A 113,786-nucleotide genomic window follows, 5' to 3' on the forward strand; every position below is an offset into this window, starting at 1 on the left:
GCACTGGCTTCATCGCCACCGTCGCCACCACCAGACGAACCACCGCCGGATGAACCGCCCCCATCTGACGAGCTGCTCGACGGTGGCGATGAAGCCAGTGCCGTGGCGCTGCTCAGGCCGGCAGCCAGGGCGGCACTCATGGCCAGTGGTGTGCTGAATGAGCTGCGGCTGTGGTACCAGTCCGGTTGATAGTCACGCTGCGCCGGGTCGATCAAGCCATTAACCAACGCCGTGCTGAAGCGCGCACTCCACTTGTCCTCCACACCCAGGGCCATGGCGTAAGGCAGGTGCTTTTCGTACAGCGCAATGCTCATCGCCGGGGCATTGCCGGCCTGGGCCAGTGCGTCGCTTTCCGCCAGTTGCAGGTAGTCGCGGTAGCCTTCCAGCTGATCGAGCAAACGCCGCCCTTCAACCGATGGCGCCGGCAGCAGGTAATAGAACAGCACCACCACCAGCACATACACGCAGAGCAGCAGCAAGGCCGGCAACGACGCCGCATCACTGAGCATCCACAAGCCAATCGGCACTGGCCAGACAAACATCAACCCCGCCAGACCCAAACCGATCTGCTTGCCCAAACTGGGCTGATTCCAGGCCATGTACAGCACAAACAGCGACGGCACGCCAAAGCCCAGGGTGAACACCACGCCGGCCAGGCCGACAGCCACATCGTCCTCATTACGCGCGCCAGTCAGCACCATTACTAGGCAGCCAACCAGCGCCCAGATCAGGCCCCAGGTCCAGATGCCACGGTTATTGCTGAACCAGGCCTTGCCCTGGGTTTGCAGCTGGGTTTTCAGCCCGGCCACGGCATCGGCCAGGCGCGGCTCGTAGTCGCTGCCAATCTCTAGGGCGATACCCTCCTTATTGGCGGGAAACAGGCGCTTGCGCAGGTCGCGATCACCCTCACTGAAGTCATCCCGCTCACCCGTGCCACGGGCCAGGGTAAAACCGCCGCCGCGCGGCTTGTCTTCAAGATGCAGGTGCTTGCGGATGGCCATATCGGTGAGCCACACACTGAACGCCCGCGCATCCTGATAAGCCCCTTTGAAACCGCGATGCCAGAGGTAGCCGGCCTGCACCGCGCTCATGCCTTCCGGTGCTTCGAAAAGTGGAATGATCAGACCTTTTTCGGGGTCACGGCCGACTCGATCCCAGGCGCGCAGATAAAAAATCACTAAGCCGACCAGCAGCAGCGCGCCCAGGCACAGGCCAAGGTTATCCAGCAGCACCGAGCCCAGGCGCTGCGTTAGACCCGGCCGCGCCACCAGGCCGGCTGGCCAATCCACGGCGACCGTCAGGCCGTGGTAGGCCGGCAAGGCTTGGGTGGTAGTCAAGCGCAGAGTGTCGTCCCGCTGTTCGAGCACCTCATAGGCCTTGCCCTGATCACCGCTGGCCCCGGTATAGGCGGCCACATCCCCCATCCGCGCACCCGGCGGCAGTTTGACCTCGACCGAGGCCTGGAGAATCGGAAAGACCCACTGATTACCGGTGACGTTCCAGTACAGCTCATCGGTATTGAGGTGGTGCAACAGCTGGCGCTCAACCCGGTAACGCAGTTCGTACTGATAGCGTCCCGGCTGCAGCAGCTGGTTGGCCGAGCCGAGGTAATAGCGCACCCAGGTGCCGTTCTGCTCGACCCGCGCCCGCTCCGCCTGACCATCGCGGCTCACCGCAAGCAAGGTGATCGGGCTGCTCTGTAACAGGCCGAAGGGCAAGCTGTAGCTGACCGGCAGATCGCGGTAGATGCCGCGCTTGATCTGCTCACCCTCGGCCTGCACGGTAATCCGCTCGGTCACCAGCAGGTTGCCGTCCGCCTGCACCTGCAGGGTCACGGCAAAGTCTTCAATCACCTCGGCCGCAGCAGTCCATAGCGGCAGCAGGCACAGGCTCAACAGGGCAAAACGCAGCACTCGCAGCATGTCAAAACTCCATTTTTGGCGACTGGGCGTCACGCGGGTCATCCAGGCTGAAGTACTCCGCCTGGGTAAAGGCAAAAGGCCGCGCCACTAGGTTGCTCGGTACCGATTCCACCAGCACATTCAACTCGCGCACCGCGCCGTTGTAATAACGCCGGGCCATCTGGATATGGTTCTCGACCTCGGTGATGGTGCGTTGCAGGTCGAGAAATTGACCATCCGCCTTGAGCGCCGGGTAATCCTCGACCAGGGCAAACAGCTGACGCAGCTGAGTACCCAGATGCGCCTCCACCGGCGCCCGCTCGCTCAGCGGCGAATCGGCCAGCTGCACCGCACGCATACGCTCCTGCACCAGCGCCTGCAGGGTGCCCTGCTCGTAGCTCATGTACTGGCGCACGCACTCGACCAGTGCCGGAATCAGGCTGGCGCGGCGCTTGAGTTGCACGTCGATACCACTCCACGCTTCAGCCACCCGCGCGCGGTTGAACACCAGGCGGTTGTAGTAATAAATCGCCAAGCCCGCGAGCGCCAACAGCAGCGCCAGCACCACCCAGAATCCTGCCCCGTGCATAACCACTCCTTGATAAAAGCCCGCTGAACGCCTGCGCTATCCGTTCGCCCCTCACACCCTAGCTGGCTTCGACTGCGCCTGCCGCCACACCCGGTAACGCCAGCAGGGCGGACAGCACCCAGCAATCGCCGTATCCTTGAGTGCCAGCCACTGCGAGGCACCCCATGCAGATCGAGTTACTGGAAATCCGCGATCACCTGCAGCGCTTCCCGCCCTTCGATGCGTTGCCCGATGACAGCCTCGACGCCATTGCCCGGCAGGTTGAGGTGGCCTACTTCAAGGCCGGCACAGACATCCTGCTGTATGGCGCTGCGATTCACGAGCTGCACTATGTACGCAGCGGCGCGGTGGAAATCTACCGGCGTAATGGCGCGCTGTACAACCGCCTGAGCGAGGGCGATATCTTCGGCCAAGCCGGCCTGCTGCGCAGCAACAAAGTGCGTTTTCCGGCGCGGGCGATTGAAGACAGCCTGATCTACTTCATCCCTGCCACCGTATTCGCCCAGCTGTGCGAAGAGCACGATGGCTTTGCCGAATTCGTCGAGGCCGAAGGCCAATCGCGGCTCAAGTCGGCGGTGGAAAGCCAGGGCCAGGCCAGCGAGCTGATCCAAATAAAAGTACGCAAGCTGATCTCGCGCCAACCTGTCACCGCCAGCCCGCACACCTCGGTGCAACAGGCCGCCCAGCTGATGACCGAGCAGAGCGTGTCCTCACTGGTGATCATCGACGACAGCGCGCCCGCTGCCGGCATGGTGGGCATCCTCACGGACCGCGACCTGCGCACCCGCGTGCTCGCCATGGGGTTGGACAGCATGACACCCGTCAGTGAGGTGATGTCGCCAAATCCCATCACGATTCAGGCCGATGACAGCGTGTTCGATGCCATGTTGTCCATGCTGCGCCACAACATCCACTACCTGCCGGTGGTGCAGCGACGCCGTCCCATCGGCATCATCAACCTCAGCGACATCATCCGCTACGAGTCGCAGAGCAGCCTGTACCTGGTCAACTCGATCTTCAACCAGCCCGATGTCACCGGACTGCAAAGCCTGCTGCCGGACCTGCGCGCTACCTTTATACGCATGGTCAACGACCACGCCACCGCGCACATGGTCGGCAGTGCCATGGCCGGCATCGGCCGCGCCTTTACCCAGCGCCTGCTGGAACTGGCCGAACAGACACTCGGCCCGCCGCCGGTGCCCTACTGCTTTATGGTCGCCGGCTCCATGGCTCGCGACGAACAGCTGCTGGTGACGGATCAGGACAACGCCCTGGTGCTCGATGACCGCTTTGACCCCGCGCTGCACGACGCCTACTTCGCCGCCCTTGCCCAGTTTGTCAGCGACGGCCTGGCCGCCTGCGGTTATAGCTACTGCAAGGGCGGCATCATGGCCAGCAACGCCCAGTGGCGGCAGCCGCTGAGTGTCTGGCGCGATTACTTCCAGCAATGGATCGACAATCCTAAGCCGCAAACCCTGCTGCACAGCTGCATCTTCTTCGACCTCGACGGCGTGTATGGCGAGGTCGAACTGGTGGAAAACCTCAAAGACCTGCTCGCACAGAAGGCCAGCAGCAATCCCGCCTTCCTCGCCGCCCTGGCGCGCAACGCCCTTAACCGCACGCCGCCGCTGGGCTTCTTCCGCACCTTTGTGATGGAAACCGACGGCCAGCAGAAACACATCATCAACCTCAAAGGCCGTGGCACCGCGCCGCTCACCGACCTGATCCGCGTGCACGCCCTGGCCTGCGGCAGCAAGGCGCAGAACTCCCTGGAACGCCTCGACGCCATCGGCAAAACCAAGCTGCTGCAGCCCGAAGCCCTCGGCCAATTGCGCTACGCCCTGGAATTTCTCAGCCTGGTGCGCGTGCGCCACCAGGCCATGGCGGCGGCCGAAGGCGCGCAGCCGAACAACTACATCGAGCCGGAAAAAGTCTCCGCCAGTGATCGCCATAACCTCAAGGAAGCCTTTCAGGTACTCAGCAATGCGCAGAAATTCCTGCGTTTCCGCTACCCCGCGCAACCGAGCAACAAGCGGTGACAGCGCCTGCCACAGCGCTGAACTGGGCCGCGCAGTTTGCCGAACTCGCCGCCAGCGCCCGCGACCCGCGCCTGCAAGCCTTCTATCAGGCCGGCTGCATAACCGCCGACACCCCACTGGAGCAGGTGCCGCTGCTGGCCCTGGACGTGGAAACCACCGGCCTAGACGCCAACCAGCACGCCATCGTCAGCCTCGGCCTGCTGCCCTTTACCCTGCAACGCATCCGCTGCGGCGCGGCGCGCTATTGGGTGGTCAAACCGGCCAGCGAGTTGAGCGGCGAATCGGTGACCTTTCACCACATCACCCACTCCGACATCCGCCACGCGCCGCGCCTGGAGCAGATTCTCGACGAGCTGCTGACCGCCATGGCCGGCAAAGTGATGGTGGTGCACTACCGCACTATCGAGCGCAGCTTTCTCGACCAGGCGCTGCGTCAGCAACTCGGTGAGGGTTTGCAGTTCCCGGTTATCGACACCATGCAGCTGGAGGCACGTCTTTATCCCAAACGCCAACCGGGCTGGCTGGGCCGCTTGTTGGGCCGGCAGCCGGTGTCGATTCGTTTGGCTGATAGCCGCCAGCGTTACAACCTGCCGATGTACCAGGCGCACCATGCGTTGACTGATGCGCTGGCGACGGCTGAGTTGCTGCAGGCGCAGGTGGCGACGCGCTATGCAGCGGACACGCCGGTGGGGGAATTGTGGAGTTGAGGCAGTGACACAGAAACGACTTGGGCGGCGCACACCACCACGATTGATTTATAAGCCGAACACACCCTGTAAATAAACGCGCTCGCATTGACTACTTCGAGAAACCGGGATGAATAGTTTCGACTGGCACAGCGACACGATAACGGCAGAAACACCGGTCACTACGACCTATCGCAATACGCAAAATGTTCGCCGATTTTTGACGCAAGCTTGCGGCCCTGGCTTTCAATTTAATCGCGCGTTTATGGCGTGGATAAAAGATGGGGTGCCCAAAACAATGGGCGACGTGGCGGCAGAATGGCTGCGGCGTCAGCAGCAGTAGCGTAGGGACAAGCAGCACAGGTGTCGGGCGCCACGCCCCCAAACCCCGGGCATAAAAAAGCGCGCCCGAAGGCGCGCTCATGTACGACTCAACAGCAAGGGTCAGCGCGGTTCGCTCATCAAACCTTTGACGATCGACACACAGCCCACCAACAGCACGATGGTAAACGGCAAACCCGTCGACACCGCCATGGCCTGCAGGGCCACCAGCCCGCCGCCGAGCAGCAGGGCGATGGCGATGACGCCCTCGATGCTGGCCCAGAAAATCCGCTGCGGGGTCGGTGCATTGACCTTGCCGCCGGCGGTGATGGTGTCGATCACCAGCGAGCCGGAGTCCGACGAGGTGATAAAGAACACCACCACCAGGACGATGCCGATCAGCGAGGTGATGCTGGTCAGCGGCATCTCACCGAGCATGCTGAACAGCTTCAGCTCCAGGCCGGCCTCCTGCGCGCCGGTAAAACCATCAACCAGCAACTGATTGATCGCGGTGCCGCCGAACGCGGTCATCCACAGCACCGAGACCAGGGACGGCACCAGCAAGACAGCAACCAGGAACTCGCGCACGGTACGGCCACGGCTGACGCGGGCGATAAACATGCCCACGAACGGCGACCAGCTGATCCACCACGCCCAGTAGAAGGCCGTCCAGCCCTGGCTGAAGTTGGCGTCTTCCCGGCCAATCGGGTTGGCCAGCGCGGGCAGGTATTGCAGGTAAGCCAGAAGGTTGTCGAAGAAGCCGGTGAGAATCGCCAGGGTCGGCCCGGCGATAATCACAAACAGCAGCAGGGCCATGGCCAGGCCCATGTTCAGCTCGGAGAGGCGCTTAACACCCTTGTCCAACCCCGCAACCACCGAAACCAGGGCGATGATGGTGACGACGATAATCAGCAGCACCTTGCTGGTGTCGGTGGCACTGATCCCGAACAGGTATTCGACGCCTGCTGCGGCCTGTTCCGCGCCCAAACCGAGGGAGGTGACCAGACCAAACAGGGTGGCGAACACCGCGAGGATATCGATCACATGGCCCGGCCAACCCCACACCCGCTCACCAAGAATCGGGTAGAAGATCGAGCGAATCGACAGCGGCAGGCCCTTGTTGAAGGAGAACAGCGCCAGCGACAGGGCGACAATGGCGTAGATCGCCCAAGGGTGCAGGCCCCAGTGGAAGATGGTTGCGGCCATGCCCAGGCGCACGGCCTCTTCGGCATTACCGGCCGCGCCGCCCAACGGCGCCCAGTCGGTGCGCACACCATCTGCGCCAACGCTGATACCGCCCATGGCCGCACTGAAGTGCGACATCGGCTCAGAGACGCCATAGAACATCAGGCCAATGCCCATCCCGGCGGCAAACAGCATGGAGAACCAGCCGAGGTAGGTGTAATCCGGCTTTGCGTCCATGCCGCCGAGGCGCACTTTGCCCAGAGGGGAAACGATCAGGCCGAGGCAGAGCAGCACAAAGATGTTCGCGGAGCCGATAAAGAACCAGGCCATGTGGTGGGTGAGCCAGTCGCGCAAGGCGCTGAACAGCGGCTCGACCTGGGTTTGCAGGGCCAGGGTCAGCACCACGAACAGCACGGCGACGACTGCCGAGATGGTGAAGACCTTGCCGTGGATGTCCAGGTTGAACAGGAACTTGCCTTTGATGTTGTCCTGACCGATCACGTAATCAGTGTCGATCAGATTGGCGTCGCCGGTGGGTGCCGGGATGCCGTCCAGAGTTGCCGCTTCTGGTTGCGGGGTCGTGTCAGACGAAGGGTTTTGACCCATGGGGGACTCCTTTGACGTGTGGCACGCTTTACGCGCACGAGGACGGGATTGCCCTACTCGTACAGCCACCAAGCCGGCGGCTGCGGGGTACAGGGTAACAGCCATGGCACATTCGTGCAGGCGCAAGGCCAGTATTGGCGGCCATTACGGCCCGTTATGCGGCGGTTATTTGGTCTTTTGAGTCAGATTTTCTGCGTACATTGCCTCCCGCTGGGCGAGGCAATTAGCTATGGTTGGCCTATGGCCTGCTCGGGGTCGTTGTTTGAGATGTCGCTGATGAGAGCATTGCTGACGCTGCTGGCTTGCCTGCCCTTTACCCTGGCTGCGCTGACGCACGCCGAGACCTTCAAGGTCGGGGTCGAGCTGCAGCCCTACCTGCCGTATTCCAACGTGCAGGACGGCCAATACCTGGGCTATGGCCGCGACTTGCTCGACGCCTTTGCGGCGCACCAGGGCCATGAATTTATCTACCAACCGCTGCCGGTACGGCGCCTGCTCAGTGACTTTCTCAACGACCGGGTAGATTTCAAATACCCGGATAACCCGCGCTGGAACGCTGATCAGAAAAAAGGCTATGCGCTGCACTACAGCCAAGCCGCTGCACCGGCCATCGACGGCGTACTGGTCAAGCCCGAGTTTCTCGGCCAGGGCTCTGCACGCTTACACCGTCTCGGCACCCAGCGCGGCTTTACCCCTTGGCCCTATCTGGATGAAATCAAGGCCGGCAAGATTCTGCTGATCCAGGCCAACCAGATCGATTCACTACTGGCCATGGCCATGAACGACCGGATCGACGGCGTTTACCTCAACCCACAAGTGATCCAGCACCAGTTCTACAACAGCGCGGAAAAAAGCCTGGTGTTCGACCCCAAACTGCCCTACCAGGATGACCACTACTTCCTGTCGAGCATCCGCCACCCCGAGGTGGTCAAGCAGTTCGACGCCTTCCTCAGCAGTCAGGCCGAACTGGTGCAAATGCTCAAAGACCGCCATGGCATTAGCGACCCGCTTAGCGGCCAATAACTCACCTCGACTGCTTATTGCGGCTGCAAGGTTCCGCAATCCACCGTCACCCAGCGCGCTTGGCTTTGCATGCTGCTGCTCTGGCCGTCGAAGGTGCCGTTGACCGTTGAGGTGAACTCCTTGTCGCTGACAAAGCGCGTCTCGCCTTCGCCCTGGCCATTGGGGCAGCAGGCAAAGGCTAAGAAACAGAGGCTTGCTAACACCGCGGTGCATGATCGACTCCTGAGGTGAGTGGGCGACCCTGCAAGCGTAGACCTTCTTAGGAAGCGTCCACCTCGACCTCTTCCCGATAGATACGCAAGCCGCGCGCCTGGTAGTTGGCCAGCGCGCTGGGGTGATCGAGGCTGCAGGTATGCACCCAAACCTTGGTGGTGCCCGGCCAGGCCCAGGCGGACTGCAGCGCGTGAGTCAGAAACGGGCCGCCAAAGCCCTGACCGAAGAAGGCCTCAGCCAGGCCGAAATAGAGAATCTCCACCGCGCCGTCGGCATCGCGCAGCAGCTCGTAGTAACCGGCGATGGCGCCCTGGTGATAGGCCACCCAGGTGCGGTGATGGGGCTGCTCGATCAGCTCGCGCCACTGCGCGTCCGTCCAGCTGAGTTTGTCGGTCCACTGCCAGGGCTCGCCGACCAACTGGTAGAGAAAGCGGTTGAGCTGAAACTGTTTGAGCTGGCATTCCACCACGCTCAGGTCGGCCGGCAGCGGCTTGGCGCGGATCTGCTCGGGGTGCTGCATGGCCAGGTAATAGGTGATGGTGCTCATAACATCCTGCTTGTCAGTCAATCGGCTGAAGCTAACCCGTACTGCAAACGAACAAAACCCCCACCGGCTGGGCCAAATGGGGGTTCTCCTCTACAACAACCAGGGCTTGTGGCCCGGGAGCAGACGCCGCCTTAGCTGTCGTCCTGGCCTGCCGCCGAGGCGGCCGGGGAGCTTTGCTCACAGCTCCAGAGTTCCAACGCCGGCTGGGTCGCTTGTGGCGGGCCGAGCCATTCACTCATCGAGTGGCAACGCTGGTTGAAACACAGTTGATAATCCCCTGCCTCGGGGGTTCGCCCCAAACGCAGTGGTTGCAAGGGGGGTAGCTGACGCTGGTAATGCCAGCTGCCCTCGCGCAGTTCGGCGCCGTCTGGAATCTCCATACCGGCCCCGGAACCCTTGACCCGCGCTTCGCCGAGGAGCAACCCCTCAGGCGTCACGCGGTAATCCTCTTCCCAACGAATTTTCTCGATGGTGTGTGTCCAGGCCAGGGTAAAGCTGGGCGTGGGCACTTCTGCCCATACCGCGCCCGCCAAACCCAGGCACAGGCCGATCATGCAGTGGCCAGCTGAGCGCGACGAGCACGCCAGACATGCTGGACGATAAACAGCGCCGCCAGGGCGAAGCCGATCTCGTCACTCATCGGTGTGGCCAGAATCAGGCTGGCGCCAGCGGCAAAGCCCAGCGCGCGCTCCCACCAGCTCAGTTTGGCCTGCAGGTAACCGGTAAACACCACGCCCCAGATGCCGATGGCCAGCAGTGCCTTGAGCACCACATAGAGGGTAGCCAACAGGCTGTCGCCCTGCAGCATCAGCGCCGGCTCATAGACCGCCATAAACGGCACCACAAACCCGGCCACGGCGATACGAATCGCCCACAGGCTGATCTTCAGGCCGCTTTCCTTGGCAATCGGTGCGGCTGCGAAACAAGCCAGCGCCACCGGCGGTGTAAGGTCGGCCATGATGCCGAAATAGAACACGAACATGTGTGACACGATCAGCGGCACACCCAGCTCCAGCAACGCCGGCGCGGCAATCGAGCTGGTGATGATGTAGTTGGGAATGGTCGGGATGCCCATGCCCAGCACCAGGCAGGTGAGCATGGTCAACACCAGTGAAAGGAACAGGTTGTCCTGACCGATGGCGAGGATATAGCCGGCGAAGGTCGAGGCCACCCCGGTCAGCGAGACCACACCGATAATCACCCCCACCAGGGCGCAGGCAATGCCCACCGGCACGGCATGGCGTGCACCTTCCACCAGGGCGTGCAGGCAGATCACCAGGGTGTCGCGGCCGCCTTTGATAAACCAACACACCGCCACCAATAGCGCGACGACGCCAAACACCACGCCGATACCGAGCTGAAAGAAGCCGGCGCAGAGCACGCCCAGGGCAATCCAGAAGGCGAAGCGCATGACCTTGGACGACACCCGCAGGATGATCGCAGAACCGAGGATCACGATGGCCGTCAGGGCCAGACCGACCATGCCGGAGAACAGCGGCGTGCGCCCGGAGAACAGTAGGTAGATCAGGATGAACAGCGGAATCAGCAGGTACCAGCGCTGTTTCACCGCCGCCCAGGGGTTCGGGCATTCCTCTTTAGGCAGGCCGCGCAGGTTGGCGCGCTTGGCTTCCAGGTGAACCATCCAGAACACCGAACCGAAATACAGCAGCGCCGGAATCAGCGCGGCCTTGGCCACCTCGAAGAACGGCACGTTAATCGTCTCGGCCATGATAAAGGCCACCGCACCCATGATCGGCGGCATGATCTGGCTGCCCATCGACGAGGTTGCTTCCACGCCGCCGGCAAACGCCGGCTTGTAGCCGAAGCGTTTCATCAGCGGGATGGTGAACTGGCCGGTAGTCACCACGTTGGCCACACCCGAACCGGTGATGGTGCCCATCAGCGCCGACGACACCACCGACACCTTGGCCGGGCCGCCGAGTTTGTGGCCGAACAGGCCCATGGCGAAATCGGTAAACAGCTTGATCATCCCGGCCTGTTCGAGGAACGCGCCGAACAGGATAAACAGGAAGATATAGGTGGCCGATACATAGGTCGGCGTGCCGTACAGCCCCTCGGTGCCGAAGGCCAGCTGGTTGACGATCTGGTCGATGGCGTAGCCACGGTGCATCAGATCGCCCGGCAGGTACTGACCGAACAGGCCGTAGGCGAGAAACAGCGCGCAGATCAGCGGCAAGGCAATACCCATCACCCGCCGCGCGGCTTCGAACACCAGCACGATCAGCACCAGGCCGACGACCATGTCGCTCTGGGTCAGATCACCGGAACGCTGAATCAGATCGGCTTCGAAATACCACTGATAAAACGCCGTGGCCATGCCGGCCAGGCCCAGTAGCCAGGCCAGCGGCTGCCAGGGCTGCTCCTTGCCACGGGCGGGAAAACAGAGAAACACCACCAACAGCAGAAAGCCCACATGCACGGCACGCAGAATCTGGCTGGATACCGGGTGGAAGGCCGCGGTGATGATCTGGAAGATGGAGAACAGCAGCGCGACATAAAACAGCGCTTTCGGCCAATCGCTGGGGTTAGCGGCGAGGCCTTGGTTTTGCTCACTCATGAAGGTCACACCCTCGTTACAACGTCGATAGCGCAAGAGTCGCCAACAAAACCTGCCGTGGCCTGCACGCCGGTTTTATTCGCAGCTCTAGCTCGTGTCCGGAGAGGTTGACGCTGCGCACAGCGCCAACCTACACCCTCAACCCTTCAGTAGCCTTACAGTGCGCCGGCTTCCTTGTAGAAGCGCTCGGCACCCGGATGCAGCGGGATCGGCAGATCCTTGGCCGCGCCTTCCAGTTTGATGTCCTTGGCCGCCGAGTGGGCGTTACCCAGGCGCTCGAGGTTGTCGAACATCAGTTTGGTCATCTGATAGGCCACTTCATCGGACACGCCGTCATGGCTAACCAGGATGTTGGTGATGGCTACGGTTGGCACGTCGCTGTCCTGACCGTCGTAGGTGCCGGCTGGAATCGAGGCAGCCTGGTAGGCGGCGTTGTCGATCTTCGCAGTGATCTCGGCCGGGATGGCGACAAAGGTGATCGGCAGGGTCGCGGCCAGGTCGCGAATCGCGGCCATGCCCAGGCCCGAGGACTGCAGGGTGGCATCCAGCTGACGGTTCTTGATCAGCTCGACCGACTCGGCGTAGGGCAGAAACTCAACCTTGCCCATATCTTCATAGCTCAGGCCGGCGGCCTTGAAGATGGCGCGGGCGTTCAGCTCGGTGCCGGATTTCGGCGCGCCGACGGAGATGCGCTTGCCCTTCAGGTCAGCCAGGGTGGTGATGCCGGATTCCTTGCTGGCAACGATCTGGATGTAGTTCGGATAAGTACCGGCAATCGCCCGCAGCTTTTTCAGCGGCGCCTTGAAGCCGGCGTCTTCCACGCCATTCCAGGCATCGGCAACCGAGTCACCAAGGGCGAAAGCCAGTTCGCCGCGACCGGCTTGCAGCAGGTTGAGGTTCTCCACCGAGGCCTTGGTGGCCTGCACCGAGGTCTTCGAACCTTCGATGCCGTTGCTGTACAGCTGCGACAGGCCTACGCCAATCGGGTAGTACACACCGCTGGTGCCACCGGTCAGCACGTTGATAAAGGTTGGAGCGGCGAGTACCGCGGTGCTCGCGGTAAAGGCTGCGGCAGCAGCAAACAGGCTGAATCGTTTGGTCATTCGCATGGAAGAATCTCCGTCGTTGTTATGGCTTTATGCAGAGGTTTTCACTGTAGACACTGCGCGCCACCCAGGCAGCGATGCAGCGCCGGGACTAACGCAATAGAGAAAAGGAGCAGAGGCTCACGCGCGGCCTTAGCCGAGCGCACAAGAGGTGGGCAGTGGATGCCGAGCGCGACAGGCGCGCAGACGATGCGGGGCAGTACATGGGATTCACCTCTTGTCTTTCTTATAGAGGCCGAGGCAATCGAGTGCCCGGCTGACAAGAGCTATAGCAGATGCCGTGCCAGTGAGAGAAAAGCCCGTGCTAGAGCCTTCAGCCTGCCAAACATGGCCCGCCTGACGGCTATGGTGAGCGGAAATCCGCCAGTGCAAAAATCTAGATAAGCGAAATTCCGCCGACTAGTTCTCACTCGTCATCAGCACTGCCGGCCGGCCGATAGCTGCTGCGCAGCAGGCCATGACGCTGCATCTTCTCGTTGAGGGTGCGGCGCGGCAGCTGCAGCAGTGTCATGACTTCGGCGATATTGCCCTGGCAATGCTGCAGGGCGCGGTGCAGGCATTGTGCTTCGAAGGCTTCCATCTGCTCGGCCAGCGACTGTTGCGGCAGGCCATCGTCGCCCTCCACACCGCCACTCAAGCCCAGGGCATGGCGTTCGGCGGCGTTGATCAGCTCGCGCACGTTGCCCGGCCAGTCATGCCCTAGCAGCCGAGTCAGCTCGCTCGGTGGCAGGCTCGGTGTTTCACGGCCATGGCGTTGCGCGGCCTGGTTGGCGAAGTGTTCGAACAGCAGCGGAATGTCTTCACGGCGCTCGCGCAGCGGCGGAATGCGCAGGGTGGCGACATTCAGCCGGTAGTAGAGGTCTTCACGGAAACGCCCAGCCTTGACCTCATCGAGCAGGTCCGGCTTGACCGCGCTGATCACCCGCAGATCGACCTGGATGCTGCGGTTGGAACCCAGGCGTTCGAGGGTTTTCTCCTGCAGCACGCGCAGCAGTTTGACCTGCTGGGCCAACGGCAGGCTTTCCACCTCGTCGAGAAACAGCGTGCCGCCGTCGGCATGTTCGATGCGGCCGATGCGCTTGCCCTGGGCGCCGGTAAAGGCGCCGCTTTCATGGCCGAACAGCTCGCTCTCGAACAGGTGCTCGGGAATCGCCGCGCAGTTCAGCGCGACAAACGGCTTGCCGGCGCGGTTGCTGAAATCATGCAGACAACGGGCAACCCGCTCCTTGCCGCTGCCGGTGTCACCGCGCAGAAGGATATTTACCGAGGTGCCGGCCAGCTCAAGGATCTGCCGGCGCAGGGTTTCCATCGGCCGCGAGACGCCGAGCAGCTGCGCCTCGATATGGTCCTTGAGGGCGAACTGCTGACGCAGCTGGCGGTTCTCACAAACTAGGCGGCGCTTGTCCAACGCGCGGCGTACGCTGTCGAGCAGGCGTTCGGGGGTGAAGGGCTTTTCGATAAAGTCATACGCGCCTTGGCGCAGCGCCTGCACCGCCATCGGCACATCGCCATGCCCGGTGATCAGAATCACCGGCAGGTCACGGTCGCGCTCCAGCACGCTGTCGAGCAGCTGCAAGCCATCGGTGCCGGGCATGCGCACATCGCTGATGATGATGCCGGGGTAGTCACGGTCGACCAGCGCCAGCGCGGCCTGCGCCGTGGCGCAGCTGTGCACGCGAAAGCCGGACAGCTCCAGCCACTGCTGCACCGCCTCGCGAATGGCTGCTTCATCGTCGACGACTATTACGTGCCCAGTCATATCACCTCCTGATCAATCGGCGGCAGTGTAGCCCGGATAAAATCCGGGAAATAACCTGCACTACGCATTCGGCGCTGCCGGCAGGCGCAGGGTAAAGATCGCGCCCTGCTCGCCATTAGCCGCCTCCAGGCTACCGCCCAGCTCACGGACGATGCCGTAGGACACCGCCAAACCGAGGCCCAATCCGGCGCCCACCGGCTTGGTGGTAAAGAACGGCTCGAACACATGATCCAGCGCCTCGCTGGCGATTCCACCACCACTGTCGGCGATGCTCAGCAGGCACTGCTCGGCCTGGCGTTCGATGCGAATCTGCAGTTGCCGCGACTCACTGGAGGCCATGGCATCCAGGGCGTTATTCAGCAGATTGAGCAGTACCTGTTCCAGGCGAATCGCGTCACCCAGCACCCGCGCCTCGGTGTCGATCTCGCTGTGCAGCTGCACCTGTTCGCTGCGCAGGCGCGGCGCCAGCAATTGCAGGGCTTGCTCCAGCACATCGCTCAACCGCAGACGCTCGCTCAGCCCCGCCGGGCTTTTACGGGCAAAGGTTTTCAGGTGACCGGTGAGCCCGGCGATGCGTTGCAGCAGGCCATCAATGCGCTGCAGCCCTTCACGCACATCGTCCTGGCGACCGCTATCAAGCAACAGGCGCAAGCTGCCCAGCTGCATCTGCATGGCTGTCAGCGGCTGGTTGATTTCATGGGCCATGGCCGCCGACATCTGCCCCAGCGCCGCCATCTTTGCCGCGTGCACCAAACCTTCCTGAGCCTCGCGCAACTCGGCGGTACGCAGCGCCACTTCACGCTCCAGGCGTTCACGAATGCCGGCCTGCAGACGCTGAGTCTTGCGCCGCTGGGCCAGGTAGAGCAGCAAAAAGGCCAGGGTCATCCACACCCCTGCGGCGGCCAGGCGGTAGCTGCGCACGCTGTCGACCAGGGTTTTCGGCTCGTGCAGCAGGTGCAGGGTCCAGCCTTCATCGCCCAGGGCCTGGCGTTGCCAGAGGTAGTCACGTGGGCCGTCCGGGCCATCGACCCGGCGCCACTGGCTGTCGCTGTCGATCTGCCGGCGCAGCGTGCTGGCCAGCGGCTGCAACGCCTGTTCGGCGTATTTGCGCACCTCCACCAGCTCGGCGCGGGCCTGCTCGCTCAAACTGTCGAGGGCGAGAAAACGCCAGGCCGGACGGTTGCTGAGGATCACCACCGAGTAGCTGTCGGCCACCAGCAGCACGCCAGGCTGGCTGGCCCATTCGCGCTGCAACTCTTCCAGCTCCAGCTTGACCACCAGCACGCCGAGCACCGTGCCGTCGTCGTCGCGCACCGCATGGGAGAGAAAATAGCCGGGGATGCCAGTGGTCACGCCCACCGCAAAATAACGCCCGGAGGACTGGCGTACGGCATCCTGAAAATACGGGCGGAAGGCGTAGTTGTTGCCGACAAAACTGCTCCAGTCACGCCAGTTGCTGGCCACCAGGGTTTCGCCTTTCGCGTTGAGCAGGTACAGCACGTTAGAGCCGGCGGCCGTATTGAGCTGCTCCAACCGCTCGTTGAGTGTGCTGCGCAGCAAGCTGTCATCCGGCGCACGCAGCAGCGACTTGATATCGCTGTCCAGCGCGAGCACCTCGGGCACCGAGCGGAAGCGTTCGACCAGGGTGTGGATCGACTGCGCATACAGCTGCAACTGTCCGCGCGCCTCCAGGCTGCGAATCTGCCAGGCGCGCTGCTCGGCATAACGCCCGGCCAGCCAGATGCTCGCCAGCAAGCCGAGCAGAATCAGCAGGACGATCAGGGCAACGCGGTAACGCAACAAAAAGGCAGACATGCGCGGCTCGCAACAAGGCGGAGCCGGCATGGTAAGACAAAGCACCGCGCCGTGCAGTGCGCAGCGGCTCGACTGTTTGAACAAGCGCCAGCGGCCGCTATAGTCAGCGCTGGCTATACGGCGATTACGCCAGGGACGCATGATGAGCACTGAGCAACAGGCCACCACCCCACGCTTCTGGCGCGACCCGGCGCTGCCCTTCGTGGAAACGCGCGAAGCCCTCGATGGCCGTCTGTTGTGCTACGCCAAGCATTCCCATGAGTGTTTTTCGATTGGCACCATCACCCGGGGCCGCAGCACCTACTTCAATGAAAAGGCGCGCGAGCAGGTCGCGGCTGGCACGCTGGTGCTGATGAACCCAGGTGACGTGCATGCCTGCAACCCCGTGGATGGGCAGCCCTGGTCATACCGCATGTTCTATATCGACAGCGCCTGGCTGGGCGAGCTGCAACACCAGCTGGGGTTCGGCCACAACCCACACATGCAGCCCTTCTCCGCCATCCTCAGCCGCGACCCTGAGCTGTTCAACGGCCTCAACCAGCTGTACGACCTGCTCAATGCCGCGTCGGTCGATCAGCTGCGCAAAGAGTGCGCTCTGATCGACTATTTCAGCACCCTGCAACAGCGCCTGGCACCCGCGCCGGCACCTCTGCGCGAGGACAACCCGCGCATTCGTCTGGCCGCAGAATTTATCCGCGCGCACTGCACCCAAACGCTCAAGCTGGAAGACATCTGCAGCGCCGCCGAGCTATCGCCCTCGTACCTGATTCGCAGTTTCCGCCAGCACTACGGCATGACCCCACATGCCTACCTGCTCAACTGCCGCGTGCAAGTGGCCCAGGCCGGGCTGAAACGCGGCGAATCGATTGCCGAGGTGGCGCTGGACGCCGGCTTTGCCGACCAGGCGCACTTGCAGCGCACCTTCAAACAGCTGCTCGCCGCCACCCCCGGGCAATACCGCCGCGCCTGATCAGACCAGCAGATAAACCGCCGAGAGCACCAGCAGCAAGGCCAGGCCGCGATTGAACCGGCGCAGGTACAGCGGATTCTCCAGGTACTGGCGCAGGTAAACCCCGGCCAGCGCCCAGCAACTGATCGACAGATAACAGATCACGAAATACAGCGCCGCAAACTGCCCCACCCGCCACAGATCGCCATCAGCCGCATAGGCGCCCATGCCTGCCATCGAGGCCAGCCAGGCCTTGGGGTTGAGCCACTGCATCAGCGCGCCGTTGAACAGCGACGGGCGCTGCTGCGCGGCGTTACCACTGAGCTGCCCGTCAGCCCGGGCCAGGCCATAGGCCATGTACAGCAGAAAGGCGACGCCAAACCAGGCCACCCATTGCGTCAGTACCGGCCACTGCTGCAACAGCTGTTGCAAACCCAGGCCCATGGCCAGCAACAACGCGGTAAAGCCGAACGTCGCCCCCGTGACATGGCGCATGCTGCTGCGCAGCCCATGGGTCGCGCCGGCACTAAGCGCCAGCAGGTTGACCGGGCCGGGAGAGATCGAAGCAGCGAGGGCAAAACCCGCCATGGAGTAAAACAGCGTATTCATCACACACCTGTCAGCACAACCAAAGGAGGTGCCAGGCTGACAGGCGCACGGCGCAGGGTATTGAAGGAAATTGCCCTGTCAGGGTATGTGCCGACAGGGCAGAGATCATCACGGCTGGGCGTGATCCGCCCGCTGCAACAGCCCATCCGCCAGCCACTGACGCAACCAGCTCACCGCCTGCACGGGTGCCTGTTCGCCGAGGTGCGCCAGCTCGCCGCACAGCTCAGCGAAGCTCCAACCCTGCACAGTCATGCCCTGCAATGCCTCCGCTTCATCGGCCGCCAGGCTGCGATAGCGGGTAATCAGCTGATCACGCCAGACCACACAGGTCTCCACCTCAACCAATGCTTGGCTGCCGGGGAAGTCACCCTGCTCCTTGCCCGCACGCCAGATCGCCAGACTGTTATGCCGGCACGCCAGCCACTGCACGCTCGGTAGCAAACGCACCTGCAGGGTCGGCCAGTCTTCAGCCGGCAGTTCGGCCATCTGCGTCAGGCTCAGGGGCTGGCCTTCAGGTGCATCAAAGGCCAGGGTAAAGGCCCATTCCAGCCGCGCCAGTTCGCTGAGCGGCGCGGCCTGTGCGGGAATCAGGTAGCCGTCGATAAAGTCCGCCAACTGTGCGCCTAACCAGCGCAGGCTGAAATGCTGCGAGGGGTGCGCAGCGAGATAGGCCAGGGCCAGGGCACCGAATTCCTCATCACCGAGCCAGCCATGCACCGCCGGATAGTCACCACGCAAGGCTTCCAGCAGGCGCGCGCGGTAAGCGTTGTGGTAAATCGCCAGGCCCTGTTCGACACTCAGCGCCGCACTACCCAGCAGACTGGCCTGCAGCGCCGGATTGGGCTGGGCATCGGGTTTGAGCAGGTAGGCCTGCACCTGCGCCTGCCAGTCACTCAGGCGCATTGCGCTGTGCCTTGCAGTGCTTGGACGGCAAACCGGCGCGCGGTATTCAGCTCGTCGAGCAGCACATCCAGATCGGGAAAATGATCGTCACGCTCCAGTAGCGTGGACACCGGGCCGAGGTGCTGCAGGGTGCGTTGATAAAGCTGCCAGACCGGGTCACTGACCGGCTGATCATGGGTGTCGATCAGGTAGCTGCCGTAATCGCTGTGGCCGGCCAGGTGCAGCTGACGAATGCGCTGCTTGGGCAGGCTGCTGATAAAGGTCCAGGCATCAAAGCCATGGTTGCGTGCGCTGACGTAGACATTGTTAACGTCCAGCAACAGCTCGCAGCCGCTCAACTCGCTGAGTGCAGCAAGGAACTGCCATTCGCTGAACTGATCATCGGCGCAGCGCAGGTAACTGGAGACGTTTTCCAGCACCAGCGGCCGCTCGATCACGTCCTGCACCTGGCGCACCCGCTCGGCCACATGCTGCAGGCTCTCCTCGGTGTAGGGCAGCGGCAGCAGATCATGCAGCTGGTGGGCATTGCCCCGGCTCCAGCACAGGTGATCGGAGATCCACGCCGGCTGCACGCGCGCGGCGAGGTGTTTGAGCTGACGCAGGTAGTCGCGGTCCAGCTCATGCGGGCCGCCAATCGACAGCGACACGCCATGCATCACCAGCGGGTACTGCTCGCCGATGGCATCGAGAAAGTAGAGGGCCTTGCCGCCCGCTACCAGGTAATTTTCCGAGACGATCTCGAACCAGTCGATGGCCGGCTGTTGTTCGAGAATGGCTTGGTAATAGGTGCTGCGCAGGCCGAGGCCAAAGCCCAGATTGCCGCGTTGAGCATTCATTGCTGGCTCCTTGCAGGGTGATGCGGGGCAACCGCGCGGCGGCCGCCCCGGCTCACTTACTCGCCGACAGTACCTTTGGCGGCATTGCACTCAGCGAGGGTCATCGACTTGAAACCGTGACCTTTGCAAGCACCCTGACCCTTGCAGCTGTTTTCGGCGGTCTTGCAGTCATTCTGGCCTTTGCAGGACGTGACGCCGTAACAATGTACTTTGGCTTCTTCAGCCACTGCTACGGTGCTTGAGAGACCAGCGAACAGGCTGGCAGCAGCGAAAGCGATAGCAGCACCAGTAGCAGCGGTGGATTTCATGTTCATGTGCGTATCCTCGGGTGATCTGGGTGAGCCGGACGAAAAGGGGTTTGTGTGCCGGCATTCAACTAGAGCGACGAGACGAACAGGCGTTACAGCAGCGCTGAAAAAAACTTTAGCGATTCAGCGCCGACGCAGTAAAAGCACGAAAAACACCCCGCCAATCGCCGCCGTGGCGATGCCAATGGGCAGGTCCTGCGGGGCCAGCAGGGTGCGCGCGGCGACATCCACCCAGACCAGAAACAGCGCGCCAAGCAGCGCACTCACCGGCAGCAGACGACGGTGTTCGGCGCCCACCAGAAAGCGCGCCACATGCGGCAGGATCAGCCCGACAAAACCGATGGCGCCGCTTAGCGACACCAGCACCCCAGTCAGCAGCGAGGCGCAAACAAAGACCAGCAGGCGCACCCGACGTGGCTCAAGACCCAGGCTGACCGCGCTGTGTTCACCGGCCATCAGCGCATTCAGCGCCCGCGCCAGACCGAGCAACAGCAGCAGGGCCAGCATCAAGCACAGCGCCGGCAGCCAGAGCAGTTCCCAACGCGCCAGCCCGAGGCCGCCGAGCATCCAGAAGATCACCGAACTGGCGGCATGGTGATCGCCGAGAAACAGCAGCAGGTTGCTCGCCGCCATCATCACAAATGACACCGCCACCCCGGCCAGCAGCAGGCGATCACTCTCCAGCCGGCCGCCGCGACTGGCAATCGCCAGCACTAGCAGCATGCTCATCAGCGCGCCGACAAAGGCTGCCAGCGGCAGGCTGAGCAGGCCGATAAATTCACCCAGGTACAGCACCACAATCACCGCGCCGAGCGCCGCACCGGAGCTGACGCCGAGCAGATGTGGATCGGCCAACGGATTGCGGGTCACCGCCTGCAGCGCCGTGCCGACCAGCGCTAACCCGGCCCCCACCAGTGCACCGAGCACCACCCGTGGCGCACGGATCAGCCAGACGATGCTGTCCTGGGCGCTGCTCACCGCCTGCGCCGGCTGCAAGTCAAACAGGCGCTGGCCGAGGATCTCCAGCACACTCGGCAAGGGCACCGGCGCGGCGCCAAAGCCCAATGACGCGGCGCAGGACAGCGCCAGCGCCAAGGCCAGCACCAGCAACAACAGGCGGTAGGCGCGCGGGCTGCGAATCATTGGCCGAACGCCTGCGGGTGCAGCGCCGCAGCCAGGGTTTCGATGGCGGCGGCGTTTTCCAGGCTCGGCGTGACGGCCAGGTACGGCAGCACCACAAAGCGCTGTTCACGGATCGCCGTCAGCCCCTGCAACGCTGGATGTTGCAGCAGAAAATCACGCTTCTGCGCCGCACTACGCTCGCCGTAATCGACGATCAGAATCACTTCGGGGTCGCTGCTGATCACCGCTTCCCAGCCAACGCGCACCCAGCTCGCGGCCAGCTCATCCATCACATTGCGCCCACCCGCTGCCTCGATCAGCGCCTGTGGCATGGCCAGGCGGCCGGCGGTAAAGGGGCTTTCCTCGCCGCTGTCGTAGAGAAACACCCGTGGTGCCGGGCCGCTGTTCGCCAGGCGTGCACGCACCGCCGCCACCCGCTGCTGCATGCCTTGCACCAGCACCTCGGCGCGCGGCTGCACAGCGAAGATGCGCCCGAGGTTATGCAGGTCGTTGTAGACATCCTCCAGGCTGGCCACCCGGCGTGGCATCACGTGGGCGCAGGACTCGCTCAGCTCATACACCGGGATGCCGAAACGCGCCAGGCTGGCCGGAGTGACTTCACCACCGACGCGCATGCCGTAGTTCCAGCCGGCAAAGAAGAAATCCGCCTCGGCGTTGAGCAGGTTTTCCAGCGACGGATGCCGCGCGGCCAGCTCGGGCAAGTCGGCCAGCTGCGCCATCAGCTCGGGGTTGGGGGTTTTCCAGGCGCTGATGCCGCTGTAGCCGACCATCCGCGATTTCAGTCCGAGGGCCAGGAGCATGCCGGTCAGGTTGATGTCCTGACTGACTGCTCGCTGCGGCGGTTGCTCGATGGTCAGCTGACGGTCGCAGCTGGTGACGGTAACCGCCTGGGCGGACAGGGCGGCCCCCAGCAACGGAATGCACAGGGCGTAACGCAGAAAACGCTTCATGGATTGATCCAGGTAATACGCGGATGCCCCGCGAGGGGATGACGGTCGACCAGCGCCTGCACGCCATACACCTCGGCCAGCAGCGCTTCAGTCAGCACTTCGGCGGGGGTGCCGCTGGCCACCACACGGCCGTGGTCGAGCACATACAGGCGGTCGCAGAAGGCCGCCGCCAGGTTGAGGTCATGGAAGCTGGCGAGGGTTGCCAGGCCAAGGGTTTTGATCAGCCGCAGTAGCTCCAGCTGGTAGCGCGGGTCGAGGTGATTGGTCGGCTCGTCGAGGATCAGCAGCGTCGGTTGCTGCACCAAGGCGCGGGCCAGCAGCACGCGTTGCTTTTCCCCGCCGGAGAGGTGGGCGAAAGCCTGGCGCTTGTGCTCAGTCAAACCCACCCGCGCCAGGGCCTGCTCGACCAGAGCAACATCGGCCTGGTCATCGCCATCAAACAGGCCCTTGTGCGGCGTGCGGCCCATGGCGGCGACTTCGGCCACGGTGAGGCCGAAGTCCTGGGGAAACTCTTGCAGCACCACCGCCACCCGCTGCGCGCACCAGCGCGGCGAGCGACTCCATAGCGCCTCACCGTCGAGTTCGACACGGCCCTGATCGGGCCGCTGAAAGCGGTAGGCGCAGCGCAGCAGGCTGGTCTTGCCGCTGCCATTGGGGCCGAGCAAGCCGACCAGCTGACCGTCGCCCACCACCAGTTCAATGCCGTCGAGCAAGGCCTGATCGCCATTGGGCGACCAGGCCAAGTCGCTGATCTGCAAGCGCGCCATCAGAAACGGTAATCGGCAGTGACGAACACCGAACGCGGCGCGCCCAGGTACCACTGCTGGCCATCGCTGCTGCCGGTGGTGGCGTACTGGCGGTCGAACAGGTTGTTCAGCTCCAGCCCCAGGCGCACGTCCGCCTGCACCTGCCAGCCGATAGTGGCATCAACCACGGTGTAGCTCGGCAGCGTCACGCTGTTCGCTGTGTCGGCATAGCGCGCATCGACATAACGCGCGCCGATCCCGGCCTGCACCTGCTCGCTCAGCGCCTTGCTCAACCACAGGTTGGCGGTGCGCCGTGGCACGTTGGTCGGCCGGTTGCCGCTGCGGTCACCACCGGCCTCGCGGAAGTCGTCGTACTCGGCGCGTACCCACGCGGCGTTGGCCGACACCTGCCAGCCCTGCCCCAGCGCCAGCTCCAGGGTGGCTTCCAGGCCGTCGGAAGACTGCTGGCCGATCTGCTCGGTCGGCGCGGTCGGGGTGGCGCGGCTGAGTAGTTTCTCCTTGACGATGTGGTATGCGGCCAGCGTCCATTCGCCCTGGCCATTCCAGAACGCCTGCTTAAGGCCGATTTCGGTTTGCTTGGCCTCGCTGAGGTCGAACTGTTGCTGGCTCGGATTGAGCGTCAGCAAGTTGCTCACGCCCTCGGTGCTGGTGGCGTACTGGCCGTACAGCGACAGCTCGGGCGTGACCTCGAAGACCAACCCAGCGCGCCAGTTATCACCCGTCAGGCTGCGGTCGGCGCTGCTGTCGGTGAGCAGGTTGTCGCGCTGGATATGCAGCTGATCGCGGCGCACGCCGCTGACCAGCGACAGGCGTTCGGTCAGCTGGGTGCGGTTCTCGGCGAACAGCGAGAACTGCCGCGCCAAGTTACGTTCGCGCGGGCCGTACCCCAGTGGATCGGTGCTCTGATACTGACCGCCACCGCTGCCGGCGAGCGGCACGCTGTCAGTAAAGCTGCTGGAAAAATCGTGCTGACGGGCGAAGTGAATACGGTTGTAGTCCACGCCCACCACGCTGCGGCTGTCCAGGCCAAACAGGGCGTGTTCCAAGGTGAAGGTCTGACGGTCGCCGACCTGCTCCTGGGTGTGCTTGATCTCGTAGAAGTCACTGCGCTTGACCTGATCGCCCGGCTGCCAGCGGTAGGACTCGGCATTGCGCCAGTAGCGTTGGGTTTTGATGTAGTAGAGCTGGTTGCTGGCGGTCAGGGCATCGTTGATGCGCCAGTCGCTGACCAGTCGGGTGATCTGGTCGTTGTAGCGAATCTCGGCGTTATCGACGTTGTAATTGCGCTCGCGCAGGCTCTCGCGGTACTGGCCGGCGACCAGCGGTGTGCCCAGGTAACGCTGCGGGTCCTGATCGCCCTGATCATGGGACAGGGTGAAACTCAGCGCATCGCTGGCATCCCAGCGCAGGGCCGCGCTCAACGCCTGGCTCTGCGACTCGCCATCATCGACCCAGCCATTGCTGGCCTGTTGATTGAGGTTGAGCCGGTAGCTCAACGCATCACTCAGCGAGCCGCCGCTGTCCAGCGCGGCCTGGCGACGGTCGTCGCTGCCGTAGCCGATACGCAGCTGGTTGCTGATGGCGCCGCTAAACGGCTTTTTCGGCACCACGTTGATCACCGCGCCGGTCGCGCCTTCACCGAAGAGCACCGAGGCCGGGCCGCGCAGCACGTCAACGCGCTCCACCGACCAGGTGTCGACCGGGAAGGTCACGGTGCCGGCCCCGACATACTGGCGGGTGCCGTCGTACAGCTGCATGGTCGCGCTGTGCCCGGTAAAGCCGCGCGCCGACAGTGCGGTGCCGCCATTGCCGGGGCTGCCGATGCTGCTGATGCCAGGGGTGCGGGTGACCGCATCCTGCACGCTGAGGTTGTTGCGTCCGCGCACCTGCGCGCCGCTCAGGCTGCTGGTGCTGGCCGGGGTTTGCAGGGCGCTCAGGCCCAAGCGCGAACCACTGCTGCTGGGCGTATGCAGATCGCTTTCGCCCTCCGCAGCAGCCTTGGCCTGAACGGTCGTGGCCGGCAGATTGACTGGAGATTCGCCCGCCACAGCCGAACCGGCCAGGCACAGGGCAAGGGAAACAGAGAGTTGAGACAGGGGATAGCGCGCCATGATGCTTCCATCGCAAAAGGGATAGGCACGGCAATCCCGATGGAAACGCGCAACAGCAAAACACGGGCGCGCAGGCACCCACGATCGGCGTCAACGCCCGCCCACCGCGGGTTGCCAAACAGTTGGGATGGCCGCTGCATCACGGGCAGCGTGCAACATCCCTAAGAATCAGGCCGGTCTCCGGGCTCGCGAGGGTCATGAAGCCATCGCCTTCCCATGCAGAAACTGCACAGTGGCATCGTGATGACTTCGCTCGCTTACCGTTGCGGGGGCAGCGTCGGACTAGCCCAAAGGGCGCACCGACTTCCCGTTTAACCTCACGCACGGCGGCGTGAGACACCTGAAACGGCGCGGATATGACCATTCAGGCCAATCCGCGTCAAGTTTTTAGCTGTTGCCGAATGGCTCTACAGCAGTCATTTCAGCCTTGATCAAGGCGTAAGCGTAGGGTGGACAACGCGAAGCTTTCCACCATTCGTGGCGCAGTGACTCAGCCCTTATCAATCCGCAGCTCAGGCACGGCGCGGCCGGCCACCAGACGCTCGTCGACCAGGCGAATCACCGCAGCCTCGTCACGGATACCGAACCACTCGCCCTGCGGATAAAGGCTCGCGCTCGGCCCCATATCGCAGGGGAACTGACATTGGCTACGGGTGATGTGCACACCGCCCTCGCACTCCAGCTTGCCGGCAGTCTTGAGGCGCTGACGCAGGGTTTTCCACAGACCCAGCGCGCCCTTGCGTGTGCAGCGCGGACCGTTGCACAGCAGCAGACGCTGGGCGTGCGGCGGAATGTGCGACCAGGCGTGCTGCGCCGGCACGGCGGGTACATCACTGCAGGCCGTATGCAGTTCTGGGCACTCAAGCAGCGCGGCCAGGCCATCGAGCCAGGCGTCTTCCATCGCCGTGCAGACCACAAACACCGACGCGCCATCAGTGCGCTCGGCGATCTGCTCACGTAGCCAATCACGGTGAGCAGCATCGGCACGCGGCTCCAGATCCACCACCAGCAATGGGCGCGGCGACTCATCCAGGGCCAGCCAGAACGGCTGCAGATCCTGCTCGCTGTCATGCACATGCGCCTCGCCCACCAGCGCCTCGACGCGCTGGCGCAAACGCTCAGCCGACGCACCACGGCTGAGGCCTGGGCCGATAAACAGGATGCGAGCGTAAGGGGAAACGGGCGTGGTCATGGCGGCCTCCAAAGCGGGGCGGCAGTCTAACAGGGGATTTTTTACTCGGGTGGCGGGGCATCAGATTCCAGATGGTGCCCACGCTCTGCGTGGGCACCTGCGCTTACGACGCTCCGCGTCGTGCCTGACGTAGTTGAACTCTGCGCAACCGTGGTGGACGCAGAGCGTCCTGGGCTGAATTCCCACGCGGAGCGTGAGGAACAATCTGTGACTTGTGGGGCTTTAGCCGCGACGACCGCTCAGACCAATCGCCGCTCTAGCGCCTCCCACAGGGCATCTGGCTGCAGAAATTCGCGATCAACCGCTGGCAACTCGGGCCGGCGCAGCAGCAATACCGGCAAACCCAACTCCCGCGCCACCTGCAATTTCGGCTCGGTGGACTGGCTGCCGCTGTTCTTGCTGATCAATACATCGATGCCCAGGCGGGCGAATAACGCGCGTTCCTCGTCCAGCGCGAATGGCCCGCGCGCACCGATAATCTCGGCACGCGGCACGGCTTCCTGCGCCGTTAAGCAACGCACGGTCCAGTACTGGTGAGGGGGAATCTCATGCAGGTGCTCCAGCGGCTCACGGCCGAGGGTAAAAAACGGGCGACGGAAGTTATGCAGCGCAGCAACCAGCCCGCTCCAATCGTCAACTTCACGCCAGTCATCACCCTCTCCAGCTTGCCAACCGGGACGACGCAACGCCCAGCAGGCAACGCCGCTCAACGCAGCAGCTTGGGCGGCATTGGCGCTGATCTGCGCGGCATAGGGGTGAGTCATATCCAGCAGCAACTCAATGCCCTGCTCGCGAATAAACGCTGCTAGGCCTTCGGCGCCGCCAAAGCCGCCGACGCGCACCTGACAGGGCAAGTCATCCGGCACCCGGCCCAAGCCCGCCAGGCTGTATATGCTTTCAGGGCCAAGCCGACGCGCCAAACGTAACGCCTCGGCGGTGCCACCGAGCAGCAGGATGCGCGGGCTCACGGCTTACGCACCTCCAGCAGAGTGATCGGTAAGGCGCTGCGCCAAGTGTCGAAACTGCCCAGCGGCTGCGCCTGGGCCACGCTGATGCGGGTCAGCTCGCCGCCCACCTGTTCGCGCCAGGCCACCAGCGCCGCCTCGCTCTGGATGGTAACGGCATTGGCCACCAGCCGGCCGCCCGGCTTGAGGCTGGCCCAGCACTGCTCCAGCACGCCGGGAATAGTCACCCCGCCGCCGATAAAGATCGCATCTGGCGCAGCCAGCCCGCTCAGCGCTTCGGGCGCACGGCCGGCGACCAGTTGCAAAGCCGGCACGCCCAGGGCATCGCGGTTGTGCTGAATATGCGCCTGCCGACCAGCGTCGGCCTCGATGGCGATGGCCCGACAACTCGGGTGCGCGCGCATCCACTCGATGCCGATGGAGCCGCAACCGGCGCCGACATCCCAAAGCAGCTCGCCGGGTTGCGGCGCCAGGCGCGCCAGGGTGATTGCGCGCACGTCGCGCTTGGTCAGCTGGCCGTCGTGCTGATAGGCGTCGTCCGGCAAACCCGGCGTCAGCGGCAGCAGGCGCGCATCGGCACCCGCCACAAAGTCGATTGCCAGCAGATTGAGATCGGCCACGCGCGGCAATGCCCAATCGCTGGCCAGACCATCGATGCGCCGTTCCTGATCGCCGCCCAGGTGCTCCAGCACGGTCAAACGGCTGGGACCAAAACCGCGTTCACGTAGCAACTCGGCCACGGCTGCCGGGCTGTCGCCGTCATTGCTCAACAGCAGCAGCCGCGCGCCTGGGAAAACCTGCGCCTGCACCGCCGCCAACGGCCGCGCCACCAGCGACAGCACGGTCACTTCTTGCAGTGGCCAACCCAGGCGAGCAGCAGCCAGTGAGACGGATGAGGGCGCAGAAAATACCCGCAATTCCTCAGCCGGCAGCTGCCGCGCCAGGCTCGCGCCAACGCCATAGAACAGCGGATCACCGCTGGCCAGTACACACACCGACGTACCACGCCGCGCCAGCACCGGCTCCAGGCTAAAGGGGCTCGGCCACAGCTCATGCTGCCCCGGCAGATCAGCAGGCAATAGCGCCAACTGGCGGGCACCGCCGACGATGCAATGCGCCTCGCTCAGCGCCAACCGCGCCGCCGCACCCAGGCCGGCGTAGCCGTCTTCACCTATACCCACCAGGGTTAACCAAGCCGTCATGCGCTTTCCTCAAACCGTCATCAGCGCGCCGCCCGACCAGCTGGCTGTCGTGCCTGCGCGCAAAGCGGGCATAATAGCGCCTTCGTCGGTGCCCGCCGCCATTGTGCATAGGGCCTAAGAGGGAACACGGTTAAACCGTGGCTGCCCCCGCAACTGTAAACAGCGAGTCTGCCGCAACTGTGCCACTGGGTAACCGGGAAGGCCGCGGCAGATTAAGACCTGTCAGCCAGGAGACCTGCCGACGACGCTAGTCGCGAGTGCCAACATCGGGCGGGGTGTACCGATGCCATGAAATCCCCTGTGGGCGGATTTCGCTGGTTCGGTCGCCGCGTCTTTGTTGCTGGTGACCCTTTTTGCGCGACCGTCCAACCTCCGCCGACCTGCCCGACCCACGTCCTAGCGCGTGTCCCGGCCTGCTGCGTATCGTTCCGGCGCTGGACGGCGGCATCTGCCGGGTCAAGCTGGCCGGCGGCGTGATCACCAGCCAACAGGCACGCGCCATCGCCGAGGCAGCCGAACACTGCGCCAGCGGTGTGCTGGAGCTGACCAACCGCAGCAATCTGCAGATTCGTGGCGTGTTGCCCGGCCAGCAAGCCGAGTTGATCGAGCGCCTGCTCGCCGCCGACCTCGGCCCCAGCAACCCGGCCGCCGACGATGTGCGCAACCAGCTGCTCAGCCCCGCCGCCGGCCTCGATCCGCATGCCGTACTCGACACCCGCCCGCTGGCCGCCGCGCTGCTTGAGCTGCTGCAAACCACCCCGACGCTGCATGGGCTGTCGGCCAAGTTCGCCCTGCAGCTGGACGGCGGCGAAGCCCTGGCGATGCTCGAACACCCCCACGATATCTGGCTAAGCGCCCTGCCCGGCACGCCGGCCCGACTGGTCTTTGGCCTGGCCGGCTGCCCGGGTGATCCGCCACTAGGCGTGGTCGACGCAGAGCAAGCCGTGCCGATGATCGAGCAACTGCTCAGGCTTTTCCTCGAACTGGCCGGCAGCGAATACAGCCGTATGCGCCAGCTGCTCTCCGTGACTCCAGCCCGCCAGTTGCTGCAACAGCTACAGGCGCGACTGCCCTTCGCCCTGCAAGCGGCCCCACTCAGTTGGCAGCGCACCTCGATCCACCCACATCCAGTACTCGGCATTTATCCACAGCAGCAAGCCGGCCTGCGCATGGTCGCCGCCTCCTCACGTGTGGGCCGGATTAACGCTGCGCAACTCAACGCCCTGGCCGATCTGGCCGAGCACTACGGTGATGCCAGCCTGCGCCTGACACCCTGGCAGGGTCTGCTGCTGCCGAATATCCCAGAGCACTCGGCAGACAACCTGCTGCACGCACTGGGCGAACTGGGCCTGCTGATCGATGCGCAGGAACCACTTAGCAATCTGATCGCCTGCACCGGGTCAACCGCCTGCGCCAAGGGCCTGGCCGACAGCAAAGCCGACGCCTTGCTGCTCGCCAAGCGCCTGCGCGCCAGCACAGCGCGGCCGCAGGTGCATCTCAGCGCCTGCCCACGCTCCTGCGCCGCCGCGCACACCGCGCCCTTTACCCTGCTGGCCAGCAGCGCCGGGCATTACCAGCTTTATCAACGCACGCCCGAGGCGGCCGGTTTCGGTCAGCTGCTGGCCAGCGCCATGACTATCGACGAGGCCGGCGACTGGTTCGCCGCCCACTGCGCAACAGGAAACAGTGATGCTTGAGTACATCCGCGACGGCCAGGAAATCTACCGCCAGTCCTTCGCCACCATCCGCGCCGAGGCTGACCTAAGCGCCATTCCGGCTGATCTGGAAAAGCTTGCCGTGCGGGTTATCCACGCCTGCGGCATGGTCGATGTGGTGCAGGACCTGCGCTTCTCCCCCGGCGCCGGTGCCGCCGGCCGCGCCGCGCTGGCCAAAGGTGCGGCGATTCTCTGCGATGCGCGGATGGTCGCCGAAGGCATCACCCGCCCGCGCCTGGCCGCCAACAACCCGGTGATCTGCACCCTGCATAACGACGGCGTGATTGAGCAGGCCCGCGCACTGGGCAATACCCGTTCGGCAGTCGCATTGGAGCACTGGCGCGAGCATCTGGAAGGCAGCGTGGTGGTGATCGGCAACGCTCCCACCGCGCTGTTCTACCTGCTGGAAATGCTCGACGCCGGCGCGCCAAAACCGGCGCTGATTATCGGCATGCCGGTGGGCTTTATCGGCGCGGCGGAATCCAAGGACTCCCTCGCCGCCGACAGCCGTGGCGTGCCCTATGTGATCGTGCGCGGCCGTCGCGGCGGCAGCGCCATGGCGGTGGCGGCGGTCAACGCCCTGGCCACGGAGGTGGAGTGATGAGCGTGCAAAAAGGCCGTCTGCTTGGCATCGGCGTCGGCCCCGGCGACCCGGAGCTGATCACCCTCAAGGCCCTGCGCCTGCTGCAATCGGCAGCGGTGGTCGGCTACTTTGTGGCCAAGGCTAAAGCTAACAAGGGCCAGGGCGGCAACGCCTTCGGCATTATCGAACAGCACCTGACGGATACGCAGCAGCGCCTGCCGCTGGTGTACCCGGTGACCACGGAAAAACTCGCCGCGCCGCTCAGCTATGAAGATGTGATCAGCGACTTCTACGACACCTGCGCGGTGCAGATCGCCGCCCGACTCGACGCCGGCCATGACGTGGCGGTGATCTGCGAAGGCGACCCGTTTTTCTATGGCTCCTACATGTACCTGCACGACCGTTTGGCCGGCCAGTACGACGTCGAGGTGGTACCCGGCGTGTGCTCCATGCTCGGTTGCGCCTCGGTGCTCGGCACCCCGCTGGTGTACCGCAACCAATCGTTAAGCGTGCTCTCCGGCGTGCTCCCCGAAGACGAACTCAAGCAGCGCCTGCGCGATGCCGAAGCTGCTGTGGTGATGAAGTTGGGGCGCAACTTCGAGAAAGTCCGCCGCGTACTGCAGGAGCTGGGCATCGACCAGCGCGCCCATTACGTCGAGCGCGCGACCATGGGTAACCAACGCATCGTGCCGCTGGACGAAGTGGAACCGATGTCCTCGCCGTACTTCTCAATGATCGTCATCCCCGGCGAGAAATGGCGCGGTTGATCCGCCAACCGCACCCCCGCCAACTATGGAACACCTTATGACCGCCGCTCCCGCCATCATCATCCTCGGCCCCTCCGCCCTGCCTTGCGCGCGGCGTATCCAGGTGCTTTATCCAGAGGCCGAGATCTACGGCCTGCACAGCCGGGTGGCGGACGTTGAACGGACCTATGAGGACTTCGGCGACACCCTGCGCGCGCTCTACCGCACCGGCACGCCGCTGATCGTGCTGTGCGCCGCCGGCATCGTGATTCGCAGTTTGGCCGCCGTGCTTGGCGAGAAAGACAGCGAACCGCCGGTACTGGCCGTGGCCGAAGATGGCAGCGCCGTGGTGCCGCTGCTCGGCGGCCTCGGCGGGGTCAACCGCATGGCGCGGGAGCTGGCCGCGCACCTACAGGTCAACGCGGCGATCACCACCAGCGGTGAACTGCGTTTTGGCACCTGCCTGCTGGAGCCGCCGGCCGGCTATGTGCTGGCCGATCTTGAGCAAGGCAAAGGCTTTGTCAGCGACCTGCTCGGCGGCCATGCCGTGCGGATTGAGGGCGACGCGCCATGGCTGGCCCAGGCCAAGCTGCCTGTGGATGACCAGGCCAACCGGGTTATCCACATTAGCCCGCACAGCCGCGCGGCCAATGCCGATGAACTGCTGATCCACCCCCAGCAAGTGGCCGTGTGGGTCGAACAGGCCAACGCCGATTTACTTAGCGAACTGCAGCAGGCACTGCAAACCAGCAACCTGGCACCGCAGAGCCTGGCCTGCCTGCTGGCCGCGCCGGAACTGATGGCCAAAGCCGAGCTGCACGCCGCCGCCGCGCAGCTCAACTTGCCGCTGCGCTTTGTCGACGACGCTACGCAACTGCCGCCGCTGCACAGCCAGCACGCCAACCTGCGCCTGCTGCTGGCCGCAGCACCGATCGACGCCAACCAACTCGGCCGCCCCCGTGGTCGCCTGACCGTGATCGGCCTCGGCCCCGGTGCCGCCGAATTTATGGTGCCCGCCGCGCGCCAGGCGCTGGATGAAGCGCAGGACCTGCTCGGCTACGAAACCTATATCAAGATGGCCGGCCCGCTGCGCCCGGAGCAGGTGCGCCATTGCACCGATAACCGCGAGGAAATGCAGCGCGCCCGCCATGCCTTCGAGTTGGCCGCCAGCGGTCGGCGCGTGGTGGTGGTGTCGTCCGGCGACCCCGGCGTGTTCGCCATGGCCGCCGCCGTGCTGGAAGCCCTGCATGAATCCACCGACGCCGAATGGCAGCGGGTCGACTTGCAGGTATTCCCCGGGGTTTCCGCTGCGCTTGCCACCGCCGCAAAGGCCGGCGCACCACTGGGCCACGACTTCTGCCTGATCTCCCTATCGGACAACCTCAAGCCCTGGGCGATTATCGAAAAGCGCCTGGCCCATGCCGCCGCCGCCGACCTGGTGATGGCCTTCTACAACCCCATCTCCAAAGCCCGTCCCTGGCAGCTCGGCAGTGCGCTGGATATTGTCCGCCAGCAACGCACATCAGAAACCCTGGTGGTCCTCGGCCGCGATATCGGCCGCCCCGGCGAAACCCTGCGCACCCTTACCCTGGGAGAACTCACCCCGGAAATGGTCGATATGCGCACCCTGGTGATTATCGGCTCCAGCCAAACCTGCCGCTTCCCGTGCGCAGAAGGCGGCGAGTGGGTGTATACGCCTAGGAGTTATCCGCAGCCGTAGGATGGATTGAGCCTGCGATACCCATCATGGATTTCGACGGTTCACAGATGATGGGCTGGCAGCTCAACGGTAGGCGTCACGTACCCTCGTTGCCGGATTCTGCAGCGCAGGACTGCCGCGTCGCAGCATCTCGCATCATCGCCTCCGCCATGCGCACGCAGTAGTGCGTTGCCAGATCGCTCTGAGAAAGCGCAGCCAGTTCGTCTATGTCTGAGGCCGCTTTCATATGGTCCAACAGTCTTTCCTTCGGCGTGTGCCTGGCACTCTCCCAAAGGAAATTGAAGCAGTCGAGTGCTGTTCTCAATGGCTTGCGGCCCGCATTGCGGTCGACCACACCGAAGAAGGTCGATGGATGTTGCTTGTGTGCCTCCAGTTCAGCGTCCGTCAGGTCCATAGTGCAGATGAAGCGCTTCCCATCGACACCGAAGAAGGTGCACCACGCTTTTCTCTGCTCCGGCATGACAACGCCTCCCTCCAGGACGGCATCGATCTCCATGCCATCAGGCCCCGGCACCACATAGCATTCACCGATCTGGAAGCGGTTCGGAGGCGGGTTGCTTGCGAAGGCATCCGCCTCGCCATCGAAGGACACTGGGATCGCCCGATGCTTCCCCATGGACTCGATGAGCTCGAACACTGGCAAGTGGCGTCGCCGCGTCTGCACCTCATCTATCAAGGTCTTGAAGCCAGGCTGCATATCATCCACGCGGAACCCCCACAGCAGAAAGCTGAAGGGCAGACCGGTCGCGTCAAGGTGATGCTCTTCGGGACTGAGTGTTGCGATCACATACGCCGCGGGCAGCGTTTTTCCGATCCGGTCCTCCGTATAGCGTTTCAGCCGCTGCCTGGTCTCTGCCAGAGCGATGGGAAGCTGCTCTAGCCGGTGAAAGTCGAGTCGCCCGTCGTTCGTATCGATGAAAACAATTCGGGAATACTCGGCGTGCTTCGTCAAGGCACTGTGCAAAAGCTTATTGACCTTCAGTCTGGCACCTTCACGTCGTTTGGCCTCCACGGAGAACTTGGCACCAGTGGCGACATGGGTGGCAACGAACTCCACGTGCGTGGTACGGCGGTCCGTCTCATCCTCCAATTCGAGGGTGAACCCAGCGCGTAGCAACGATGCAGCAACTCGCACCTCATACATCGCACCCGGAAATCCGCGAGGGCTCCTGATCCGATCAATGAGCAACTGCTCAACGTCCACTGCATGCTTCAGCGCATACAAGTCGTAGGCGAAACGCATGTACGCCGACAACGCTCCAGTCGCAGGCAATCCAAGTACTTCGCGCCTTGCCCCACGCGTAGCCGCCAGCTCGCAGGTACGCATGAACCAAGTCACGATGCGATGCCGATGCTCCATAGGCTTGCACATCTCTTCCTGCCACCAGTCATCGCCAAGAACGATCCTGGGGTAATCGCGCAAAAAATCGTGAAACGTCTTCCAGTTCTTTGAGGTGTGAACCCAACGGCCGACGGCCACAACACGGTGCTCCTCGACCTGCGTGGAAATAATGGGCCGTCCGAATCCTTGCTGCTCCCGGCGCTGGAACTCACGCGCCTCAAGCCGAACTTGAGACGAACGATGCAGCGCTTCAAGCCGCATGAGGGCAGCGGCCCGCTCAGCCACCGGCTGCTCCGGCGAGCCGTGGCACTTTTTGAACTTCTTGCCGCTGTTGCAGGGGCACGGGTCGTTCCTGCCAGGCTTGCTGTTCATGTGCTCTGTTTGTCGTATATCGGGCGATCGAGAATAATCAGCTGGATAATGGCTAACAATAGTTGTCGACCGCGAAAGCCGAAGCCAGCAAATAGTCTGAATAACCCGCGGTGGACAACGATTCGTTTGTCCACCACCTGCCTCAACCCCTCTCCTTTTCCAGCTTCCGCAGCAAGTAGCTATCCATAATCCAGCCATGCTGCTCGCGCAGCTCTGTGCGGCGGGTGCGAATGGTCTCGGCGACCTCGCTTAGCGGCCCAGCAATCAGCACTTCATCCGGGGTGCCGATATAGGCGCCCCAGTAGATGTGCATGGGCTGGTCGGCAAAGCGCTGATAGGTGTCCTGAGCGTCGAGCATCACCAGCACGCTGTCCAACCCTGCGGGAAAGCCGGCTTCGGCCAGGCGGCGCGCCGGGGTGATCTGGAAGGCCTGGCCGATGCTGTTAAAGCAGACCTTATGCTTGGCCGCCAAGGCTTGCAGGCTGGTGATGCCGGGGATCACCTCGTATTCGATCTGCTCATCGCTGTTACTCACGATCTGCTCGACGATGCGCAGGGTGCTGTCGTACAGCGCCGGGTCGCCCCAGACCAGAAAGGCTCCGGTTTCGCCATCGCGCATCTGCTCGCGAATCATGCCTTCGAACACCTGCTGCTTGTCCTGATTCAGATCGACCACGCTGCCGCGATAGTCCGGCACATCGCGCACCCGCTCCGGGCAGTCGGCGCTGGCAAAGCGGTATTCGCGACCCTGGATAAAGCGCTCGCAGATGGTCTTGCGCAGGCCGATCAGGCTGTCCTTGGCGCTGCCCTTGTCCATCAGAAAGAACACGTCCGTGCGGTTGAGCGCGTTGATCGCCTGCACCGTCAGGTAATCCGGGTCGCCGGCGCCGATGCCGATTATCAACAGGGTTTTCATAAGGCTGTCTCCAGGTTGCCAGCTAACAGCGGCAGCGAATCGATATGTCGGTAGTCTGCGCCCAGCTCAGTGGCTAATTGGCACGCGCGGCCGAGGCGGATCGGCGCGCTTTCGATATCCACCAGCAGCGCCGGGCAGGCGCTCGGGGTTAAGGCTGGCCAATCGCGCAGGCGGCCATCGGTAATGATCAATAAACGCTGACGCTCGGCCGGGTGCAGGCGCTGGCGCCGCGCCTGCCAGTCGGCGGCCTTATGGACAGCGGCCAGCAACGGCGTGCCGCCTCCCGCACCCAGCTCGGCGAGCCACTGCTGCAAGGCCTGGGAGGCTTTCTGCCCCTGCCAAAGCCATTGCGCCTGACGGCCGGTGGCGTGCAGCACGGCCAGGCGCGCACGTTGCCGGCGGGCCTGCTCGAACACCTCACTGAGCAGGCCTTTGGCTTTGCTCAGCGCGCCATGCCGGCGGGTCGAGGCCGAGGCGTCGACGATCACCAGCCAGAGTTCAGCCGGCTTGGCGCTGCGTGAACGCAACAGCAAATCCTGACGGCTGCGCGGGCGGCCTTTAAGCAGGCTCGCGGGCCAATCGATACGCCCTGCCGCGCCATTGCGACTGGCACCGTTGCGACCATTACCGAGTGAGCCGGGAGCGGCCCGGGCATCCGCGCCTGAGGCTGTGCGCGGGCGGATGCCTAGGGCTTTTTTGTCCAGCGCGGCGGTTCACGCCGGACGCCAAGGCTCTGCGCCTGAGCGGGTAATTCCCCCCACTGGCCCTCGCATTGCGGCGCTTGTGGCTGCTCACTGGCGGCGCTGTTGTCGGGTTGCGGCTGCGGGGGTTGTGCAGCAGGCGGCGGGTTATGTCGGCGACGGTGACGCAGAACGAAGTCTGCCACTGCATCGATATCCTCCGCTTCAATCCGCTCGACGCCACGCCAGGCGGCATGGGCGCGGGCGGCGCGCAGCCAGACCAAATCGGCGCGCAGACCATCCACCGCTGCAGCGAAACAGCGCTGGCTGATCTGCTCCAGGGCGGCGTCATCCAGCGGAATCGCCGCCAGTCGCACACGGGCACTCTGGCAACGCTCGCGCAGTTCATCCTGCTGCGCTTGCCAGCACTCAAGAAACGCCTGCGGGTCGGCATCGAAGGCCAGGCGGCGGCGAACAATTTCGGCGCGCTGGGCCGGTTGCGGCTGGGCGTCCAGGGCCAGGTTAAGGCCGAAGCGATCGAGCAACTGTGGGCGCAGCTCGCCCTCTTCCGCGTTCATGGTGCCGATCAACACAAAGCGCGCGGCATGCCGGTGGGAGATACCGTCGCGCTCGATATGGTTGACCCCGCTGGCAGCGGCATCGAGCAGCAGATCGACCAGATGGTCTGGCAGCAGATTGACCTCATCGACATACAACACGCCGCCATTGGCCTTGGCCAGCAGGCCGGGGCTGAACTGCGCGCGGCCCTCGCCCAGCGCGGCGTCGAGATCGAGCGTGCCGACGATACGCTCCTCGCTGGCACCCAGCGGCAAGGTGACAAAGGTGCCGCTGGCCAGCAGATCGGCCAGGCCACGGGCCAGGGTCGATTTGGCCATACCGCGCGGCCCTTCGATCAGCACACCGCCAATCGCCGGGTCGATGGCCGCCAGGCACAGCGCCAGTTTCAGGTCATCGGCGGCGACCACGGCGGCGAGGGGGAAGTGGTGCTCGGTCATGGCAGGTTCTCTAGAATTCTTCGCTATCAATCAGCAGGTTTTCCAACGCTTCGCGGTACTCGCCGGGGTGCTGCCAGAGGCCACGTTGCTGGGCTTCGAGCAGGCGTTCGAGGATATCCTGCAAGGCGCCGGGGTTGTGCTGCTGGATAAAGTCGCGGGTGCTTTTGTCGAGCAGATAGGCATCGGTGAGCAGCGCGTACTGGTGGTCGTCGACCAGCTCGCTGGTGGCATCGAAGGCGAACAGGTAGTCGATGGTCGCCGCCAGCTCGAAGGCGCCCTTGTAGCCGTGGCGCTTCATGCCGTCGATCCACTTGGGGTTGGCCGCGCGGGCGCGCACCACGCGATTGAGTTCTTCCTTCAAGGTGCGGATACGCGGCGTGTCGGGCTGGCTGTTGTCGCCGTGATAACTCGCCACCTTGGCCCCGCGCAGGGTTTCCACGGCGGCGAGCATGCCGCCCTGGAACTGGTAGTAGTCGTTGGAATCGAGGATGTCGTGCTCGCGGTTGTCCTGGTTGTGCAGCACCGCCTGCATCTGCTCCAGGCGCTCGGCGAACTGCGCGCGCGCCGGGGTGCCTTCGCTGTGAGTGCCGTAGGCGTAGCCGCCCCAATTCAGGTAGACCTCGGCCAGGTCCTCGCGGGTTTGCCACAGACGTTCTTCGATGGCGTTTTGCACGCCCGCGCCATAGGCCCCCGGCTTGGAGCCGAACACCCGCCAGCCGGCCTGCTTACGTGCCTCGGCTTCATCCAGGCCGCTGTCCTGCAAGGTCAGCGACTCACGCCATACCCGCGCCGACAGCGGATTCATGTCTTCCGGCTCATCGAGATCAACCACCGCCTGCACGGCGTCATCGAACAGACGAATCAGGTTGCTAAAGGCATCGCGGAAGAAGCCGGACACGCGCAGGGTCACGTCCACCCGCGGGCGGCCGAGTTGCTCCAGTGGCATAACCTCGAAGCGCTCGACGCGCTGGCTGCCGGCCTGCCACACCGGGCGCACGCCCATCAGCGCCAGAGCCTGGGCCATATCGTCGCCGCCGGTGCGCATAGTCGCGGTGCCCCACATCGACAGGCCGAGCTGACGCAGGTGGTCGCCGTGGTCCTGCAGATGCCGCTCCAGCAGGCGATCCGCCGCCTGCACGCCAATCCGCCAAGCGGTCGGCGTGGGCAGGTTGCGCACATCGACGCTGTAGAAATTGCGCCCGGTGGGCAGCGCATCCAGCCGCCCGCGACTGGGCGCGCCACTCGGCCCGGCGGGAACGAAACGCCCGCTTAGCGCCGCGAGCAGGCCGTGCATTTCGGCCGGGCCGCAGGCATCCAGCAGCGGCGCGATCTGCTCACGCAATCGCTGCAACACCTGGCGACTGTCTGCGCCAACGGCTGCGAGATCCGCCGTTTCAATCAGCTGCAAGGCCAGCAGTTCAAGGCGCTCGCGGGTATCGCCGATGCTGCGCCAGCTGTCATCGCTCAGGCTCTGCAACACCGCCGGGCGCGGGCCCTGCCAGGGCGCGGCCATCTCGCAGTCGAGCGGATCGAAGTCCAACGCTAGGTCGCGGGCCAGGGCGCGCAGCAGGCTGGCGTTGCCGCCCTGGCCATCACCGCGGGGAATGCGCAGCAGCGCTAGCAGGGTGTCGCGGCGCAGGGTGCCGGCCGGCGATTCGCCGAATACATGCAGGCCGTCGCGGATCTGCGATTCCTTTAAATCGCACAGATAGGCATCGAGTTGCGGCAGCCAGCTATTGGGGTCTGCATTCAGTTGCAAGCCCAGCTCGCGGTCGAGGCTGGCCTCCCGCACCTTGAGCAGAATCTCGCCGCGCAGCTCGGCAGCGCGGCGCAGGTCGAGCTGGCTGGCCTCGTAATATTCGTCGGCCAGGCGCTCCAGATCGCGCAGCGGGCCGTAGCTTTCCGCGCGGGTCAGCGGTGGCATCAGATGGTCGATGATCACCGCCTGGGTACGCCGCTTGGCCTGCGCGCCCTCGCCCGGGTCGTTGACGATAAATGGGTAGATATTCGGCAACGGGCCGAGAATCGCGCTCGGCCAGCACTGCTCGGACAGACCGACGCTCTTGCCCGGCAGCCATTCCAGATTGCCGTGCTTACCGACGTGGATCACCGCGTCACACGCAAACACCCGGCGCAGCCAGCAGTAGAACGCCAGATAGCCATGCGGCGGCACCAGATCGGGGTCGTGATACACCGCCGCCGCGTCCAGCTGATAACCGCGCGCCGGCTGGATGCCGACAAAGGTCAGGCCGAAACGCAGGCCGGCAATCATCAGCCGACCGCTGCGGAACATCGGGTCCTGCTGCGGCTCGCCCCAGCGCTCGCACACCGCCTGCTGGTTGGCTTCCGGCAAGCTGTGGAAAAACGCCAGATACTCATCCAGCGCCAGGCTCTGCGCGCAGGGCCGTGCGTCGAGCATGTCCAGATCATTGGTCACGCCGCCGAGCAGCTGGTGGATCAATGCGGTGCCGCTGTCGGGCAAGCCTTCCACCGGATAGCCCTGCTGTTGCAGCGCCTTGAGGATATTCAGCGCCGCCGCCGGGGTATCCAGGCCGACGCCATTGCCGATGCGCCCGTCGCGGGTCGGGTAGTTGGCGAGGATCAAGGCGATGCGCTTGTCGGCGTTGCTTTTGTGCGCCAGGGCCATCCAGTTGCGTGCCAGCTCGGCGACGAAATCCATCCCCGGCAGATGGGGCTGGTAACAGACCACATCGCTCTGGCTGCGCTCGCTGCGCCAGGCCAGACCCTTGAAGCTGATCGGCTGGGTAATCAGCCGGCCGTCCAGCTCGGGCAGCACGATATGCATGGCCAGGTCGCGTGAACCCAGGCCCTGGGCATTGGCCTGCCACTGTGCATGGTTATCCAACGAACAAATGGCTTGCAGCACCGGGATATCGCGGCGAAAAGGCCGTGCGCTCGGCGCTTCCGGGTTGGACAGGGCGAAGGCCGTGGTGTTGATAATCAGGCGGGCATCGGCTTCGTCCAGCCAGTCTTCGACCTGGGCAAGACAGGCCGCCTCCTTAAGGCTGGCCACGGCAATCGGCAGCGGATTAAGGCCCTGGGCCTGCAAGCGCTGGCAGAACACGTCGATAAACCCGGTATTCGCCGCCTGCACCTGGGTGCGGTAGAACAGCAACGCCGCCACCGGCGCATCAACCTGCCAGTTGGCTTGCCAATCGGCCAGGCTCGGGTTGGCCAGTTGCTGGTGATACAGGCCCACGCGGGGCAGCGGCTGCGGGTCGCCCCAGGCGTAGTCACGCTGCAGCCACTGGCTGGCGATGCAGTTAAATAGCTGCAACGCGTTAGCCGCACCGCCCTGGCGCAGGAACTGCCAAAGCCGCTCGGCCTCGGCCACTGGCACGTTGCTCAGGGCCATCAGCTCCGGATCGGGGTTGTCGCAGCCCGGCACCATAATCACCTGCGCACCGCGCTCGGCCAGCTCGACCAGACGCTCGATGCCGTAGCGCCAATAGCTGACGCCGCCGTGCACGGAAATCAGGATGACCTTGGCGTGCTGCAACACCTGCTCGACGTAGAGATCCACCGAGGCGTGATTGCTCAGCTGCGCCGGGCTGGCCAGACGCAGGCTGGGGTAATCCACCGGCAACTGCCGAGCCACCTCGGCCAGCAACGACAGGTGCGAATCGCCGGTGCACAGAATCACCAGCTCGGCCGGGGTCTGGCCGAGGTCGGCAATGCTGTCGAGCGGCAGCTGGCTGCCTGGCTGGGTGCGCAGCAGGTGCATGCGGGCTTAGCCTACCAGCGCGGCGTTTAGCTCGGCTTCGATAGCGGCCTGATCCAGGGTCTGGCCAATCACCACCAGGCGGGTGATACGCGGCTCATCGGCCTGCCAGGCGCGGTCGAAGTGTTTATCGAAACGCTGGCCAACGCCTTGCAGCAGCAGGCGCATCGGCTTGCCGGGAATCGCCGCAAAACCCTTGATGCGCAGAATGCCGTGTTTGCTGACCGCCTCCTTCAGCGCTTGCAGCAGACGCGCTTCCTCGGCTTCAGGCAGTTCCACGTGGAACGAGGCGAACTCGTCGTGATCGTGGTCTTCATGGCCTTCCAGGTCATGGTGGGTCTTACGGCCCTCGATATGCAGCTCGGTCTCACAGTTCAGGCCCAGCAGCACGTCGAGCGGCAGCTCGCCGCCATGGGCTTCGATGATTTTCACCGCCGGCGGCAGCTCTTCCGCCACTTCCGCGCGCACGGCAGCCAAAGCGGCGGAGTCGAGCAGGTCGGCCTTGTTGAGAATCACCAGGTCGGCGCTGGCCAGCTGGTCGGCGAACAGCTCGTGCAGCGGCGATTCGTGATCGAGATTCGGGTCGAGCTTGCGCTGCGCATCAACCTGCTCGGGGAACGCGGCGAAGGTGCCGGCGGCCACAGCCGGGCTGTCGACCACGGTGATGACCGCGTCCACCGTGCAGGCGTTGCGAATTTCCGGCCAGTTAAAGGCCTGTACCAGCGGCTTGGGCAAAGCCAGGCCGGAGGTTTCGATAAGGATATGGTCAAGCTCGCCGCGGCGCGCCACCAGCTCGCGCATCACCGGGAAAAACTCTTCCTGCACGGTGCAGCACAGGCAGCCGTTGGCCAGTTCGAAGATACGGCCGTTGGCTTCTTCTTCGCTGCAACCGATGGAGCACTGCTTGAGGATTTCGCCGTCGATGCCCAGCTCGCCAAACTCGTTGACGATCACCGCGATACGTCGGCCGTCGGCGTGGCCGAGCATATGCCGCAGCAGGGTGGTTTTACCGGCGCCGAGGAAGCCGGTAACGATGGTGACGGGAAGTTTGGCGAGGGTTTGCATGGCGAGTCCTGCGTGACGTCGAAAGAAAGACGAGCAGGAGGCGGCACAGACATGACAGCCACGGGGCGTCAGCCAACACCACCGGATCACCCCGCCCGGTTGTCGAAAACGTGACGAGGCAGGTCTCCTGGCTCACGACCGGGCTGGCGTAGGTACGCCGGCTACTCCCTTCGCCTTCCCGCGCTGACGCAGTGGCTGTTGTGCTGCAGCGCTTGAGCGGCAGAACAACGCAAGGGACGAGTCGTTTACAGTTGCGGGGGCAGCCAAGGCATCAACCTTGTTCCCTCTTAGCTTCATGGGCATGCCCACGAAGAACCTCGAACGCGACAAGGCTACGCAGGCCATGGCGGCCGGTCAATCGCGGTTGACCGGTGCCGGCCGCCATGTTGAGCTACGCCGCCGCACACACCGAGCGCCGCAGATGATCCCCAGCCACACCCCTCGCCGCCCCGCTGCCGCCGTTCAGGTCGTCGCTGGGCTGGGCTGCCGTAGTGGTTGCGGTGTGGAGGACTTGCTCAGCCTGCTGCTGCACAGCCTGCAGACGCATGGCCTTACTGTGGATAACCTGGCCGGACTGGCCAGCATCGCGCATAAGCAAAGCGAGCAGGGCCTGCTGGCATTGGCCGAACGCCTTGGTCTGCAGCTGAACTGCTTTAGTGCGGAAGAACTGCAGCCCTATCAGCACCGCGTGCAAGGCTCGCCGCTTACCCTGGCCGCCACCGGCAGCCCGGCGGTCGCGGAACCTTGCGCCCTGGCCCTGGCCACACTTATGAGCGGCAATGCTGCCCGCCTGCTCGGCGAAAAAACCCGCAACCCCAGCGCCACCTGTGCGTTGGCGTCGATTGCACCCAAGGATGTGTCATGACCGTCTACTTTATCGGCGCCGGCCCCGGCGACCCCGAGCTGATCACCGTCAAAGGCCAGCGCCTGCTGCGCAGCTGCCCGGTGATTCTCTACGCCGGCTCGCTGGTGCCGGCAGCGGTGCTCGAAGGCCACAGTGCCGAGCAGGTGATCAACACCGCCGAACTGCACCTGGATGAAATCATCGAGCTGATCCGCCAAGCTGATGACAAAGGCCAGGATGTGGCCCGCGTGCACTCCGGCGACCCGTCGCTGTACGGCGCGATTGGCGAACAGATCCGTCACCTGCGCCGGCTGGGCATCGCCTTCGAGATCATCCCTGGGGTGACGGCCACTGCGGCGTGCGCTGCCCTGCTGGAAAGCGAACTGACTCTGCCCGAGGTGTCACAGACGCTGATCCTCACCCGCTATGCGAGCAAGTCGAACATGCCCGAGGGCGAGGCATTGGGCGACTTGGCGCGCCACGGCGCGACCATGGCAATCCACCTGGGTGTGGTGCACCTGAGCAAGATCGTTACTGAGTTGCTGCCGCATTACGGCGCAGATTGCCCGATTGCCGTGGTGCATCGCGCCAGCTGGCCGGATCAGGATTGGGTCAGCGGCACCCTGGCCACCATCGAAGAACAGGTGCGCGCCAAAGGCTTTCGCCGCACCGCGCTGATCCTCGTCGGCCGCGTGCTGCACGCCGAACAGTTTGCCGACTCAGCGCTTTACAACGCTGAGCATCGGCACCTGTTCAGGTCTGCAGAAGACTAAGCAGCAGGCAGTCGGCCAAGCTTATCGACGCAATACGCGCCGTGTGAGCAGCAGCAGATCATCCAACGCCGGCACACTGGCCAATAACACCAGCAGCAAGGCCAGCGGCACGGTGGCGATATAACCCAGGTGGTTAAAACCCAGTGCGCCGATCACCCCGCCGAGGAAGAAGTACAGCGCCAACAGGCTGAGCACCCGCAGACGTTGGCGGTCGGCCATCACCCGAGCGATATCAGGGCCGCGGGTGCGATTCCAATAGAACAGCTTGCCTAGCTCGATACCGATGTCGGTGATGATTCCGGTGATATGGGTGGTGCGGATTTCCGCCCTGGAGAGTTTGGTAATCAGCGCGTTCTGCAGACCCATGATGAAACACAGCAGCATCACCGTCAGCGGCACGAACAGGCCGGTAATCTGCGCCAGCGATGCGCCAAGAAAGCCAAAACACAGCAACAGCGCAGCCTCGAGCAGCAACGGCAGAGCGTATTCGCTGTGCAGCTGGCGGCGCCGCGAGTAATTGATCATCACCGTCGAGCAGGCTGCACCCAGTAGAAATGACAGCACACCGCCGAGACCACTCCACACCAGGCCATAGGCACCCAGAGCAATGTTGTCCGCCATGGCCGAGACGATGCCGGTCATATGCGAGGTGTATTGCTGCACGGCAAGAAAGCCGCCGGCATTGATCGCCCCTGCAACGAAAGCCAGGGCAAAACCCAGATGCCGATTGGCTGCGACACTGCGCGTCCGTCCGGTCAGGCTTCTCGCATAGCGAATAGGCATAAGTGCCTCGGGTGAACGGCAGGGCTTAGAGATGAATCTCCGCGCCCTTGATGCCGAGTAGGCGCAACTCTTCGATCAGACCATTGAGATCGGCGAAGGACTCCACCTGCTCCTGGTCATCGACCAGAAAGAAGCTGGTGCCCGCGCCTTTCTTCAACAGCACGATCCATTCCCGGGTATTGGCCGGGTTGACGATGATATGGGTATCAAAGAGCACGCCCTGAGCCTGCTTGCTCTTTATATCTTCACGCCGCATCAGCTGGCTCCTGCTTACTCAACCGTTACGCTCTTGGCCAGGTTGCGCGGCTGGTCGACGTCGGTGCCCTTGAGCACAGCGACGTAGTAGGACAGCAGCTGCAGTGGAATGGTGTAGAGGATCGGCGCCAGGGCGTCGTGGATGTGCGGCATGTTCACCACATGGGTGCCCTCGCCATTGCTCATGCCGGCCTGCTCGTCGGCAAACACCAGCAGCTCGCCGCCACGGGCGCGCACTTCCTGCAGGTTGGATTTGAGCTTTTCCAGCAGCTCGTTATTCGGCGCCACGGTGACCACTGGCATATCACTGTCGACCAACGCCAGCGGGCCGTGCTTAAGCTCGCCAGCCGGGTAGGCCTCGGCGTGGATATAGGAAATTTCCTTGAGTTTGAGCGCGCCTTCCATCGCCACCGGGTACTGCGCGCCACGGCCGAGAAACAGGCTGTGGTGCTTCTCGGCGAACAATTCGGAGACTTTCTCGACCACGCTGTCCATGGCCAGGGCTTCGCCCAGGCGGGTTGGCAGGCGGCGCAGTTCGTCCACCAGCTCGGCTTCTAGGGCCTTATCCAGGGTGCCACGCACCTGACCGAGGGACAGGGTCAGCAGCATCAGCGCGACCAGCTGGGTGGTGAAGGCTTTGGTTGAGGCCACACCGATTTCCGGGCCGGCCTGAGTCAGCAGGGTCAGGTCGGATTCACGCACCAGCGAGCTGATGCCAACGTTGCAAATCGCCAGGCTGGCCAGGTAGCCGCCCTGGCCAGGCGCATGCTCCTTGGCATTGCGCAGCGCGGCCAGGGTGTCGGCGGTTTCGCCGGACTGGGAGATACTGACAAAAAGGGTGTCCGGCTGCACCACCACCTTGCGGTAGCGGAACTCGCTGGCCACTTCGATCTGGCAAGGAATCCCAGCCAGGCCTTCCAGCCAGTAACGGGCGACCATACCGGCGTGATAACTGGTGCCGCAGGCAACGATTTGCACGTTGCGCACCTTGGCGAACAGCTCAGCGGCTTGCGGACCGAAAGCCTGAACCAGCACGTGATCGGAACCCAGACGGCCTTCCAGGGTGCGCTGCACGACCTTGGGCTGCTCATGGATTTCCTTGAGCATAAAGTGGCGGTACTCGCCCTTGTCAGCGGCTTCCGCACCTTCGTGGTATTGCACGCTCTCGCGTACCACCGGCTGGCCGGATACATTCCAGATCTGCACGCTGTCGCGCTGGATTTCGGCGATATCGCCTTCTTCCAAGTACATAAAGCGGTCGGTGACCTGACGCAGAGCCAGCTGGTCGGAGGCGAGGAAGTTCTCACCCAGGCCCAGGCCGATCACCAGCGGGCTGCCGCTACGAGCGGCGAGCAGGCGATCTGGCTGCTTAGCGCTGATCACCGCCAGGCCGTAGGCACCGTGCAATTCCTTGACCGCCTCTTTCAGTGCCACGGTCAGATCCGGCTGAGTTTTCAGCTTGTGGTCGAGCAGGTGCACAATCACTTCGGTGTCGGTATCGGAGCTGAACACGTAACCCAGCCCCTTGAGCTGGGAACGCAGTTCTTCGTGGTTCTCGATGATGCCGTTGTGCACCACTGCCAGATCATGGCCAGAGAAGTGTGGGTGGGCGTTACGCTCGCTCGGTGCGCCATGGGTGGCCCAACGGGTGTGGGCGATACCCAGGCGACCGGCCAACGGCTCGGCACTTAGCGCGCTTTCCAGCTCACTGACCTTGCCCACGCGGCGGCGACGGTCGAGGTCACCTTTATCCGTCAGCAGCGCCACGCCGGCGCTGTCGTAGCCGCGGTATTCCAGGCGCTTGAGGCCTTCAACCAGCACAGCGGTGATATTGCGTTCGGCGACTGCGCCTACGATGCCACACATAATCTTCTCCTTAAGCTTCAACAGCCGCGCAGATCAGCTTGATGCCGCGCTCGGTCAATTGTTCACGCGCCTCAGGGCTGAGGCGTTCGTCGGTTATCAGGGTATGGATACCGCTCCAGGGCAGCTCCAGGTTGGGAATCTTGCGGCCGATCTTGTCGCTCTCGACCATCACCACCACTTCACGCGCCACATCCGCCATCACCCGGCTAAGCCCAAGCAATTCATTGAAGGTGGTGGTGCCACGGTTCAGGTCGATGCCATCGGCGCCAATAAACAACTGGTCGAAATCGTAAGAACGCAGCACCTGCTCGGCGACCTGGCCCTGGAAGGACTCGGAATGCGGGTCCCAGGTGCCGCCGGTCATCAGCAGCACCGGCTCGTGCTCCAGTTCGCTGATGGCGCGGGCCACGTTGAGCGAGTTGGTCATCACCACCAGACCGGGCTTGTGGCCAAGCTGCGGGATCATCGCCGCGGTGGTGGTGCCGCTGTCGATAATGATCCGCGCATGCTCGCGAATACGCGCTACCCCGGCACGGGCGATGGCCTGCTTGTACTGGGAGATCGGCTGGATATCGCTGATAAGCTCTTGCGGCATGGGTACTGCACCGCCGTAACGACGCAGCAGCAGGCCGCTCTTTTCGAGGGCGGCGAGGTCTTTGCGAATGGTCACTTCCGAGGTGGCGAACGCTTTCGACAACTCGTCCACACTCACCTCACCTTGCTCGGCGAGCAGGGCAAGAATGGTGTGGCGTCGCTGCGGAGTGTTGCGTTTCGACATGCTAAGTTTCGATTCGAAAGATAATGACGCGAATCAAAACCTAATGAAGCTTTTTCGTCAAGCCTGAAAACGACAAAAGGCGGCAGAGCCACCTTTTGTGTTGCTGCTCACACAGCAGCCAAAGCAGCCTACTTGGTGATTTTCACCGGGCGCTTCCAGCCTTCGATATTGCGCTGCTTCGCGCGCCCAACGGCCAGGGTGTTATCCGGCACATCACCAGTAATCACCGAGCCGGCACCGGTGGTGGCGCGATCACCCAGCGTCACGGGGGCGACCAGGGCGCTGTTGGAGCCGATAAATACGTCCTCACCCAGTACCGTCTTGAACTTGTTGGCGCCATCGTAATTGCAGGTGATGGTGCCCGCGCCGATATTGCTCCGCGCACCGATTTCGGCGTCGCCCAGGTAGCTCAAATGGCCGGCCTTGGCGCCTTCCCCCAGCTTGGCGTTCTTCAGCTCGACGAAGTTACCCACATGGGCTTTGGCGCCCAGCACCGAACCCGGACGCAGGCGGGCGAATGGACCGCAATCGGCACCCTCACCCACTTCGGCACCTTCCAGATGGCTGTTAGCTTTAACGATGGCACCTTTACGCAGGATTGAGTTTTTGATCACGCAGTTCGGCCCGATCTGCACGCCATCTTCGATCACCACCTGGCCTTCGAGGATTACGTTGATATCGATCGACACATCACGACCTACCGTGGCTTCACCGCGCAGGTCGAAACGCGCCGGGTCGATCAGGGTTACGCCCTGCACCATCAAGCGGCGCGCGGCACGGTACTGATAGTGGCGCTCCAGCTGCGAAAGCTGGATGCGATCGTTGGCACCCAGCACTTCCATCTCGTCAGCCGCCTGTTCGGTGGCGACCACCAGACCATCGGCTACGGCCATGGCGATTACGTCAGTCAGGTAGTACTCGCCTTGGGCGTTGCTGTTGGACAAACGACCGAGCCAATCACCGAGTTTTTTCCCTGGGACGGCGAGAATGCCGGTGTTGCCTTCACGGATCAGGCGCTGCTCGGCGCTGGCGTCCTTGTGCTCGACGATGGCCTTCACCACACCCTGCTCATCACGCACGATGCGGCCGTAGCCAGTTGGGTCGTTCAGATTGACCGTGAGCAAGCCAAGTTGCTGTTCGCTGACCTGCTGTAACAGACGCTGCAGGGTTTCCACTTCGATCAGCGGCACATCACCGTAGAGAATCAGCACACGCTCGGCGCTCAACGTCGGCAGCGCTTGAGCCACGGCATGGCCGGTGCCCAGTTGTTCGCTCTGCAGCACGAAATTTAGGTCATCCGCCGCCAGTCGCTCGCGCACCAATTCCGCGCCATGGCCGATCACCACATGAATACCTTGCGGTTTCAGCAGGCGGGCGGTGTCGATCACATGGCCAAGCATGGCTTTGCCAGCAACCGGGTGCAGCACTTTCGGCAAGGCGGAACGCATGCGGGTGCCTTGGCCGGCGGCGAGGATAACGATATCGAGCGACATAAGAGCGGATTCCAGGCAGACGAAGGCGGGCTAAATCCCTAGCCCGGCCAACTGAAAAGGTAAAAACAGCAGGCAAAGAAAAAGGGTAGCCAAGGCTACCCTTTTACTCGTTTGCGATGAAGCCTCGGAATTAACCGCCGAACTTCTTGCGCAACTGCTGAACGGTACGCAGCTGAGCCGCGACCTCAGCCAAGTGAGCGGCTGCGGAACCGTAATCGAACTCCGCACCCTTCTCATTCAAGGCATTCTCGGCAGCCCGGAGGGCTTCCTGAGCAGCAGCTTCATCGATATCGGCAGCACGCTGCACGGTATCGGCGAGAACTTTCACCACACTCGGCTGAACTTCGAGGAAGCCACCGGAGATGTAGAACACCTCGGTTTCGCCACCCAGCTTGACCAGACGAATCGGACCCGGTTTGAGGTCGGTGATCAGCGGCGCGTGGCCTGGAGCGATACCGATATCACCCAGGTTGCCGTGCGCAATCACCATCTCGACCAGACCGGAGAAGATCTCGCCTTCTGCGCTGACGATGTCGCAATGGACTGTCATAGCCATGTCTAACCTCACGTATCGATCTGTTTAACCACTACTACGTGAATAAACAGACCGTAAGCGCCCGTTGCCGGGCGCACGGGTGATTACAGTTTCTTCGCTTTCTCAACAGCTTCTTCGATGCTGCCAACCATGTAGAACGCCTGCTCTGGCAGGTGATCGTAGTCACCTTTCAGAATGCCGCTGAAGCCGGCAATGGTGTCCTTCAGGGAAACGTACTTGCCTGGCGAACCGGTGAAGACTTCGGCCACGAAGAACGGCTGGGACAGGAAGCGCTGGATCTTACGAGCACGGGATACCAGCTGCTTGTCTGCTTCGGACAGTTCGTCCATACCCAGAATCGCGATGATGTCCTTCAGCTCTTTGTAGCGCTGCAGTACGTACTGCACGCCGCGAGCGGTGTCGTAGTGCTCCTGGCCGATAACCATCGGGTCCAGCTGGCGCGACGTCGAGTCGAGTGGATCGACCGCTGGGTAGATACCCAGGGAAGCGATGTCACGGGACAGTACAACGGTGGCGTCCAAGTGGGCGAAGGTGGTCGCCGGGCTTGGGTCGGTCAGGTCGTCCGCAGGTACGTATACGGCCTGGATCGAGGTGATCGAACCGGTCTTGGTCGAAGTAATACGCTCTTGCAGAACGCCCATTTCTTCGGCCAGGGTCGGCTGGTAGCCTACCGCGGAAGGCATACGGCCCAACAGTGCGGATACTTCGGTACCGGCCAGGGTGTAACGGTAGATGTTGTCCACGAAGAACAGAACATCACGGCCTTCGTCACGGAACTTCTCGGCCATGGTCAGGCCGGTCAGTGCTACGCGCAGACGGTTGCCTGGTGGCTCGTTCATCTGACCGTAAACCAGGGCTACCTTGTCGAGAACGTTGGAGTCCTTCATCTCGTGGTAGAAGTCGTTACCCTCACGAGTACGCTCACCCACACCGGCGAACACGGAATAACCGCTGTGCTCGATGGCGATGTTACGGATCAGTTCCATCATGTTTACGGTTTTGCCTACACCGGCACCACCGAACAGACCGACTTTACCGCCCTTGGCGAACGGGCAAACCAGGTCGATAACCTTGATGCCGGTTTCCAGCAGCTCGTTGGAGCCAGCTTGCTCGGCATAGGAAGGCGCGGCACGGTGAATGCCCCAACGCTCTTCTTCGCCAATTGGGCCAGCTTCGTCGATTGGGTTGCCCAGCACGTCCATGATACGGCCGAGGGTTTTCACCCCAACCGGTACCTGGATACCTGCGCCAGTGCTGCCGACGCTCAGGCCACGCTTGAGGCCTTCGGTCGAACCCATCGCAATGGTACGTACCACGCCGTCGCCCAGCTGCTGCTGAACTTCCAGGGTGGTTTCGGCGCCGACTACTTTCAGCGCTTCATAAACACTCGGCACTTGATCACGCGGGAATTCCACGTCGATAACGGCGCCGATGATTTGAACGATACGTCCGCTACTCATCTTTGGTTCCTCTGAATATTTGAACCGTGCTTAAACCGCGGCAGCGCCGCCGACGATTTCCGAAATTTCCTGGGTGATCGCTGCCTGACGTGCCTTGTTGTAAACCAACTGCAGGTCTTTGATGATATCGCCAGCGTTATCGGTGGCGTTCTTCATTGCGATCATCCGGGCCGCTTGTTCAGCCGCGTTGTTCTCAACCACTGCCTGGTAAACCTGCGACTCCACGTAACGCACCATCAAGCCGTCGAGCAGCTCTTTGGCGTCGGGTTCGTACAGGTAATCCCAGTGGTGCTTGAGTTCTTTATCCGGATCGGCCACCAGCGGAATCAACTGCTCCACTGTCGGCTTTTGCGTCATGGTATTGATGAACTTGTTCGAGACCACGGACAAACGATCGATGCGACCATCGAGGTAGGCATCGAGCATTACCTTGACGCTACCAATCAGATCATTGATCGACGGTTCTTCGCCCAGGTGGCTGATCGCAGCAACGATGTTGCCACCAAAGTTGCGGAAGAACGCCGCGCCTTTGCTGCCAACTACGCAGAGATCAATCTCCACGCCTTGCTCGCGATTGCTCGCCATGTCTTTGACCAGAGCCTTGAACAGGTTGGTGTTCAGACCACCACACAGACCACGGTCCGAGCTCACCACGATATAACCTACACGCTTAACTTCGCGCTCGATCATGAACGGGTGACGGTATTCCGGGTTGGCGTTGGCCAGATGACCAATCACCTGGCGGATACGCTCCGCGTAGGGACGGCTAGCAGCCATGCGCATTTGTGCTCTGCGCATTTTGCTGACCGCCACCTTTTCCATGGCGCTGGTGATCTTCTGCGTGCTTTTGATGCTCGCAATCTTGCTGCGAATCTCTTTTGCGCCTGCCATTTGACACCTATCGGGTTAGCAAGCGGGGACCTCACGGCCCCCGCTGCGGCTTACCAGGTTTGGGTGGCCTTGAACTTCTCGATACCGGCTTTCAGGCCAGCGTCGATTTCGTCGTTAAAGTCACCCTTCTCGTTGATCTTCGCCAGCAGTGCGGCGTGATCCCGGTTGAAGTAAGCAATCAGGGCCTGCTCGAATGCACCAATCTTGGCGACTTCGATATCGACCAGGAAACCACGCTCGGCGGCATACAGCGACAGCGACATGTCAGCGATCGACATTGGCGCATATTGCTTCTGCTTCATCAGCTCAGTAACGCGCTGACCGTGCTCAAGTTGCTTACGAGTGGCTTCGTCCAGGTCAGAAGCGAACTGGGCGAATGCTGCCAGTTCACGGTACTGAGCCAGAGCGGTACGGATACCACCGGAAAGCTTCTTGATGATCTTGGTCTGTGCAGCACCACCCACGCGGGATACCGAAATACCGGCGTTGACCGCAGGACGGATACCCGAGTTGAACATGGCCGATTCCAGGAAGATCTGACCGTCGGTGATCGAGATCACGTTGGTCGGAACGAACGCGGAAACGTCGCCCGCCTGGGTTTCGATGATCGGCAGAGCGGTCAGGGAACCGGTTTTGCCAGTCACAGCGCCATTGGTGAACTTCTCAACGTACTCTTCGGAAACGCGGGAAGCGCGCTCCAGCAGACGGCTGTGGAGATAGAACACGTCGCCTGGGTAGGCTTCACGGCCTGGCGGACGGCGCAGCAGCAGGGAAATCTGGCGGTAAGCCACTGCTTGCTTGGACAGATCGTCATAAACGATCAGCGCGTCTTCACCGCGGTCGCGGAAGTATTCGCCCATGGTGCAACCGGCGTACGGTGCAATGAACTGCAGAGCAGCGGATTCGGAAGCGGAAGCTGCGACAACGATGGTGTTAGCCAGCGCGCCGTTTTCTTCCAGCTTGCGTACCACGTTGGCGATGGTCGATTGCTTCTGACCAATGGCTACGTAGACGCACTTAATGCCGCTGTTCTTCTGGTTGATGATGGCGTCGATGGCCAGAGCGGTTTTACCGATCTGACGGTCACCGATGATCAGCTCACGCTGGCCACGGCCAACCGGGATCATGGCATCGACCGACTTGTAACCGGTTTGCACCGGCTGGTCGACCGACTTACGCCAGATCACGCCCGGCGCAACCTTTTCAACAGCGTCGGTAGCGACGTTGTTCAGCGGGCCTTTGCCGTCAATTGGGTTACCCAGTGCGTCGACAACGCGACCCAGCAGTTCCGGACCAACCGGAACTTCGAGGATACGGCCGGTGCACTTGGCGCTCATGCCTTCGGCAAGGCTGGTGTAAGCACCCAGCACAACAGCACCAACGGAGTCTTGCTCCAGGTTCAGTGCCATACCGTAGACGCCGCCCGGGAACTCGATCATTTCGCCGTACATTACGTCGGCGAGACCGTGAATACGCACGATACCGTCAGATACGCTGACGACAGTGCCTTCGTTACGGGCTTGAGAGGCGACATCGAGATTCTCGATACGCCCCTTGATGATTTCACTTATTTCGGAAGGATTGAGTTGCTGCATAGCTCTGCTGCCCCTTCAAACTCAAGATTTCAATGCTTCGGCCAGCTTCGCGATTTTGCCGCGAACTGAGCCATCGATAACCAGGTCGCCGGCGCGGATCACGACACCACCGATCAGGGTGGCATCCTCCGCGGCGTGCAGACGCACTTCTCGGCCGAGCCGTGCACTGAGAACCTTGGCGAGTTTGTCTTGCTGTTCATCGCTCAATGCGAAGGCACTGGTAACGTCCACGTCGATCGACTTTTCCTGCTCGGCTTTGTACAGCTCGAACAGTTCAACGATCTGTGGCAATAAAGCCAGGCGATCGTTTTCAGCGACGATATGAATGAAATTGCGTACCTGGGCGTCGAACTTGTCACCACACACGTCAATGAACGTGGTGGCCTTGTCTGTACTCGTCAAACGCGGAGTCTTAAGCACGCGTTGCATGGTGTCGTCTTGCGACACCGCTGCAGCCAGGCCGAGCATGGCTGACCAATTGGCCAGCTGCTGGTGGGCCTGGGCGTGCTCAAAAGCAGCCTTAGCGTAAGGTCGGGCCAGCGTGGTCAGTTCTGCCATGATCGCGCCCCTCGCTTAAATTTCGGCTGCCAGTTTGGAAACCAGCTCCGCATGCGCGTTTTGGTCGATAGATGCGCCCAGGATCTTCTCGGCACCGCTAACGGCCAGGCTACCCAGTTGGGCACGCAGCGCGTCTTTGACACCATTCAGTTCCTGTTCGATCTCGGCCAGAGCCTGGGCCTTCACACGGTCAGCTTCGACGCGGGCCTGTTCACGGGCTTCGTCGACGATCTGGGTACCGCGTTTCTTGGCTTGCTCAATGATCTCGGCTGCTTGGCCTTTGGCTTCGCGCAGTTGCTGACCCACTTTCTCTTGGGCCAACTCCAGGTCACGAGCCGCACGGCTAGCAGCGTCCAGGCCGTCTGCGATCTTCTTCTGACGTTCTTGCAAAGCCGTAATGACCGGAGGCCACACGTACTTCATGCAGAACAGCACGAAGATGAAGAAGGCAACGGACTGGCCAATCAGGGTTGCATTAATGTTCACGCCAACACCTCGCTCGTTCGTTGTCCATCAAACCAATTCACTCAAAACGAGTGAATTAGCCTGCGATTTGACCAACGAAAGGGTTCGCGAAGGTGAAGAACAGTGCGATACCAACACCGATCATGGTCACGGCGTCGAGCAGACCGGCGACGATGAACATTTTCACTTGCAGCATCGGAACCATTTCTGGCTGACGCGCAGCGCCTTCCAGGAACTTGCCGCCCAGCAGGCCGAAACCAATGGCGGTACCCAGGGCACCCAGGCCAATCAGCAGTGCTACAGCGATAGCGGTCAGACCAACTACAGTTTCCATCTTTCCTCCCGACTTTTTATGTCGTATTGGTTAAGGTTTTCTAAGGTAAAGCGGTAAAGCAAAATCGGTACTTCTGGTTGCCCTTGCGGGCGTCCACTGCAAGCGCCTAAGCGCTCTTAGTGGTTGTCTTCGTGCGCCATCGACAGGTAGACGATGGTCAGCATCATGAAGATGAACGCCTGCAGCACGATGATCAGGATGTGGAACACAGCCCACGCCCACTGCAGGGCAATACCCAGCGCGCCCAGCAGCAAACCGCCGCCAAACATGATCGCGATGAGGATAAAGATCAACTCGCCGGCATACAGGTTGCCGAACAGACGCAGTGCCAGGGAAATTGGCTTGGCGATCAGGGTCACGAATTCAAGCAGGAAGTTGACCGGAATCAGCAGGGCTTGAACGAACACGTTCTTGCTGCCGAACGGGTGCAGGGTCAGCTCGCCGATGAAACCACCAATACCTTTGACCTTGATGCTGTAGTACAGAATCAGAGCAAATACCGACAGGGCCAGGCCCAGGGTAGCGTTTGGATCAGTGGTCGGTACAACGCGGAAGTACAGGTGCGGGTCGCCGGAAATTTTTGCCGCCAGCATTGGCAACCAATCTACCGGGATCAGGTCCATGAAGTTCATCAGGAAAACCCAGACGAAGATGGTCAGACCCAGCGGTGCGATCAGCGCGTTGCGGCCGTGGAAGGTGTCCTTGACGCTGCCGTCAACGAACTCAACCAGGACTTCAACGAAGTTCTGCAGCTTGCCCGGTTGCCCGGACGTGGCGCGTTTAGCAGCGGCACGGAACAGCAGGATGAAGAACAGGCCCAACACGACAGACACCGCCAGGGTGTCGACGTGAAATGCCCAGAAGCCCATTTCCTGAGCTTCTTTTGCGTTGTGGGCGAAACTCCAGCCGTTGACCGGGTGCTGACCGTAGGTCAGGTTGGTCAAGTGGTGCTGGATATAACCCGAAGCGGTTTCTGCTGCTGCCATATATCCCTCGAGCGCTAAGGTCTTAAAAGTCTTGTTTTCATCAGCAGGGGCGAAAACCAATTGACCAACTGGGTCAGGACGAACACGCCAAATACTGCCAGCGGTTCCAGAGGTTTCACACCTGCAAAGGTCAGTGCAAACAGCACTGCCGTTAAAACCAGTTTGCCCGCCTCACCGGCATAAAAAGACCGGACGATGGCTTGAGCAGCCCGCGCTCCACTAAAACGGAACGCCTTGTGGGCAAAGTACAGATTCGGCAGCCAAGCAATCAGGCCACCACACAACCCTGAGTAGCCTGCTACTGAGCCTTGCCACTGCCACAACACCAGGGCCAGCAACAGCAGTACCAGCAGTTGCACCAGCAGTACCGGGAAAACAGCTAAACGATGGAAGGGCAGGCGATTCGGCGTGCGAACGTCCATCTTGTTTTCCTGAAAGCTGAACTCGGGCGTCGGCACCTGAAATCAATAACTTGGCATACTTTGTGCCGACGAAATGCGCGCAGAGTATAGGGGTGCTTCCCCCCCCATTCAACTGTCGGGTAGTGATTTCCGACTAGTCGCTACACGCTCAATTGTTTCAGCGAATGTGGGCGAGTACGCCCTGCAGTTCGTCCAGCGAGCTGTAGCTGATCACCAGCTGCCCTTTGCCTTTCTGCCCGTGCTTGATCTGCACCGGCGAGCCCAGGCGCTCAGCCAGGCGCTGTTCTAGACGGGTGATGTCCGGATCAACTTTAGCCACTGCTGCTGGCTTCTCTTTGCTGTTCAACCACTGGCGAACCAGTGCTTCGGTTTGGCGCACAGTGAGGCCGCGTGCGACAACATGTCGCGCACCTTCAGTCTGCTGTTCGGCCGGCAAACCGAGCAAGGCGCGGGCATGACCCATTTCCAGATCGCCATGGGACAGCAGGGTTTTGATCTCTTCCGGCAGGGCAATCAGGCGCAGCAGGTTGCTGATGGTCACGCGCGACTTACCCACAGCATCGGCGACCTGCTGCTGAGTCAGCTGGAACTCCTGCTGCAGCCGTTGCAAGGCCATGGCTTCTTCGATGGGGTTGAGGTCTTCGCGCTGGATGTTCTCGATCAGCGCCATGGCGATGGCGGCTTCATCCGGCAATTCACGAACCATGGTCGGGATCTTGTCCAGGCCGGCTTGCTGACTGGCACGCCAGCGGCGTTCGCCGGCAACGATCTCGAAACGTCCTTCGCCAATCGGCCGCACCACAATCGGCTGCATCACGCCGTGGGCCTTGATCGACTGCGCCAGTTCTTCCAGAGCGGTGGCATCCATGTCACGGCGCGGCTGGTATTTACCGCGCTGGATCAGGTCCAGGGGTACGTATTGCAGTTCACGGCTGTCGACCTGCGCGGCCTCTTCCTGCAAAGCGCTGACACTGGTACCGCCCAGCAACGCATCCAGACCGCGTCCCAGTCCTCGTTTTTTCACAGCCATGGGTATTTCCTTATGCGGTTGCGGTGTGGGCACTTGCGCGCTGGCGGCGCACCAGTTCGCCAGCCAGGGCCAGGTAGGCGATGGCGCCACGGGATTGCTTGTCATACACCAGCGCCGGCATGCCAAAGCTTGGTGCCTCGGCCAGACGCACGTTACGCGGGATGACCACGTCGTAGAGCTGGTCAGGGAAATGCTGCTTGAGCTGCGCCGACACATCGTTGGTCAGGCTGATGCGCGGGTCGTACATGGTGCGCAGCAGGCCTTCAATCTTCAGCTTGGGATTGAGTATCTCGGCGATGCGCTGAATGCTGTTGACCAAATCACTCAAGCCTTCCAGCGCGTAGTACTCGCATTGCATGGGGATGATCACCCCATCGGCGGCCACCAGGGCGTTGATCGTCAACATCGACAGCGCCGGTGGGCAGTCGATGAGAATGTAATCGTAATTCTCGCGGATAGGCGCCAACGCATAACGCAGGCGGCTTTCCTTCATTTTCATTTCCAGCAGCGAGACTTCAGCGGCGGTCAGGTCGCGGTTGGCCGGTAGCAACTGGTAGCCGCCGTGCTCGGAGAACTGCATGGCATCGACCAGGTTGCATTCACCGATCAGCACGTCGTAGATCGAATGCTCCAGGCCGTGTTTATCCACACCGCTGCCCATGGTCGCGTTGCCCTGGGGGTCGAGGTCGATCAGCAGCACACGGCGCTTGGTCGCCACCAGCGAGGCAGCAAGATTGATGCAGGTGGTGGTTTTGCCCACGCCGCCTTTCTGGTTAGCGATTGCGAATACCTTAGCCATGCTGCGTTCCCCCTAAACCGAGCGACGCAGTATCAACAGATGGCGCTGACCTTGGCAACCGGGAACCTTGAGTACATGGGTAGCGGTGAGACGAAAGTCCGCTGGCAGGGCTTGCAGCTCGTCATCCGGGTGCACACCTTTCATCGCCAGCCACTGTGTGTGGTCGTCGCCGAGATGGCGAGTCCAGTTGCTGAAATCTTCCAGTGAGCTGAACGCCCGTGAGCAGATACCGCTAAACGGCTGCTCGGGACGGAATTCTTCAACGCGGCTGTGGATAACTTGCAGGTTGGCCAGTTTCAACTCCAGCTTCACCTGAGTCAGGAAGCGGGTCTTCTTGCCATTGGAGTCGAGCAGGGTGAACTGCCGCTCAGGAAACAAGATGGCCAGCGGAATCCCCGGCATGCCGCCGCCGCTGCCAACATCCAGCCAGTTATCCCCAGCGTCGGTGACGAAAGGCACCACGGAGAGACTGTCGAGCAGATGGCGCGACACCATTTCATTCGGGTCGCGCACTGCGGTGAGGTTGTAGGCCTTGTTCCACTTCATCAGCAGGGCCAGGTAGGCCAGCAACTGTTCGTGCTGCTGCACGCTGAGTTCGACACCCAGCTCCAGAGCGCCCTGGCTCAGTTCTTCGGCATGACGTGCGGTAACCAACGACATCAGGCGCTGTGCTCCAACTGCTGACCGGCAGTACGCTTTTTCAGGTGGATCAGCAGCAGGGAAATCGCTGCCGGGGTAACGCCGGGAATCCGCGAGGCCTGGCCTAGAGTTTCCGGGCGGCTGTTGCCGAGCTTGTGCTGGATTTCCTTGGACAACCCGGAAATCCCCGCGTAGTCGATATCGAGCGGCAGCTTGGTGTCTTCACTGGCGCGCAGTCGGGCGATTTCGTCCTGCTGGCGGTCGATATAACCGGCGTACTTAGTCTTGATTTCGACCTGTTCGGCCACTTGCGGGTCCTGCGCGCCACCGCCGGTGATGGTCACCAGTCCGGCGTAATCTATTTCCGGGCGGGCAAGCAGATTGAGCAGGTTGTATTCGTGGGTCAACGGCGTGCCGAAGTGGGCGGCAATCGCATCGCCCTGAGGCGTGCCTGGGCGTACCCAGGTGCTTTTTAGGCGCTGTTCTTCCTGCACGATGGCTTCGCGCTTGGTTTCAAATGCGGCCCAGCGCACATCATCGACCAGACCCAGCTCTCGGCCTTTCTCGGTCAGGCGCAAGTCGGCGTTGTCTTCACGCAGGATCAGCCGGTATTCGGCGCGCGAAGTGAACATGCGATACGGTTCCTGGGTACCCAGAGTAATCAGGTCGTCGACCAGTACGCCGATGTAGGCCTCATCGCGACGCGGGCACCAGCTGTCCTTGCCCTGGGCGCGCAATGCGGCGTTGCAACCTGCGAGCAAACCTTGCGCACCGGCTTCTTCGTAACCGGTGGTGCCGTTGATCTGCCCGGCGAAGAACAGCCCGGCAATCACCTTGGTTTCCAGGCTGTACTTGAGATCACGCGGGTCGAAGTAGTCGTACTCGATGGCGTAACCGGGACGCACGATATGCGCGTTCTCCATGCCGTGGATGCTGCGCACGATCTGCAATTGCACATCGAACGGCAGCGAGGTGGAGATGCCGTTGGGGTACAGCTCATGGGTATTCAGGCCTTCGGGCTCGATAAATACCTGATGGCTGTCTTTGTCGGCGAAGCGGTGGATCTTGTCTTCGATCGATGGGCAGTAACGCGGGCCAACGCCTTCGATCACCCCGGAATACATCGGCGAGCGATCGAGGTTGGCCGCGATGATTTCGTGGGTACGCGCGTTGGTGTGGGTGATCCAGCAGCTGACCTGACGCGGTTGCTGTTCCGCACGACCGAGGAAGGACATCAGCGGCGTGGGCGTATCGCCTGGCTGCTCGGTCATTACCGAGAAGTCCACCGAACGGCCGTCGATACGTGGCGGCGTACCGGTTTTCAGTCGACCAACGCGCAGCGGCAATTCACGTAGACGTCGTGCCAAGGCAATCGAGGGTGGATCGCCAGCGCGGCCTCCGGAGTAGTTCTGCAGGCCGATGTGGATAAGTCCACCGAGAAAGGTGCCAGTGGTCAACACCACGGAATCTGCAAGGAAACGCAGGCCCATCTGGGTGACAACGCCTTTGACTTCGTCGTTTTCGACGATCAGGTCATCGGCTGCCTGCTGAAATATCCACAGGTTGGCCTGGTTTTCCAGAGTTTCGCGAATCGCGGCTTTGTACAGCACGCGATCAGCCTGGGCACGAGTTGCGCGTACTGCTGGCCCCTTGCGGCTGTTCAGTACACGGAATTGGATACCACCTTTGTCGGTGGCTTCAGCCATGGCGCCGCCGAGGGCGTCGATTTCCTTGACCAGATGGCTCTTGCCGATCCCGCCAATGGCCGGGTTGCAGCTCATCTGCCCGAGTGTTTCCACGTTATGGGTCAGCAGCAGGGTTTTTACCCCCATGCGTGCAGCTGCCAACGCAGCTTCGGTACCGGCATGACCGCCGCCGATGACGATCACCTGAAAACGGGAAGGGAAATCCACCACGCACCTCGTGCCTGTTGAGAAATGGGGGGCTTTTTGGGTTGAAAAGCGGGAAAGGCGGCAAGTATAGGGATTTAGCCGGTGTGAAAGAAGCCTTTTGCACAAAAAATAGCCAGTTCGCTTGGGCGCTGTTCTGGTGTGTCGGTTAATAAAGAATAAAAGAGAGAATTTTTATAAAGCCTTGTTTATATGTTTATTACTTAGCAACAGCTTTTCTGTGGATAGATCGCTACAGATCAATGGATTCAATGCTTACAGCGTTTAAAAAGTCTGTGCTGATCCTGCCATCTGCCTGTTCAGTTGCCGTACGCAAGCTGTGGATTAAATGTATGGTTATCCACAGGGGCGGTTATCCTCAGTTTTATCACCGGGTTATAGGCAGGGCTTAGGCTCGGTTTTCCACAGAGCTTAGGTGGATAAATAAGTGGCTGAACATGCATATTTCGCCCAGGCAAAAGCCTTCCCGAACGACATTAGTTGGGATTTCAGAACTTAGGATGGGGTGGGTGCAGGGAGGATATTGCGGATGCGGGGCATGATTCGATGCGCCGTAACCCATCAGAAATATCCTGCAGCTGATGGGATAGGCGATGCGTTGGCAGGTGAGACGGCGTGCGCCGCCCAGCCTATTTGCCGATACAGAAGCTGGAAAAGATCCGCCCCAGCAGGTCATCGGAACTGAACGCACCGGTGATTTCGCCCAAGGCCTGCTGGGCCATGCGCAGGTCTTCAGCCAGCAGCTCGCCCGCGCCTGCCAGGGTCAGCTGAGCATGGCCGTGTTCCAGATGTGTGGAAGCCTGACGTAGCGCTTCCAGGTGGCGTCGGCGCGCACTGAAGCTGCTCTCTGAGGTCTGTTCATAACCCATACAGGCCTTGAGGTGTTCCCTAAGCAGGTCCAGGCCCTCGGTGGATTTGGCCGACAGGCTGATGGTGACGTGGCCGTCATTGCAGACTTCCAGCACCACTGATTCGCCGGACAGGTCGGCCTTGTTGCGAATCAGGGTGACCTTGGCCGGATCAGGACGTTGGTCGAGAAACTCCGGCCACAGGGCAAAGGGGTCGTCGGCTTCGGGGGCTGTGGCATCCACTACCAGCAGGATGCGGTCGGCTTCACCAATGGCTTTCAGCGCACGCTCGACGCCGATGCGTTCGACTTGATCGTCGGTATCACGCAGGCCGGCGGTGTCCACCACGTGCAACGGCATGCCATCGATGTGGATATGTTCGCGCAGCACGTCGCGAGTGGTGCCGGCGATCTCGGTGACGATGGCTGCCTCGCGACCGGCCAGGGCGTTGAGCAGGCTGGACTTACCCGCATTGGGGCGGCCGGCGATCACCACCGTCATGCCGTCGCGCAGCAGAGCCCCTTGGCCGGCCTCACGCAGCACCCCCGCTAGGTCGGCACGCACGCCATCGAGCAGGCTGAGTACATGGCCATCGGCGAGAAAGTCGATTTCCTCTTCGGGGAAGTCGATGGCCGCTTCAACATAGATACGCAGGCTGATCAACCGCTCGGTCAGGCCATGCACGCGACGCGAGAACTCGCCTTGCAGCGAGCGCAGTGCATTGCGCGCGGCCTGCTCGGAGCTGGCTTCGATCAGGTCGGCAATCGCCTCGGCCTGGGCCAGGTCGAGTTTGTCATTGAGAAACGCGCGTTCGCTGAACTCACCCGGGCGCGCCAGGCGTGCGCCGAGTTGTACACAGCGGCGCAGCAGCAGATCGAGCACCACCGGGCCGCCATGGCCCTGCAGTTCAAGCACGTCTTCGCCGGTAAAGGAGTTTGGGCCGGGGAAGTACAGGGCCAGGCCTTCATCCAGCACCTGCTGGGCATCGGCGAAGAACGGCCCGTAGTGAGCGTAACGCGGTTGCAACTCGCGTTGGCAGATCGCCTGCGCCAATGTGCTGGCCAGCGGCCCGGAAACTCGCACGATGCCAACGCCACCCCGGCCCTGGGCGGTGGCGACGGCAGCAATGGTTTCAACAACGGGGGGCATGCGCTTCTCCTGAATACGACATAGCAAAACGCCCCTGAAAAGGGGCGTTTGTTACAGCTTAGAAGCAATCACTGCTCAGGCGTCTGCGGCCTTGGCTGCGGCTTCGATCTTGCGGGTAATGTACCACTGCTGGGCGATGGACAAGACGTTGTTGACCACCCAGTACAGCACCAGACCAGCAGGGAACCAGAGGAAGAAGAAGGTGAAAATGATCGGCATCATTTTCAGTACCTTGGCTTGCATCGGGTCCGGCGGTGTCGGGTTGAGCTGCTGCTGGATAAACATGGTCGCGCCCATGATGATCGGCAGGATGAAGTACGGGTCCTTGATCGCCAGATCGGTTATCCACAGCAGCCATGGTGCTTGGCGCATTTCCACGGATTCCAGCAGCACCCAGTAGAGCGCAAGGAATACCGGCATCTGCACCAGGATCGGCAAGCAACCGCCCAGCGGATTGATCTTCTCTTTTTTGTACAGCTCCATCATCGCCTGAGACATCTTCTGGCGATCGTCACCGAACTGCTCTTTCAGCTGAGCGAGTTTTGGTGCCACGGCACGCATGCGCGCCATGGATTTGTAGCTGGCAGCAGACAACGGGAAGAAGATCAACTTGATGATCACGGTCAACATGATGATCGACCAGCCCCAGTTACCCAGCAGGTTGTGGATAACTTCCAGCAGCCAGAAGATCGGCTGAGCCAAGAACCACAGAATGCCGTAGTCGACAGTCAGCTCAAGACCTGGAGACAGCGTCTTCAGATGGCCTTGTAGCTTCGGGCCGGCATACAGAACTGCACTGGTTTCACCTTGAGCGCCGGCAGCAACCTGAATGGCCGGGCCGGTAAAGCCGACAATGTAGTTGCCTTGGCTGTCTTTACGGGTCTGTACTTGGTTAGTGCTGTCTTTGCTTGGAATCCAGGCAGTGACGAAGTAATGCTGTAGCCAGGCAACCCAGCCTCCTTGAACGGTTTCTTTGAAGGCTTGTTTGTCGATGTCTTTCATCGACACTTTTTTGTACGGCTCTTCGCTAGTCCACAGTGCGCCACCGAGGTAGGTCGCAGTGCCGGTCGCGGTGGTGGAGGACGGATCGTCGCTGCCATCACGCTTGAGCTGGGCAAACATGTTGCCGCTCCAGGTCTGACCACTTTGGTTGTCGATCAGGTAGCTGACGGTTACCTGATAGGACGATGGATCAACGCAGCCAGGTTTCTTCTGCTGTTGGTCCTTGGCCGCACATTCAGCGTTCAGACCACGCTTGAAGGTGAAGCGCTTGATGTAGTTGACGCCGTCTTCGCTGAGTTTGAGATCAACCTGAAGCTGATCCTGACCGTCGGCCAGTTCATAGCTCTTCTGCTCGCTGCTCCACAGAGCACGGCCGCTGGATTTGTCCGGCGCATTGCTGCCGATCAAACCGCTCTGTGCCAGGTAGGTACGCTCACCGCCGTTGTCGAACAGCTGGAAAGGTACATCCGGACGATCCTGACGACGTGGGTACTGCGGCAAACGCAGTTGCACCACATCACCACCGCGCGGGTCGATGGCCAGATCCAGCACATCGGTCTTTACGCGAATCAGTTCATCGCTGGCAGCAGCAGGTGCGGCACTGATGGTGCTGGGCTCAACGGCAGTGGTGGCGCTCGGAATATCATCGCCGCCTGCTGGGGTTGAGGTCGCGGCAGTGGTATCCGGCAAGCCGGGTACAGTGCTGCTGGTCGCGGCAATTTCTGTCGGCAGGGCAGCTTGACCGTAGTCCTGGTTCCACTGGAGAACCATCATATAGGACACGATTGCCAGGGCGACGATCAGGATCGAGCGTTGAATATCCATGATTATTCGGCCATCGAAGAGGAACGGGAGGTTTTCACGCAGGGAACCGGGTCGTAGCCACCGGGATTCCACGGGTGACAGCGGCCAAGCCGACGCAGAGTCAGCCAGCCACCGCGCATGACGCCATGATGTTCAATGGCTTCAAGCGCGTAGCAAGAACAGCTTGGGTAGAAACGACAGTGACTGGCCATCAAGGGGCTGATGGCGTAGCGGTAGAACTGGATGGGAAGCAAAGCCAGTTTACGCATGGGGACTGTCGTTCACCCCGGGTGTTGCGACGGTTTCCAGGCTTGGCTTGCTGCGTTCGAGGCGTTTCCAGAGTTTGCCAAACTGGCGAGCCAGTTCGATATTTTCCAGATCACCAAGGCCTTTACGCGCAACCACCACGATGTCCCATCCCACCAGGTTGTCCTGATTGAGACGGAACGATTCGCGGATTTGGCGCTTCAGACGATTGCGCTCAACCGAGAGCTTTACGCTCTTCTTGCCGATCACCAATCCCAGACGGGGGTGATCAAGTTCGTTGTTGCGCGCCAGCAGCAGGACATTTTTGCCCGGAGCTTTGCCGCTAGGGGAGTCGAAGACTGCCTTGAATTGCGGGGGGGTTAGCAGACGCTTTTCCCGACTGAAGTCTCGACTCACCACAAGACCGAAATTTAGACGGCGAGACGCTTACGGCCCTTGGCGCGGCGACGCGACAGGACAGCACGGCCGTTCTTGGTGGCCATACGAGCACGGAAACCGTGGGTGCGAGCGCGTTTGATAGTGCTGGGTTGGAAAGTACGTTTCATGGTGCGGTACCTGGGTGGTCGACTACGGGCCGGAATGGCCCCCGTTTTAAGAGACCGGCAATTCTAGAGAAACCCGAGGGTCAGGTCAATTTCCAACCAGTCTTTTCCTGCATAAAGAAATATAAAGAAGAGAATATTTAAAGATGTTTAGTAATGTTAGTAGCTATTAGCTAGCCACCCATCTGTGCATAAGTGCCTGAAGGCCAACAGATTAGAGCTGTTCAGCCAAGGGTAAGTCTGTCGAAAAGGCGTGCTGCAACTGTGTGGAAGCAGCGCACAAGCTGAGGATGGAATGCCATTTTACCCACAACAGGGTTTTCCACCGGTTTTTACCCTGGTTTATCCAATGAGCTTGCGGGTGGTTATCCACAGCCCTTATCCCACCTGCGTTATAAGCCTCGAACGCTATTAACACGTTGATTTTCCTTGCGCATAAGCAAGCTTACATGTGGATAACTCAAGCCTCGGCGGCTACAATGACGGCTGTTTTTTGCCTCGCGCCTTGCGATTTAGGGGATGTTCGTGTCTGTGGAACTTTGGCAGCAGTGCGTCGAGCTTCTGCGCGATGAGCTGCCTGCTCAGCAATTCAACACCTGGATCCGTCCACTGCAGGTCGAAGCCGAAGGCGACGAGCTCCGCGTCTATGCGCCGAATCGTTTTGTCCTCGACTGGGTTAATGAAAAGTACCTCAGCCGTTTGCTCGAGTTACTCACCGAACGGACCAACGGTCTGGTTCCGGCGCTCTCCTTATTAATAGGTAGCAAACGCAGCTCGGCACCTCGTGCTGCAGCTGTCAGTACCCCGTCAGCTGCGCCGAGCACGCCAGCACCTGCGGCAGTCACCACAGCAGCAACCTCTACTGCGCAGGCAGAACCCTCGCGCGCGAGCTTTGACCCCATGGCCGGTGCGGCCAGCCAGCAGGCGCCGGCGCGTACTGAGCGTTCGGTGCAGGTCGAAGGTGGGTTGAAACACACCAGTTACCTGAATCGCACCTTTACCTTTGATAACTTCGTCGAAGGTAAATCCAACCAGCTGGCCCGCGCAGCGGCCTGGCAGGTGGCGGACAACCCCAAGCACGGTTACAACCCGCTGTTCCTTTATGGCGGCGTGGGCTTGGGTAAGACTCACTTGATGCATGCAGTGGGTAACCATCTGCTGGCGAAGAACCCGAATGCCAAGGTGGTGTACCTGCATTCCGAGCGTTTCGTCGCGGACATGGTTAAGGCCTTGCAGCTGAACGCCATCAACGAGTTCAAGCGCTTCTACCGTTCGGTGGATGCACTGCTGATTGATGACATTCAATTCTTCGCCAAGAAAGAGCGTTCCCAGGAAGAGTTCTTCCACACCTTCAACGCTTTGCTCGAAGGCGGCCAGCAGGTGATTCTCACCAGCGACCGTTACCCGAAAGAAATCGAAGGCCTGGAAGAACGTCTCAAGTCACGTTTCGGTTGGGGTCTGACGGTAGCCGTCGAGCCACCTGAGCTGGAAACCCGCGTGGCGATTCTGATGAAGAAGGCTGATCAGGCCAAAGTCGACCTGCCGCATGATGCTGCCTTCTTTATTGCCCAGCGTATTCGTTCCAACGTGCGTGAGCTGGAAGGTGCGTTGAAGCGCGTTATCGCCCACTCGCACTTCATGGGCCGGGACATTACCATCGAGCTGATCCGCGAATCGCTCAAGGACCTGTTGGCCCTGCAGGACAAGCTGGTCAGCATCGACAATATTCAGCGCACGGTTGCTGAGTACTACAAGATCAAGATTTCTGATCTGCTGTCCAAGCGCCGCTCACGTTCAGTCGCGCGCCCGCGTCAGGTGGCCATGGCCTTGTCGAAAGAGCTGACCAACCACAGCCTGCCGGAAATTGGTGATGCCTTCGGCGGCCGCGATCACACAACGGTATTGCATGCATGCCGTAAGATTGCTGAACTTAAGGAATCCGACGCGGACATCCGCGAGGACTACAAGAATTTGCTGCGTACGCTGACTACCTAAATACGCAACTCCACTAGGCAAGGGACTAGACCATGCATTTCACCATTCAACGCGAAGCCTTGTTGAAACCTCTGCAACTGGTCGCCGGCGTCGTGGAACGCCGTCAGACCTTGCCGGTTCTCTCTAACGTGCTGCTGGTGGTCGAAGGCCAGCAACTGTCGCTGACCGGTACCGACCTGGAAGTCGAGCTGGTCGGCCGCGTCACTCTGGAAGAGCCTGCGCAGCCCGGTGAGATTACCGTGCCGGCACGCAAGCTGATGGACATCTGCAAAAGCCTGCCGTCTGACGCACTGATCGATATCCGTATCGACGAGCAGAAGCTGCTGGTCAAAGCTGGCCGCAGCCGCTTCAGTCTGTCCACCCTGCCCGCCAATGATTTCCCGACTGTTGAAGAAGGCCCAGGTTCGCTGACCTTTAGCCTGGTACAAAGCAGACTGCGCCGTCTGATCGAGCGCACCAGCTTTGCCATGGCCCAGCAGGACGTGCGTTATTACCTCAACGGTATGTTGCTGGAAGTACAGACCGGCATCCTCCGAGCGGTTGCCACCGACGGTCACCGTCTGGCCATGTGTTCGATGGAAGCGGCGATCGAGCAGGTTGAACGTCATCAGGTCATCGTGCCGCGCAAAGGTATTCTTGAACTGGCTCGTCTGCTTACCGAACAGGATGGCAGCGTCAGCATCGTTCTCGGTCAGCACCATATTCGCGCGACCACTGGTGAATTCACCTTCACCTCGAAACTGGTAGACGGCAAATTCCCTGACTATGAGCGTGTGCTGCCGCGTGGTGGCGACAAGCTGGTGGTTGCTGATCGCCAGGGCCTGCGTGAAGCCTTCAGTCGTACCGCGATTCTATCCAACGAGAAGTACCGCGGTATTCGTCTGCAACTGGAATCCGGTCTGCTGAAAATTCAGGCCAACAATCCAGAGCAGGAAGAAGCGGAAGAAGAGATCGCCGTGGATTACAGCGGCAGCGCGTTGGAAATCGGTTTCAACGTCAGTTATCTGCTAGATGTGCTGAGCGTTATGACCACTGACCAGGTGCGTCTGATTCTCTCCGATGCCAACAGCAGTGCTCTGGTTCAGGAAGCCGATAACGACGACTCCTCTTACGTTGTTATGCCGATGCGTCTGTAACCGCTGAATGTCCCTTACTCGTTTTACCGTCACCGCGGTGCGTAACCTGCACCCGGTGACCCTCTCCCCTTCCCCGCGTATCAATATCCTTTCCGGCGACAATGGCAGCGGCAAAACCAGCCTGCTTGAAGCCATTCATCTGCTGGGGCTTGCGCGCTCATTTCGCAGCACTCGGCTACTGCCTGTCATTCAATACGATCAGCTCGCCTGCACGATTTTCGGTCAGGTGCAGATGTCGGATGGTCGGCAAAGTAATCTCGGCATTTCGCGGGATCGTCAGGGCGAGTTTCAAATTCGTATCGACGGGCAGAATGCCCGCAGTGCTGCACAACTGGCAGAGACCTTACCGCTGCAGTTGATCAACCCCGATAGCTTCCGCTTGCTCGAAGGCGCGCCGAAGATTCGTAGGCAGTTCCTCGATTGGGGAGTGTTCCACGTGGAACCTCGCTTTCTGCCGGCTTGGCAGCGCCTGCAGAAGGCCCTGCGTCAGCGGAACTCATGGCTGCGGCATGGTACACTTGACGCCGCTTCACTGGCGGCCTGGGACCGTGAGTTGTGCCTGGCCAGCGACGAAATAGACGGTTATCGGCGTGCCTATATCCAGGCCCTGAAACCGGTTTTCGAGCGCACCCTGAATGAGCTGGTTGAGCTACAAGGTTTGACCCTCAGTTACTACCGCGGTTGGGATAAGGAGCGTGAGCTGAATGCAGTGCTCGCTTCTACCCTCTCCCGCGATCAGCAATTGGGCCATACCCAGGCAGGTCCGCAACGTGCCGATTTAAGGCTACGGCTGGGGGCGCACAATGCCGCCGAGATACTTTCGCGCGGTCAGCAAAAATTAGTTGTGTGTGCTTTGCGTATTGCGCAGGGCCATTTAGTTAATCAGGCCAAGCACGGCCAATGCATCTATCTGGTGGATGACTTGCCGTCAGAACTGGATGAACAGCACCGCCGTGCATTGTGCCGATTGTTGGAAGACTTGCACTGCCAGGTATTTATCACCTGTGTAGACCATGAATTGTTGAGGGAAGGCTGGCGCACGGATACGCCAGTTGCCATGTTCCACGTGGAACATGGTGGCATTACCCAGACCCACGACCACCGGGAGTGAAGGCATGAGCGAAAACCAAACGTACGACTCCAATAACATTAAGGTCCTCAAGGGCCTGGATGCCGTACGCAAGCGGCCTGGTATGTACATCGGCGATACCGACGATGGCAGCGGTCTGCACCACATGGTGTTCGAGGTGGTCGACAACTCGATTGACGAGGCGTTGGCTGGGCATTGCAGCGAAATCACCATCACCATCCACCCGGATGAGTCGATCAGCGTGCGCGATAACGGCCGTGGTATCCCGGTCGATATGCACAAGGAAGAAGGCGTTTCTGCTGCTGAAGTGATCATGACCGTGCTGCACGCAGGCGGTAAGTTCGACGACAACAGCTACAAGGTTTCTGGTGGTCTGCACGGCGTGGGTGTGTCCGTGGTTAACGCCCTTTCCAAGGAACTGATTCTGACCATCCGCCGCAGCGGCAAGATCTGGGAACAGACCTACGTGCATGGCGTGCCTCAGGCACCGATCGCGGCAGTTGGCGACAGTGATGTCACTGGTACGCAGATCCACTTCAAACCGTCCGAAGATACCTTCGCCAATATCCATTTCAGCTGGGACATCTTGGCCAAGCGTCTGCGCGAATTATCGTTCCTCAACTCTGGCGTGGGCATCATGCTCAAGGATGAGCGCAGCGGTAAGGAAGAGCTGTTCAAGTACGAAGGTGGCCTGCGTGCTTTCGTTGAATACCTCAACCACAACAAGACCGCAGTCAATCAGGTATTCCACTTCACCATTCAACGTGAAGATGGCATCGGTGTTGAAGTTGCTCTGCAGTGGAACGACAGCTTCAATGAGAACCTGTTGTGCTTCACCAACAACATTCCTCAGCGCGACGGTGGTACCCACCTTGCCGGTTTCCGCTCGGCGCTGACGCGTAACCTGAATGCCTACATCGAGCAGGAAGGTCTGGCCAAGAAGCACAAAATTGCCACTACCGGCGATGATGCCCGTGAAGGCCTAACGGCGATTATTTCAGTAAAAGTACCGGACCCGAAGTTCAGCTCGCAGACCAAAGACAAGCTGGTTTCCAGCGAAGTGAAAACTGCGGTCGAGCAGGAAATGGGCAAGTACTTCTCCGACTTCCTGTTGGAAAACCCCAACGAGGCCAAGGCCGTAGTCGGCAAGATGATCGACGCTGCGCGCGCCCGTGAAGCAGCGCGTAAAGCTCGTGAAATGACCCGCCGTAAAGGCGCGCTGGATATCGCCGGGCTACCGGGCAAACTGGCCGACTGCCAGGAGAAAGACCCTGCCCTTTCCGAACTCTATATCGTGGAAGGGGACTCCGCGGGCGGTTCTGCCAAACAGGGCCGTAACCGCAAGACCCAGGCGATCCTGCCGCTCAAGGGCAAGATCCTAAACGTCGAGAAAGCACGTTTCGACAAGATGATTTCCTCCCAGGAAGTTGGCACCCTGATCACCGCCCTGGGCTGTGGTATCGGCCGCGATGAGTACAACATCGACAAGCTGCGCTACCACAACATCATCATCATGACCGACGCCGACGTCGACGGTTCGCACATTCGTACCCTGCTGCTGACCTTCTTCTTCCGTCAGCTGCCGGAGCTGGTTGAGCGTGGCTACATCTACATCGCTCAGCCGCCGCTGTACAAGGTCAAGAAGGGCAAGCAGGAGCAGTACATCAAGGACGACGAGGCCATGGATGAGTACATGACCCAGTCGGCCCTGGAAGATGCCAGCTTACACGTCAACGAAAGCGCGCCAGGCTTGTCTGGCGAGGCGCTGGAGCGTCTGGTCAACGATTACCGCCTGGTGATGAAGACTCTTAACCGTTTGTCGCGTCTGTACCCGCTGGAGCTCACCGAGCACTTCGTCTACATCCCGCGCGTGGAAACCGAGCAACTGGCGGACAAGGCAGCCATGGAGCAATGGCTGGGCCTGCTTGATGCGCGCCTCAAGGGTATGGAGAAGTCCGGTCTGGTGTACAAAACTAGTCTGCACGAAGACCAGGAGCGTCACCTCTGGCTGCCGCAGGTGGAATTGGTTTCCCATGGGGTTTCCAGCTACATCATCTTCAACCGCGACTTCTTCGCCAGTAACGACTACAAGACCGTTACCACCCTGGGCGATCAGCTCAACAGCCTGCTGGAAGAAGGTGCCTTTGTGCAGCGCGGCGAGCGCAAAAAGCACGTCAGCACGTTCAAAGATGCACTGGCTTGGCTGATGGCCGAAAGCACCAAACGCCACAGCATTCAGCGCTATAAGGGTCTCGGTGAAATGAACCCGGATCAACTCTGGGAAACCACCATGGACCCGGAAGTACGCCGCATGCTCAAGGTGCGTATCGAAGACGCGATTGCTGCCGATCAGATCTTCAACACCCTGATGGGTGATGCCGTTGAACCGCGTCGGGACTTTATCGAGACCAACGCGCTGGCTGTGTCCAACCTGGACTTCTAAAACAGCCAGAGGACGCCAGACACACGCTGGTTTCTGTTTAGAAAGCCCCTGCTGATTAACTTCAGCAGGGGCTTTTTTGTTCCACATGGAACATAGCGGCAGGCACGCAGCGCACATCCGTACCTGAGCAAATTTGAGCGATAAAAAAGCCTACACTGAGGCCGGCTTGAGGTTACGTCGGAAAACTTATGCACGAAAAGCAGTTGGTTAGATGCTCATTAAAACTGCTTATAAATCATTACTTTGAAAGGCTTAATAGCACTCTGCCGGTATTTTGCGCACAGGTTATCCACAATTGAGCTAAGACGGCTCCTGGGCTTCCAGAGGCTGGCTCTGTGCATCCAGTGAGCCGATATCGCGTTGCGCCTGGCTGACCCAGGCAAACGCACGATCATTGAGCTCGGCGATGGCGCGCGGACCGGTACCTTCAGCGTGCATAAGTGGGCCAATCACTACTTGAACGGTACCTGGGGTTTTGCGCCATCCCAACTTGGGCCAGAACTCACCAGCGTTGTGGGCAATCGGCAGCACCGGCAGATTGGCATTCACTGCGAGGGAGGCGCCGCCGCGGCTGAACTTGCCGATCTGGCCGGGCGGAATACGCGTGCCTTCCGGGAATACCAGCACCCAGGCGCCCTGCCCCAGGCGTTTGTGGCCAAGCTTGGCCAGCTGCTTGAGCGCCGCCTTGGGGTTACTGCGGTCAATCGCGATAGGTTTAAGCATGGCCATCGCCCAGCCGAAGAACGGTACATACAGCAGCTCGCGCTTGACCACTTGGCTGAGCGGCTCAAAGTAGCCGCAGAGGAAGAAGGTCTCCCAGGTGCTTTGGTGCTTGGCGAGGATCACGCAGGGCTGCTCGGGGATATTCTCTAGGCCCTTGATCTCATAGTTGATGCCGGCTACCACCTTGGCCAGCCAGGTGGCGCAGCGGCACCAGTTCTGGATAACAAAGCGATAGCGCGCGCGAAACGGTAGGAAGGGGGCAACGAAGACGCTGAGGGTGCACCAGACAAAGGCGCTGGAAGACAACAACAGATAGAAGAGAACGGTTCTGAGGGTCTGCACTGTCGACATGGGAGCTTTTACCGTCGCAGGCAGCGCCTGCTTTATTAGTGGAGAAGCTGTGCGGCAACCGCCGCCAGATCATCGAATACCAGGGTGCCCGCTGGCAATCCTTTCGCCAGGGTGCGTTCGCCCTTGCCGGTCTTTACCAAAACTGGCTGACAATCGACGGCGCCGGCCGCTGTCAGGTCACCGCTGCTGTCTCCGACAAACCACACGCCCTTAAGTGCTACGCCATAGTACGCAGCAATCTGCTCGAGCATGCCGGGTTTCGGTTTGCGGCAGGCGCAGCCCTCATCCGGGCCGTGGATGCAGTGCACGATCAGGCCCAGGTCGCCGCCCTGCGCCGTCACCAGTTCACGCAGGCGCGCGTGCATGGCTTCCAGTGTGGCCAGGTCGTAATAGCCGCGGGCGACCCCGGATTGATTGGTGGCCACGGCGATCGTCCAGCCAGCTTGCGACAGGCGCGCGATGGCTTCGATGGCGCCGGGCAGCGGAATCCATTCGGCGAGGTTTTTGATATAGGCGTCGGAGTCGTAATTGATTACGCCGTCGCGGTCGAGAATCAGCAGTTTCATAGGTAAATCCGTAACCGGCTGGCGGTGATGGCCGCCAGCCGGTAAAGGTGATGATGGGCTGCGCGCAGCCCACCGGACTCGCGGCAGGCGTTAGCCGAGTACCGAGATATCAGCCACGCCGAGGAACAGGCCGCGCAGCTTGGCCAGCAGTGCATAGCGGTTGGCGCGCACGGCAGGGTCTTCGGCGTTGACCAGTACGGCCTCGAAGAAGGCATCCACCGGCTCGCGCAGGTTGGCCAACTGACTCAGTGCCAGGTTGTACTGACGCCCTGCAGCCAGCGGCCGTACTGAATGCTCGGCCTGCTGGATAGCGGCGTTGAGGGCGAACTCGCTGGGGTTGTCGAAGTGATGGGCTTCGACGTTCGCCGCGACCTGGCCTTCGGCCTTGCTCAGCAGATTGGACACGCGCTTGTTCGCCGCCGCCAGAGCGGCCGCCTGAGGCAAAGCCCGGAAAGCCTGCACGGCCTGTACGCGTTGATCGAAATCCAGCGGCGAGGTCGGGCTGACCGCACGTACGGCCTGGTACACGGCCACTTCGACGCCTTCGTCCTCATAACGCGCGCGCAGACGGTCGAAGATAAAGTCCTGCACCTGGGGAGCCAGGCCATCGGCTTTGATCTTGTCGCCGAATTGTTTGATCGCAAAACCAACGGCTTCAACCAGATCCAGATCCAGCTGCTTCTCGATCAGGATGCGCAACACGCCAAGGGCAGCGCGACGCAGGGCATAGGGGTCCTTGCTGCCGGTGGGCAGCATGCCGATGCCGAAGATCCCAACCAGGGTATCCAGCTTGTCGGCCAGGGCCACGGCGGCACCGGTGAGGGTGCTTGGCAGTTCAGCGCCGGCGCCGCGTGGCATGTACTGCTCGTTCAGCGCCAGGGCGACGTCTTCGGCTTCGCCATCATGCTTGGCGTAGTAGTAACCGGCGATGCCCTGCATTTCCGGGAACTCGCCGACCATTTCACTGGCCAGGTCGCACTTGCAGAGAATGCCGGCTCGCGCCGCGCGAGTGGCGTCGCCACCAATGCGCTGGGCGATAAAACCAGCAAGGGCCGAGACGCGCTGGGCCTTGTCATAGACCGAACCCAGCTGGGCCTGGAACACCACGTTGGCCAGGCGCTGGTTGAAGGTCTCAAGCTTTTGCTTCTTGTCCTGCTTGAAGAAGAACTCGGCGTCGGTCAGGCGCGGGCGAACTACTTTCTCGTTACCGGAAATAATCTGCGCCGGGTCTTTGCTCTCGACGTTAGCCACGGTGATAAAGCGCGGCAGCAGCTTGCCGTTGCCATCGAGCAGACAGAAGTACTTCTGGTTGTCCTGCATGGTGGTGATCAGCGCTTCCTGCGGCACTTCGAGGAAGCGTTCCTCGAAGGAACAGACCAGCGGCACCGGCCATTCGACCAGGGCGCTGACTTCATCCAGCAACGCCGGCGGCACGATGGCCGTGCCCTGCTCTGCTGCTGCCAGTTCATTGACCCGGGCAATGATCTGCGCGCGACGCTCGGCGAAGTCGGCAATCACATAGGCGCTACGCAGGTCTTCGGCGTAGTTGGCCGGGGCGCTGATGCGCACCTCGTGGTTGGCGTGGAAGCGGTGGCCACGGGAAACTCGACCGGCTTGCTGGGCGAGGATTTCGCAGTCGATCACTTCGTCACCGAACAGCATCACCAGCCACTGGCTCGGGCGGACGAATTCAGTCTTGCGCGCGCCCCAACGCATACGCTTAGGGATAGGCAGCTCGTTCAGCGAGGTCTCAACGATGGCCGGCAGCAGGCCGGCCGCAGCCTGGCCTGGGATGCTCTGGCTGAATTTCAGCTTGGGGCCGCTTTGGTCGATTTGGCTCAGCTCGACGCCGCACTTCTTGGCGAAGCCCAGCGCCGCTTGAGTCGGGTTGCCGTCCTTGTCGAACGCTGCCTGCACGGGCGGGCCGTCGAGGTTCTGAGTACGGTCGGCTTGCTGCTCTTCAAGCTGCTCGATCAGCACGGCCAAACGGCGCGGCGCGGCGTAATAGCGCACTTGGCCATAGCTCAGGCCAGCGGCTTTCAGGCCTTTTTCGATACCGGCGAGGAAAGCTTCACCCAGAGTTTTCAGGGCTTTCGGTGGTAGCTCTTCGGTGCCCAGTTCTACCAGGAAATCACGCGCACTCATTCTGCTGCCTCCAGCTTGGCCAATACTTCATCACGCAGGTCGGGTGCCGCGAGCGGGAAGCCGAGTTTGCGCCGCGCTTGCAGGTAGCTCTGCGCCACCGAGCGGGCCAGGGCACGCACGCGCAGGATGTATTGCTGACGCGCGGTCACCGAGATGGCGCGGCGCGCATCCAGCAGGTTGAAGGTGTGCGAGGCCTTGAGCACCATCTCGTAGGTAGGCAGCGGCAACTCCAACTCGATCAGGCGGTTGGCTTCGCTTTCATAGAAGTCGAACAGCTCGAAGAGTTTCTCGACGTTGGCGTGTTCGAAGTTGTAGGTCGATTGCTCCACTTCGTTCTGGTGGAACACATCGCCGTAGGTGACCTTGCCGAACTGGCCGTCGGTCCACACCAGGTCGTACACCGAGTCGACGCCCTGCAGGTACATGGCCAGGCGCTCGAGACCGTAGGTGATCTCACCGGTTACCGGGTAGCACTCGATGCCTCCGACCTGCTGGAAGTAGGTGAACTGGGTGACTTCCATGCCGTTCAGCCAGATTTCCCAGCCCAGACCCCAGGCGCCGAGCGTCGGCGATTCCCAGTTGTCTTCGACGAAGCGGATGTCGTGCACCAGAGGGTCGATGCCGATCGACTTCAGCGAGCCCAAGTACAGCTCCTGGAAGTTTTCCGGGTTCGGCTTGAGTACCACCTGGAACTGGTAGTAGTGCTGCAGGCGGTTGGGGTTTTCGCCGTAGCGGCCGTCAGCCGGACGACGGGAAGGCTGCACATAGGCGGCGTTCCAGGTCTCTGGGCCGATGGCACGGAGAAACGTGGCGGTGTGGAAGGTGCCCGCGCCAACTTCCATATCGTAGGGCTGCAACACCACACAGCCCTGCTCGGCCCAGTACTGTTGCAGGGCGAGGATCAAGTCTTGGAAGGTGCGCACGGCAGGCGTAGTCTGGCTCACAAATTTCACCCGTACTTTGGCGGCTTCAGAAAGTCCGCGAGTATACCGAAGCTCAGGAAAACCCGCATGCCACGCTGTTTCTGGTGCAATGACGATCCGCTGTATCAGGCGTACCACGATGAAGAATGGGGCGTGCCGCAACGCGACCCCCAGGTGCTGTTCGAGTTACTGTTGCTGGAGGGTTTTCAGGCAGGTCTGTCGTGGATCACCGTGCTGAAGAAGCGCGAGCACTACCGCAAGGTGCTGTTCGGGTTTGATGTGCAGCGTCTGGCCATGCTCACCGACGAGTACATCGAAGAAACTCTAATGCAGGACCCCGGCATCATCCGCAACCGCCTCAAGCTCAAGGCTGTGCGCAAAAACGCTCAGGCCTGGCTCACGCTGGAAGACCCGGTGCAACTGCTCTGGTCGTTTGTTGGTGGTACGCCGAAGATCAACCACTTCAGCGAGCGCGGCCAGGTGCCGGCGGTAACCGCTGAGGCCGAGGCGATGAGCAAGGCGCTGAAGAAGGCCGGTTTCACCTTTGTCGGGCCGACCATTTGTTATGCCTATATGCAGGCCAGCGGCATGGTCATGGATCACACCACGAACTGTGACCGCTACGCGCAACTCAACGGCCACTAGCGCAGGCGGTTACAATGGCCACCTTTTGATCGGCTGGAGTTGCCTGTGGAAAAGTTCAAAGGTGCCCTGGTGGTGGGTTTCTTGCGCCTGTTTGCCCTGCTGCCATGGCGTGCGGTGCAGGCTGTGGGTGCGGCGATTGGCTGGCTGATGTGGAAGCTGCCGAATGGCTCACGCGAAGTGGCGAGCATCAACCTGCGTAAATGCTTTCCCGAACTGGATGAGGTCGCGCACCAGCGTCTGCTGGGCCAATCGCTGATGGATATCGGCAGAACCCTGACCGAAAGCGCCTGTGCCTGGATCTGGCCGGCGCAGAAATCCATCGGCCTGGTGCGTGAAGTCGAGGGTCTGGAGGTGCTCAAGGAGGCTCTGGCCAGCGGCAAGGGCGTGGTCGGCATCACCAGCCACCTGGGTAACTGGGAAGTGCTTAACCACTTCTACTGCGCGCAGTGCAAACCGATCATTTTCTACCGTCCGCCGAAGCTGAAGGCTGTTGATGAGCTGCTGCGCCAGCAGCGTGTGCAGTTGGGTAACCGTGTTGCGCCGTCGACCAAGGAAGGCATCCTCAGCGTGATTAAGGAAGTGCGCAAAGGCGGTGCAGTGGGTATTCCCGCCGACCCTGAGCCAAGCCTGTCTTCCGGGGTATTCGTGCCCTTTCTGGGCACCGAGGCGCTGACCAGCAAGTTCGTTGCTGGCATGTTGAGCGGTGGCAAGGCCTGCGGGGTATTTCTGCATGCGCTGCGTCTGCCGGATGGTTCGGGCTTTAAGGTCATTCTCGAAGCTGCACCGCAAGAGATGTACAGCACTGATACGGCAACCGCCGTTGCGGCGATGAGCACCGTTATCGAGCGGTATGTGCGTACTTACCCGAGCCAGTACATGTGGAGCATGAAGCGCTTCAAGAAGCGCCCTGCCGGCGAAGCCAAGTGGTATTGAATGGGTCTGAGTTGCAGGCGAAGCCTGCTCTCGACTAGGCTGGAGGAACCCACTCTGACGGACGGCGCATGAGCAATAGTCGAAAGAATATCCGCACACCCCTGAAGGTACGCCTGCGTATCGACCATCCGGTGCACGGTGAGCTGATGGTCACCACGCGGGATATTTCCGAATGCGGCGTCTATGTGCTGATGGACCAGGCGCAAAATATGCTCAGCATGGGTGAGCAAGTGCAAGGCCAAGTGCAGGGCTTGCCGATGGAAGCGCCTATCCTCACGCTCGAAGTGGTACGCGTCGAAGCCCTGGGCGTTGGCCTGCGCTTTGTGCAAACCGAGGAATAGTTCAGGCTATTTCCTGAGTTACCGAGCCGGCTTATCCAGGCGTTTGAGAAATACGCTGATTTCCTTGCCCGCCTGCTTGTCACCCTTCTCTTCTGCTACCCGCAAGCCCTGCTGCCAGGCCGTGCGCGCCTCGTCGTGCAGTCCCTGCTTGTTCAGCGCCTGGCCGAGCAGCTTCCAGGCGGCTGAATACTGCGCATCGAACTCAACGCAGCGCTGTAAATGCTCCGCCGCCTGGGCGAACTCCGCCGCATCCAGATAGCCCTTACCCAGACCAAAACGCAGCACGGCATTGTCCATGCCTTTGGCCAGCATCTTCTCCAGGGCTTCAGTGCTCATCAATCATCCTTTTAACTGCCTAGAACCTGTTTGGGATCTCGCGAGCTAGAGCGAGACAAGGCAAAAACAGGCGAGGAAGCGGAGTTTACTGCTGTAAATGAGCATTCCGAGCCTGTTTTTAACGCAGTATCGCCGACGCGCAGCAGATCCCAGACATGTTCTTAGAAGAAGGTCAGGCCGACCTGGAACAATCGCTCGGCATCGCGGATGTACTTTTTGTCGACCAGGAACAGGATCACATGGTCGCCCGTCTCGATCACCGTGTTGTCGTGGGCGATCAACACCTCTTCGTTGCGGATGATCGCACCGATGGTGGTGCCCGGCGGCAACGCGATATCAGCAATGGCGCGGCCGACTACCTTACTCGATTTGGCATCGCCATGGGCAATCGCCTCAATGGCTTCGGCTGCACCGCGGCGCAGGGAGTGCACGCTTTCGATATCACCACGGCGCACGTGGGTCAGCAGGGTACCGATGGTGGCCAGCTGCGGACTGATGGCGATGTCGATTTCGCCGCCCTGCACCAGGTCAACGTAGGCCGGGTTGTTGATGATGGTCATCACCTTGCGCGCACCCAGGCGCTTGGCCAGCAAGGAGGACATGATGTTGGCTTCGTCGTCGTTGGTCAGGGCCAGGAAGATGTCGGCGTCGCTGATGTTTTCTTCCACCAGCAGGTCGCGGTCCGAGGCGCTGCCTTGTAGCACGATGGTGCTGTCGAGGGTTTCCGAGAGGTAGCGGCAACGTGCCGGGTTCATCTCGATGATCTTCACCTGGTAGCGGCTCTCGATGGCCTCGGCCAGACGCTCGCCGATATGCCCGCCGCCGGCGATCACCACCTTCTTGTAGCTGTCTTCCATGCGGCGCATTTCGCTCATCACCGCGCGGATATGCGCCTTGGCGGCGATAAAAAACACTTCGTCATCGGCTTCGATCACCGTGTCGCCTTGCGGCATGATCGCCCGATTACGGCGGAAGATCGCTGCTACCCGGGTGTCGACATTCGGCATGTGTTCGCGCAATTGGCGCAGTTGCTGACCGACCAGCGGGCCGCCGTAGTAGGCCTTGACCGCTACTAGCTGGGCCTTGCCTTCGGCGAAGTCGATCACCTGCAGGGCGCCGGGGTATTCGATCAGGCGCTTGATGTAGTTGGTCACCACCTGCTCGGGGCTGATCAGTACGTCGACCGGGATCGATTCGTTGCTGAACAGGCCGCTGCGGGTCAGGTAAGCCGCTTCACGTACCCGGGCAATCTTGGTCGGGGTGTGGAACAGGCTGTAGGCGACCTGGCAGGCGATCATGTTGATTTCATCGCTGTTGGTCACTGCCACCAGCATGTCGGCGTCGTCCGCGCCGGCCTGGCGCAGCACCGTGGGAAACGAGCCACGGCCTTGTACGGTACGAATATCTAGGCGGTCGCCGAGGTCGCGCAGACGGTCACCGTCGGTGTCGACCACGGTGATGTCGTTGGCTTCGCTGGCCAGGTGTTCCGCCAGGGTGCCGCCAACCTGGCCTGCACCGAGAATGATGATCTTCATGCAGTCTGTTCCTCAGCCGCGCGGAGCGGCAGCGATTTTCATCAGCTTGGCATAGTAGAAGCCGTCGTGGCCGTCGACTTGCGGGAATAGCTGGCGACCGTGGGCGGTTTTATGGCCGAACGCTCCGGCAATATCCAGCTCACGGGCGCCCGGCGTGCGCGCCAGGAAGGCAGTAATATTCTCGCTGTTTTCCGCCGGCATCACCGAACAGGTGGCATAGAGCAGGATGCCGCCGACTTCCAGAGTCTGCCACAGGCTATCCAGCAGCTCGCCCTGCAGCTTGGCCAGCGCGGGAATGTCATCGGCCTGACGGGTCAGTTTGATATCCGGGTGACGGCGTATCACCCCGGTGGCCGAGCAGGGCGCATCGAGCAGGATGCGCTGGAACGGCTTGCCGTCCCACCAGGCGGCCAGGTCACGGCCATCGGCGGCGATCAGCTCGGCCTCCAGGCCCAGACGTTTGAGGTTCTCGCGTACCCGCACCAGGCGTTTTTCTTCCAGGTCCACCGCCACAACGCCGGCCAGTGCGGGCTCGGCTTCCAGCAGATGGCAGGTTTTACCGCCTGGCGCGGCGCAGGCGTCCAGCACGCGTTGACCGGGCGCCAGATCGAGCAGTTCGGCAGCCAGCTGCGCTGCTTCGTCCTGCACGCTGAGGCGGCCTTCGGCAAAACCCGGCAGGGTGGTGACATCGCATGCCTGCAGCAGGCGAATGCCGTCACGGCTAAACGTGCAAGGCTCGGCCTCGAAGCCTACGCGGTGCAGTTCGGCCAGGTAGTCATCGCGACTGCCGAGGCGGCGATTGACCCGCAGAATCAGCGGCGGGTGGGCGTTATTGGCCGCGCAGATAGCCTCCCAGTGTTCCGGCCACTGAGCTTTCAGGGCCTTCTGCAGCCAGCGCGGGTGAGCGGTATGCAGCACCGGATCGCGATCCAGCTCGGCCAGCAGCGACTCATGCTCGCGCTGGGCATTGCGCAGCACGGCATTCAGCAGGCCCTTGAGTGAAGGCTTCTTCAGCTTGTCGACGCAGGCCACGGTTTCGCCAATGGCGGCGTGGGCCGGGATGCGTGTGTAGAACAGCTGATAGAGGCCGATCAGCAGCAGCGCTTCGACATCACGGTCGGCGGCTTTGAGGGGTTTCTGCAGCAGCTTCTCGGCAATCAGGGCCAGGCGTGGCTGCCAGCGTGCGGTGCCAAAGGCTAGGTCCTGAGCCAGGCCACGGTCGCGCTGCTCAACCTTATCCAGCAGCGGCGGCAGGCTAGTGCCTAGCGAGGCTTTGCCATTGAGCACCACGGCCAGGGCGCGGGCGGCGGCGAGACGCGGGTTCATTGACCGAGCACCAAACCAGGGGCGAACTGCTCGCGTCGGCTGTTGTACAGGTCACTGAAGTTCAGCGCCTTACCGCCGGGCAGTTGCAGTCGGGTCAGACGCAGCGCGCCTTCGCCACAGGCCACGGTCAGGCCGAATTTATCGGCGGCGAGGATGCTGCCGGGTTGGCCCTGCCCTTCGCCCAGTGCTGCGGCGTGCACCTTGATGGCTTCGCCACTTAGCGTGCTATGGCAGATCGGCCACGGGTGAAATGCACGCACTAGTCGCTCCAGCTCAATGGCCGGGCGGCTCCAGTCCAGGCGCGCTTCATCCTTGTTCAGTTTGTGCGCATAGGTGGCCAGACTTTCGTCCTGCACTTCGCCAACCAGACTACCGCTGGCCAAGCCGCTGATGGCCTGAATCACCGCCTGCGGGCCGAGACTGGCGAGACGGTCGTGCAGGCTGCCACCGGTATCTTCGGCTGCAATCGGCGTGCTGACCTTGAGCAGCATCGGCCCTGTGTCCAGGCCGGCTTCCATCTGCATCACGGTAACGCCGGACTCAGCATCACCGGCCTCCACCGCGCGCTGGATCGGTGCGGCGCCACGCCAGCGTGGCAGCAGCGAGGCGTGACTGTTGATACAGCCCAGGCGCGGGATATCCAGCACCACTTGCGGCAGGATCAGGCCGTAAGCCACCACCACCATCAGATCGGGCTTGAGTGCCGCTAGCTCGGCTTGGGCGGCGGGGTCGCGCAGGGTCTGCGGCTGGTGCACCGGAATATCGTGCTGCAGGGCGAGCTGCTTGACCGGGCTGGGGGTGAGCTTCTGTCCGCGGCCGGCCGGGCGATCAGGCTGGCTGTAGACGGCAATGATCTGGTGTGGCGTGTCGAGCAAGGCCTTGAGGTGTTCGGCGGCAAATTCCGGGGTGCCGGCAAAGACAATACGCAAAGACTCAGACATGGGTTCTCACTGCTAGAAAGAAAAAGGCTTGCCGTAGCAAGCCTTTGAAAGGTGTGGCTTAAGCCTGCTGGCGGTGCTGCTTTTCCAGCTTCTTCTTGATGCGATCGCGTTTGAGATTAGACAGGTAATCGACAAACAGCTTGCCATTGAGGTGGTCGCATTCATGCTGGATGCACACCGCCAGCAGGCCTTCTGCGATCAGCTCGTAGGGCTGGCCATCGCGGTTTAGCGCCTTGATCTTGACCTTCTGCGGGCGGTCGACGTTTTCGTAGAAGCCTGGCACTGACAGGCAACCTTCCTGGTACTGATCCATTTCCTCGGTCAGCGGCTCGAACTCGGGGTTGATAAACACCCGTGGCTCGGATTTGTCTTCGGACAGGTCCATCACCACCAGACGTTTGTGCACGTTAACCTGCGTCGCGGCCAGGCCGATACCCGGTGCGTCGTACATGGTTTCAAACATGTCATCGATCAGTTGACGCAAGGCGTCATCGACCACGTCCACCGGCTTGGCGATGGTGCGCAGGCGCGGATCGGGAAATTCGAGGATATTCAGGATCGCCATATGCGTTTGTGATGCACTTGTGGAATAAAGTCAAAATCCGCTGCTAAGATGATGAGCAGCATTGAAAAACGGCTTCACGCCGCAGCACGACTGGGTTATGTCGCGGCGCTAGGGCGCTCCACGTGAAGACACATAATAAAGGGATTCACCGCATGAGGAAATCACTACTCGCCCTGCTGCTGGTTGCGGCAAGTGGCTTGGCCCAGGCCGCCGTGCAACTCAAGGACGGTCACCCAGACCGTTATACCGTGGTCAAGGGCGATACCCTCTGGGATATCTCTGGCAAATTTCTAAGTCAGCCGTGGAAGTGGCCTGAAATCTGGCACGCCAACCCACAGGTGGAAAATCCCCATTTGATTTATCCAGGCGATCAACTCAGCCTGGTGTATATCGATGGTCAGCCACGGCTGATGCTCAATCGCGGCGAGTCGCGCGGCACCATCAAGCTGTCGCCGCAGGTGCGCAGTACGCCGATGGCTGAAGCTATTCCGGCGATTCCGCTGGAGGCGATCAACAGCTTCCTGCTGAGCAACCGTATTGTTGATACCCCTGAGCAGTTCCAGGGTGCGCCCTATATCGTGGCCGGCAACGCCGAGCGCGTTGTAAGTGGTGCTGGTGATCGTGTTTATGCCCGTGGCAGCTTCGACGAGTCGGCGCCGGCTTATGGCATCTTCCGCCAGGGCAAAACCTACGTGGATCCGGAAACCCAGGAATTCCTCGGCATTAACGCCGATGACATCGGCTCGGGTGAGATCGTGGCCGAAGAAGGCGATGTCGGCACTATGGCCCTGACTCGCTCGACTCAGGAAGTTCGCCTTGGCGACCGGTTGTTCCCAACGGAAGAGCGGGCCATCAATTCGACCTTCATGCCGAGCGAGCCGGCTGGCGAGATCAATGGTGTGATCCTCGATGTGCCACGTGGTGTTACGCAGGTCGGTCAGTTCGATGTGGTGACCATCAATAAAGGTGCCCGTGACGGTCTGAGCGAAGGTAACGTGCTGGCAATCTATAAAACGGGCGAAACCGTACGTGACCGGGTAACCGGTGAGTCGGTGAAAATTCCGGACGAGCGTTCGGGCTTGCTGATGGTCTTCCGCACCTACGACAAGCTCAGCTACGGCCTGGTGCTGGGGGCGTCTCGTTCGCTTGAGCTGATGGACAAAGTGCGTAACCCGTAACACCGAAAAGCCCCGCAAACGCGGGGCTTTTTTATTCCCGTCTGAATTTCCTGCCGCCCGCGCGGCGCGACCGATCAAGGATGATCCGGATGTCGCAATCTCCTGCTGTTTCCTCTTCTATTTCTCCCGCTGAACTGGAAGCGCGTTTGCGCTTGCACTGCTTGCCGGAGCTCGGGCCTCGCCGCTTTCGCAAACTCCTCAGGGCCTTCGACAGTGCGTCAGCTGCGCTTAGCGCGCCGGCTAGTGCCTGGCGTTCCCTTGGTTTGCCGCAGACATGCAGTGAGGCGCGACGTAGCGCTGAGGTGCGTGAGCGTGCGGCGCGGAGCCTGGCCTGGTTGGACGTCGATACGCATCATTTGTTGATGTGGGATGACGCGATTTATCCAGGTCTGCTGGCTGAGTTGGCGGATGCGCCACCTTTGCTGTTTGTTGCAGGTGACCCGACTTTGCTGGAGCAGCCGCAACTGGCCATGGTCGGCAGTCGGCGTGCATCGCGGCCAGGGTTGGATACTGCGCAGAGTTTCGCTCGCAGCCTGGCGGGTGGCGGCTTTGTGATTACCAGCGGCTTGGCTTTGGGCATCGATGGCGCGGCCCATCAGGGCGCACTGGATGCCGGCGGCAAGACGGTGGCGGTACTCGGCACCGGCTTGCAGTGTTTATATCCGGCGCGGCACAAGAAACTCGCCGCAGATATCGTCGCCAGTGGTGGCGCGCTGGTGTCGGAGTTGCCGCTGGATTGTCCGCCCCAGGCGAGCAATTTCCCCCGGCGCAATCGCATCATCAGTGGCCTATCCGTGGGCGTGCTGGTGGTGGAAGCCAGCCCTTCCAGCGGTTCGCTGATCACTGCACGTCTAGCCGCCGAACAGGGCCGAGAGGTTTATGCGATTCCCGGTTCGATCCATCATCCCGGTGCGCGCGGCTGCCATCAGTTGATCCGCGAAGGCGCCACGCTGGTGGAAAGTATCGAAGATATTTTGCAGGCCTTGCGCGGCTGGCAGGCGCAGCCACCCACCACCGCCGCGCTCAGGCCAGAGCCTCCCAGCCATCCATTACTAGCCTTGTTGCATGCCGCGCCGCATAGCAGCGAAGCGCTGGTGGTGGCCAGTGGTTTGCCGTTGGCCGAGGTGCTGGCGGCGCTGACCGAGCTGGAGCTAGACGGCCGCGTTGCCTGCGAAAACGGCCGCTGGGTGGGCCGCGCGCTTTAGCTTGGATACACTGCCCGCCAGGCCTTAGTGGAGAGCAGTGAATGGTCAGCAACTGGCAGATACAGCAAGCCGCACGCGTAGTGCGCAATGGCGGAGTGATTGCCTATCCGACCGAAGCGGTATGGGGGCTGGGTTGTGATCCCTGGAATGACGAAGCGGTGGAGCGCTTGCTGGCGCTGAAGGATCGGCCGGTGCACAAGGGGCTGATTCTGGTCGCCGCCGAGGTTGAGCAGTTTGATTTTCTTCTCGAAGACCTGCCAGAAATCTGGCTGGCGCGCCTGGCCGGCAGCTGGCCGGGGCCCAACACCTGGCTGGTGCCGCATCAGAACCGGCTGCCCGAGTGGATCAGCGGCCAGCACAGCAGTGTGGCCCTGCGCGTCAGCGATCATCCGCAAGTACGTGCGCTGTGTCGCCTGACCGGGCCGCTGGTGTCGACCTCGGCCAATCCGGCTGGCCGACCGTCTGCGCGTTCGCGTCTGCGTGTTGAGCAGTACTTTCCCGGCCAGCTGGATGCGGTACTTGGTGGAGCGTTGGGCGGCCGCAAGAACCCGAGTCTGATTCGCGACTTGATCAGCGGTGATGTGATCAGACCGTCCTGATCACAGCCAAACCGTCTAGGGCAGCAGAATGCTCGAACCGGTGGTTTGCCGCGCGCTCAGCGCCGTTTGCGCCAGCGCGGCGTCCTTAAGTGCATAGCGGTTGCTGATTTCCACCTGCAGTTGGCCGCTGGCAATCATGGCGAACAGTTCGTCAGCCATCGCCTGCAGCCGGGAAGGCGTATCGGCGTAACCGGCCAGGGTTGGGCGGGTGACGAACAGCGAACCTTTTTGCGCGAGGATGCCCAGGTTGACGCCGGTTACGGCGCCCGACGCATTACCGAAGCTAACCAGCAGGCCGCGCGGCGCCACGCAGTCCAGCGAGGTTTCCCAAGTGTCCTTGCCGACGCCGTCGTAGACCACCGGGCACTTCTTGCCATCGGTCAGTTCCAGCACGCGCTGGGCAACGTTTTCATGGCTGTAGTCGATGGTCGCCCAGGCGCCCTGCTCTAAGGCCCGCGCCGCTTTTTCCGCCGAGCTGACGGTGCCGATCAGCTTGACCCCAAGCGCCTTGGCCCACTGGCAGGCAAAGGAGCCGACCCCGCCGGCGGCGGCATGAAACAGAATGGTTTCGCCACCTTGCAGAGGGAACGTTTGGCGCAGCAGATACTGCACCGTCAGGCCCTTGAGCATCACTGCGGCGGCCTGCTCGAAGCTGATTGCATCCGGCAGTTTCACCAGCTTCTCGGCCTGCAGCACATGCAGCTCGCTATACGCGCCCAGCGGTCCGGTGGCATAGGCCACGCGGTCACCCACCTGAAAGCCGCTGACCGCAGCCCCCACCGCCTCGACGATACCCGCACCCTCGGTGCCCAGGCTGGACGGCAAGCTTGGTGGCGCATACAGGCCGCTGCGGAAATAGGTGTCGATAAAATTCAGGCCGATCGCCTGGTTCTGCACCCTTACCTCATTGGGACCTGGGGCTGCGGGTGTGTAGTCGGTGTAGTCGAGAACGTCCGGGCCGCCGTGACGGTTGAACTGGATACGCATGGCCATTTTCAGAGTCTTCCGCGATTGAATGCCTGGATGATGCCCGCACGGGCAGAAACGTGCCGTTATCCAATCGTCTGCATTGACCGCCGTCAACTGCGGCCGTGGGGTGGCTGGTGTTATGCTGGCCGCCCATTTTTCCCCGCGGCCACGTGCCGCCTGGCCTTACCCGTTTTCAAGGTGCCGCCGTGAGTGACCGTACTGAGGCCGTCAAAGCCTACCTGCTGGATCTGCAAGACCGTATCTGCACTGCCCTGCAAGCCGAAGATGGCGGTGCCGAATTCTTCGAGGATGCCTGGCAGCGGCCAGCCGGCGGTGGCGGCCGCACGCGGGTGATGGAGAACGGCGCGCTGATCGAAAAGGGCGGGGTGAACTTCTCCCACGTGTTCGGCGACAGCCTGCCGCCTTCGGCCAGTGCGCATCGGCCGGAACTGGGCGGACGCGGCTTCGAGGCCCTTGGCGTGTCGCTGGTGATCCACCCGGAAAACCCCTATGTGCCGACCTCCCACGCCAACGTGCGCTTCTTCAGTGCCGAGAAAGCAGGTGAAGAGCCTGTCTGGTGGTTCGGTGGCGGTTTCGATCTGACGCCCTACTACGGCAATGAGGAAGACTGTCGGCACTGGCACCAGGTCGCCCATGACGCTTGCGCGCCCTTCGGTGCCGAGGTCTATCCGAAGTTCAAGGCCTGGTGTGATCGCTACTTCCACCTCAAGCATCGTGGCGAGCCGCGCGGCATTGGCGGGCTGTTCTTCGATGACCTCAATCAGTGGGACTTCGACACCAGCTTCGCCTTTATGCGCGCCATAGGCGATGCCTATCTCGCCGCTTACCTGCCCATCGTGCAGCGCCGCAAGCTGACCCCCTATGGCGAGCGCGAGCGTGAGTTCCAGGCCTTCCGCCGTGGTCGCTATGTCGAGTTCAACCTGGTGTTTGACCGTGGCACGCTGTTCGGCCTGCAGTCCGGCGGACGTACCGAATCGATCCTGATGTCGCTGCCGCCGCATGTGCGCTGGGGCTACGACTGGAAGCCGGAGCCGGGCAGCGAAGAAGCGCGTCTGACCGAGTATTTCCTGACAGATCGTGACTGGCTGAATGAGGCGGGCCGCTGATGGACCGCTACGGCGTATTCGGCAACCCCATCGGCCACAGCAAGTCGCCGCTGATCCACCGTCTGTTTGCCCAGCAGACCGGCGAGCAGCTGAGTTATGAAGCCCTGCTCGCGCCGCTGGACGACTTCCCCGGATTTGCCCGCGCGTTCTTTGCCGAAGGTTTGGGCGCCAATGTCACGGTGCCGTTCAAGGAGCAGGCGTTTGCCCTCGCGGATCAGCTCAGCGCCCGTGCTCAACGCGCCGGTGCGGTCAATACCCTGAAGAAGCTTGCCGACGGCAGCCTGCTTGGCGACAACACCGACGGCGCCGGCCTGGTGCGTGATCTGACGGTGAATGCCGGGGTAAACCTCAAGGGCAAACGCATTCTTCTGCTCGGCGCCGGCGGTGCGGTGCGCGGGGTGCTGGAGCCGTTGCTGGCCGAGCAGCCGGCGGCGTTGGTGATTGCCAACCGCACGGTGGAAAAGGCCGAGCAGCTGGCCCGCGAATTCGCCGACCTGGGCCCAGTGGTTGCCAGCGGTTATGACTGGATCGATGCGCCGGTGGACCTGATCATCAACGGCACCTCGGCCAGCCTGGCCGGCGAGTTGCCGCCGATTGCCCCAAGCCTGATTCAGCCCGGCCATACCCTGTGCTACGACATGATGTACGGCAAGGAATTGACCGCCTTTAACCGCTGGGCCGCCGAGCACGGCGCAGCGCGCACTCTGGATGGTCTGGGCATGTTGGTCGAGCAAGCCGCTGAAGCCTTTGCCCTGTGGCGCGATGTGCGTCCAGCCAGCGCCCCGGTGTTGGCCGAACTGCGCCGCCTGCTGGCCGAGGGCTGAAGACGTGGGATTGAGCGCGGATGACCTGGCGCAGATCAGCGCGCTGACCCTGCGCCATTATCAGGACTGCGCCGAAGACTTTCGCGAGGGCACCCGCGATCACGATGTCAGCCAGAATATCGCTGCTCTGCTCGCATATATCCAGGCCACGGCGCCTTACCAGATTCTCGATTTCGGCTGCGGCCCGGGCCGCGATCTGCGCACCTTTAGCGCCATGGGCCACACTGCTGTCGGTTTGGACGGCTGCGCGCGCTTTGTCGAAATGGCTCGCGCCGACAGTGGTTGCGAAGCCTGGCAGCAGGACTTTCTCGCCCTAGATCTGCTGCCTGAACGTTTCGATGGCGTGTTCGCCAATGCCTCGCTGTTTCATATTCCCCGCCAGGAACTGCCACGGGTGCTGAAGCAGCTGCATGCCACCCTTAAACCCGGCGGCGTGCTGTTTAGCTCCAACCCTCGGGGTGAGAATCAGGAAGGCTGGAATGGTGAGCGCTACGGTACCTATCACGACCTGGCCAACTGGCGCGTACTGCTTAACGCCGCCGGCTTTAGCGAACTGCAGCATTACTACCGCCCGGCAGGCCTGCCGCGTGACCAGCAGCCCTGGCTGGCCAGTGTCTGGCGCAAACTTTGAGCCTTCAGTACACGTCGCGCAGATAACGCTTCTGTTCGGCCAGACGGCGAATATGCTCGGCGGCGCGCTCCTCGCTCAAACCACCGTGCTCGCGCGCCACATCCTGTAGCGCCTGTTCGACATCCTTGGCCATGCGGTTGGCGTCGCCGCAGACGTATAGCTGAGCGCCCTCTTCCAACCAGCGCCAAAGCTCTGCGCCCTGCTCGCGAATACGATCCTGCACGTAGATCTTTTGCGCCTGATCGCGGGAGAAGGCCAGGCTGAGATTGCTTAGCAGGCCGTCGTGCTGCATCGCCGTCAGCTCGTCGCGGTAGTAGAAGTCGCTGGCCGCATGCTGCTCGCCGAAGAACAGCCAGTTCTTGCCGACATCGCCGCGCGCGCGGCGTTCGTGGAGGAAGCCGCGAAACGGCGCCACGCCAGTGCCGGGGCCGATCATGATCATCGGCACGTCGCCATCCTGTGGCACGCGGAAGTATTTGTTGCTCTGCACAAACAGCGGCACCTCGCCGTTACCCACACGGTCGGCGAGAAAGGTCGAGGCCACGCCCTTGCGCTTGCCGTAGCGCACGGCGGACACGGTCAGGTGCACTTCACCGGCATGCGCCTTGGGGCTTGAGGAGATCGAATACAGGCGCGGTTGCAAACGCTTGAGGCTGCCCAGCAGTTCGCCAGCCGAGTGTTCGGCCGGATAGGCCTGCAGCACATCGGCTAGTTGGCGGCCCCACCGCCAGTCCTTCAGTTCGGCCTTGCGCTCGCCAAGCAGGCTGCGCAGTTCGCTGCTGGCGCTGCGTTCGGCGACTAGGGCGAGGGCCTCGTTGCTCGGTCGGGCAATTTCGAAATGACTGCTAAGCGCCTCGCGCAGCGGCAGCTCGCCGACCTTGGCCACGTTGACCAGTTGTTCGCCGTCCAGGCGCGCCAGTTCGAGCACTTCCTCGACCAGCTCCGGGCAGTTGCGCGGCCATACGCCGAGGGCATCGCCGGCTTCGTAGGTCAGGCAGGAGTCGTCCAGGGCGAAGGCGAATTGGCGGGTGTCCTTGCTCGCGCCTGCTGCGTTCAGGCGCAGGTTAAGCGCCAGACGCGCGGGTAGCGGCTGGGTCTTGCTGACTAACTGCGTGCTGACGGGCTCCGTTGCGACGGCGCGGTGTGCCGGAACTGCTGTTGCTGCCGGGCGCAGCAACGGCAGCAGCTCGCTTAGCCAGGCCGCCGCTGCGTCGTCAAAATCGCTGTCGCAATCCAGGCAGGGCCGCAGCGGCGTGGCGCCGAGTTCGGCCAGGCGGCGGTCGAGGTTTTTGCCGTGCTGGCAGAACTGTTCGTAGTTGGGGTCGCCAAGCGCCAGTACCGCATAGCGCAGATTTTCCAGGCGCATCTCGCTGCTCTGCAGGGCACTCCAGAAGGCCTGGCCGTTATCTGGCGCATCGCCGTCGCCGAAGGTGCTGCTCAGCAGTAACACCGAGCCGGCGCTGGCCAGTTGCTGCGGTGGGTAATCGGCCATGCAGCTGAGCGCCACGGCAACCCCGGCTTCGCTCAGGTGCGCGGCCAGGCGTTCGGCCAGTGCCTCGGCATTACCGGTTTGCGAGGCCCATAGCAGGGTCACAGCAGGGTTCGCTGCCAGTGACGCTGGCGCGACGCGGCTGAATATTCCGGCGAGCATGCCGTCGAGCCACAGGCGGGTCGGTTCGGCCAGGGGCGCCTGGCTTGGCATGCTCGGCACACCGCCGCCGGGGTTGCTGCGCAGGCCGCTGATATAGCCGGCCATATAGCTGCGCTCGCTTTCGCTGAGGGGCGGCGGCGCGCTGCAATCTACGCCGACCAGCGCCGCAAAGGTTTCGATACTCGACATCGTGAGTTCCTCAGGCTGGTGAGATAGGCGAGTGCTGTTGACTGCCTCGGCGGCTGGCGTATCGAGACGTTGATGGGCGATCAACTCGATACGCCGCAGGCTGACGGCGCAGAACTTGAATTCCGGCTGCTGCGAGATGGGGTCGATGGCGTCGCTGGTCACCGCGTTGATCGCCAGGTTGTCGCCGTACACATCGTTCCAGTGGAACGGCGCAAAGCAGCCGCCGGGCAGCACGCGGTCGCTGATCTGCACCGGCAGCACGGCATGGCCACGCCGTGAGCGGACTTCCAGCTGGTCGCGGTCGCGCACGCCGAGTGCGGCGGCGTCCTGCGGGTGCACTTCGATAAAGGGGCCGGGGTTGAGCTTGTTCAGCGTGGCGACCTTGCCGGTCTTGGTCAGGGTGTGCCACTGGTGCTGCAGGCGCCCGGTGTTGAGTACGAAGGGGAAGTCGGCATCGGGCATTTCCGCCGGGTCGAGGTGCGGGCGCGGGAAGAACTGCGCCTTGCCGCTGGGCGTGGCAAACGCCAGGCGCGGCGTGCTGCCGTCTGCGCGAATGTGCAGATGCTGGCTGATTCCGTCGTTGATGTAGCGCAGCGGCATACGCCCGTCGCCCGCCTCGCTGGCGCAGGGCCATTGCAGCGGCGTTTGGCGCAGGCGTGGGTAGCTGGCGCCGCGCAGGTCATAACCGGTTTTTGGGTTGTGGAAGCGTTTGATTTCCTCGAACACCTGCTCGGCCGAGCTGTAGCTGAAGCCGTCGGCAAAGCCCATGGCGCAGGCCACCTTGGCGATGATGCGCCAATCGGCCATGGCCTCGCCGGGCGGCTCGACGGCTTGCGGCATCAGGGTCAGGTTGCGCTCGGAGTTGATCATCACCCCTTCGGCTTCGGCCCACAGTGCGCCGGGCAGGAGGATGTCGGCGTAGCGATTGGTTTCGGTGTCGAGGAAGGCGTCCTGGGCTATCACCAGTTCGGCGGCCTTCAGCCCTTCGATCACTTTGCTGCGGTTGGCCATGCTCGCCACCGGATTGGTGCAGATGATCCAGCAGGCCTTGACCTTGCCGGCGGCCAGGTCCTCGAACAGCGTCACGCTGCCGCCGCCCAGGCGAGTGTGCAGGGTGCCGGCCGGCACGCCCCAGATTTGCTCGACAAAGGCGCGGTCGTCGTCCACCAGCACGCTGCGCTGGCCCGGCAGGCCGGGGCCCATATAGCCCATCTCGCGGCCGCCCATGGCGTTGGGCTGGCCGGTGAGGGAGAACGGCCCGCTGCCGGGGCGGCAGATCTTGCCGGTGGCCAGGTGCAGGTTGCACAGGGCGTTGGTGTTCCAGGTGCCGTGGGTGCTCTGGTTGAGGCCCATGGTCCAGCAGCTCATCCACTCGCCGGCTTCGCCGATCCAGCGTGCGGCCTGGCGGATCGCTGCTTCGCTGAGCCCGGTGTGGGCGGCGACGTATTCTGGGGTGTAGCTCTCGAGGAAGTCCGGCATGACCTCCCAGCCTTCGGTGAACTCGGTAATAAAGGCCGGATCGGTGTGGCCGTTCTTGTGCAGCAGGTGCAGCAATCCGTTGAGCAGCAGCAGGTCGCTGCCCGGTTTGATCTGCAAAAACAGGTCGGCCTTGTCCGCCGTGGCATTGCGTCGGGGGTCGACGACGATCAGCTTGGCACCGGCCTTGACCCGCGCCATCAGGCGTAGAAACAGGATCGGATGACAGTCAGCTATATTCGCGCCGATGACGAAGAACACCTCGGCGCGCTCGAAATCCTGGTACGAGCCGGGTGGGCCGTCGGCACCCAGCGACAGCTTGTAGCCGCTACCGGCGCTGGCCATGCACAGGCGCGAGTTGGACTCGATCTGGTTGCTGCCCAGGTAACCCTTGACCAGCTTGTTGGCCAGGTACTGCGCCTCCAGCGACATCTGCCCGGAGACATACAGGGCGATGGCGTCCGGGCCGTGTTCGTCGAGAATTGCGCGCAGGCGGGCGGCGGCGGCGCTGATCGCGGCATCCATGGCGATTTGCCCAGGGTCACGGTTACGTTCGCTGCGCAGGTAGGCGTGCTGCATGCGGCCGGATTCGTTCAGCGGCTGGGCGCAGGTGCTGCCCTTGGTGCACAGGCGGCCGAAGTTGCTCGGATGCTGTTGGTCACCGCTGACCTTGGCGATCTTGCCGTTTTCCACGTGCATGACGATGCCGCAGCCGACGCCGCAATAGGGACAGACACTTCGCACGGTTTTGTTCGCCACACCCCTCTCCTGCACCTGAAACGCAAAACGCCATGCAACCCTCCGTCGAAACGGGAGTGGCACGGCGTCTTTGTCGTGGATGGGCAATCAGCGTTGATTACCTGGGTTGGTCTATAGCAAGGCACGCGCCAGGGTTCGCCAGGGCGGCTTGAACGCCCGCGTGGCAAGGCCTGGCGAGGTGTGTGCGGGACAGCTGGGCCGGTTTTGCGCGACTCATAATGGGGCGCAGGCTGCTCTGCTCGCCTCTTTTTGGGTCTGTATCGCGTCGGGCAGGTGAGCCTGCAACTGCGCCTGCAGCCTGCTGCAATGCGGGCCGCAGGCCGCTGCGGAGAAACTGGCACAGGCGCTGCATGAGCCCCAGGGAGCCCGCCACATTCGGGCCGCCCATTCGATCAATGGCGATCGCCAGCCTCTATAGGCAATGGGTATCAGGTGCCATGCAGGCACCGCACAGAACAGGCAAAGGCGCCTGAAACCGCAAGGTTTCAGGCGCCTTTTTTATTGCCGCAGAAAAACCTGATGAGCTTCGGCCGGGAAATGCCATGAACAGCACAGATACCTCCACAGACCAGCAGCGGCTGATCATCATCGGCAACGGCATGGTCGGCCATCACTGCGTCGAGCAACTGATCGAGCGCGGCGCGCTGGCGCAGTACCAGGTGCAGGTATTCAGCGAAGAGCCGCTGCGCGCCTATGACCGCGTGCACCTCTCCGAGTATTTCACCGGCCGCGATGCCGAATCCCTGGCCCTCAGCGGTGCCGAGCTGTACCAGACGCCGGGTGTCACCCTGCACCTGGGCGTGCCGGTGCTGGAGATCGACCGCGAACGCCGCGAAGTGATCACCGCTGAAGGCAGCTTCCCCTACGACCAGCTGGTGCTGGCCAGCGGCTCCTACCCGTTCGTGCCGCCGATTGAAGGCGCCGAAGGTGATTCGCGCCTGGTCTACCGCACCCTGGCCGACCTCGACACCATTCAGGCCGCCGCCAAGAGCGCGCGCCGTGGCGTAGTAGTTGGCGGTGGCCTGCTCGGCCTGGAAGCGGCCAACGCCTTGAAGTCCCTGGGCCTGGAAGCCCATGTGGTGGAATTCGCCCCACGCCTGATGCCGGTGCAGCTGGATGATCACGGCGGCCTGGCGCTGAAGGCGCAGATCGAAGCCCTGGGCGTCAGCGTGCACCTGTCGCGCGGCACCCAGTCGATCACCCCGGGCAGTGAGTACCGCTACCGGATGAATTTCGCTGGGGATGAGTTCCTGGAAACCGACCTGATCGTGTTCTCCGCCGGTATTCGCCCGCAGGACGCCATCGCCAAGCAATGCGGCCTGGAACTCGGCCCGCGCGGCGGCGTGGCCATCGACAGCCAGTGCCGCACCAGCGACCCAGCCATCTATGCCATCGGCGAGTGCGCGGCGTGGAATGGCGGCATCTTCGGCCTGGTCGCGCCGGGCTACCAGATGGCCCGCAGCGTCACCACCCAGCTGTGCGGCGAAGACAGCGAGCCGTTTATGGGCGCGGACATGTCGACCAAGCTCAAGCTGCTCGGCGTCGACGTCGGCTCCATCGGCGATGCCCATGGCGCCACCGCCGGCTCGCGCAGCTACCGCTTTATCGACGAAGCCAACGCCAGCTACCGCCGCTTGGTCGTATCGGCCGACGGTAAGCAGGCCATCGGTGCCGTGCTGGTCGGCGACAACAGCTACTACGACACCCTGCTGCAGTACGTGCAGAACGGCATTGCGCTTCCGGCCGACCCGTCCTGCCTGATCCTGCCGCAAGGCGAAGGCGCGCCGGCGCTGGGTGCCGATGCGCTGCCGGACACCGCGACTATCTGCTCCTGCCACAACGTCAGCAAGGGCGCGATCTGTTCGGCCATCGACGGCGGTTGCGGCGACCTGGCCGGGCTCAAGGCCTGCACCAAGGCCGCTACCGGTTGCGGCGGCTGCTCGGCGCTGCTCAAGCAGGTGTTCGAGCACGAGCTGACTGCGCGTGGCGTGGTGGTGGACAAGAGCCTCTGTGAACACTTCGCCTTCACCCGCCAGGAGCTGTACGGCATCGTCCGCGTGGAAGGCATCGAGAGCTTCGAGGCGCTGCTGGCCAAGCACGGCCGCGGCCATGTCGGCTGCGATATCTGCAAGCCGGCGGTGGGTTCGATCCTTGCCTCCTGCTGGAACCGCTCGATCACCGATCCGGCGCTGGTGCCGCTGCAGGACACCAACGACACCTTTATGGCCAACATGCAGAAGAACGGCACCTACTCGGTGGTGCCGCGTATTCCCGGTGGCGAAATCACCCCGGACGGCCTGCTGGCCATCGGCGCGGTGGCGAAGAAATACGACCTCTATACCAAGATCACCGGCGGCCAGCGCATCGACCTGTTCGGCGCGCAGCTGCACGAGCTGCCGGACATCTGGGCCGAACTGATCGCCGCCGGCTTTGAAACCGGCCACGCCTACGGCAAGTCGCTGCGCACGGTGAAATCCTGCGTGGGCAGCACCTGGTGCCGCTACGGCGTGCAGGACAGCGTGGCCATGGCGCTGCTGCTGGAGGACCGCTACAAGGGCCTGCGCTCGCCGCACAAGATCAAGTTTGCGGTCAGCGGTTGCACTCGCGAATGTGCCGAGGCGCAGAGCAAGGATGTCGGCGTGATCGCCACCGAGAACGGCTGGAACCTCTATGTCGCCGGCAACGGCGGCATGCGTCCGCGTCATGCCGAGCTGTTCGCCACCGATCTGGATGATGAAACCCTGATCCGCTACATCGACCGTTTCCTGATGTTCTACGTGCGCACCGCCGACCGCCTGCAACGCACTTCGGTGTGGCGCGAGTCGCTGGAAGGCGGCCTGGATTATCTGAAGGAAGTGATCATCGACGACAGCCTCAATCTCGCCGCCGAACTGGAAGCGCAGATGCAGCTGGTGATCGACCGCTACGAGTGCGAATGGGCCAACGCCCTGAAGGACCCGGAGAAGCTCAAGCGCTTCCGCACCTTCGTCAACCAGCAGGGCGGCGACCCGGATATCCTGTTCGTCGAGGAACGCGGCCAGCGCCGCCCAATCAGCGCCGCCGAACTGCAACTTATTCCAGCCGAGGAGGTGGTCTGATGGGCCAGTCGAGCGCAGCAGCAACAATCGAACAAACCAGCGTGCAATGGCGTTCCCTGTGCAGCCGTGCCGACCTGGTGGCCAACTCCGGCGTGGTCGCCTGGGTCGACGGCGCCCAGGTGGCGCTGTTCTATCTGCCAGGCGAGTCCAGCGACAAGCAGCTGTATGCCGTCGATAACCGCGACCCCAAGTCCGGCGCCAACGTCATTGGCCGCGGCATTGTCGGCAGCCTGGCTGGCGACCTGGTCATCGCCGCGCCGCTGTACAAACAGCACTACCGCCTGGAAGACGGCAGCTGCCTGGAGTATCCCGAGCAGCAGCTGCGCACCTGGCCGGTGCGCTTGCAGGGCGACCGGGTGGAAATTGGTCTGAGCTAAAGCCACAGGACACACCGGGCTGAATAGGGCGCTACTTGACTATTGAGTCAGTAATTGGCTTTATGCGCCTCAGCCCACAGCGCTGATGCCTGTGTAACAGGGTTGTCGATTATCTCGGCAACCCTGTTTTTGTTGCTCTACAGAGTGTCTTGGTACGCAAATCGCTATATCTCGTGAGATATAGCGAAGGTAGAGTAGCCAGGCGCATCAGCGCCGACAGAACAGCCGTTGGCCCTTGGCCGCACACCCAGGAGGTATCCATGCACGCGCGTATCGCGGCGTTATTCGCCGTTTTTGCTATCAGCAGTCACGCCCTGGCCGAGCAGGTTCAGGTGGCGGTGGCCGCGAACTTCACCGCGCCGCTGCAGGCGATTGCCAGCGAGTTCGAAAAGGATACGGGGCACAGCGTACTCGCCTCCTTCGGTGCCACTGGCCAGCTGTATGCGCAGATTCACAACGGTGCGCCGTTCGAGGTGTTTTTAAGTGCCGATGAAAGCACCCCGGCCAAGCTCGACAGCGAAGGTCTGGGCGTCAGCGGCTCGCGCTTTACCTATGCAGTCGGCAGCCTGGTGCTGTGGTCGGCCACGCCGGGTTATCTGGATGGCAGCGACGCGGTGCTCAAGGCTAATCAGTACCGGCACCTGGCGATCGCCAACCCGAAAGCCGCACCCTACGGCCTGGCAGCCACCGAAGTACTGGACAAGCTGGGCCTGAGTGCGGCGGTCAAGGACAAACTGGTCGAAGGGCAGAACATCACCCAGGCGCATCAGTTCATTGCCACCGGCAACGCCGAGTTGGGCTTTGTTGCACTGTCGCAGGTGTACAAGGATGGCCAGCTCAGCAGTGGCTCGGCCTGGATGGTGCCGGCGCAGATGCACACACCGATCAAGCAGGATGCGTTGATCCTCAAGAAGGGCGAACATAACCCGGCCGCTGTAGCCCTGACCGAGTACCTGAAAGGCGAGAAGGCGGCGAAGATCATCAAGTCCTACGGCTACCAACTTTAAAAGGCGGTTGCGATGCCACTGAGCAAAGCTGATTTCGCTGCGGTACTGCTAACGCTTGAGCTGGCATCGCTGACCACCCTGTTACTGCTGTTGATCGGTACACCGATTGCCTGGTGGCTGGCGCGCACGTCATCCAAATGGAAGCAGCCGATTGGCGCCATCGTCGCGCTGCCGCTGGTGCTGCCGCCGACGGTGATCGGCTTCTACCTCCTGGTGAGCATGGGCCCGCACGGTTTTATCGGGCAACTGACCCAAAGCCTCGGTCTCGGCACCCTGACATTTACTTTTACCGGACTGGTGATCGGCTCGGTGTTCTACTCCCTGCCCTTTGTCGTGCAACCGCTGCAGAACGCTTTCGAGGCCATTGGTCGTGGCCCGCTGGAGGCCGCCGCCACGCTGCGCGCTGGCCCCTGGGATGCATTCTTTACAGTGGTGCTGCCGCTGGCCAAGCCGGGCTTTATCACGGCGTCGATTCTCGGTTTCGCCCATACCGTGGGCGAGTTCGGCGTGGTGCTGATGATCGGCGGCAACATCCCCGGCAAGACCCAGGTGGCATCGGTGCAGATCTACAACCATGTGGAAACCATGGAGTACGTCCAGGCCCACTGGCTGGCGGGCGGTATGGTGCTGTTCTCCTTTATCGTGCTGCTGGCGCTCTACTCTGGCAGAAGCAGCAAGCGGGTGTGGCAATGATCTGGCCTTTTCCGCGCCGCCCTGCGGCCACTCATACGGTCGCCGCGTCGGGGGAAATCCACGCGCGCTTCAAGGTTGCACACCCAGGTTTTACCCTGGATGTTGAGTTGAACCTGCCCGGCCGTGGCGTCAGCGCCTTGTTCGGCCATTCCGGTTCCGGCAAGACCAGCTGCCTGCGCTGTTTTGCCGGGCTGGATCAGCCGAGCGAAGGTTTCCTGCAGGTCAACGGCGAACTGTGGCAGGACAGCGCCCAGGGCGTTTTCGTGCCGGCGCATCAACGTGCAGTGGGCTACGTGTTTCAGGATGCCAACCTGTTTGCCCACCTCACGGTGCGGCGCAATCTGCAGTACGGCTTGAAGCGCATCCCCGCTGCGCAGCGGCGAATTGCCCTGGAGCAGGCGGTGGATCTGCTGGGCATCGGCCATCTGCTGGAGCGTTTGCCAGGCAACCTCTCGGGCGGCGAGCAGCAGCGTGTTGGTATTGCCCGCGCCCTGCTGACCAGCCCGCGTTTGCTGCTGCTGGACGAACCGTTGGCGTCCCTCGACCTCAAACGCAAACAGGAAGTGCTGCCCTATCTGGAGCGCCTGCATCAGGAGCTGGAGATTCCAATTGTCTACGTCAGCCACTCGCCGGATGAGGTGGCGCGCCTGGCCGATCACCTGGTGCTGCTGGAGGACGGTAAGGTCAGCGGCAGTGGCCCGTTGAAGGAAACCCTGTTGCGCGCCGACCTGCCGTTTGTCTTCGAGGACGATGCCGAGGCGGTGGTCGACGGCGTAGTTACAGCGCATGACCAGGCTTACGGGCTGCTCTACCTGCAATTGCCGGATAGCGACATCCGCTTGCGTTTGCCCCATGGGCCGCTGCCGTTGGGCCAGTCGGTGCGGGTCAAGATCAAGGCCCGCGATGTCAGCCTTTGCCTGCAACAGGCCGAGGACAGCAGCGTGCTTAACCTGTTGCCGGCGCGAGTAGTGGACTGGATCAACGTCGCCGAACAAGCCCATGTGCTGGTGCGCGTGCAAGTGGGCGGCGAGCAGCTGATCGCCCGCATCACCCGTTACTCCTTCGACCGTCTGGAGATCCAGCGTGAGCAGTTGCTGTGGGCGCAGGTCAAGTCGGTGTCGTTACTGAGCACTCACTGATGCCTGGGCAAACGCGCCGGGCATGACCTGCGAGCGCTTCAGCCCCAGCCACTCCAGCTCGATAAACACCAGTACCACAACAGCCTGGACGATCACGAAGGCGTAGCCCAGCAGGTTCGGCGTGAACCAGCCGCTGAGCAGCACCAGCAGGCTAAGTACCACCCACAGCGCATTCAGGCCGATCACTGTGTAGACCGCTGTCCGCGCCATGCTTTCACGGCGCGACAGCCAGAGCAGAAAGGCCACCAGCGGAATCAGTACCACGCCAACGCCGAAGAGGAATGCACCCGGCAGGGCCAACAGACTGCTCAGCCAGTCAGCCAGCAGCAGGAGTTGCGCCGTGGTGATCACGCCCACCAGGCCATCGGCGAGCAGGGCACGGCGCAGTAACAGTGAAGGTTGCAAGGTGGTCATGGCGAAGTCTCCGTAAAGAACCGTCGAAATGGCGGCTTGGCCCTAGATTTCGCCGATCTGTGCGTTACGTCGATTACCTCGCAGGTAATGGCCGCCATGACTTGGCTGGTCTATTGTCGATGCCCATGAACAGCCAAATCCAGCCCGTCGGGGCCCTGCTGCGCCAGTGGCGCCAGCATCGTCGTCTGAGTCAGCTCGACCTCGCTTGTGAGGCCGATATTTCCACCCGCCACCTGAGTTTCGTCGAAACCGGGCGCGCCCAACCCAGCCGCGAGATGCTGCTGTTGCTCGCCGAGCAGCTGGAGATTCCCCTGCGCGAACGCAATCGCCTGCTTAGCGCCGCCGGCTATGCGCCGCTGTTCACTCAGCATGCGCTGTCCGAGCCAGCCATGGCGGCCGCGCGCAGTGCCATCGACCTGCTGCTCAAGGCCCACGAGCCCTACCCGGCACTGACCATCGACCGTCACTGGAACCTGCTGGCGGCCAACAGTGCCCTCGCGCCCTTTCTGCAGGGCATTGCGCCTGAGCTGCTGACGCCACCGATCAACGTCATGCGCCTGAGCCTGCACCCGCAAGGGCTGGCACCGCGTATCGTCAACCTGGGCGCCTGGCGCGCCTACCTGTTGGCGCGGTTGCAGCGCGATTTTCAGGCCAGCGGCGATGCTCAGTTGCACGCGCTGTGGGATGAGCTGAACGCCTATCCAGGGCCGGCGGCACCCGCGCAATTCGACAGCGACACGGTGCTGATTCCGTTGCAGTTTGCCAGCGAGCAGGGCGTGGTCAGCCTGATCGGCACCACCACGGTGTTTGGCACCGCCAACGACATCACCCTGGCGGAACTGGCGCTGGAAACCTTCTTTCCGGCCGATGCCTTCAGCGCGCAGTACCTGCGTGACTTGGCCGAATCGACGCATCTTTCCGACGAAATCACTCTTTAGGCTGCTTTTATCCCGTATTCAGTGCAGTACCCTGTTGCGCGCGATTGTATAAGCTGACCTCGTTCAGCACTGCTCACAAAAATAATAAGGAGCACACCACGTATGCGTTCTATAACGCTGTCTCGCTCGCTATTGCTCGCGGTTATCGGGTTGTTGGCCGGCCTCTCGCCGCTGACCTTTGCCCAGGCCGTTACCCCCCAGGAACAGGTTCAGGTGCAGGCCAGCCGGGTTACCAGCAGCTTGATGCTGTTACGCGGTGAGGGTTTCCAAAAGAAACACCAGGACGCCCTGGAAACTGATCTGCAGGCCCTGGCCGCCGCCGTGCAGAGCCTGCCGCAAAGCAGCGATGCCCTGCGCAGTGCCCATCAGGAACTGGTGGTGCAGATTCGCCGTGGCGTGGCCTTTGGCCCGAGTGAAGATGACATGCCCTGGCGCTACCCCGAGGACCTCAGCAAAGCCCTGCTCGGCGTGCTCGAGGAAACCCGCAAGCTGGCCGGCCCGGCTGACAGCGAACTGTCCGCCAAGCTCGAATACCTCTCGGTGCAGTACCTCAGCCGCGCCTACTTCGGCAATTTCGAAACCGCCCGCGAGCAGCCCGACACCTACCTCGGTCAGGATGAACGCAAGATTGTGCCGTCGGTGGATGCGCAGCTGGCCGCGCTGGATGGCAAGGCCGACCCACAGATCGGCAAGTTGAAAACCCGCTGGGACTACCTCAAGGCCGCGCTGGTCGACCTCAACAGCCAGAGCAGCGCCCTGCAGAGCGCTTCGGGTCGACCCTTTGCACCAATCACCGTGTATCGCCATACCCGCTCACTGACCACGCAATGGATGGCGATGTACTAGAACTCGCTCGTAAGAGCGAAGTCGGTACAAGGCCGCCAATCAATGGCGGCCCTGCAGCGATCAGGCAGTGGCTTTCTTCTCGCGAATACAGGTCGGGCCGGCGCGTTCGACGATGGCCTGTTCGACTTCTTTGCGCAGTCCTAGCAGGAAGGCCGCTTCGGCGGCGACGAACAGCGGGCCGATCACCAGGCCCATCACGTCATCGACAAACGCCGGTTTGCGCCCTTCGTAGTAATGGCCGACAAACTGAATAATCCAGCCGATCACAAACAGGCCGATGCCGCTGCTCAGCCACACCGCCGTTGATTGCACGGCCAGGCCCGCCGCTGCCCACAGGCTGAGCACCAGCAGCAGCGCCATCAGCAGGCCGAAGCGCAGGTCCAGGCGCAGGTAGAACACCCCTGCCGCCAGAGCCACCAGCAGGGCTGGGGACAGCCACAGGCCGAGCAGCTCGAAGCCAGGGCGTGACAACAACACGGCCACCGCCACAACGATCAGTGGAATACCGATAAAGTGGCTGAGAATATTGCGTTGGTCGCGGTGATAGGCCGCGTATTGAGCCAGATGATCAACCAGGGTTTTCATTATTATTTTCCTCATGCAAGACAGGTGGCCAGCATGAACCCACGCCCACGCAGCGCTCTGTCAGCTAGCCGACAAACCGCCTGGAGCCGTCGATGAACAGCGGCCACCACTATCAGGCACGTCTGCGTCAGGGCCACTGGTTCAGCGCCCTGCCCGCTGCATTACAGGAGGCGCTGCTGGCGGCTGCCCAAGTGCAGCAACTCGCGCCCGGTCAGGTGCTGTTTCGTCGCGGCGATAAGCCCTGTGGCCTGTATGCGGTGGTCGAGGGCGGCATGCGCATTGGTGCGGTCAGTGACACCGGCAAGGAAGCGCTGCTGACCCTGGTCGAGCCACCCTACTGGTTTGGCGAGATTTCCCTGTTTGATGGCCAGCCACGCACCCACGATGCCTTTGCTGAAGGTGCCACCACCCTGCTGCTGGTGCCGCAGGCGCGGCTGCTGGCGCTGCTCAAACAGCAACCGCAGTACTGGCGTGATTTCGCCCTGCTGATGAGCCATAAACTGCGCCTGGCGTTTATCGCCCTGGAAGAAATGAGCCTGTTGCCCGCCGCCCCACGTCTGGCCCGGCGCCTGCTGCTGATTGCCGAGAACTACGGCGAAGGCGAGCCGCGCCGCGTGCTGCACCTGCCGCAGGAGCAGCTGGCGCTGATGCTGGCGATTTCCCGGCAGACTACCAACCAGATACTCAAGGAGTTGGAGGCCCAGGGCATTCTGCGCCTGACCTATGGCGAGATCGAACTCCTCGATCTGCCGCGCTTACGTCAGGCGGCGCAGTAGGCAGCGGCTGCAAAGACTGAACCTCTGGCGCAGAATGACGCTCTATTGCCGACCTGTTTGCCGCCAGAGCCCGATGTACTGATGCCGATAACCGCTGAGACACTCCCTGCCGTCCACGCTGACCTGCCCCAGGTGCTGGCCGGCCCGCTGCTGCGCCGCATGGAAGCGCAGCGCCTGGTGCTCTGGCTGGTTGGCAGCCGGCCCTTATCGCTAACCCTGCAGCTGAGCCATGGTGATGCAGCCGAGCCACAGCGCCTGCCGCTGCACGGTGACAGCTGCCAGGTTATCCAGATTGGCGAACAGGCATTTATCCACCTGATTGACCTCAAGCTGGAAGCGCCGCTGCCCTGCGATGTGCAGATTGATTACGACCTGCTGATCGAACAGCCGGATCAGGCCGCGCTGGGTATCGCCGACTGGGCGCCGCACTTGCTGTACGACGGCGCGACCCAGGCGAATTTTGTGCTGCGCGCGCAGCTCGACCATCTGCTCCACGGCTCTTGTCGCAAGCCGCATCACCCGGCTGCCGACGGCCTGCTCTGCGCCGACCGCCTGCTGGCCGAAGCGCATGCCGCCGAGCAACGCCCGGCGCTGCTGTTGATGAGCGGCGACCAGATCTACGCCGATGACGTCAGCGGGCCGATGCTGCGGGCGATTCATCAGGTGATCGAGCGCCTGGGTTTGTTTGGCGAGCATTTGCAAGGTGCGGTGGTCGATGACAGCACGGCGCTGTACCAGCACCCCGCCAGCTACTACCAGCGCGCCGAGCTGCTGCCTGCGCTGAAGAGCAACGAAACCCTGCGTGAGCGCTTCTTCGGCGGCGTGGAAAAACCGGTGTTCACCACCAGCAGCGCCGACAACCACCTGGTGACCTGCGCCGAAGTGTTGGCCATGTACCTGCTGGTCTGGTCGCCGGTGCCCTGGACCTTGCTGGATGCGGAAATGCCAGCACTCAGCGCCGAGGAAGTGCCGCGCTATCAGGCCGAGCGTGAGCGTATCGAGACCTTTCGCGGCGGCCTGGGCCAGGTCGCCCGCGCCCTCGCCCATTTACCGACGCTGATGATCTTCGATGATCACGACATCACCGATGACTGGAACCTCTCCGCGCAGTGGGAAGAGACGGCCTACGGTCACCCGTTTTCCAAACGCATCATCGGCAATGCGCTGATCGCCTACCTGCTGTGCCAGGGCTGGGGCAATAACCCGGATGTATTCGCCAAGCCGCTGCAGATGATCCGCGCGATGACCGAGGGCCGCGATGCTGCCAACCACATGGACAGTGAGCCGCAGGATGCGCTGATCGACACCTTGCTGAGCTTTCACCAGTGGCAATTCGTCCTGCCGAGCAGCCCGGCGCTGGTGGTGCTCGACACCCGGACGCGGCGCTGGCGCAGCGAGCGCAACCTCAAGCGACCGTCTGGTCTGCTGGATTGGGAAGCGCTGTGCGAGTTTCAGCAAGAGCTGCTGGATCATCCGGCGGCGATCATCGTCTCCCCCGCGCCGATGTTCGGCGTCAAGCTGATCGAGACCATCCAGAAGGTCTTCAGCTGGGCCGGCCATCCGCTGATGGTCGACGCGGAAAACTGGATGGCCCACCGGGGCGCCGCGCAGGTGATGCTGAACATCTTCCGCCACTCGCGCACGCCGGGTAACTACGTGATTCTCTCCGGCGACGTGCATTACTCGTTTGTCTACGAGGTGTTGATTCGCCAGCGCAAGCGCGGGCCGAAGCTTTGGCAAATCACCAGCAGCGGCCTGAAAAACGAATTCCCGCCGCGCCTGCTCGACTGGTTCGACCGCCTCAACCGCTGGCTCTACGCGCCGTGGTCGCCGCTCAACTGGCTGACCACGCGCCGGCGCATGCAGGTCAAACCGCGCATCCCCTCGCGCAGCAAGGCCGGCGAACGCCTGTGGAATGGGGCGGGGCTCGGTCAGGTGTGGTTCAACGACAACGGCCAGCCGAGCGCGATCTACCAGCTAAATGCCGATGGCTCGCCCGCGGTGGCCTTTGTCGATGACCGTGATAACGCACCGAGCACGGCGCCTGCCCGCCGCGCAGCCACTCAGTCGGCAGATCGCTCAGCCTGAGGACGCGCGGGCCAGAGCCGGGCCAGCCATTGCGCGCGCCAGCTTAAGGTCAATGCGACGATCAGCGTGGCGACGCCCAGCAGCATCAGCCACAGCAGGATGGCCATGGCCGGCGAATCGCCCGCCAGGCTGCACAGCAATGACAGCCCGAGCATCAGGCTGGCGCCGCTGCGCAGGGCGACTTGCCGTGACGCCGTCTGTTGCACGCCTTGATGCACCTGACGCCAATGGTTGGGCAAGGCCAGGGCGAGCCAGGCAAAGCCCAGCACCGCCAGCAGCAGGGCCAACAGCGAGTACAGAGCGGCGTCAGACATGGGCGACCTCCAGCGTTTCTTCCTGCGGCACGCGGCGGCGCAGCTTGTGCGCGGCCAGCAGGGCGAGTGCGGCCGCAGCGAGCAGGCACAGGTCGGTGCCGGCCACCGGGCCGTTGCCGCTGCGCAGGGTGGCCAGCAGGTGATCGCCGGTGGTCAGCCAGTTGGCTAGAACGGCCAGTACCGCCAGCAGCGCAATCGCCGTGCACTGCTCACGCCAGGCGTGCAGGTAACCGAGGCGTTGGTCCCGCATCACGCGCCACACGGCATGGGCGCTCGCCACGAGCCACAGGGCATAGAAGCTCAGGATTTCGACGCGCGCGCGGCCCAGGCCAAATAGCTGCTCCTGCATGGGCAGCCAGCGGTTGGCGAGCAGAAACGCCAGGGTGGCGAGAATCACCCCGCACACGCCGGCAATGCTCAGGGCATCCAGCAGCGAGACACCGAGATGGCCGTGGCGCTGCTGCTTCTTGCGCCGGGCCTGGGTCCAGAAGAACAGCCCGGTGGCGATCACCACACAGCCGCCCAGCCCGCCGAGGAAATACAGCCAGCGCAGGGCGTCGTGGCGGAACTGGATGTAGTGCAGGCCGGCGATGAAGTTCCAGGTGTTCACCATGGCTGAGGCCTGAAAGCGGCCCATGACCTCACCGCTGACATTGGCAAAGCGGAAGTTGTCGATGTCCTTGGTCACGCTGCTGTGGCTGGTGCGGCGCAGCAGCACATTGCCGTTGGCATCCTTGGGGTTGTTGATCCGCAGCAGGTACACCGAGCCCGGTCCCCAGTGTTGTTCAGCCTTGGCCACCATGGGCTCCAGAGGCGCCAGTTCACCCGGCTGCCTGGCGGCCCGCAGGCGAATGCGACCGAGTGCTTCGCCAAGGAAAGCGCGTTCGGCGCTGACGCCGCTTTGCACCTGCTCGCGGTAGGTGTGCTGCGGCGCATCCGGGTAGTAGATGGCGAAGGCGACGATCAGCCCGGACAGGGTGATCAGCAGGTGGAACGGCAGCAGCGCCACGCCGACCACGTTATGCACATCCAGGGTGCTGCGGCCAAAGGCGCGGTGCAGGCGCAGGGTGAAAAACTCGCTGAACAGCTTGCGATGGATCACCACGCCGGACACCAGCAGGCAGAGCATGGCCATGCCGGCGATGCCCACCAGCCAGGCACCGATGTTTTTGTAGCGCAGCGTCAGGTTGTGGTGGAAGGGGTAGATAAAGCCACTGGCCCCCAGGGTCAACGGCTTGGCCAGCGGCTCAAGAGTGATTGGGTTGAACAGGTCGCGGCTGCTCTTGCGCGACTCTTCGCTGCCGTAAGTCAGGGTCAGAAACGGTGTGCGTTCCAGGGGCAGGATGATGGTCCAGACGGGCGCGTTGGCGGCGCGTTGTTCCAGCAGTGGGCGAATGTCACGGTCCAGCGACGGCCGCTGCATGCTGTCATCCCAGTGCAGGCGCGTGCTGGGCATCATCCAGCGGTCGATTTCCTTGTCGAACACCGACAGGCTGCCGGTCCAGAATACGGCGAACAGCAAGACGCCGAGCAACACGCCGGCCCAGGTGTGCAGCTCGCCCATGCGGCTTCTGAATCCTGTTTTCATGCTTGCACCTGCAGCAGCAGGGGCGTGCCCCAGGCCAGCAGGCTCAGGCCGCCGAGCAGCAGCCAGGCGTTACGCCGGCGCTCGCAGGAAAAGCCCCAGAGCAGCAACACCAGCAGGTAAATGAAGCCGAGCATGAGCGCCAGCATCACCGCATCGCCCTGACTCATGCCGGCCCACCAGGCCAGCAGGCCGCTCAGGCCAACCAGTTGTGCGCTGGCGAAATAGGCCAGCGCACACAGGCCGACAACGTGGGTAGCCGTCGCGGCCGGTTGGATAACATCGCGCAGGTGCATGACGGCCTCACTCGAAGCGGTAGCTGGTGCTGAATTGCAGCGAACGCGGTTCGCCCGGCAGGATGCCGAGGTCATTGGTGGCCGACTCGTAGTAGGTCTTGCCGCCCAGGTTGCGGGCGTTGAGGGCAAACGCCCAGGGGCCGCGCTCATGGAACAGCCCGGCATCCAGCACGGTGTAGGCCGGCAGGGTGACGGCATTGGTGGTCGAGGCGAAGGAATCGCCCTGATGGCGCACACCGAGGCCGACGCGCCAGCCGTTACCCAGCTCTTTGACGCCCCACAGGGTGGCGCTAAAGCGTGGGGCGTTGGCCGCCCGTTTGCCCTCCAGCGGGGTGGCCGGCTGCGTCGGGGTGATCGCCGGCGCGGTGGTGTTGTTCGACTGGGTCACCCGCGCATCCAAGTAGGTGAGCCCGCCCTGCAGGCTCAGGCCATGGCCGAGATCGCCGAGGGCCGACAGCTCGACGCCTTCGGCGGTGATTTCACCGACATACAGCGACGGGCCGTTGGGGTCGCTGGGGTCACGGGTCGGCACGTTTTCCTTGATGATCTGGAACAGGCTCAGGCCCAGCTCCAAGGCACCGTCGTTCAGGCGCAGCTTGCTGCCCAGCTCATAGCTGGTGGTGATCTCCGGTGGCTGGATGGCGTTGCCTGGATCGATCACCCCGGTGGCGCTGCCTGGCTGGTAGGAGCGTGAAGCGGACAGGTAGTAGGACGACCAGTCATTGGGCTGATAGACCAGGCCGGCGCGCGGGCTGCGGTAATCATCGTCGCGGCTGTAATCACTGCCGACGCGGTTGTCGAAGTCGCGCTCCAGCTGATCTTCGCGCAGCCCGAGCAGCATCACCCAGTGCTCGTTGAAGCGCATCAGGTCCTGGATGTAGTAACCGGCGGTGTGGGTTTCGTAGATGCCATCGCGGCGCACGGAGGCTGCGCTGTAGGGCACGGTCTTGAGCACCGGGTTGTACACCGACAGGTTGTAGGCGGCGGGCAGGTCGCTGCCGCGTGACAGGGTGTCGCGTTCCTCGATGGCGTACTCGGCGCCGACCATCAGCTCGTGCTGGATGCCCAGCCAGTCGACCTGCTTGCTCAGCTCCAGCTTGTTGGCCAGGTCAGTCTGCTGGCTGTCGAAGTTGCTGCGCGACAGGCGCACGGTGGGCGTGGCGGTGTTAAGCAGCAGGCGGTTGATGGTGGTCTGGTTACGCTCAAGGTCCAGGGTGCGGTAGCTCAGGGTGTTGCGCAGTTGCAGGCTGTCGCTCAGGTCCACCTTGAGGTCGGCCTGGAAGGTGCTGTCGGCGCTGGTGCCGCTGTCGTTGTCACCGGGATTGGCCGAGCCGTAATAGGTCGAGCGCGAGACATCCGCCGGCTTGCCGTTGATGCCGGGAATACCGGCGTCGAACACGCGCTCATCGGCCAGGTGCTGGGCGCGCAGGTCGAGAGTCACGTCATCGTTGAAACGCAGGGTGGAAGCCAGCGCCAGGCCGTGTTTCTTGTACCAGACCTCATCGCGGTACGAGTCGCCCTCGTCGGCCATGGCATTGATGCGCACCTGTACCGCTTCGTTCAGCGGCTGGTTGACGTCGAGGGTCAGGCGCCGGGCATCGTAGGAGCCCAGGCTGGCGGCCAGGTCAGTCTGCGTCTGCGAGTGCGGGCGCTTGCTCACCAGGTTGATCAAGCCCCCGGCCGAGCCTCGACCGTAGAGCACGCCGCTGGGGCCTTTGACCACTTCCACCTGCTCCAGGTTGAAGGTGTCGCGGAAGCTGTTGCCGCCATCGCGCATGCCATCGACATAGGTATCCGAAATAGCCGAGAAGCCACGGATGACGAACTGCTCACGAATGCCTTCACCGGTGCTGCTGGTCACGCCTGGGGTGTAGGCCAGGGCTTCCTTGATCGAACGCGCGCCGCGATCACGCAGCACTGTGGCCGGCACCGCATCGACCGTCTGCGGCACATCCAGTGAGTCGGCATCGGTGCGGGTGGCGCTGCTCACCGGCACGCTGCTCTGGTAACGGCTGGCCTTGCCGGAAATGGTCATCGCGGGCAGTTCGGTGCGGGCCGCTGCGTTGTCCATGTGCGCGGGTGCGGGCCGCAGCACATAACCGCCAGCCTCTACTTGTACGGCCTGCAAGCCGGTACCGGCCAGCAGCACCGCCAGGGCTTCGGGCACGGTGTAGTGGCCTTGAAGACCTGCGGTTACCTTGTCGGCCGTTTGCTCGGCGGTAAAGCTGAGCAACAGGTTGGCGCTGCTCGACAGGCTGCGCAGTGCCGGTGCCAAAGGCCCGGCGGCAATCGTGAAGGCTTGTTGCGCCTGCTGCTGGGTGGGCGTGCTGTCTGCGGCCAGGGCCACGCCCGGCAGTTGCTGGAGGGCCAGGCTGCAGGCCAGGGCCAAGAGCAGGCGGCCACTCGGTCGCAGTTGGAAGTTGTGCGCGGTGTGACGCGGCGGCGTCATGGGGCGATTGGCACGGTGCATGGGGGCTCCTGGCACAGAAAGCGAATAAGGTTCTTGCTGTGTAGGTGCCGCGAGAATCGCAATCGGGCAGTGCGTGGCTGAATTATTTTTCGCCGCGCTCGGCTATCCGCTGCGACGCGGGCTTAGCCGGCCTGTTCGATCAGCACCCAGTAGCGGCTGCGCGTGCGCACCTGTACTGGCAGCACGCTGGGCAGGGTGGCGAGAATGCGATCGCTGTCGTGCACCGGGAACACCCCGGACAGGCGCAACCCGGCCACGTGCGGATCGCAGCGCAGCACCCCGGGGCGGTAGCGATCAAGCTCGGCGATAAATTCGCCCAGGGGCATGTCGTCGGCAATGATCTGCCCACGGGTCCAGGCCAGGTCGGCCTCATGCAGCGGGCGCAGCGGGTCGATATGGGTGCGGCTGAAGCCGGTGCGTTGCCCAGCCAGCAGCACCTGCACGCGGTCACTGCGGATCGGGTGGAGTTGTACGGCACTTTCCTGCACGGCCACCTGGGTGTGGCCGTCGTCCTGGCGCACGCTGAAACGCGTGCCCAGCGCGCGGATGCGCCCTTGTGCGGTCTGCACCTCCAACGGACGTGGGTCGACAGGCTGCAGGCCCTGGGCCGCAGCGGTGACTACCATGATCTCGCCCGCGCGCAGGTGCAGCAGACGGGTGTGCGCATCGAATTGCAGATCGAGTGCCGTGGCGGTGTTGAGTGTCACGCGGGTGCCATCGCTGAGGGTCACGCGGCGTTGCTCACCGGTGCCGGTGCGGTGTTCGGCCAGCTGTTCCTGCCAGGTATGGGTGCGGCTGGCCAGCAGCCCGGAGCCGGCCAGCAGGCCACCCCAGAACAGCGAACGCAGCAGCGTGCGGCGGCTGGCCTGAGCGGTTTGGCGGGCATAGGGCGAGAGCGTCTGGTAGGCACTCTTGGCAGGCAATGCCTTGAGCCGTCCGGTCATGGCCTCGATATGCCGCCAGGCTCGTTCGTGCTCAGGGCTGGCCGCGCGCCAGGTCTGCCAAGCCAGCTGCTCCTGCGCGCTGGTTGCGCCGGACATCAGCAGGGTCAGCCATTCCACTGCCTGGTCGGCCACGGCTGCGCTGATCGGCTGGCCTTCGGCCAAGAGCCTGGCGGGTGTGTTGGGGTAAACCGCGCTGTGCTGTCCGTTCATGTCAGCTGGCCAGGGCAAACAGGTATTGGCGGTTGGCGCGCATCAGGTACTGCTTCACCGAGCTGCTGGACACGCCCAGGCGTTCGGCGATTTCGGCATAGCTGAGTTCTTCCAGGTGGGCGAGCAGGAAGGCTTCCTTGACCTGGGCCGGCAGACCGTCGAGGGCGCTGTCGATCTGGCGCAGGGTTTCCAGTGCCTGCAGCTGTTCTTCCGGCGAGGGGTAAACCGCTTCCGGCAGGCTGGCGAGCACTTCAATGTAGGCGTCTTCGAGGCGCTGGCGGCGATGACGATGGGCAATCAGCCGGCGCGCGATGGTCGCCAGAAAGGGCCGGGGTTCACGGATTTCATGGGCCTGACCGGAATGAATAACGCTGACGAAGGTGTCCTGAGCCAGGTCTGCGGCGGCAAAGGTGTCGTTCAGCTTGCGCCGCAACCAGCCTTCCAGCCAGCCGTGGTGCTGGCGGTAGAGCGTGTCGAGGTCGGTAGACAGGTCAAATTCAGAGGCGGGCACAGTGAGCTCCGGTCAGCCGGATGGCTACTCAGGCGCACATGATAATTATTATTATTAAAAGTTCAATGCTGCCGGTGACGTGTGCCCCCGGCAGCTGATCAGCGGACTGCGCTTACGCGTCAGCGCCGCAGCGTTCTTAACGCAGCTTTTCCAGCATCTGGTAGTACCACATGCCGGCGGCCAGCATCGGGTTGCCGAACACATCACCCAGCGGCACCTTGATGTGTTTGCAGGCGGCAAAGGTGTCGTAGTGACCCAGGGTGCCGGTCAGGGCGTTGGCCATGATCTCGCCCATGATGTGGGTGGTGGCGATGCCGTGGCCGGAGTAGCCCTGGCAGTACCAGACGTTGTCCGAGAGCTTGCCCAGCTGCGGGATGCGGTTGATCACGATGCCCATGGCGCAGCTCCACTGGAAGTCGATGTCGACGCCCTTGAGCTGCGGGAAGGTCTGCTCGATACCGGGGCGCAGTTCGGCGGCGATATCCCGCGAGTCGCGCCCGGAGTAGTTGCAGCCACCGCCGAACAGCAGGCGGCCGTCGGCGGTCATGCGGTAGTAGTCGAGGACGAAGCGGCAGTCGTACACGGCCAGGTCCTGCGGATTGATTTCTTTCGCCAGCTCACCCAGCGGCGCGGTGGTGACGATGCCGCCCATGGCCGGGAAGATCATGCCCTTGAGCTTTTTCGGCTCCAGCTTGTGGTACACGTCGCCAGCCAGCAGCACCTGCTTGGCGTTGATTCGGCCTTGGGCGGTGACCACCGCCGGCTTGGCGCCGTGGATGATCTCCAGCACTTCGGAGTGTTCGAAAATCAGCGCGCCCAGGCTGGCGGCGGCCTTGGCCTCACCGATGCACAGGTTCAGCGGGTGCAGGTGCATATTGCGGGTGTTCTTCAGTGCGCCGCTGTACAGGTCGCTGGCCAGGTGGCTGCGCACGCCGGCGCGGTCGAGCAGGGTCACGTCAGCGCCCATGCCGCGACGCTGTGCTTCGGCGTAGGTGGCTTCTAGTTCCTTCATGTGCGTGGGCTTCATCGCCGCATGCAGGTGGCCGTGCTTGAGGTCGCACTGAATGCCGTACTTCTCTACGCGGTACTTGATGATCTCGTGGCCGCGCCAGCGCAGGTGCCAGATAAAGTCTTCGACTTCCTCGCCGAGGGTGTTGCGCATCTGCTTGGTCATCGCCGCATCGCCCGACAGGCTGCCAGTGACCTGGCCGCCGTTGCGCCCGGTGGCACCCCAGCCGATCTTGTTGGCTTCGACAATCGCCACCTTGAGGCCGCGCTCGGCCAGCTCCACGGCAGACGCCACGCCGGTAAAACCGCCGCCGATGATCACCACATCGACGCTGACCTCGCCTTGCAGGGGCGGGTAATCGGTTTCTTCATTGAGGGTGGCACTGTAGTAGGACGGGCAACGCACCGCGGCGGGCGTTACGGGTTTGAGGGCGGCATTCATAAGCAGCTTCCTGGTAGACGACGGGAATGGGCAGAGCAGTCAGGGCTGAGCGGTCCAGTCATCCGGCGGGCGCGCGTGACGGCAATGCCACAACGCCCAGAACGCCAGGGTATGCGGCAGTTTGACCTGGTCACGCGGCGCGGCTGCGTGCAGGGGAACGGGGGAAAACACATGAGAAGAGCGCATGGCCACAA

104 protein-coding genes and 3 riboswitches are annotated in these 113,786 nt (G+C 62.3%); of the genes, 33 read left to right on the plus strand and 71 right to left on the minus strand.

Going from position 1 to position 113,786, the window contains the following annotated elements; translation table 11 throughout:
• Both HCI85_RS15510 and HCI85_RS15515 read right to left on the minus strand, forming a co-directional pair.
• A partial coding sequence (locus HCI85_RS15510; RefSeq protein WP_167145809.1) for a DUF2207 domain-containing protein occupies nucleotides 1-1,922 on the minus strand: 1,922 nt, incomplete at its 3' end.
• Nucleotide 1,923: 1 nt separating this feature from the next.
• Entirely contained in the window at nucleotides 1,924-2,490 is a 567-nt protein-coding gene (locus HCI85_RS15515) for a LemA family protein (RefSeq protein WP_167145811.1), read from the minus strand.
• A gap of 164 nt (nucleotides 2,491-2,654) precedes the next feature.
• On the opposite strand from HCI85_RS15515, the gene HCI85_RS15520 reads away from it, so the two are divergent.
• The 3 genes from HCI85_RS15520 to HCI85_RS15530 all read left to right on the plus strand — a co-directional run bounded on the left by HCI85_RS15520 (nucleotide 2,655) and on the right by HCI85_RS15530 (nucleotide 5,558).
• Nucleotides 2,655-4,529, plus strand: a complete 1,875-nt coding sequence (locus tag HCI85_RS15520; RefSeq protein ID WP_167145813.1) for a DUF294 nucleotidyltransferase-like domain-containing protein — start codon at nucleotides 2,655-2,657, stop codon at nucleotides 4,527-4,529.
• Nucleotides 4,526-5,236 (plus strand): 3'-5' exonuclease, encoded by a 711-nt coding sequence (locus HCI85_RS15525; RefSeq protein WP_167145815.1) that lies wholly within the window; start codon nucleotides 4,526-4,528, stop codon nucleotides 5,234-5,236. The genes HCI85_RS15520 and HCI85_RS15525 overlap by 4 nt, the downstream gene beginning before the upstream one ends.
• A 109-nt stretch (nucleotides 5,237-5,345) precedes the next feature.
• The gene (locus HCI85_RS15530; protein WP_167145818.1) at nucleotides 5,346-5,558 is read left to right on the plus strand and encodes a DUF6434 domain-containing protein; all 213 of its coding nucleotides are present in this window, start codon (nucleotides 5,346-5,348) and stop codon (nucleotides 5,556-5,558) included.
• 101 nt (nucleotides 5,559-5,659) lie between these two features.
• Here the strand turns inward: HCI85_RS15530 and HCI85_RS15535 are convergent, their stop codons facing one another.
• Nucleotides 5,660-7,327 (minus strand): BCCT family transporter, encoded by a 1,668-nt coding sequence (locus HCI85_RS15535; RefSeq protein ID WP_167145820.1) that lies wholly within the window; start codon nucleotides 7,325-7,327, stop codon nucleotides 5,660-5,662.
• A 276-nt stretch (nucleotides 7,328-7,603) separates the two neighbouring features.
• On the opposite strand from HCI85_RS15535, the gene HCI85_RS15540 reads away from it, so the two are divergent.
• Nucleotides 7,604-8,350, plus strand: coding sequence for a substrate-binding periplasmic protein (locus HCI85_RS15540; RefSeq protein ID WP_167145822.1), 747 nt, complete (start codon nucleotides 7,604-7,606; stop codon nucleotides 8,348-8,350).
• Nucleotides 8,351-8,364: 14 nt separating this feature from the next.
• Here the strand turns inward: HCI85_RS15540 and HCI85_RS15545 are convergent, their stop codons facing one another.
• The 7 genes from HCI85_RS15545 to HCI85_RS15575 form a co-directional block, all read right to left on the minus strand.
• Nucleotides 8,365-8,553, minus strand: coding sequence for a DUF3617 family protein (locus tag HCI85_RS15545; protein ID WP_167145824.1), 189 nt, complete (start codon nucleotides 8,551-8,553; stop codon nucleotides 8,365-8,367).
• Nucleotides 8,554-8,609: 56 nt separating this feature from the next.
• Nucleotides 8,610-9,110: a GNAT family N-acetyltransferase gene (locus HCI85_RS15550; RefSeq protein ID WP_167145826.1), complete on the minus strand. Its 501-nt coding sequence runs from the start codon at nucleotides 9,108-9,110 to the stop codon at nucleotides 8,610-8,612.
• Between the two features lie 131 nt (nucleotides 9,111-9,241).
• On the minus strand, nucleotides 9,242-9,664 hold the full coding sequence (locus HCI85_RS15555; protein ID WP_160086264.1) for a DUF1850 domain-containing protein: 423 nt from the start codon (nucleotides 9,662-9,664) through the stop codon (nucleotides 9,242-9,244).
• Nucleotides 9,661-11,688 carry a TRAP transporter permease gene (locus tag HCI85_RS15560; RefSeq protein WP_167145828.1) on the minus strand — a complete coding sequence of 676 codons (2,028 nt, stop codon included), beginning with the start codon at nucleotides 11,686-11,688 and terminating at the stop codon, nucleotides 9,661-9,663. Before HCI85_RS15560 ends, HCI85_RS15555 begins: the two co-directional genes overlap by 4 nt.
• Before the next feature lie 155 nt (nucleotides 11,689-11,843).
• A complete protein-coding gene (locus HCI85_RS15565) occupies nucleotides 11,844-12,797 on the minus strand; it encodes a TAXI family TRAP transporter solute-binding subunit (protein ID WP_167145830.1) in 954 nt (317 codons plus the stop codon).
• Nucleotides 12,798-13,200: 403 nt separating this feature from the next.
• Nucleotides 13,201-14,553: a sigma-54-dependent transcriptional regulator gene (locus tag HCI85_RS15570; RefSeq protein WP_167145832.1), complete on the minus strand. Its 1,353-nt coding sequence runs from the start codon at nucleotides 14,551-14,553 to the stop codon at nucleotides 13,201-13,203.
• Between the two features lie 60 nt (nucleotides 14,554-14,613).
• On the minus strand, nucleotides 14,614-16,368 hold the full coding sequence (locus tag HCI85_RS15575; RefSeq protein WP_167145834.1) for a sensor histidine kinase: 1,755 nt from the start codon (nucleotides 16,366-16,368) through the stop codon (nucleotides 14,614-14,616).
• 142 nt (nucleotides 16,369-16,510) lie between these two features.
• Between HCI85_RS15575 and HCI85_RS15580 the strand changes: the two genes are divergently transcribed.
• Complete coding sequence (locus HCI85_RS15580; protein WP_241693796.1) at nucleotides 16,511-17,338, plus strand: AraC family transcriptional regulator; 828 nt, start codon at nucleotides 16,511-16,513, stop codon at nucleotides 17,336-17,338.
• On the opposite strand, the gene HCI85_RS15585 is transcribed toward HCI85_RS15580, so the two are convergent.
• From HCI85_RS15585 to cbiE, 11 genes are all read right to left on the minus strand, one after another.
• Nucleotides 17,339-17,926 (minus strand): LysE family translocator, encoded by a 588-nt coding sequence (locus tag HCI85_RS15585; protein ID WP_167145838.1) that lies wholly within the window; start codon nucleotides 17,924-17,926, stop codon nucleotides 17,339-17,341.
• Nucleotides 17,927-18,034: 108 nt separating this feature from the next.
• A complete protein-coding gene (locus HCI85_RS15590; RefSeq protein ID WP_167145840.1) occupies nucleotides 18,035-18,829 on the minus strand; it encodes an HvfC/BufC N-terminal domain-containing protein in 795 nt (264 codons plus the stop codon).
• Nucleotides 18,820-19,665, minus strand: coding sequence for an MNIO family bufferin maturase (gene bufB / locus HCI85_RS15595; protein WP_167145842.1), 846 nt, complete (start codon nucleotides 19,663-19,665; stop codon nucleotides 18,820-18,822). Before bufB ends, HCI85_RS15590 begins: the two co-directional genes overlap by 10 nt.
• A gap of 56 nt (nucleotides 19,666-19,721) precedes the next feature.
• Entirely contained in the window at nucleotides 19,722-19,979 is a 258-nt protein-coding gene (gene bufA2 / locus HCI85_RS15600) for a BufA2 family periplasmic bufferin-type metallophore (RefSeq protein ID WP_090378569.1), read from the minus strand.
• Between the two features lie 117 nt (nucleotides 19,980-20,096).
• Complete coding sequence (locus tag HCI85_RS15605) at nucleotides 20,097-21,116, minus strand: FecCD family ABC transporter permease (RefSeq protein WP_167145844.1); 1,020 nt, start codon at nucleotides 21,114-21,116, stop codon at nucleotides 20,097-20,099.
• Nucleotides 21,113-22,066, minus strand: coding sequence for an ABC transporter substrate-binding protein (locus HCI85_RS15610; protein WP_167145846.1), 954 nt, complete (start codon nucleotides 22,064-22,066; stop codon nucleotides 21,113-21,115). The genes HCI85_RS15605 and HCI85_RS15610 overlap by 4 nt, the downstream gene beginning before the upstream one ends.
• Complete coding sequence (locus HCI85_RS15615; RefSeq protein ID WP_167145848.1) at nucleotides 22,063-22,833, minus strand: ABC transporter ATP-binding protein; 771 nt, start codon at nucleotides 22,831-22,833, stop codon at nucleotides 22,063-22,065. The genes HCI85_RS15610 and HCI85_RS15615 overlap by 4 nt, the downstream gene beginning before the upstream one ends.
• Nucleotides 22,833-24,944 (minus strand): TonB-dependent receptor, encoded by a 2,112-nt coding sequence (locus HCI85_RS15620; protein ID WP_167145850.1) that lies wholly within the window; start codon nucleotides 24,942-24,944, stop codon nucleotides 22,833-22,835. The genes HCI85_RS15615 and HCI85_RS15620 overlap by 1 nt, the downstream gene beginning before the upstream one ends.
• A gap of 154 nt (nucleotides 24,945-25,098) precedes the next feature.
• Nucleotides 25,099-25,303, minus strand: a riboswitch (cobalamin riboswitch).
• 131 nt (nucleotides 25,304-25,434) lie between these two features.
• Nucleotides 25,435-26,136, minus strand: coding sequence for a (2Fe-2S) ferredoxin domain-containing protein (locus tag HCI85_RS15625; protein ID WP_167145852.1), 702 nt, complete (start codon nucleotides 26,134-26,136; stop codon nucleotides 25,435-25,437).
• A gap of 239 nt (nucleotides 26,137-26,375) precedes the next feature.
• Nucleotides 26,376-27,104, minus strand: a complete 729-nt coding sequence (locus HCI85_RS15630) for a cobalt-precorrin-6A reductase (RefSeq protein WP_167145854.1) — start codon at nucleotides 27,102-27,104, stop codon at nucleotides 26,376-26,378.
• A complete protein-coding gene (gene cbiE, locus HCI85_RS15635) occupies nucleotides 27,101-28,303 on the minus strand; it encodes a precorrin-6y C5,15-methyltransferase (decarboxylating) subunit CbiE (protein WP_167145856.1) in 1,203 nt (400 codons plus the stop codon). Before cbiE ends, HCI85_RS15630 begins: the two co-directional genes overlap by 4 nt.
• A 69-nt stretch (nucleotides 28,304-28,372) precedes the next feature.
• Nucleotides 28,373-28,560: riboswitch (cobalamin riboswitch) on the plus strand.
• A 96-nt stretch (nucleotides 28,561-28,656) separates the two neighbouring features.
• Between cbiE and cobG the strand changes: the two genes are divergently transcribed.
• Genes cobG through cobJ form a run of 4 tightly spaced genes read left to right on the plus strand, consistent with a single transcriptional unit; the run spans nucleotide 28,657 to nucleotide 33,067 of the window.
• Complete coding sequence (gene cobG, locus HCI85_RS15640) at nucleotides 28,657-30,000, plus strand: precorrin-3B synthase (protein WP_167145858.1); 1,344 nt, start codon at nucleotides 28,657-28,659, stop codon at nucleotides 29,998-30,000.
• Nucleotides 29,993-30,619: a precorrin-8X methylmutase gene (locus tag HCI85_RS15645; RefSeq protein WP_167145860.1), complete on the plus strand. Its 627-nt coding sequence runs from the start codon at nucleotides 29,993-29,995 to the stop codon at nucleotides 30,617-30,619. Before cobG ends, HCI85_RS15645 begins: the two co-directional genes overlap by 8 nt.
• The gene (locus HCI85_RS15650; RefSeq protein WP_167145862.1) at nucleotides 30,616-31,368 is read left to right on the plus strand and encodes a precorrin-2 C(20)-methyltransferase; all 753 of its coding nucleotides are present in this window, start codon (nucleotides 30,616-30,618) and stop codon (nucleotides 31,366-31,368) included. Before HCI85_RS15645 ends, HCI85_RS15650 begins: the two co-directional genes overlap by 4 nt.
• A 37-nt stretch (nucleotides 31,369-31,405) precedes the next feature.
• Complete coding sequence (gene cobJ, locus HCI85_RS15655; RefSeq protein ID WP_167145864.1) at nucleotides 31,406-33,067, plus strand: precorrin-3B C(17)-methyltransferase; 1,662 nt, start codon at nucleotides 31,406-31,408, stop codon at nucleotides 33,065-33,067.
• 76 nt (nucleotides 33,068-33,143) lie between these two features.
• Here the strand turns inward: cobJ and HCI85_RS15660 are convergent, their stop codons facing one another.
• The 6 genes from HCI85_RS15660 to cobW form a co-directional block, all read right to left on the minus strand.
• Nucleotides 33,144-34,781 carry a YecA family protein gene (locus HCI85_RS15660; protein WP_167145866.1) on the minus strand — a complete coding sequence of 546 codons (1,638 nt, stop codon included), beginning with the start codon at nucleotides 34,779-34,781 and terminating at the stop codon, nucleotides 33,144-33,146.
• Between the two features lie 142 nt (nucleotides 34,782-34,923).
• Nucleotides 34,924-35,697, minus strand: a complete 774-nt coding sequence (gene cobF, locus HCI85_RS15665; protein WP_167145868.1) for a precorrin-6A synthase (deacetylating) — start codon at nucleotides 35,695-35,697, stop codon at nucleotides 34,924-34,926.
• On the minus strand, nucleotides 35,694-36,380 hold the full coding sequence (locus HCI85_RS15670) for a vWA domain-containing protein (RefSeq protein WP_167147050.1): 687 nt from the start codon (nucleotides 36,378-36,380) through the stop codon (nucleotides 35,694-35,696). The genes cobF and HCI85_RS15670 overlap by 4 nt, the downstream gene beginning before the upstream one ends.
• 2 nt (nucleotides 36,381-36,382) lie before the next feature.
• Entirely contained in the window at nucleotides 36,383-37,393 is a 1,011-nt protein-coding gene (locus HCI85_RS15675) for an ATP-binding protein (RefSeq protein ID WP_167145871.1), read from the minus strand.
• 10 nt (nucleotides 37,394-37,403) lie between these two features.
• Entirely contained in the window at nucleotides 37,404-41,138 is a 3,735-nt protein-coding gene (gene cobN / locus HCI85_RS15680) for a cobaltochelatase subunit CobN (RefSeq protein WP_167145873.1), read from the minus strand.
• A gap of 6 nt (nucleotides 41,139-41,144) precedes the next feature.
• Complete coding sequence (gene cobW / locus HCI85_RS15685; protein ID WP_167145875.1) at nucleotides 41,145-42,200, minus strand: cobalamin biosynthesis protein CobW; 1,056 nt, start codon at nucleotides 42,198-42,200, stop codon at nucleotides 41,145-41,147.
• A gap of 100 nt (nucleotides 42,201-42,300) precedes the next feature.
• Nucleotides 42,301-42,535: riboswitch (cobalamin riboswitch) on the minus strand.
• On the opposite strand from cobW, the gene HCI85_RS15690 reads away from it, so the two are divergent.
• Entirely contained in the window at nucleotides 42,502-43,065 is a 564-nt protein-coding gene (locus HCI85_RS15690; RefSeq protein ID WP_241693797.1) for a cobalamin biosynthesis protein, read from the plus strand. It overlaps the preceding riboswitch by 34 nt.
• The gene (gene cobM / locus HCI85_RS15695; RefSeq protein WP_167145877.1) at nucleotides 43,062-43,817 is read left to right on the plus strand and encodes a precorrin-4 C(11)-methyltransferase; all 756 of its coding nucleotides are present in this window, start codon (nucleotides 43,062-43,064) and stop codon (nucleotides 43,815-43,817) included. Before HCI85_RS15690 ends, cobM begins: the two co-directional genes overlap by 4 nt.
• 21 nt (nucleotides 43,818-43,838) lie before the next feature.
• On the opposite strand, the gene HCI85_RS15700 is transcribed toward cobM, so the two are convergent.
• From HCI85_RS15700 to rpmH, 23 genes are all read right to left on the minus strand, one after another.
• Complete coding sequence (locus tag HCI85_RS15700) at nucleotides 43,839-44,600, minus strand: YoaK family protein (protein WP_167145880.1); 762 nt, start codon at nucleotides 44,598-44,600, stop codon at nucleotides 43,839-43,841.
• A gap of 25 nt (nucleotides 44,601-44,625) precedes the next feature.
• Nucleotides 44,626-44,856 carry a hypothetical protein gene (locus tag HCI85_RS15705; protein ID WP_160086312.1) on the minus strand — a complete coding sequence of 77 codons (231 nt, stop codon included), beginning with the start codon at nucleotides 44,854-44,856 and terminating at the stop codon, nucleotides 44,626-44,628.
• 14 nt (nucleotides 44,857-44,870) lie between these two features.
• Nucleotides 44,871-46,721, minus strand: a complete 1,851-nt coding sequence (gene glmS, locus HCI85_RS15710; RefSeq protein ID WP_167145881.1) for a glutamine--fructose-6-phosphate transaminase (isomerizing) — start codon at nucleotides 46,719-46,721, stop codon at nucleotides 44,871-44,873.
• A gap of 10 nt (nucleotides 46,722-46,731) precedes the next feature.
• The gene (locus HCI85_RS15715) at nucleotides 46,732-47,499 is read right to left on the minus strand and encodes a DeoR/GlpR family DNA-binding transcription regulator (RefSeq protein ID WP_160086316.1); all 768 of its coding nucleotides are present in this window, start codon (nucleotides 47,497-47,499) and stop codon (nucleotides 46,732-46,734) included.
• A gap of 128 nt (nucleotides 47,500-47,627) precedes the next feature.
• The gene (gene glmU / locus HCI85_RS15720; protein WP_167145883.1) at nucleotides 47,628-48,992 is read right to left on the minus strand and encodes a bifunctional UDP-N-acetylglucosamine diphosphorylase/glucosamine-1-phosphate N-acetyltransferase GlmU; all 1,365 of its coding nucleotides are present in this window, start codon (nucleotides 48,990-48,992) and stop codon (nucleotides 47,628-47,630) included.
• Between the two features lie 130 nt (nucleotides 48,993-49,122).
• Nucleotides 49,123-49,548: a F0F1 ATP synthase subunit epsilon gene (locus tag HCI85_RS15725; RefSeq protein ID WP_090254171.1), complete on the minus strand. Its 426-nt coding sequence runs from the start codon at nucleotides 49,546-49,548 to the stop codon at nucleotides 49,123-49,125.
• Between the two features lie 83 nt (nucleotides 49,549-49,631).
• The gene (atpD, locus tag HCI85_RS15730) at nucleotides 49,632-51,008 is read right to left on the minus strand and encodes a F0F1 ATP synthase subunit beta (RefSeq protein ID WP_090378655.1); all 1,377 of its coding nucleotides are present in this window, start codon (nucleotides 51,006-51,008) and stop codon (nucleotides 49,632-49,634) included.
• A gap of 30 nt (nucleotides 51,009-51,038) precedes the next feature.
• Complete coding sequence (atpG, locus tag HCI85_RS15735) at nucleotides 51,039-51,899, minus strand: F0F1 ATP synthase subunit gamma (RefSeq protein ID WP_090254176.1); 861 nt, start codon at nucleotides 51,897-51,899, stop codon at nucleotides 51,039-51,041.
• A gap of 50 nt (nucleotides 51,900-51,949) precedes the next feature.
• Nucleotides 51,950-53,494: a F0F1 ATP synthase subunit alpha gene (gene atpA, locus HCI85_RS15740; RefSeq protein ID WP_090254179.1), complete on the minus strand. Its 1,545-nt coding sequence runs from the start codon at nucleotides 53,492-53,494 to the stop codon at nucleotides 51,950-51,952.
• Between the two features lie 21 nt (nucleotides 53,495-53,515).
• The gene (locus tag HCI85_RS15745; RefSeq protein ID WP_090254181.1) at nucleotides 53,516-54,052 is read right to left on the minus strand and encodes a F0F1 ATP synthase subunit delta; all 537 of its coding nucleotides are present in this window, start codon (nucleotides 54,050-54,052) and stop codon (nucleotides 53,516-53,518) included.
• A 15-nt stretch (nucleotides 54,053-54,067) separates the two neighbouring features.
• Nucleotides 54,068-54,538: a F0F1 ATP synthase subunit B gene (locus HCI85_RS15750; RefSeq protein WP_090254183.1), complete on the minus strand. Its 471-nt coding sequence runs from the start codon at nucleotides 54,536-54,538 to the stop codon at nucleotides 54,068-54,070.
• Between the two features lie 55 nt (nucleotides 54,539-54,593).
• Nucleotides 54,594-54,851 carry a F0F1 ATP synthase subunit C gene (atpE, locus tag HCI85_RS15755; RefSeq protein WP_003097235.1) on the minus strand — a complete coding sequence of 86 codons (258 nt, stop codon included), beginning with the start codon at nucleotides 54,849-54,851 and terminating at the stop codon, nucleotides 54,594-54,596.
• Between the two features lie 116 nt (nucleotides 54,852-54,967).
• The gene (atpB, locus tag HCI85_RS15760) at nucleotides 54,968-55,837 is read right to left on the minus strand and encodes a F0F1 ATP synthase subunit A (protein WP_160086320.1); all 870 of its coding nucleotides are present in this window, start codon (nucleotides 55,835-55,837) and stop codon (nucleotides 54,968-54,970) included.
• A 14-nt stretch (nucleotides 55,838-55,851) separates the two neighbouring features.
• Entirely contained in the window at nucleotides 55,852-56,259 is a 408-nt protein-coding gene (locus HCI85_RS15765) for a F0F1 ATP synthase subunit I (RefSeq protein ID WP_160086322.1), read from the minus strand.
• A gap of 157 nt (nucleotides 56,260-56,416) precedes the next feature.
• A complete protein-coding gene (locus tag HCI85_RS15770; RefSeq protein WP_167145885.1) occupies nucleotides 56,417-57,289 on the minus strand; it encodes a ParB/RepB/Spo0J family partition protein in 873 nt (290 codons plus the stop codon).
• 10 nt (nucleotides 57,290-57,299) lie between these two features.
• Nucleotides 57,300-58,088: a ParA family protein gene (locus HCI85_RS15775; protein WP_090254191.1), complete on the minus strand. Its 789-nt coding sequence runs from the start codon at nucleotides 58,086-58,088 to the stop codon at nucleotides 57,300-57,302.
• Between the two features lie 12 nt (nucleotides 58,089-58,100).
• Nucleotides 58,101-58,748 (minus strand): 16S rRNA (guanine(527)-N(7))-methyltransferase RsmG, encoded by a 648-nt coding sequence (gene rsmG, locus HCI85_RS15780; RefSeq protein WP_167145887.1) that lies wholly within the window; start codon nucleotides 58,746-58,748, stop codon nucleotides 58,101-58,103.
• On the minus strand, nucleotides 58,748-60,640 hold the full coding sequence (mnmG, locus tag HCI85_RS15785) for a tRNA uridine-5-carboxymethylaminomethyl(34) synthesis enzyme MnmG (protein WP_167145889.1): 1,893 nt from the start codon (nucleotides 60,638-60,640) through the stop codon (nucleotides 58,748-58,750). The genes rsmG and mnmG overlap by 1 nt, the downstream gene beginning before the upstream one ends.
• 626 nt (nucleotides 60,641-61,266) lie before the next feature.
• Nucleotides 61,267-62,634 carry a tRNA uridine-5-carboxymethylaminomethyl(34) synthesis GTPase MnmE gene (gene mnmE / locus HCI85_RS15790; RefSeq protein ID WP_167145891.1) on the minus strand — a complete coding sequence of 456 codons (1,368 nt, stop codon included), beginning with the start codon at nucleotides 62,632-62,634 and terminating at the stop codon, nucleotides 61,267-61,269.
• Nucleotides 62,635-62,709: 75 nt separating this feature from the next.
• Entirely contained in the window at nucleotides 62,710-64,461 is a 1,752-nt protein-coding gene (yidC, locus tag HCI85_RS15795) for a membrane protein insertase YidC (protein WP_167145893.1), read from the minus strand.
• A 2-nt stretch (nucleotides 64,462-64,463) separates the two neighbouring features.
• A complete protein-coding gene (gene yidD, locus HCI85_RS15800) occupies nucleotides 64,464-64,709 on the minus strand; it encodes a membrane protein insertion efficiency factor YidD (protein WP_090254202.1) in 246 nt (81 codons plus the stop codon).
• On the minus strand, nucleotides 64,702-65,103 hold the full coding sequence (gene rnpA / locus HCI85_RS15805; RefSeq protein ID WP_176600649.1) for a ribonuclease P protein component: 402 nt from the start codon (nucleotides 65,101-65,103) through the stop codon (nucleotides 64,702-64,704). Before rnpA ends, yidD begins: the two co-directional genes overlap by 8 nt.
• Nucleotides 65,104-65,117: 14 nt before the next feature.
• The gene (gene rpmH / locus HCI85_RS15810) at nucleotides 65,118-65,252 is read right to left on the minus strand and encodes a 50S ribosomal protein L34 (RefSeq protein ID WP_002551315.1); all 135 of its coding nucleotides are present in this window, start codon (nucleotides 65,250-65,252) and stop codon (nucleotides 65,118-65,120) included.
• Between the two features lie 522 nt (nucleotides 65,253-65,774).
• Here rpmH and dnaA point away from each other — a divergent pair.
• From dnaA to gyrB, 4 genes are read left to right on the plus strand one after another with little or no spacing between them, the layout of a single operon-like run.
• Complete coding sequence (dnaA, locus tag HCI85_RS15815; RefSeq protein ID WP_167145897.1) at nucleotides 65,775-67,244, plus strand: chromosomal replication initiator protein DnaA; 1,470 nt, start codon at nucleotides 65,775-65,777, stop codon at nucleotides 67,242-67,244.
• A 32-nt stretch (nucleotides 67,245-67,276) separates the two neighbouring features.
• Nucleotides 67,277-68,380 carry a DNA polymerase III subunit beta gene (gene dnaN, locus HCI85_RS15820; protein WP_167145899.1) on the plus strand — a complete coding sequence of 368 codons (1,104 nt, stop codon included), beginning with the start codon at nucleotides 67,277-67,279 and terminating at the stop codon, nucleotides 68,378-68,380.
• Nucleotides 68,381-68,387: 7 nt separating this feature from the next.
• The gene (recF, locus tag HCI85_RS15825) at nucleotides 68,388-69,491 is read left to right on the plus strand and encodes a DNA replication/repair protein RecF (RefSeq protein WP_167145901.1); all 1,104 of its coding nucleotides are present in this window, start codon (nucleotides 68,388-68,390) and stop codon (nucleotides 69,489-69,491) included.
• Between the two features lie 4 nt (nucleotides 69,492-69,495).
• Complete coding sequence (gyrB, locus tag HCI85_RS15830) at nucleotides 69,496-71,913, plus strand: DNA topoisomerase (ATP-hydrolyzing) subunit B (protein ID WP_167145903.1); 2,418 nt, start codon at nucleotides 69,496-69,498, stop codon at nucleotides 71,911-71,913.
• A 300-nt stretch (nucleotides 71,914-72,213) separates the two neighbouring features.
• On the opposite strand, the gene HCI85_RS15835 is transcribed toward gyrB, so the two are convergent.
• The 4 genes from HCI85_RS15835 to glyQ all read right to left on the minus strand — a co-directional run bounded on the left by HCI85_RS15835 (nucleotide 72,214) and on the right by glyQ (nucleotide 76,642).
• Nucleotides 72,214-72,987: a lysophospholipid acyltransferase family protein gene (locus HCI85_RS15835; protein ID WP_167145905.1), complete on the minus strand. Its 774-nt coding sequence runs from the start codon at nucleotides 72,985-72,987 to the stop codon at nucleotides 72,214-72,216.
• A 35-nt stretch (nucleotides 72,988-73,022) separates the two neighbouring features.
• Nucleotides 73,023-73,553: a D-glycero-beta-D-manno-heptose 1,7-bisphosphate 7-phosphatase gene (gene gmhB / locus HCI85_RS15840; protein WP_167145908.1), complete on the minus strand. Its 531-nt coding sequence runs from the start codon at nucleotides 73,551-73,553 to the stop codon at nucleotides 73,023-73,025.
• A gap of 90 nt (nucleotides 73,554-73,643) precedes the next feature.
• Nucleotides 73,644-75,698: a glycine--tRNA ligase subunit beta gene (gene glyS, locus HCI85_RS15845; RefSeq protein ID WP_167145910.1), complete on the minus strand. Its 2,055-nt coding sequence runs from the start codon at nucleotides 75,696-75,698 to the stop codon at nucleotides 73,644-73,646.
• Nucleotides 75,695-76,642, minus strand: coding sequence for a glycine--tRNA ligase subunit alpha (glyQ, locus tag HCI85_RS15850; protein ID WP_160086348.1), 948 nt, complete (start codon nucleotides 76,640-76,642; stop codon nucleotides 75,695-75,697). Before glyQ ends, glyS begins: the two co-directional genes overlap by 4 nt.
• Before the next feature lie 66 nt (nucleotides 76,643-76,708).
• On the opposite strand from glyQ, the gene HCI85_RS15855 reads away from it, so the two are divergent.
• The 3 genes from HCI85_RS15855 to HCI85_RS15865 all read left to right on the plus strand — a co-directional run bounded on the left by HCI85_RS15855 (nucleotide 76,709) and on the right by HCI85_RS15865 (nucleotide 78,540).
• On the plus strand, nucleotides 76,709-77,266 hold the full coding sequence (locus tag HCI85_RS15855) for a DNA-3-methyladenine glycosylase I (protein WP_167145912.1): 558 nt from the start codon (nucleotides 76,709-76,711) through the stop codon (nucleotides 77,264-77,266).
• Between the two features lie 45 nt (nucleotides 77,267-77,311).
• On the plus strand, nucleotides 77,312-78,199 hold the full coding sequence (locus HCI85_RS15860; RefSeq protein WP_167145914.1) for a lysophospholipid acyltransferase: 888 nt from the start codon (nucleotides 77,312-77,314) through the stop codon (nucleotides 78,197-78,199).
• Nucleotides 78,200-78,267: 68 nt separating this feature from the next.
• Nucleotides 78,268-78,540, plus strand: coding sequence for a PilZ domain-containing protein (locus HCI85_RS15865; protein ID WP_160086356.1), 273 nt, complete (start codon nucleotides 78,268-78,270; stop codon nucleotides 78,538-78,540).
• Between the two features lie 18 nt (nucleotides 78,541-78,558).
• Here the strand turns inward: HCI85_RS15865 and HCI85_RS15870 are convergent, their stop codons facing one another.
• From HCI85_RS15870 to def, 5 genes are all read right to left on the minus strand, one after another.
• A complete protein-coding gene (locus HCI85_RS15870) occupies nucleotides 78,559-78,876 on the minus strand; it encodes a hypothetical protein (RefSeq protein WP_167145916.1) in 318 nt (105 codons plus the stop codon).
• Between the two features lie 161 nt (nucleotides 78,877-79,037).
• A complete protein-coding gene (trkA, locus tag HCI85_RS15875) occupies nucleotides 79,038-80,411 on the minus strand; it encodes a Trk system potassium transporter TrkA (protein WP_090254226.1) in 1,374 nt (457 codons plus the stop codon).
• 12 nt (nucleotides 80,412-80,423) lie between these two features.
• Nucleotides 80,424-81,737, minus strand: a complete 1,314-nt coding sequence (gene rsmB, locus HCI85_RS15880) for a 16S rRNA (cytosine(967)-C(5))-methyltransferase RsmB (RefSeq protein ID WP_167145918.1) — start codon at nucleotides 81,735-81,737, stop codon at nucleotides 80,424-80,426.
• Nucleotides 81,734-82,678 carry a methionyl-tRNA formyltransferase gene (fmt, locus tag HCI85_RS15885; RefSeq protein ID WP_167145920.1) on the minus strand — a complete coding sequence of 315 codons (945 nt, stop codon included), beginning with the start codon at nucleotides 82,676-82,678 and terminating at the stop codon, nucleotides 81,734-81,736. Before fmt ends, rsmB begins: the two co-directional genes overlap by 4 nt.
• A gap of 58 nt (nucleotides 82,679-82,736) precedes the next feature.
• The gene (gene def / locus HCI85_RS15890; RefSeq protein WP_167145922.1) at nucleotides 82,737-83,243 is read right to left on the minus strand and encodes a peptide deformylase; all 507 of its coding nucleotides are present in this window, start codon (nucleotides 83,241-83,243) and stop codon (nucleotides 82,737-82,739) included.
• Nucleotides 83,244-83,395: 152 nt separating this feature from the next.
• Between def and HCI85_RS15895 the strand changes: the two genes are divergently transcribed.
• The 3 genes from HCI85_RS15895 (at nucleotide 83,396) to HCI85_RS15905 (ending at nucleotide 86,225) form a co-directional block, all read left to right on the plus strand.
• Entirely contained in the window at nucleotides 83,396-84,421 is a 1,026-nt protein-coding gene (locus HCI85_RS15895; RefSeq protein WP_167145924.1) for a LysM peptidoglycan-binding domain-containing protein, read from the plus strand.
• A gap of 89 nt (nucleotides 84,422-84,510) precedes the next feature.
• Nucleotides 84,511-85,626: a DNA-processing protein DprA gene (dprA, locus tag HCI85_RS15900; RefSeq protein ID WP_167145926.1), complete on the plus strand. Its 1,116-nt coding sequence runs from the start codon at nucleotides 84,511-84,513 to the stop codon at nucleotides 85,624-85,626.
• Nucleotides 85,627-85,667: 41 nt separating this feature from the next.
• Entirely contained in the window at nucleotides 85,668-86,225 is a 558-nt protein-coding gene (locus tag HCI85_RS15905) for an L-threonylcarbamoyladenylate synthase (protein WP_167145928.1), read from the plus strand.
• Nucleotides 86,226-86,240: 15 nt separating this feature from the next.
• Here the strand turns inward: HCI85_RS15905 and HCI85_RS15910 are convergent, their stop codons facing one another.
• On the minus strand, nucleotides 86,241-87,218 hold the full coding sequence (locus HCI85_RS15910; protein ID WP_167145930.1) for an NADPH:quinone reductase: 978 nt from the start codon (nucleotides 87,216-87,218) through the stop codon (nucleotides 86,241-86,243).
• Between the two features lie 182 nt (nucleotides 87,219-87,400).
• On the opposite strand from HCI85_RS15910, the gene hemF reads away from it, so the two are divergent.
• From hemF to HCI85_RS15925, 3 genes are read left to right on the plus strand one after another with little or no spacing between them, the layout of a single operon-like run.
• Complete coding sequence (hemF, locus tag HCI85_RS15915; RefSeq protein WP_167145932.1) at nucleotides 87,401-88,321, plus strand: oxygen-dependent coproporphyrinogen oxidase; 921 nt, start codon at nucleotides 87,401-87,403, stop codon at nucleotides 88,319-88,321.
• Complete coding sequence (gene aroE / locus HCI85_RS15920) at nucleotides 88,321-89,145, plus strand: shikimate dehydrogenase (protein ID WP_167145934.1); 825 nt, start codon at nucleotides 88,321-88,323, stop codon at nucleotides 89,143-89,145. Before hemF ends, aroE begins: the two co-directional genes overlap by 1 nt.
• A gap of 4 nt (nucleotides 89,146-89,149) precedes the next feature.
• Nucleotides 89,150-89,776, plus strand: a complete 627-nt coding sequence (locus HCI85_RS15925) for a class I SAM-dependent methyltransferase (protein WP_167145936.1) — start codon at nucleotides 89,150-89,152, stop codon at nucleotides 89,774-89,776.
• Between the two features lie 4 nt (nucleotides 89,777-89,780).
• On the opposite strand, the gene HCI85_RS15930 is transcribed toward HCI85_RS15925, so the two are convergent.
• Nucleotides 89,781-93,851, minus strand: coding sequence for a bifunctional nitrate reductase/sulfite reductase flavoprotein subunit alpha (locus HCI85_RS15930; RefSeq protein ID WP_167145938.1), 4,071 nt, complete (start codon nucleotides 93,849-93,851; stop codon nucleotides 89,781-89,783).
• Between the two features lie 542 nt (nucleotides 93,852-94,393).
• Here HCI85_RS15930 and nirB point away from each other — a divergent pair.
• The 5 genes from nirB to modC all read left to right on the plus strand — a co-directional run bounded on the left by nirB (nucleotide 94,394) and on the right by modC (nucleotide 100,165).
• Entirely contained in the window at nucleotides 94,394-96,949 is a 2,556-nt protein-coding gene (gene nirB / locus HCI85_RS15935) for a nitrite reductase large subunit NirB (protein WP_167145940.1), read from the plus strand.
• On the plus strand, nucleotides 96,949-97,326 hold the full coding sequence (gene nirD, locus HCI85_RS15940) for a nitrite reductase small subunit NirD (protein ID WP_167145942.1): 378 nt from the start codon (nucleotides 96,949-96,951) through the stop codon (nucleotides 97,324-97,326). The genes nirB and nirD overlap by 1 nt, the downstream gene beginning before the upstream one ends.
• A gap of 260 nt (nucleotides 97,327-97,586) precedes the next feature.
• On the plus strand, nucleotides 97,587-98,333 hold the full coding sequence (gene modA, locus HCI85_RS15945) for a molybdate ABC transporter substrate-binding protein (protein ID WP_167145944.1): 747 nt from the start codon (nucleotides 97,587-97,589) through the stop codon (nucleotides 98,331-98,333).
• A 12-nt stretch (nucleotides 98,334-98,345) separates the two neighbouring features.
• Nucleotides 98,346-99,026 carry a molybdate ABC transporter permease subunit gene (modB, locus tag HCI85_RS15950; RefSeq protein WP_167145946.1) on the plus strand — a complete coding sequence of 227 codons (681 nt, stop codon included), beginning with the start codon at nucleotides 98,346-98,348 and terminating at the stop codon, nucleotides 99,024-99,026.
• Nucleotides 99,023-100,165: a molybdenum ABC transporter ATP-binding protein gene (gene modC / locus HCI85_RS15955; RefSeq protein WP_167145948.1), complete on the plus strand. Its 1,143-nt coding sequence runs from the start codon at nucleotides 99,023-99,025 to the stop codon at nucleotides 100,163-100,165. Before modB ends, modC begins: the two co-directional genes overlap by 4 nt.
• Here the strand turns inward: modC and HCI85_RS15960 are convergent.
• Entirely contained in the window at nucleotides 100,148-100,579 is a 432-nt protein-coding gene (locus tag HCI85_RS15960; RefSeq protein ID WP_167145950.1) for a hypothetical protein, read from the minus strand. The two genes, modC and HCI85_RS15960, sit on opposite strands and share 18 nt — an antisense overlap.
• A gap of 125 nt (nucleotides 100,580-100,704) precedes the next feature.
• Between HCI85_RS15960 and HCI85_RS15965 the strand changes: the two genes are divergently transcribed.
• Both HCI85_RS15965 and HCI85_RS15970 read left to right on the plus strand, forming a co-directional pair.
• Nucleotides 100,705-101,517 carry a helix-turn-helix domain-containing protein gene (locus HCI85_RS15965; RefSeq protein WP_167145952.1) on the plus strand — a complete coding sequence of 271 codons (813 nt, stop codon included), beginning with the start codon at nucleotides 100,705-100,707 and terminating at the stop codon, nucleotides 101,515-101,517.
• 102 nt (nucleotides 101,518-101,619) lie between these two features.
• Complete coding sequence (locus HCI85_RS15970; protein WP_167145954.1) at nucleotides 101,620-102,363, plus strand: hypothetical protein; 744 nt, start codon at nucleotides 101,620-101,622, stop codon at nucleotides 102,361-102,363.
• 60 nt (nucleotides 102,364-102,423) lie between these two features.
• Here HCI85_RS15970 and HCI85_RS15975 read toward each other — a convergent pair whose 3' ends face one another.
• A complete protein-coding gene (locus tag HCI85_RS15975) occupies nucleotides 102,424-102,948 on the minus strand; it encodes an Mpo1 family 2-hydroxy fatty acid dioxygenase (protein WP_167145956.1) in 525 nt (174 codons plus the stop codon).
• Between the two features lie 92 nt (nucleotides 102,949-103,040).
• On the opposite strand from HCI85_RS15975, the gene HCI85_RS15980 reads away from it, so the two are divergent.
• Nucleotides 103,041-103,724: a Crp/Fnr family transcriptional regulator gene (locus tag HCI85_RS15980; protein WP_167145958.1), complete on the plus strand. Its 684-nt coding sequence runs from the start codon at nucleotides 103,041-103,043 to the stop codon at nucleotides 103,722-103,724.
• A gap of 81 nt (nucleotides 103,725-103,805) precedes the next feature.
• A complete protein-coding gene (locus tag HCI85_RS15985) occupies nucleotides 103,806-105,812 on the plus strand; it encodes an alkaline phosphatase D family protein (protein WP_167145960.1) in 2,007 nt (668 codons plus the stop codon).
• On the opposite strand, the gene HCI85_RS15990 is transcribed toward HCI85_RS15985, so the two are convergent.
• The 8 genes from HCI85_RS15990 to HCI85_RS16025 form a co-directional block, all read right to left on the minus strand.
• Entirely contained in the window at nucleotides 105,788-106,126 is a 339-nt protein-coding gene (locus tag HCI85_RS15990; RefSeq protein ID WP_167145962.1) for a DUF3325 domain-containing protein, read from the minus strand. The two genes, HCI85_RS15985 and HCI85_RS15990, sit on opposite strands and share 25 nt — an antisense overlap.
• Nucleotides 106,119-107,714 carry a PepSY-associated TM helix domain-containing protein gene (locus HCI85_RS15995; RefSeq protein ID WP_167145964.1) on the minus strand — a complete coding sequence of 532 codons (1,596 nt, stop codon included), beginning with the start codon at nucleotides 107,712-107,714 and terminating at the stop codon, nucleotides 106,119-106,121. The genes HCI85_RS15990 and HCI85_RS15995 overlap by 8 nt, the downstream gene beginning before the upstream one ends.
• A complete protein-coding gene (locus HCI85_RS16000; RefSeq protein ID WP_167145966.1) occupies nucleotides 107,711-108,007 on the minus strand; it encodes a hypothetical protein in 297 nt (98 codons plus the stop codon). The genes HCI85_RS15995 and HCI85_RS16000 overlap by 4 nt, the downstream gene beginning before the upstream one ends.
• Nucleotides 108,008-108,014: 7 nt before the next feature.
• Nucleotides 108,015-110,477 (minus strand): TonB-dependent siderophore receptor, encoded by a 2,463-nt coding sequence (locus HCI85_RS16005; protein WP_167145969.1) that lies wholly within the window; start codon nucleotides 110,475-110,477, stop codon nucleotides 108,015-108,017.
• A gap of 122 nt (nucleotides 110,478-110,599) precedes the next feature.
• Nucleotides 110,600-111,631, minus strand: a complete 1,032-nt coding sequence (locus HCI85_RS16010) for a FecR domain-containing protein (protein WP_167145970.1) — start codon at nucleotides 111,629-111,631, stop codon at nucleotides 110,600-110,602.
• Between the two features lies 1 nt (nucleotide 111,632).
• Entirely contained in the window at nucleotides 111,633-112,142 is a 510-nt protein-coding gene (locus tag HCI85_RS16015; protein WP_167145972.1) for a sigma-70 family RNA polymerase sigma factor, read from the minus strand.
• 136 nt (nucleotides 112,143-112,278) lie between these two features.
• Nucleotides 112,279-113,592 (minus strand): NAD(P)/FAD-dependent oxidoreductase, encoded by a 1,314-nt coding sequence (locus HCI85_RS16020; protein WP_167145974.1) that lies wholly within the window; start codon nucleotides 113,590-113,592, stop codon nucleotides 112,279-112,281.
• Nucleotides 113,593-113,631: 39 nt separating this feature from the next.
• Nucleotides 113,632-113,778, minus strand: a complete 147-nt coding sequence (locus HCI85_RS16025; protein WP_167145976.1) for a hypothetical protein — start codon at nucleotides 113,776-113,778, stop codon at nucleotides 113,632-113,634.
• Nucleotides 113,779-113,786: the final 8 nt, after the last annotated feature.

It is taken from the genome of Pseudomonas sp. OTU750018, assembly GCF_011636575.1.
GTDB classification, from domain to species: Bacteria; Pseudomonadota; Gammaproteobacteria; order Pseudomonadales; family Pseudomonadaceae; genus Aquipseudomonas; species Aquipseudomonas peli.

Bases quoted from the DNA above. Each gene is read 5' to 3' on its own strand.
- atpA (WP_090254179.1), bottom strand. From the start codon at position 53,494: ATGCAGCAACTCAATCCTTCCGAAATAAGTGAAATCATCAAGGGGCGT.
- HCI85_RS15540 (WP_167145822.1), top strand. From the start codon at position 7,604: ATGAGAGCATTGCTGACGCTGCTGGCTTGCCTGCCCTTTACCCTGGCT.
- glmS (WP_167145881.1), bottom strand. From the start codon at position 46,721: ATGTGTGGCATCGTAGGCGCAGTCGCCGAACGCAATATCACCGCTGTG.
- gmhB (WP_167145908.1), bottom strand. From the start codon at position 73,553: ATGAAACTGCTGATTCTCGACCGCGACGGCGTAATCAATTACGACTCC.
- rpmH (WP_002551315.1), bottom strand. From the start codon at position 65,252: ATGAAACGTACTTTCCAACCCAGCACTATCAAACGCGCTCGCACCCAC.
- cbiE (WP_167145856.1), bottom strand. From the start codon at position 28,303: ATGACGGCTTGGTTAACCCTGGTGGGTATAGGTGAAGACGGCTACGCC.
- HCI85_RS15580 (WP_241693796.1), top strand. From the start codon at position 16,511: ATGAGCACTGAGCAACAGGCCACCACCCCACGCTTCTGGCGCGACCCG.
- glyS (WP_167145910.1), bottom strand. From the start codon at position 75,698: ATGAGTGCGCGTGATTTCCTGGTAGAACTGGGCACCGAAGAGCTACCA.
- mnmE (WP_167145891.1), bottom strand. From the start codon at position 62,634: ATGCCCCCCGTTGTTGAAACCATTGCTGCCGTCGCCACCGCCCAGGGC.
- HCI85_RS15605 (WP_167145844.1), bottom strand. From the start codon at position 21,116: ATGATTCGCAGCCCGCGCGCCTACCGCCTGTTGTTGCTGGTGCTGGCC.
- HCI85_RS15585 (WP_167145838.1), bottom strand. From the start codon at position 17,926: ATGAATACGCTGTTTTACTCCATGGCGGGTTTTGCCCTCGCTGCTTCG.
- HCI85_RS15660 (WP_167145866.1), bottom strand. From the start codon at position 34,781: ATGAACAGCAAGCCTGGCAGGAACGACCCGTGCCCCTGCAACAGCGGC.
- bufB (WP_167145842.1), bottom strand. From the start codon at position 19,665: ATGAATGCTCAACGCGGCAATCTGGGCTTTGGCCTCGGCCTGCGCAGC.
- atpE (WP_003097235.1), bottom strand. From the start codon at position 54,851: ATGGAAACTGTAGTTGGTCTGACCGCTATCGCTGTAGCACTGCTGATT.
- atpG (WP_090254176.1), bottom strand. From the start codon at position 51,899: ATGGCAGGCGCAAAAGAGATTCGCAGCAAGATTGCGAGCATCAAAAGC.
- nirB (WP_167145940.1), top strand. From the start codon at position 94,394: ATGAACAGCACAGATACCTCCACAGACCAGCAGCGGCTGATCATCATC.
- HCI85_RS15555 (WP_160086264.1), bottom strand. From the start codon at position 9,664: ATGATCGGCCTGTGCCTGGGTTTGGCGGGCGCGGTATGGGCAGAAGTG.
- HCI85_RS15980 (WP_167145958.1), top strand. From the start codon at position 103,041: ATGAACAGCGGCCACCACTATCAGGCACGTCTGCGTCAGGGCCACTGG.
- HCI85_RS15705 (WP_160086312.1), bottom strand. From the start codon at position 44,856: ATGCGGCGTGAAGATATAAAGAGCAAGCAGGCTCAGGGCGTGCTCTTT.
- HCI85_RS15690 (WP_241693797.1), top strand. From the start codon at position 42,502: ATGCCCACGAAGAACCTCGAACGCGACAAGGCTACGCAGGCCATGGCG.
- recF (WP_167145901.1), top strand. From the start codon at position 68,388: ATGTCCCTTACTCGTTTTACCGTCACCGCGGTGCGTAACCTGCACCCG.
- HCI85_RS15715 (WP_160086316.1), bottom strand. From the start codon at position 47,499: ATGTCGAAACGCAACACTCCGCAGCGACGCCACACCATTCTTGCCCTG.
- HCI85_RS15765 (WP_160086322.1), bottom strand. From the start codon at position 56,259: ATGGACGTTCGCACGCCGAATCGCCTGCCCTTCCATCGTTTAGCTGTT.
- HCI85_RS15910 (WP_167145930.1), bottom strand. From the start codon at position 87,218: ATGGCCATGCGTATCCAGTTCAACCGTCACGGCGGCCCGGACGTTCTC.
- HCI85_RS15855 (WP_167145912.1), top strand. From the start codon at position 76,709: ATGCCACGCTGTTTCTGGTGCAATGACGATCCGCTGTATCAGGCGTAC.
- HCI85_RS15575 (WP_167145834.1), bottom strand. From the start codon at position 16,368: ATGTCTGCCTTTTTGTTGCGTTACCGCGTTGCCCTGATCGTCCTGCTG.
- HCI85_RS15865 (WP_160086356.1), top strand. From the start codon at position 78,268: ATGAGCAATAGTCGAAAGAATATCCGCACACCCCTGAAGGTACGCCTG.
- HCI85_RS15990 (WP_167145962.1), bottom strand. From the start codon at position 106,126: ATGTCTGACGCCGCTCTGTACTCGCTGTTGGCCCTGCTGCTGGCGGTG.
- gyrB (WP_167145903.1), top strand. From the start codon at position 69,496: ATGAGCGAAAACCAAACGTACGACTCCAATAACATTAAGGTCCTCAAG.
- cobW (WP_167145875.1), bottom strand. From the start codon at position 42,200: ATGCAAACCCTCGCCAAACTTCCCGTCACCATCGTTACCGGCTTCCTC.
- dnaN (WP_167145899.1), top strand. From the start codon at position 67,277: ATGCATTTCACCATTCAACGCGAAGCCTTGTTGAAACCTCTGCAACTG.
- def (WP_167145922.1), bottom strand. From the start codon at position 83,243: ATGGCGATCCTGAATATCCTCGAATTTCCCGATCCGCGCCTGCGCACC.
- rsmB (WP_167145918.1), bottom strand. From the start codon at position 81,737: ATGAACCCGCGTCTCGCCGCCGCCCGCGCCCTGGCCGTGGTGCTCAAT.
- HCI85_RS15995 (WP_167145964.1), bottom strand. From the start codon at position 107,714: ATGAAAACAGGATTCAGAAGCCGCATGGGCGAGCTGCACACCTGGGCC.
- HCI85_RS15615 (WP_167145848.1), bottom strand. From the start codon at position 22,833: ATGGCGCGCTTGCAGATCAGCGACTTGGCCTGGTCGCCCAATGGCGAT.
- HCI85_RS15745 (WP_090254181.1), bottom strand. From the start codon at position 54,052: ATGGCAGAACTGACCACGCTGGCCCGACCTTACGCTAAGGCTGCTTTT.
- cobN (WP_167145873.1), bottom strand. From the start codon at position 41,138: ATGCACCTGCTGCGCACCCAGCCAGGCAGCCAGCTGCCGCTCGACAGC.
- HCI85_RS15975 (WP_167145956.1), bottom strand. From the start codon at position 102,948: ATGAAAACCCTGGTTGATCATCTGGCTCAATACGCGGCCTATCACCGC.
- HCI85_RS16025 (WP_167145976.1), bottom strand. From the start codon at position 113,778: ATGCGCTCTTCTCATGTGTTTTCCCCCGTTCCCCTGCACGCAGCCGCG.
- yidD (WP_090254202.1), bottom strand. From the start codon at position 64,709: ATGCGTAAACTGGCTTTGCTTCCCATCCAGTTCTACCGCTACGCCATC.
- HCI85_RS15520 (WP_167145813.1), top strand. From the start codon at position 2,655: ATGCAGATCGAGTTACTGGAAATCCGCGATCACCTGCAGCGCTTCCCG.
- HCI85_RS15770 (WP_167145885.1), bottom strand. From the start codon at position 57,289: ATGGCTGTGAAAAAACGAGGACTGGGACGCGGTCTGGATGCGTTGCTG.
- nirD (WP_167145942.1), top strand. From the start codon at position 96,949: ATGGGCCAGTCGAGCGCAGCAGCAACAATCGAACAAACCAGCGTGCAA.
- atpD (WP_090378655.1), bottom strand. From the start codon at position 51,008: ATGAGTAGCGGACGTATCGTTCAAATCATCGGCGCCGTTATCGACGTG.
- HCI85_RS15560 (WP_167145828.1), bottom strand. From the start codon at position 11,688: ATGAGTGAGCAAAACCAAGGCCTCGCCGCTAACCCCAGCGATTGGCCG.
- HCI85_RS15905 (WP_167145928.1), top strand. From the start codon at position 85,668: ATGGTCAGCAACTGGCAGATACAGCAAGCCGCACGCGTAGTGCGCAAT.
- HCI85_RS16005 (WP_167145969.1), bottom strand. From the start codon at position 110,477: ATGCACCGTGCCAATCGCCCCATGACGCCGCCGCGTCACACCGCGCAC.
- modB (WP_167145946.1), top strand. From the start codon at position 98,346: ATGCCACTGAGCAAAGCTGATTTCGCTGCGGTACTGCTAACGCTTGAG.
- HCI85_RS15895 (WP_167145924.1), top strand. From the start codon at position 83,396: ATGAGGAAATCACTACTCGCCCTGCTGCTGGTTGCGGCAAGTGGCTTG.
- HCI85_RS15550 (WP_167145826.1), bottom strand. From the start codon at position 9,110: ATGAGCACCATCACCTATTACCTGGCCATGCAGCACCCCGAGCAGATC.
- dprA (WP_167145926.1), top strand. From the start codon at position 84,511: ATGTCGCAATCTCCTGCTGTTTCCTCTTCTATTTCTCCCGCTGAACTG.
- fmt (WP_167145920.1), bottom strand. From the start codon at position 82,678: ATGTCTGAGTCTTTGCGTATTGTCTTTGCCGGCACCCCGGAATTTGCC.
- cobF (WP_167145868.1), bottom strand. From the start codon at position 35,697: ATGAAAACCCTGTTGATAATCGGCATCGGCGCCGGCGACCCGGATTAC.
- HCI85_RS15515 (WP_167145811.1), bottom strand. From the start codon at position 2,490: ATGCACGGGGCAGGATTCTGGGTGGTGCTGGCGCTGCTGTTGGCGCTC.
- HCI85_RS15700 (WP_167145880.1), bottom strand. From the start codon at position 44,600: ATGCCTATTCGCTATGCGAGAAGCCTGACCGGACGGACGCGCAGTGTC.
- HCI85_RS15570 (WP_167145832.1), bottom strand. From the start codon at position 14,553: ATGACTGGGCACGTAATAGTCGTCGACGATGAAGCAGCCATTCGCGAG.
- modC (WP_167145948.1), top strand. From the start codon at position 99,023: ATGATCTGGCCTTTTCCGCGCCGCCCTGCGGCCACTCATACGGTCGCC.
- cobM (WP_167145877.1), top strand. From the start codon at position 43,062: ATGACCGTCTACTTTATCGGCGCCGGCCCCGGCGACCCCGAGCTGATC.
- HCI85_RS15675 (WP_167145871.1), bottom strand. From the start codon at position 37,393: ATGACCGAGCACCACTTCCCCCTCGCCGCCGTGGTCGCCGCCGATGAC.
- HCI85_RS15645 (WP_167145860.1), top strand. From the start codon at position 29,993: ATGCTTGAGTACATCCGCGACGGCCAGGAAATCTACCGCCAGTCCTTC.
- HCI85_RS15620 (WP_167145850.1), bottom strand. From the start codon at position 24,944: ATGGCGCGCTATCCCCTGTCTCAACTCTCTGTTTCCCTTGCCCTGTGC.
- rsmG (WP_167145887.1), bottom strand. From the start codon at position 58,748: ATGTCGTTGGTTACCGCACGTCATGCCGAAGAACTGAGCCAGGGCGCT.
- HCI85_RS15775 (WP_090254191.1), bottom strand. From the start codon at position 58,088: ATGGCTAAGGTATTCGCAATCGCTAACCAGAAAGGCGGCGTGGGCAAA.
- HCI85_RS15965 (WP_167145952.1), top strand. From the start codon at position 100,705: ATGAACAGCCAAATCCAGCCCGTCGGGGCCCTGCTGCGCCAGTGGCGC.
- HCI85_RS15625 (WP_167145852.1), bottom strand. From the start codon at position 26,136: ATGACCACGCCCGTTTCCCCTTACGCTCGCATCCTGTTTATCGGCCCA.
- HCI85_RS15530 (WP_167145818.1), top strand. From the start codon at position 5,346: ATGAATAGTTTCGACTGGCACAGCGACACGATAACGGCAGAAACACCG.
- HCI85_RS15960 (WP_167145950.1), bottom strand. From the start codon at position 100,579: ATGACCACCTTGCAACCTTCACTGTTACTGCGCCGTGCCCTGCTCGCC.
- bufA2 (WP_090378569.1), bottom strand. From the start codon at position 19,979: ATGAACATGAAATCCACCGCTGCTACTGGTGCTGCTATCGCTTTCGCT.
- yidC (WP_167145893.1), bottom strand. From the start codon at position 64,461: ATGGATATTCAACGCTCGATCCTGATCGTCGCCCTGGCAATCGTGTCC.
- HCI85_RS15590 (WP_167145840.1), bottom strand. From the start codon at position 18,829: ATGCGCCTGAGTGACTGGCAGGCGCAGGTGCAGGCCTACCTGCTCAAA.
- trkA (WP_090254226.1), bottom strand. From the start codon at position 80,411: ATGAAGATCATCATTCTCGGTGCAGGCCAGGTTGGCGGCACCCTGGCG.
- HCI85_RS15870 (WP_167145916.1), bottom strand. From the start codon at position 78,876: ATGAGCACTGAAGCCCTGGAGAAGATGCTGGCCAAAGGCATGGACAAT.
- HCI85_RS16010 (WP_167145970.1), bottom strand. From the start codon at position 111,631: ATGAACGGACAGCACAGCGCGGTTTACCCCAACACACCCGCCAGGCTC.
- aroE (WP_167145934.1), top strand. From the start codon at position 88,321: ATGGACCGCTACGGCGTATTCGGCAACCCCATCGGCCACAGCAAGTCG.
- cobJ (WP_167145864.1), top strand. From the start codon at position 31,406: ATGACCGCCGCTCCCGCCATCATCATCCTCGGCCCCTCCGCCCTGCCT.
- HCI85_RS15970 (WP_167145954.1), top strand. From the start codon at position 101,620: ATGCGTTCTATAACGCTGTCTCGCTCGCTATTGCTCGCGGTTATCGGG.
- HCI85_RS15985 (WP_167145960.1), top strand. From the start codon at position 103,806: ATGCCGATAACCGCTGAGACACTCCCTGCCGTCCACGCTGACCTGCCC.
- HCI85_RS15835 (WP_167145905.1), bottom strand. From the start codon at position 72,987: ATGTCGACAGTGCAGACCCTCAGAACCGTTCTCTTCTATCTGTTGTTG.
- HCI85_RS15535 (WP_167145820.1), bottom strand. From the start codon at position 7,327: ATGGGTCAAAACCCTTCGTCTGACACGACCCCGCAACCAGAAGCGGCA.
- HCI85_RS15565 (WP_167145830.1), bottom strand. From the start codon at position 12,797: ATGCGAATGACCAAACGATTCAGCCTGTTTGCTGCTGCCGCAGCCTTT.
- HCI85_RS15610 (WP_167145846.1), bottom strand. From the start codon at position 22,066: ATGAAGCGTTTTCTGCGTTACGCCCTGTGCATTCCGTTGCTGGGGGCC.
- modA (WP_167145944.1), top strand. From the start codon at position 97,587: ATGCACGCGCGTATCGCGGCGTTATTCGCCGTTTTTGCTATCAGCAGT.
- HCI85_RS16020 (WP_167145974.1), bottom strand. From the start codon at position 113,592: ATGAATGCCGCCCTCAAACCCGTAACGCCCGCCGCGGTGCGTTGCCCG.
- HCI85_RS15725 (WP_090254171.1), bottom strand. From the start codon at position 49,548: ATGGCTATGACAGTCCATTGCGACATCGTCAGCGCAGAAGGCGAGATC.
- atpB (WP_160086320.1), bottom strand. From the start codon at position 55,837: ATGGCAGCAGCAGAAACCGCTTCGGGTTATATCCAGCACCACTTGACC.
- glmU (WP_167145883.1), bottom strand. From the start codon at position 48,992: ATGTCGCTCGATATCGTTATCCTCGCCGCCGGCCAAGGCACCCGCATG.
- HCI85_RS16000 (WP_167145966.1), bottom strand. From the start codon at position 108,007: ATGCACCTGCGCGATGTTATCCAACCGGCCGCGACGGCTACCCACGTT.